At 70.7% G+C, this 115,343-nt stretch carries 96 protein-coding genes, 3 tRNA genes and 1 riboswitch (1 of these 100 only partly in view); of the genes, 29 read left to right on the forward strand and 70 right to left on the reverse strand.

Annotated features, from left to right (window positions below):
- Positions 1-6 precede the first annotated feature (6 nt).
- Both PWG71_RS09185 and PWG71_RS09190 read right to left on the reverse strand, forming a co-directional pair.
- Positions 7-945: a decaprenyl-phosphate phosphoribosyltransferase gene (locus PWG71_RS09185; protein WP_274809156.1), complete on the reverse strand. Its 939-nt coding sequence runs from the start codon at positions 943-945 to the stop codon at positions 7-9.
- A gap of 72 nt (positions 946-1,017) precedes the next feature.
- Positions 1,018-1,941, reverse strand: coding sequence for a DUF3068 domain-containing protein (locus PWG71_RS09190; protein ID WP_274809157.1), 924 nt, complete (start codon positions 1,939-1,941; stop codon positions 1,018-1,020).
- A 171-nt stretch (positions 1,942-2,112) separates the two neighbouring features.
- Here PWG71_RS09190 and PWG71_RS09195 point away from each other — a divergent pair, with 171 nt between their 5' ends.
- Positions 2,113-3,438 (forward strand): acyltransferase family protein, encoded by a 1,326-nt coding sequence (locus tag PWG71_RS09195; protein WP_274809158.1) that lies wholly within the window; start codon positions 2,113-2,115, stop codon positions 3,436-3,438.
- Between the two features lie 8 nt (positions 3,439-3,446).
- Here the strand turns inward: PWG71_RS09195 and PWG71_RS09200 are convergent, their stop codons facing one another.
- Positions 3,447-5,555 carry a hypothetical protein gene (locus PWG71_RS09200; protein ID WP_274809159.1) on the reverse strand — a complete coding sequence of 703 codons (2,109 nt, stop codon included), beginning with the start codon at positions 5,553-5,555 and terminating at the stop codon, positions 3,447-3,449.
- Positions 5,556-5,728: 173 nt separating this feature from the next.
- Between PWG71_RS09200 and PWG71_RS09205 the strand changes: the two genes are divergently transcribed.
- Together PWG71_RS09205 and PWG71_RS09210 are read left to right on the forward strand one after the other, a co-directional pair.
- The gene (locus PWG71_RS09205) at positions 5,729-6,457 is read left to right on the forward strand and encodes a class I SAM-dependent methyltransferase (RefSeq protein WP_342455954.1); all 729 of its coding nucleotides are present in this window, start codon (positions 5,729-5,731) and stop codon (positions 6,455-6,457) included.
- Positions 6,454-7,212: a class I SAM-dependent methyltransferase gene (locus tag PWG71_RS09210; RefSeq protein WP_274809162.1), complete on the forward strand. Its 759-nt coding sequence runs from the start codon at positions 6,454-6,456 to the stop codon at positions 7,210-7,212. The genes PWG71_RS09205 and PWG71_RS09210 overlap by 4 nt, the downstream gene beginning before the upstream one ends.
- Here PWG71_RS09210 and PWG71_RS09215 read toward each other — a convergent pair.
- Positions 7,189-8,475 (reverse strand): hemolysin family protein, encoded by a 1,287-nt coding sequence (locus tag PWG71_RS09215; RefSeq protein ID WP_274809372.1) that lies wholly within the window; start codon positions 8,473-8,475, stop codon positions 7,189-7,191. The genes PWG71_RS09210 and PWG71_RS09215 overlap by 24 nt on opposite strands.
- Before the next feature lie 173 nt (positions 8,476-8,648).
- Here PWG71_RS09215 and PWG71_RS09220 point away from each other — a divergent pair, with 173 nt between their 5' ends.
- On the forward strand, positions 8,649-9,056 hold the full coding sequence (locus PWG71_RS09220; RefSeq protein WP_274809163.1) for a hypothetical protein: 408 nt from the start codon (positions 8,649-8,651) through the stop codon (positions 9,054-9,056).
- Between the two features lie 140 nt (positions 9,057-9,196).
- Here the strand turns inward: PWG71_RS09220 and PWG71_RS09225 are convergent, their stop codons facing one another.
- The 4 genes from PWG71_RS09225 to PWG71_RS09240 form a co-directional block, all read right to left on the reverse strand.
- Complete coding sequence (locus PWG71_RS09225) at positions 9,197-9,856, reverse strand: class I SAM-dependent DNA methyltransferase (protein ID WP_274809164.1); 660 nt, start codon at positions 9,854-9,856, stop codon at positions 9,197-9,199.
- Positions 9,857-10,014: 158 nt separating this feature from the next.
- Positions 10,015-11,196 (reverse strand): esterase/lipase family protein, encoded by a 1,182-nt coding sequence (locus PWG71_RS09230; RefSeq protein ID WP_274809165.1) that lies wholly within the window; start codon positions 11,194-11,196, stop codon positions 10,015-10,017.
- Between the two features lie 371 nt (positions 11,197-11,567).
- Complete coding sequence (locus PWG71_RS09235; RefSeq protein ID WP_274809166.1) at positions 11,568-11,693, reverse strand: DUF397 domain-containing protein; 126 nt, start codon at positions 11,691-11,693, stop codon at positions 11,568-11,570.
- Positions 11,694-12,430: 737 nt separating this feature from the next.
- Positions 12,431-13,153, reverse strand: coding sequence for a response regulator (locus PWG71_RS09240; protein WP_274809167.1), 723 nt, complete (start codon positions 13,151-13,153; stop codon positions 12,431-12,433).
- Between the two features lie 383 nt (positions 13,154-13,536).
- On the opposite strand from PWG71_RS09240, the gene PWG71_RS09245 reads away from it, so the two are divergent.
- Positions 13,537-13,710, forward strand: coding sequence for a hypothetical protein (locus PWG71_RS09245; protein ID WP_274809168.1), 174 nt, complete (start codon positions 13,537-13,539; stop codon positions 13,708-13,710).
- 815 nt (positions 13,711-14,525) lie between these two features.
- On the opposite strand, the gene PWG71_RS09250 is transcribed toward PWG71_RS09245, so the two are convergent.
- The 9 genes from PWG71_RS09250 to PWG71_RS09290 form a co-directional block, all read right to left on the reverse strand.
- Entirely contained in the window at positions 14,526-16,247 is a 1,722-nt protein-coding gene (locus PWG71_RS09250; RefSeq protein ID WP_274809169.1) for a RelA/SpoT family protein, read from the reverse strand.
- 451 nt (positions 16,248-16,698) lie between these two features.
- Positions 16,699-17,643, reverse strand: a complete 945-nt coding sequence (locus PWG71_RS09255) for an electron transfer flavoprotein subunit alpha/FixB family protein (RefSeq protein WP_274809170.1) — start codon at positions 17,641-17,643, stop codon at positions 16,699-16,701.
- A gap of 33 nt (positions 17,644-17,676) precedes the next feature.
- Positions 17,677-18,456 carry an electron transfer flavoprotein subunit beta/FixA family protein gene (locus PWG71_RS09260; RefSeq protein ID WP_274809171.1) on the reverse strand — a complete coding sequence of 260 codons (780 nt, stop codon included), beginning with the start codon at positions 18,454-18,456 and terminating at the stop codon, positions 17,677-17,679.
- 551 nt (positions 18,457-19,007) lie between these two features.
- Positions 19,008-21,383: a bifunctional serine/threonine protein kinase/MFS transporter gene (locus PWG71_RS09265; protein WP_274809172.1), complete on the reverse strand. Its 2,376-nt coding sequence runs from the start codon at positions 21,381-21,383 to the stop codon at positions 19,008-19,010.
- Between the two features lie 336 nt (positions 21,384-21,719).
- Positions 21,720-22,529: an enoyl-CoA hydratase/isomerase family protein gene (locus PWG71_RS09270; RefSeq protein ID WP_274809173.1), complete on the reverse strand. Its 810-nt coding sequence runs from the start codon at positions 22,527-22,529 to the stop codon at positions 21,720-21,722.
- A gap of 34 nt (positions 22,530-22,563) precedes the next feature.
- Complete coding sequence (locus PWG71_RS09275; protein ID WP_274809174.1) at positions 22,564-23,352, reverse strand: energy-coupling factor transporter transmembrane component T family protein; 789 nt, start codon at positions 23,350-23,352, stop codon at positions 22,564-22,566.
- Positions 23,339-24,892: an ABC transporter ATP-binding protein gene (locus tag PWG71_RS09280; protein WP_274809175.1), complete on the reverse strand. Its 1,554-nt coding sequence runs from the start codon at positions 24,890-24,892 to the stop codon at positions 23,339-23,341. The genes PWG71_RS09275 and PWG71_RS09280 overlap by 14 nt, the downstream gene beginning before the upstream one ends.
- Positions 24,893-24,895: 3 nt before the next feature.
- A complete protein-coding gene (locus tag PWG71_RS09285) occupies positions 24,896-25,507 on the reverse strand; it encodes an ECF transporter S component (protein ID WP_274809176.1) in 612 nt (203 codons plus the stop codon).
- 102 nt (positions 25,508-25,609) lie between these two features.
- A riboswitch (TPP riboswitch) is annotated at positions 25,610-25,715 on the reverse strand.
- 262 nt (positions 25,716-25,977) lie between these two features.
- Positions 25,978-28,098, reverse strand: a complete 2,121-nt coding sequence (locus PWG71_RS09290; protein ID WP_274809177.1) for a transglycosylase domain-containing protein — start codon at positions 28,096-28,098, stop codon at positions 25,978-25,980.
- A gap of 744 nt (positions 28,099-28,842) precedes the next feature.
- On the opposite strand from PWG71_RS09290, the gene PWG71_RS09295 reads away from it, so the two are divergent.
- From PWG71_RS09295 to glgB, 4 genes are all read left to right on the forward strand, one after another.
- On the forward strand, positions 28,843-30,813 hold the full coding sequence (locus PWG71_RS09295) for an alpha-1,4-glucan--maltose-1-phosphate maltosyltransferase (RefSeq protein WP_274809178.1): 1,971 nt from the start codon (positions 28,843-28,845) through the stop codon (positions 30,811-30,813).
- A 108-nt stretch (positions 30,814-30,921) separates the two neighbouring features.
- Positions 30,922-32,961: a maltose alpha-D-glucosyltransferase gene (gene treS / locus PWG71_RS09300; RefSeq protein ID WP_274809179.1), complete on the forward strand. Its 2,040-nt coding sequence runs from the start codon at positions 30,922-30,924 to the stop codon at positions 32,959-32,961.
- A gap of 1 nt (position 32,962) precedes the next feature.
- A complete protein-coding gene (locus PWG71_RS09305) occupies positions 32,963-34,348 on the forward strand; it encodes a maltokinase N-terminal cap-like domain-containing protein (protein WP_274809180.1) in 1,386 nt (461 codons plus the stop codon).
- A gap of 599 nt (positions 34,349-34,947) precedes the next feature.
- Positions 34,948-37,101, forward strand: coding sequence for a 1,4-alpha-glucan branching protein GlgB (gene glgB, locus PWG71_RS09310; RefSeq protein ID WP_446724998.1), 2,154 nt, complete (start codon positions 34,948-34,950; stop codon positions 37,099-37,101).
- Positions 37,102-37,150: 49 nt separating this feature from the next.
- On the opposite strand, the gene PWG71_RS09315 is transcribed toward glgB, so the two are convergent.
- The 6 genes from PWG71_RS09315 to rpsB all read right to left on the reverse strand — a co-directional run bounded on the left by PWG71_RS09315 (position 37,151) and on the right by rpsB (position 43,032).
- Positions 37,151-38,302: a pyridoxal phosphate-dependent aminotransferase gene (locus PWG71_RS09315; RefSeq protein ID WP_274809181.1), complete on the reverse strand. Its 1,152-nt coding sequence runs from the start codon at positions 38,300-38,302 to the stop codon at positions 37,151-37,153.
- A gap of 295 nt (positions 38,303-38,597) precedes the next feature.
- Positions 38,598-39,548, reverse strand: a complete 951-nt coding sequence (locus tag PWG71_RS09320) for a phosphatidate cytidylyltransferase (protein WP_274809182.1) — start codon at positions 39,546-39,548, stop codon at positions 38,598-38,600.
- 3 nt (positions 39,549-39,551) lie between these two features.
- Positions 39,552-40,109 (reverse strand): ribosome recycling factor, encoded by a 558-nt coding sequence (gene frr, locus PWG71_RS09325; RefSeq protein ID WP_274809183.1) that lies wholly within the window; start codon positions 40,107-40,109, stop codon positions 39,552-39,554.
- A gap of 61 nt (positions 40,110-40,170) precedes the next feature.
- Complete coding sequence (gene pyrH / locus PWG71_RS09330; RefSeq protein WP_274809376.1) at positions 40,171-40,896, reverse strand: UMP kinase; 726 nt, start codon at positions 40,894-40,896, stop codon at positions 40,171-40,173.
- A 183-nt stretch (positions 40,897-41,079) separates the two neighbouring features.
- On the reverse strand, positions 41,080-41,916 hold the full coding sequence (gene tsf / locus PWG71_RS09335) for a translation elongation factor Ts (RefSeq protein ID WP_274809184.1): 837 nt from the start codon (positions 41,914-41,916) through the stop codon (positions 41,080-41,082).
- Positions 41,917-42,036: 120 nt separating this feature from the next.
- Positions 42,037-43,032 carry a 30S ribosomal protein S2 gene (rpsB, locus tag PWG71_RS09340; RefSeq protein WP_274809185.1) on the reverse strand — a complete coding sequence of 332 codons (996 nt, stop codon included), beginning with the start codon at positions 43,030-43,032 and terminating at the stop codon, positions 42,037-42,039.
- 280 nt (positions 43,033-43,312) lie between these two features.
- Between rpsB and PWG71_RS09345 the strand changes: the two genes are divergently transcribed.
- Complete coding sequence (locus PWG71_RS09345; protein ID WP_274809186.1) at positions 43,313-43,789, forward strand: M23 family metallopeptidase; 477 nt, start codon at positions 43,313-43,315, stop codon at positions 43,787-43,789.
- Positions 43,790-44,537: 748 nt separating this feature from the next.
- On the opposite strand, the gene PWG71_RS09350 is transcribed toward PWG71_RS09345, so the two are convergent.
- The 18 genes from PWG71_RS09350 to PWG71_RS09435 form a co-directional block, all read right to left on the reverse strand.
- Positions 44,538-45,416 (reverse strand): tyrosine recombinase XerC, encoded by an 879-nt coding sequence (locus tag PWG71_RS09350; protein ID WP_274809187.1) that lies wholly within the window; start codon positions 45,414-45,416, stop codon positions 44,538-44,540.
- Positions 45,413-45,769: a RidA family protein gene (locus PWG71_RS09355; RefSeq protein WP_274809188.1), complete on the reverse strand. Its 357-nt coding sequence runs from the start codon at positions 45,767-45,769 to the stop codon at positions 45,413-45,415. Before PWG71_RS09355 ends, PWG71_RS09350 begins: the two co-directional genes overlap by 4 nt.
- A gap of 419 nt (positions 45,770-46,188) precedes the next feature.
- Positions 46,189-47,340 (reverse strand): DNA-processing protein DprA, encoded by a 1,152-nt coding sequence (locus PWG71_RS09360; protein WP_274809189.1) that lies wholly within the window; start codon positions 47,338-47,340, stop codon positions 46,189-46,191.
- Between the two features lie 414 nt (positions 47,341-47,754).
- Positions 47,755-49,281: a YifB family Mg chelatase-like AAA ATPase gene (locus PWG71_RS09365; RefSeq protein ID WP_274809377.1), complete on the reverse strand. Its 1,527-nt coding sequence runs from the start codon at positions 49,279-49,281 to the stop codon at positions 47,755-47,757.
- A 337-nt stretch (positions 49,282-49,618) separates the two neighbouring features.
- Entirely contained in the window at positions 49,619-49,984 is a 366-nt protein-coding gene (locus PWG71_RS09370) for a YraN family protein (RefSeq protein WP_274809190.1), read from the reverse strand.
- A 79-nt stretch (positions 49,985-50,063) separates the two neighbouring features.
- On the reverse strand, positions 50,064-50,387 hold the full coding sequence (locus tag PWG71_RS09375) for a DUF2469 domain-containing protein (protein WP_274809191.1): 324 nt from the start codon (positions 50,385-50,387) through the stop codon (positions 50,064-50,066).
- A gap of 203 nt (positions 50,388-50,590) precedes the next feature.
- The gene (gene lepB / locus PWG71_RS09380) at positions 50,591-51,448 is read right to left on the reverse strand and encodes a signal peptidase I (RefSeq protein ID WP_274809192.1); all 858 of its coding nucleotides are present in this window, start codon (positions 51,446-51,448) and stop codon (positions 50,591-50,593) included.
- 61 nt (positions 51,449-51,509) lie between these two features.
- A complete protein-coding gene (rplS, locus tag PWG71_RS09385; RefSeq protein ID WP_274809193.1) occupies positions 51,510-51,869 on the reverse strand; it encodes a 50S ribosomal protein L19 in 360 nt (119 codons plus the stop codon).
- Between the two features lie 215 nt (positions 51,870-52,084).
- Positions 52,085-52,849: a tRNA (guanosine(37)-N1)-methyltransferase TrmD gene (gene trmD, locus PWG71_RS09390; protein ID WP_274809194.1), complete on the reverse strand. Its 765-nt coding sequence runs from the start codon at positions 52,847-52,849 to the stop codon at positions 52,085-52,087.
- 10 nt (positions 52,850-52,859) lie between these two features.
- A complete protein-coding gene (gene rimM / locus PWG71_RS09395) occupies positions 52,860-53,372 on the reverse strand; it encodes a ribosome maturation factor RimM (RefSeq protein ID WP_274809195.1) in 513 nt (170 codons plus the stop codon).
- A gap of 128 nt (positions 53,373-53,500) precedes the next feature.
- Positions 53,501-53,743: an RNA-binding protein gene (locus PWG71_RS09400; protein WP_274809196.1), complete on the reverse strand. Its 243-nt coding sequence runs from the start codon at positions 53,741-53,743 to the stop codon at positions 53,501-53,503.
- Between the two features lies 1 nt (position 53,744).
- The gene (gene rpsP, locus PWG71_RS09405) at positions 53,745-54,188 is read right to left on the reverse strand and encodes a 30S ribosomal protein S16 (RefSeq protein WP_274809197.1); all 444 of its coding nucleotides are present in this window, start codon (positions 54,186-54,188) and stop codon (positions 53,745-53,747) included.
- Positions 54,189-54,365: 177 nt separating this feature from the next.
- Positions 54,366-55,958, reverse strand: a complete 1,593-nt coding sequence (ffh, locus tag PWG71_RS09410) for a signal recognition particle protein (RefSeq protein WP_274809198.1) — start codon at positions 55,956-55,958, stop codon at positions 54,366-54,368.
- Positions 55,959-56,142: 184 nt separating this feature from the next.
- Entirely contained in the window at positions 56,143-57,345 is a 1,203-nt protein-coding gene (locus PWG71_RS09415) for a hypothetical protein (protein ID WP_274809199.1), read from the reverse strand.
- 387 nt (positions 57,346-57,732) lie between these two features.
- Complete coding sequence (locus PWG71_RS09420; RefSeq protein WP_274809200.1) at positions 57,733-59,052, reverse strand: ammonium transporter; 1,320 nt, start codon at positions 59,050-59,052, stop codon at positions 57,733-57,735.
- A gap of 454 nt (positions 59,053-59,506) precedes the next feature.
- Positions 59,507-60,694, reverse strand: coding sequence for a signal recognition particle-docking protein FtsY (gene ftsY / locus PWG71_RS09425; protein WP_274809201.1), 1,188 nt, complete (start codon positions 60,692-60,694; stop codon positions 59,507-59,509).
- A gap of 101 nt (positions 60,695-60,795) precedes the next feature.
- Positions 60,796-61,833 (reverse strand): FecCD family ABC transporter permease, encoded by a 1,038-nt coding sequence (locus PWG71_RS09430; RefSeq protein WP_274809202.1) that lies wholly within the window; start codon positions 61,831-61,833, stop codon positions 60,796-60,798.
- On the reverse strand, positions 61,833-62,840 hold the full coding sequence (locus PWG71_RS09435) for an ABC transporter substrate-binding protein (protein WP_274809203.1): 1,008 nt from the start codon (positions 62,838-62,840) through the stop codon (positions 61,833-61,835). Before PWG71_RS09435 ends, PWG71_RS09430 begins: the two co-directional genes overlap by 1 nt.
- A 631-nt stretch (positions 62,841-63,471) precedes the next feature.
- On the opposite strand from PWG71_RS09435, the gene PWG71_RS09440 reads away from it, so the two are divergent.
- Positions 63,472-66,096: a S8 family serine peptidase gene (locus tag PWG71_RS09440; RefSeq protein ID WP_274809204.1), complete on the forward strand. Its 2,625-nt coding sequence runs from the start codon at positions 63,472-63,474 to the stop codon at positions 66,094-66,096.
- Positions 66,097-66,177: 81 nt separating this feature from the next.
- Here the strand turns inward: PWG71_RS09440 and smc are convergent, their stop codons facing one another.
- The 8 genes from smc to coaD form a co-directional block, all read right to left on the reverse strand.
- The gene (smc, locus tag PWG71_RS09445) at positions 66,178-69,723 is read right to left on the reverse strand and encodes a chromosome segregation protein SMC (RefSeq protein ID WP_274809205.1); all 3,546 of its coding nucleotides are present in this window, start codon (positions 69,721-69,723) and stop codon (positions 66,178-66,180) included.
- 444 nt (positions 69,724-70,167) lie between these two features.
- Positions 70,168-70,356: a hypothetical protein gene (locus PWG71_RS09450; protein ID WP_274809206.1), complete on the reverse strand. Its 189-nt coding sequence runs from the start codon at positions 70,354-70,356 to the stop codon at positions 70,168-70,170.
- Between the two features lie 387 nt (positions 70,357-70,743).
- On the reverse strand, positions 70,744-71,031 hold the full coding sequence (locus PWG71_RS09455; RefSeq protein WP_274809207.1) for an acylphosphatase: 288 nt from the start codon (positions 71,029-71,031) through the stop codon (positions 70,744-70,746).
- A 121-nt stretch (positions 71,032-71,152) separates the two neighbouring features.
- On the reverse strand, positions 71,153-72,013 hold the full coding sequence (gene mutM, locus PWG71_RS09460; protein ID WP_274809208.1) for a bifunctional DNA-formamidopyrimidine glycosylase/DNA-(apurinic or apyrimidinic site) lyase: 861 nt from the start codon (positions 72,011-72,013) through the stop codon (positions 71,153-71,155).
- Between the two features lie 7 nt (positions 72,014-72,020).
- Positions 72,021-72,752, reverse strand: coding sequence for a ribonuclease III (gene rnc, locus PWG71_RS09465; RefSeq protein ID WP_274809209.1), 732 nt, complete (start codon positions 72,750-72,752; stop codon positions 72,021-72,023).
- A 376-nt stretch (positions 72,753-73,128) separates the two neighbouring features.
- Positions 73,129-73,305 carry a 50S ribosomal protein L32 gene (gene rpmF, locus PWG71_RS09470; protein ID WP_274809210.1) on the reverse strand — a complete coding sequence of 59 codons (177 nt, stop codon included), beginning with the start codon at positions 73,303-73,305 and terminating at the stop codon, positions 73,129-73,131.
- Between the two features lie 142 nt (positions 73,306-73,447).
- Positions 73,448-74,026 (reverse strand): YceD family protein, encoded by a 579-nt coding sequence (locus PWG71_RS09475; RefSeq protein WP_274809211.1) that lies wholly within the window; start codon positions 74,024-74,026, stop codon positions 73,448-73,450.
- 160 nt (positions 74,027-74,186) lie between these two features.
- Positions 74,187-74,669 carry a pantetheine-phosphate adenylyltransferase gene (gene coaD / locus PWG71_RS09480; RefSeq protein ID WP_274809378.1) on the reverse strand — a complete coding sequence of 161 codons (483 nt, stop codon included), beginning with the start codon at positions 74,667-74,669 and terminating at the stop codon, positions 74,187-74,189.
- Positions 74,670-74,828: 159 nt separating this feature from the next.
- On the opposite strand from coaD, the gene rsmD reads away from it, so the two are divergent.
- Positions 74,829-75,395, forward strand: coding sequence for a 16S rRNA (guanine(966)-N(2))-methyltransferase RsmD (rsmD, locus tag PWG71_RS09485; protein WP_274809212.1), 567 nt, complete (start codon positions 74,829-74,831; stop codon positions 75,393-75,395).
- A 198-nt stretch (positions 75,396-75,593) separates the two neighbouring features.
- On the opposite strand, the gene recG is transcribed toward rsmD, so the two are convergent.
- Complete coding sequence (gene recG / locus PWG71_RS09490; protein ID WP_274809213.1) at positions 75,594-77,768, reverse strand: ATP-dependent DNA helicase RecG; 2,175 nt, start codon at positions 77,766-77,768, stop codon at positions 75,594-75,596.
- Between the two features lie 367 nt (positions 77,769-78,135).
- On the opposite strand from recG, the gene rpmB reads away from it, so the two are divergent.
- Positions 78,136-78,321, forward strand: coding sequence for a 50S ribosomal protein L28 (rpmB, locus tag PWG71_RS09495; protein ID WP_013151263.1), 186 nt, complete (start codon positions 78,136-78,138; stop codon positions 78,319-78,321).
- A gap of 75 nt (positions 78,322-78,396) precedes the next feature.
- On the opposite strand, the gene PWG71_RS09500 is transcribed toward rpmB, so the two are convergent.
- Positions 78,397-79,038 (reverse strand): cellulose binding domain-containing protein, encoded by a 642-nt coding sequence (locus PWG71_RS09500; RefSeq protein ID WP_274809214.1) that lies wholly within the window; start codon positions 79,036-79,038, stop codon positions 78,397-78,399.
- A 152-nt stretch (positions 79,039-79,190) separates the two neighbouring features.
- Entirely contained in the window at positions 79,191-80,159 is a 969-nt protein-coding gene (locus tag PWG71_RS09505) for a thiamine-phosphate kinase (protein ID WP_274809215.1), read from the reverse strand.
- Positions 80,160-80,275: 116 nt separating this feature from the next.
- Here PWG71_RS09505 and PWG71_RS09510 point away from each other — a divergent pair, with 116 nt between their 5' ends.
- A complete protein-coding gene (locus PWG71_RS09510) occupies positions 80,276-80,509 on the forward strand; it encodes an Lrp/AsnC family transcriptional regulator (RefSeq protein ID WP_274809216.1) in 234 nt (77 codons plus the stop codon).
- A gap of 60 nt (positions 80,510-80,569) precedes the next feature.
- Positions 80,570-80,995: a DUF3515 domain-containing protein gene (locus PWG71_RS09515; RefSeq protein WP_274809379.1), complete on the forward strand. Its 426-nt coding sequence runs from the start codon at positions 80,570-80,572 to the stop codon at positions 80,993-80,995.
- Positions 80,996-81,112: 117 nt separating this feature from the next.
- Here the strand turns inward: PWG71_RS09515 and PWG71_RS09520 are convergent, their stop codons facing one another.
- Entirely contained in the window at positions 81,113-81,889 is a 777-nt protein-coding gene (locus PWG71_RS09520) for a DUF3105 domain-containing protein (RefSeq protein WP_274809217.1), read from the reverse strand.
- 89 nt (positions 81,890-81,978) lie between these two features.
- Between PWG71_RS09520 and PWG71_RS09525 the strand changes: the two genes are divergently transcribed.
- From PWG71_RS09525 to PWG71_RS09550, 6 genes are all read left to right on the forward strand, one after another.
- Positions 81,979-82,710, forward strand: a complete 732-nt coding sequence (locus PWG71_RS09525; protein ID WP_274809218.1) for a DUF305 domain-containing protein — start codon at positions 81,979-81,981, stop codon at positions 82,708-82,710.
- A gap of 304 nt (positions 82,711-83,014) precedes the next feature.
- Positions 83,015-84,475, forward strand: coding sequence for a cytochrome ubiquinol oxidase subunit I (locus PWG71_RS09530; protein WP_274809219.1), 1,461 nt, complete (start codon positions 83,015-83,017; stop codon positions 84,473-84,475).
- Positions 84,476-84,487: 12 nt separating this feature from the next.
- Positions 84,488-85,615 carry a cytochrome d ubiquinol oxidase subunit II gene (cydB, locus tag PWG71_RS09535; protein ID WP_274809220.1) on the forward strand — a complete coding sequence of 376 codons (1,128 nt, stop codon included), beginning with the start codon at positions 84,488-84,490 and terminating at the stop codon, positions 85,613-85,615.
- A gap of 128 nt (positions 85,616-85,743) precedes the next feature.
- Positions 85,744-87,465, forward strand: coding sequence for a thiol reductant ABC exporter subunit CydD (gene cydD / locus PWG71_RS09540; protein ID WP_274809221.1), 1,722 nt, complete (start codon positions 85,744-85,746; stop codon positions 87,463-87,465).
- Positions 87,462-89,204, forward strand: a complete 1,743-nt coding sequence (gene cydC, locus PWG71_RS09545) for a thiol reductant ABC exporter subunit CydC (RefSeq protein ID WP_274809222.1) — start codon at positions 87,462-87,464, stop codon at positions 89,202-89,204. Before cydD ends, cydC begins: the two co-directional genes overlap by 4 nt.
- Before the next feature lie 515 nt (positions 89,205-89,719).
- The gene (locus PWG71_RS09550; RefSeq protein WP_274809380.1) at positions 89,720-90,508 is read left to right on the forward strand and encodes an EI24 domain-containing protein; all 789 of its coding nucleotides are present in this window, start codon (positions 89,720-89,722) and stop codon (positions 90,506-90,508) included.
- Positions 90,509-90,559: 51 nt separating this feature from the next.
- Here the strand turns inward: PWG71_RS09550 and PWG71_RS09555 are convergent, their stop codons facing one another.
- The 4 genes from PWG71_RS09555 to PWG71_RS09570 are packed head-to-tail and all read right to left on the reverse strand — an operon-like array spanning position 90,560 to position 94,831.
- A complete protein-coding gene (locus PWG71_RS09555; protein WP_274809224.1) occupies positions 90,560-91,684 on the reverse strand; it encodes a D-alanine--D-alanine ligase family protein in 1,125 nt (374 codons plus the stop codon).
- A 58-nt stretch (positions 91,685-91,742) separates the two neighbouring features.
- Complete coding sequence (locus PWG71_RS09560; protein WP_274809225.1) at positions 91,743-92,954, reverse strand: trans-sulfuration enzyme family protein; 1,212 nt, start codon at positions 92,952-92,954, stop codon at positions 91,743-91,745.
- 12 nt (positions 92,955-92,966) lie between these two features.
- On the reverse strand, positions 92,967-94,025 hold the full coding sequence (locus PWG71_RS09565; protein WP_274809226.1) for an NAD(P)H-dependent glycerol-3-phosphate dehydrogenase: 1,059 nt from the start codon (positions 94,023-94,025) through the stop codon (positions 92,967-92,969).
- A gap of 2 nt (positions 94,026-94,027) precedes the next feature.
- A complete protein-coding gene (locus PWG71_RS09570; protein ID WP_274809227.1) occupies positions 94,028-94,831 on the reverse strand; it encodes a lysophospholipid acyltransferase family protein in 804 nt (267 codons plus the stop codon).
- A gap of 358 nt (positions 94,832-95,189) precedes the next feature.
- On the opposite strand from PWG71_RS09570, the gene cofC reads away from it, so the two are divergent.
- Positions 95,190-95,828 carry a 2-phospho-L-lactate guanylyltransferase gene (gene cofC / locus PWG71_RS09575; protein WP_274809381.1) on the forward strand — a complete coding sequence of 213 codons (639 nt, stop codon included), beginning with the start codon at positions 95,190-95,192 and terminating at the stop codon, positions 95,826-95,828.
- A 96-nt stretch (positions 95,829-95,924) separates the two neighbouring features.
- Here cofC and PWG71_RS09580 read toward each other — a convergent pair whose 3' ends face one another.
- The 3 genes from PWG71_RS09580 to leuC all read right to left on the reverse strand — a co-directional run bounded on the left by PWG71_RS09580 (position 95,925) and on the right by leuC (position 98,592).
- Positions 95,925-96,206, reverse strand: coding sequence for an HU family DNA-binding protein (locus PWG71_RS09580; RefSeq protein WP_087096568.1), 282 nt, complete (start codon positions 96,204-96,206; stop codon positions 95,925-95,927).
- A gap of 353 nt (positions 96,207-96,559) precedes the next feature.
- Positions 96,560-97,153 (reverse strand): 3-isopropylmalate dehydratase small subunit, encoded by a 594-nt coding sequence (gene leuD, locus PWG71_RS09585; protein ID WP_274809228.1) that lies wholly within the window; start codon positions 97,151-97,153, stop codon positions 96,560-96,562.
- A 32-nt stretch (positions 97,154-97,185) separates the two neighbouring features.
- Entirely contained in the window at positions 97,186-98,592 is a 1,407-nt protein-coding gene (gene leuC / locus PWG71_RS09590) for a 3-isopropylmalate dehydratase large subunit (RefSeq protein WP_274809229.1), read from the reverse strand.
- A 134-nt stretch (positions 98,593-98,726) separates the two neighbouring features.
- On the opposite strand from leuC, the gene PWG71_RS09595 reads away from it, so the two are divergent.
- From PWG71_RS09595 to PWG71_RS09615, 5 genes are all read left to right on the forward strand, one after another.
- The gene (locus PWG71_RS09595) at positions 98,727-99,410 is read left to right on the forward strand and encodes an IclR family transcriptional regulator (protein ID WP_274809382.1); all 684 of its coding nucleotides are present in this window, start codon (positions 98,727-98,729) and stop codon (positions 99,408-99,410) included.
- Positions 99,411-99,552: 142 nt separating this feature from the next.
- On the forward strand, positions 99,553-101,304 hold the full coding sequence (locus PWG71_RS09600) for an SDR family oxidoreductase (RefSeq protein WP_274809231.1): 1,752 nt from the start codon (positions 99,553-99,555) through the stop codon (positions 101,302-101,304).
- Positions 101,305-101,375: 71 nt separating this feature from the next.
- Complete coding sequence (locus PWG71_RS09605; RefSeq protein WP_274809232.1) at positions 101,376-102,311, forward strand: metal-dependent hydrolase; 936 nt, start codon at positions 101,376-101,378, stop codon at positions 102,309-102,311.
- A 119-nt stretch (positions 102,312-102,430) separates the two neighbouring features.
- A complete protein-coding gene (locus PWG71_RS09610; RefSeq protein WP_446724999.1) occupies positions 102,431-103,429 on the forward strand; it encodes a PDR/VanB family oxidoreductase in 999 nt (332 codons plus the stop codon).
- Between the two features lie 192 nt (positions 103,430-103,621).
- Complete coding sequence (locus tag PWG71_RS09615; protein ID WP_274809234.1) at positions 103,622-104,233, forward strand: TetR/AcrR family transcriptional regulator; 612 nt, start codon at positions 103,622-103,624, stop codon at positions 104,231-104,233.
- 113 nt (positions 104,234-104,346) lie between these two features.
- On the opposite strand, the gene PWG71_RS09620 is transcribed toward PWG71_RS09615, so the two are convergent.
- From PWG71_RS09620 to PWG71_RS09645, 6 genes are all read right to left on the reverse strand, one after another.
- Positions 104,347-104,422: transfer RNA gene (locus tag PWG71_RS09620), tRNA-Glu, on the reverse strand.
- 122 nt (positions 104,423-104,544) lie between these two features.
- Positions 104,545-104,620 (reverse strand) — tRNA-Glu (locus PWG71_RS09625).
- A 51-nt stretch (positions 104,621-104,671) separates the two neighbouring features.
- Positions 104,672-104,743, reverse strand: a tRNA-Gln gene (locus tag PWG71_RS09630).
- Positions 104,744-104,916: 173 nt separating this feature from the next.
- On the reverse strand, positions 104,917-106,350 hold the full coding sequence (gene gltX, locus PWG71_RS09635) for a glutamate--tRNA ligase (protein WP_274809235.1): 1,434 nt from the start codon (positions 106,348-106,350) through the stop codon (positions 104,917-104,919).
- A 284-nt stretch (positions 106,351-106,634) separates the two neighbouring features.
- Positions 106,635-107,618: a GDSL-type esterase/lipase family protein gene (locus PWG71_RS09640; RefSeq protein WP_274809236.1), complete on the reverse strand. Its 984-nt coding sequence runs from the start codon at positions 107,616-107,618 to the stop codon at positions 106,635-106,637.
- Positions 107,619-107,703: 85 nt separating this feature from the next.
- A complete protein-coding gene (locus tag PWG71_RS09645) occupies positions 107,704-108,504 on the reverse strand; it encodes a fumarylacetoacetate hydrolase family protein (protein WP_274809237.1) in 801 nt (266 codons plus the stop codon).
- A gap of 315 nt (positions 108,505-108,819) precedes the next feature.
- Between PWG71_RS09645 and PWG71_RS09650 the strand changes: the two genes are divergently transcribed.
- The gene (locus PWG71_RS09650; protein WP_274809383.1) at positions 108,820-109,584 is read left to right on the forward strand and encodes a DUF3152 domain-containing protein; all 765 of its coding nucleotides are present in this window, start codon (positions 108,820-108,822) and stop codon (positions 109,582-109,584) included.
- Positions 109,585-109,652: 68 nt separating this feature from the next.
- A complete protein-coding gene (locus tag PWG71_RS09655) occupies positions 109,653-110,078 on the forward strand; it encodes a Rieske (2Fe-2S) protein (RefSeq protein WP_274809238.1) in 426 nt (141 codons plus the stop codon).
- 178 nt (positions 110,079-110,256) lie between these two features.
- Here PWG71_RS09655 and PWG71_RS09660 read toward each other — a convergent pair whose 3' ends face one another.
- From PWG71_RS09660 to cimA, 4 genes are all read right to left on the reverse strand, one after another.
- Positions 110,257-111,657 (reverse strand): ABC transporter substrate-binding protein, encoded by a 1,401-nt coding sequence (locus PWG71_RS09660; protein ID WP_274809239.1) that lies wholly within the window; start codon positions 111,655-111,657, stop codon positions 110,257-110,259.
- A 71-nt stretch (positions 111,658-111,728) separates the two neighbouring features.
- On the reverse strand, positions 111,729-112,631 hold the full coding sequence (locus PWG71_RS09665; RefSeq protein WP_274809240.1) for a carbohydrate ABC transporter permease: 903 nt from the start codon (positions 112,629-112,631) through the stop codon (positions 111,729-111,731).
- Positions 112,628-113,563 (reverse strand): carbohydrate ABC transporter permease, encoded by a 936-nt coding sequence (locus PWG71_RS09670; protein ID WP_274809241.1) that lies wholly within the window; start codon positions 113,561-113,563, stop codon positions 112,628-112,630. Before PWG71_RS09670 ends, PWG71_RS09665 begins: the two co-directional genes overlap by 4 nt.
- A gap of 349 nt (positions 113,564-113,912) precedes the next feature.
- Positions 113,913-115,343, reverse strand: partial view of a citramalate synthase gene (gene cimA, locus PWG71_RS09675; protein ID WP_274809242.1) — the 3' portion only. 186 nt of this gene lie beyond the right edge of the window; the window shows 1,431 of its 1,617 coding nt (coding positions 187-1,617); its start codon lies beyond the right edge, outside the window — the gene reads right to left on this strand; it ends in the stop codon at positions 113,913-113,915.

Raw genomic sequence — 115,343 nt, forward strand, 5'->3', positions numbered from 1 at the left:
CCCCCTTCAGAGATGGATGCCCAGCCCCACCAGGGCGGTGAGGGCGACGAGGATCAGTTGGAGGGGGCGGTCGCGCAGCGCGATCTCCTCGGGCTCCTCACCCACGCCCCGGTCCACGAGCAGGTTGTAGCGCAGGACGAACATGATGAAGGGAACGATACTGCCCACGTGGAAGAGGTTCTGCGCGCCGCCGTCCTGCTCCAGCGCCCACAGGCAGTAGGTGACGACCATCGCCGCCGACGCCATGGTGCGGGTCTGGGACAGGTAGGTGGGGGTGTAGGCGCGCAGGGTGGCCCGGACCGGGCCGTTCGCGGGGCCCTCGCCCAGGGCGCGCAGTTCGGCCTCGCGTTTGCCGACCACGACCAGCAGCGCGGCCAGGGACACGACGATGACGAACCACGAGGTCAGCGGGACGCCCACGGCGACGCCGCCGGCGACGGCGCGCAGCACGTGGCAGGCGGCGACCACGACCAGGTCGCAGACCGCGACGTCCTTGAGGTAGCGGGTGTAGGCGAGGGTGAGCAGCACGTACCCGCCGATGACCCCGGTGAGCAGGGGCTCGCCCAGGGCGAGGGAGGCCGCCGGGGCCAGGACGCACAGGGTGATCCCGACGGCCACCGCGAGGGGGACGGGGACCAGCCCGGCGGCGATCGGCCGGTGGCGTTTGCGCTCGTGTGCGCGGTCGCGTTCGATGTCGCGAACGTCGTTGAGCAGGTAGGTACCGCTCGCCGCCGCGCAGAACAGGACGAACACCGCCGCGCAGGTGAGCAGCGGCCGGGGGTCGGACAGCACCCCGGCCGCGGCGGGGGCGGCCAGGACCAGGAGGTTCTTGAGCCACTGGCGTGGCCGGCAGGCCCGCACCAGGGCGAGCGGGAGGGAGGCCGGGCCGCGGCGGGCACCGGGCGGGATCCCCCCGCTCCCGGTCCCCGGTACCACCGATGTCATCCGTTCGCCCTTCCGGCCGTCCGGACGGCCCCGCCCCACCCGTTCCGGTGAGGTCGGGGTCGCTCGGGACCTTCAGTTGTGGTGGTCACGGCTCCGGCCGGTGAGAAACAGGATGACGCCGATCGCGGTGAACCCGGCGCCGATGATGAGGGCGGCGAGCGGGATCGTGGTGTGGATCAGCGGCAGCACGGTGCGGCCCTGCTCGGAGTTGGCCAGGGCGTTCTGGACGGACGTGTCGTCGAAGACCAGTTCGGCGTCGAGGATGGTGAGGACCTCCTCGCCGTCCACGACGACGACGCGGTTCTGGTCCTCGCTGACCTTGAGGGGGGAACCGGTGGTGGGCTCGATCCAGTAGGTGCGGGTGATGGAGAAGACCTCGTCACCGGTGACGTCACCGTCGCCCTCCAGACCGGCGACCGAGCGCGGGAGGGTGCGCTCGCCGACGACCTCGCCGTCCACGACCTGCTCGAAGCGGTAGGCCTCGACGCCCTCGACGTCCTCGACGCCCTTGAACTCCATCGGGACGATCTCCTTGACCGTCGTCTCGAAGAAGTCGTAGTCGCGCTGCTCGGTGAAGAAGGGGAACTTCCAGAGTTGACCGCTCTGGACGGTGGATTCCTCGTTCACCATCGAGTCGCAGCAGTCGACGGCCTGGCCGGTGACCCGGTCGTGGCCGGCGCGGCGACTGGTGGAGGTGATGCCGAAGTCGGTGTCGGCGTCCTTCAACCAGGTGAACTGGTCCCAGACCACGACCTCGTCGGTGCTGGAGGCCACGTCGGCCCGGATCGTGGAGTGCGCCTCCAGGGTGGCGTTCTCGACGAGTTCGACCTCCTCGATGTTGAAGTAGGTCGCTCCCTCGGCGACGTTGACGGTCTCGCTGTAGTAGGTCAGGGGGGTCTTCATCAGGGAGCTCGACACCCATGTGCGCATGAGGGGTGCTACGGCGAGGAAGAAGACCCCGAACCCGATGAGAACGACCGCAACGGTACGGCGCATGTGCCCTCCTGGGCGATGTGGGTCCGGATCTGGAACGGGCTTCAGTGGAACTAGCTTCAGTTCCGGGTAGAGTACTGCCCAGTAGTGAACGACGTCACCAGGGCGTGTCTGAATTTTTATAACACGTTCTAGTGAGACGTGTTTCGACTCCCACCCGTCCTGGAAGGCCCCATGGCGCCCATTCCCTCCGCGCCCGAGGACCCCACCGGCACCCCCTCCGGCGGCGCGCGCACCACCTCTCACGGCCCCGATCCCGCCCGGCTCCTGCCGCAGGTCGACGGCCGCCACGAGAGCCTCGACGGCATCCGCGCCGTGGCCGCCCTCATGGTCCTGGTCTTCCACGTCGCCACCGAGACCGGCGACTCGCTGGCCCCCGGTGTACTGGGCGGTGTGCTCTCCGCGTTCGACCTGGCGGTGCCGCTGTTCTTCACCCTGTCCGGGGTCCTGCTCTACCGCCCCTGGGCGCGGGCCGCCCTGGAGGGACGGCGCGGCCCCTCCAACCGCACCTACCTGTGGCGGCGGGTGGTGCGCGTGTTCCCCGCCTACTGGGTGGTGGCCCTGGCCGCACTGCTGATCTACTCACGCGAGCACCTCGGCTCGCCGCGGTACTGGCTGGAGGTCATGACCCTGACCTTCCCGTTCAACACCGACCCCACGTGGGTGGGCACCGGCCCCTACGGGCTCGGACAGATGTGGAGTCTGTCCGTCGAGGTGAGCTTCTACCTGCTGTTGCCGCTGTTCGCCCTGCTGCTGTCGCTGTGGGCGCGCCGGGGCCGGACCGTGGACGCGCGGGGCCGCCGACTGTTGTGGGGGCTGGGCGTGATGGCCGCGCTGGGGTTCGCGGCGCTGTGGCCGCAGTTCTTCCCCGAGCCGCGCCACTACATGCACGCCTGGCTGCCGCGCACGCTCGGCATGTTCGCCGCCGGGATGGCACTGGCCGCGTTGTCGGAGTGGGCCTGGCGCGAGTCCGGTCCGGACGGGCCGGTGCGGCGGTTCTGCCGCACCATCGCCTCCGCCCCGGGGGTGTGCTGGCTGACGGCGGGCGGTTTCCTCGCCCTGGCGGCCACCGATGCCACCGGCGGCCGTTTCATCGGCTCCGGCGACCTGTGGACCTCCATCGCGTCGTCGGTGGCCGACATCGGCTTCGCCTTCTTCATCATCGCCCCGGCCGCCCTGGCGCCCCGCCCCGTCGGACCTCCCGAACCACTGCGGTCCCCCACCGCCTGGCGCGACGGCCGCTGGATGGAGGCGCTGCTACGGCACCGGGTGTGCCAGTTCCTGGCGAAGGTCTCCTACGGCGTGTTCCTGTGGCAGTTCCTGGTGCTGTACCTGTGGCGCGACTTCACGGGACAGGAGATCTTCACCGGCACGTTCTGGCTGGACATGATCCCCGTGACGATCGCGACGGTGCTGCTGGCCGCGGCCACGCACCGGTGGGTGGAGGAGCCGTCCCGCCGCTGGTCGCGCCGCTTCTTCCGGGAACCCCGCCGGGTCTGAGGCCCGGGTCAGTCGGACGCCTCCGCATCGGCCCCCGTGTCCTCGGAGGACTCGGGCTCCTCCGAGGTCTCCGTGTCGTCGGTGCCCTCGGCGTCCCCCTCGTGGGCGTCCTCCTGAGAGAGCGGGATCGGGTGCGCGCTCCGCTCGTTCGGCGCGAGCTTGCCGAGGGCCACCGCCGTCATGCAGACGGCCTCCTCGCCCTCGGTGAGCAGGGAGAGCCGGTCCCCCTGCTGCGGTACCGGAACGTGCCAGAACCCGCCCCCGGGTGCGGCCGGCAGGACCGTCTCGATCCAGCCGCCGCCCACCGACACCACCAGCTGCGCGTCGCGGTCGGAGGTGTAGGCGAACGTCGCGACCTGCTCGGGGCCGCCCAGCGCCAGCGCGGGCCAGGAGACCGCGCCGTCCAGCGTGCCCAGGCAGTCGTGCTCGGGTCCGGGCGCGAACGTGCTGCTGAACAGGGTGTGCTCACCGGGCACGAGGTTCCCGTCGTCGTCGAACACGTAGGCGGCCGGCCCCTGCTCGGGGAGGGCGAAGCGGTCGCCCTCGTCCCCCGGGGCCAGCGGCGGCAGCACGTAGGAGGTCAGTCTGCGGTCCCCGTTCCAGTCCAGGACCACCTCCACCGGGACCGGACGCGGGTAGAAGGCGCCCTCCTCCGGCAGGTCCGCCATGGACGCGCGCACGTTGCCCAGGTACTCGCGCAGCCGCTCCCCGTTGAGGGTGTCCGCGTAGGTGTGGGTGGAGTACAGGGCCCCGGCCGCGTACCCGACCGTCAGGGCGCCCGCCGCGATGGCCCGGTTGCGGCGCGCCCGCCGCCCCGGGGCGGCCCGGACCGAGGGCGCGGCCCCCGCGGTGCCCACCGATTCCCGGGCCCGTTGTTCGCGCACCACCAGGAAGGCCAGAGCCAGGCACAGGGCGAAGATCAGCGCCGCGTCGGCGACGTAGCGGGGATCGGCGCCCGCCAGGCCGTGACCGCGGCCGCGCGCGATCACCGTCGGGATGGCGTCCACGAAGAGCAGGTACCCGAGCAGCAGGGCCCACGCCCGCCAGGCGCGACCGCGCAGCCACAGACTGCTCAGGACGATGAGGACCCACATCGCGCCGGCGCCCAGGACCACGAAGCCCCGCGGCTCGACGAGACCGCCGGCGGGGGTGATGATCGACCACTCGAAGGGGCCGCCCAGCGCGCCCACCGGGAAGACCTGGCCGAACATGCGCCGCAGCAGCTCCGAGGCCGCCTCCCACTCGGGCACCCCGGCGCCCTCACCGCCGCTCCCGGTGTTCTGACTGAACAGGTACAGGACCAGGTAGCCGAAGGTCATGGCGACCAGCACCGACCAGAACGCGCGGTGCGCCCGGAACGCCCGCAGGGCCGCGGCGAACAGGCCGCCGGGGTAGAGGAAGGCGATGGCGAACACGAACACCAGCGCGGGCAGGAACAACGCCTTCACCGAGAAGAGCATGCCGAACACGATCGCCCCGACCGCCCACCAGGCGTAGCGGGGGTCGTCGGTGCGCACGTGGCGGACCGTCCACAACAGGGCGAGCAGGATGGCCAGCTGGAACGGCACCGCGTTGAGGGCGGCCGCCCACCAGCCCAGGACCGGGATCGTCAACGGGGCCAGGGCGTAGACGGTGAACGGGACGAGCAGCGCCCACCGCCGCCCGAACAGCTCCCACGTCAACCGCAGGAGGACCAACAGCGCGAGCGTCTGGAGGCCCAGCATGACCCCGGCGCCGACCCACCAGTTGTAGGGCCAGAAGGCCGTCTGGAGGTAGACCAGGAACATCGCCCCGGGCATGAAGTGGCCCTTGTGCAGGGAGAACAGGTAGTCGGGGGTGAGGTCGGTGGCGTAGGCGGCACCGAAGAACAGGAAGTCGTCCTCGACGAAGTACGACGCGTTCAGCACGTACACCTTGGCGGCCACGGCCACCACCAGGATCGCCATCGCCGCCCGGAACACGTTGTCCCCGGAGATCTCGCGCAGCGACCGGAGCGTCTCGGTGACGAGGGCTCCGATGCCCGGCCCCTCGGCCTCGGGCTCCTCGACCGGGCGACGTACCCTGACCTCGGACCCCGACCTTCCCTCCGGGCCGGTCGTGGGGGTTGCTGACGGCATCGATACTCTCCCCGCCGCTGGTTGGCCAAGCCGGAAAACGGATGCCAGAATACAACAGGTTCCAGTTTTGACCCGTACCGTTGACACTGGCCTTTCCACACGGGAGGTCCGGGATGGGAACGTGATCCAACACGTTCCACCCGGGGGACGCGCGCACCCTGGAGGTGATGTCGGTGGGACTCGAACAGGTCCGCCGTGACTGGACCCGGCTGGGGGCCACGGAGCCGCTGTGGGCGGTGTGCGTCGACCCCGCCAAACGCGATGGCGGATGGGACGACGACGAGTTCCTCGCCTCCGGCCGGACCGACGTCGACCCGGCGGTGGCCCGCCTGACCGAACTCGGGCTGCGCCCCGAGGGCGGCCGGGTGCTCGACTTCGGCTGCGGCGCCGGCCGGTTGTCCAACGCGCTGGCCGCGCACTTCGACCGGGTGGTGGGCGTGGACATCTCCGCCCCCATGTTGGAGGAGGCCCGGCGCCTGGACCGCTCCGGCGGGCGCATCGAGTTCGTCCTCAACGAACGCCCCGACCTCTCGCTCTTCGACGACGACTCCTTCGACCTCGTCTACACCGACCTCGTCCTCCAGCACCTGCCCCCGGACCTGGCCGAGGGGTACGTCCGCGAGTTCGCCCGGGTGGTGCGTCCGGGCGGAGCCCTGGTCCTGGGCGTGCCCGAGTCCGAACGCCGCACCTTCAAGGGGCTGGTCTTCCGGTACGCCCCCTGGCCCCTCGTGGCCTGGGCGCAGCGGACGCTCCTGCGCTACCCGGCGCCGATGCGGATGCACACCCTGCGCACCGAACGGCTCGCCGAACTCCTCCCCCAGGCCCGCGTCGTCGCCTCCGACGAGTACTGGGGCGGCGACCACTGGCGTCACCTGCGCCACTACGTGGCGGTGGACGGATGAGCGTCGCCACCCGCCCGGACGGCACCGTGCCGTTCCGCGCCACCCTCGGCCGTTCCGTCGCGCTGTTCTCGGCGTTCCGCAAGGAGCAGACCGACCCGGCGTTCTTCTACGGGACGCTCGCCCGCGACACCGTCGCCCAGCTGCGCTCGTACACGCCGCTGGACGGAAGACTCGTGGTGGACGTGGGCGGCGGCCCGGGATACTTCGCCGACGCGCTCCGCGAGGCGGGCGCCCGCTGCCTGTGCGTCGACTCCGACGCCCACGAGATGACCCTGCACGGCCGGGCCGCCGACGCGTTCGCCCTCCAGGGCAGCGCCCTGGACCTGCCGCTGCGCACCGGCTCGGTGGACGTGTGCTTCTCCTCCAACGTGCTGGAGCACGTACCGGACAGGACGCGCATGGCCGACGAGATGGTCCGGGTGACCCGCCCGGACGGACTCGTCTACCTGTCGTACACGCTCTGGCTCTCGCCCTGGGGCGGGCACGAGACCTCGCCGTGGCACTACCTCGGCGGCCGGTACGCCGCCGAGCGGTTCACCCGCCGCAACGGGCGTCGACCCAAGAACGACTTCGGTCGCACCATGTACGCGGCGCACGCGCACGAGATGCTGCGCTGGGCGCGCGGCCGCACCGACGTCGACGTGGTGGACATCCGGCCCCGCTACCTGCCGACCTGGATGCGACCGGTCGTCCACGTCCCGGGACTGCGCGAGATCGTCACCTGGAACCTGCTACTGGTGCTGCGCAAGCGCTGACGGTTCGGGCGCGAGGACCAGCGCGCTGATCACCCGTCCGTTCGCCGCCGCGACCGTGGCGGTCCACCCGCCCAGGTCCACCCGCTCGCCCGGCCCGACGGGGATGTGCCCGAGGATGACCAGCACCATCCCGGCGACCGTCACGTAGGCGCCCTCGGGGGGGTTCTCGATCTCCACCCCCAGCAGCGGCAGGTCGTGCACGGGATAGGTGCCGGGCACGCGCAGGGAACCTCCGTCCAGGTGGGTCACCTCGGGGTCCTCGTCGGTCTCGTCGGCGATGTCGCCGACGATCTCCTCCAGCAGGTCCTCCAGCGAGACGATGCCGCCGAGCTCACCGTTCTCGCCGATGACCACGGCCATCTGACGGCGGTCGGTGGTCATCCGGCGCAGCGCTTCGGAGACCGACAGGGAGTCGGGGAGCAGTAACGGTTCGCGGACCAGCGCGGCGACGTCGGTGTCGCCCTTGTCGATGAGGTCCGTCCAGTGGACCACCCCGAGGACGTCGTCCATGTCCCCGGCGGCCACCACGGGGGCCCGCGAGTGGCCGTGGTCGACGAGAAGGCGCAACGCCTCCCGTGCGCCGGTCCCGGAGGGGACGACGTCGACGTCGGGTCGCGGGACCAGGACCTGGCGGACCTTGCGCTCGCGGATCTCGAACGCGCCCGACAGGATGTGCCGCTGCTCGGGGGTGATGTCGCCGCGCGAGACGATCATGTCCCGCAGCTCCTCCTCGGTGACGTCCTCCCGCTCGGCGTTGGGATCACCGCCGAGGAGCCGCACGATCAGGTTCGTGGAGACGCCGAGCAGCCACACCACGGGGCGGGACATGGTGGCCAGCAGGTCCAGCGGACGCGCCACCATCAACGCCCAGGCCTCCGACCGCTGCATGGCGATGCGCTTGGGGGCCAGCTCGCCCAGGACCAGCGTGACGAAGGTCAGCAGGACGGTGACCAGCACGATCGAGACGGGGCCGGCGTAGGAACCGAAGAATTCGAGCGGTTCGACGAGGGGGCGGGCCAGCGAGACGGCGGCGGTCGCGGAGGCCAGGAAGCCGGCGAGCGTGATGCCGATCTGGATGGTGGCGAGGAACCGGTTGGGGTCCCGGGCCAGTCGCGCCACGGCGCGCCCCCCGGGTCCGCGCCCTTCCAGGCGGCGGATCTGGCCCTCCCGCAGGGTGACCAGGGCGATCTCACTACCGGCGAACAAGGCGTTCACCACGACCAAGACCAGCACGAGGCCGATCTGGGCCCCGTAGCCCTCCATGAGGTGCTCCTGTGAGTCGGTTCTGTTGGAGATGAGGATGTTCCCCGAAACCTCTGGTGTCACACCAGACCCGAACTCGGAAGGAACGTCGCGAAAACGCGGGGCAGGGGGCGGACCGGGGTACCAACGTCGAGAACCCCTGCCTCCCCGTGCTTCCACGAGCGGACGAGCCCATGGCCTCCGGCGACCGCGTCGACGTGTTCTCCCCCGACCGCGTCCGGGCCGCCACCCCGGTCGGGGTCGACGGCGGCACGCTCTACCTGCCCACGCCGCTCGGGCTGACGTTCGTCGAGCCGACGGACACGGAATCGATGTGGGCGGTCGCCGGCTCCCTCCCGCGTCCGCTCGAAGCGGGCGACCCCCTCTTCACCCGGCCCCGCACGGACGCGGGCTGGAAGACGCTCAGGGAGGCCGGGATCGACCACACCCCGGCTCCCGGGGAGGCCGGCACGCTCCCGCTGCTCCTCCTCGCCGATGACGACGGGCCCGAGCGCATGCCACAGCCGCCCATCAACGCGCTGTCGGTGCACGACCCCGTCTCGGCCGCCCGTATACGCGCCAGGGCCCGTCACTCCCGTTGAGGGGCGCGGTCCCCCGGAGTGCCGGTCCGCCACCCGGTCACCCCGGTGCGGTCGGCCGGTCATGGCGAGGCGACGGAGTGGACCCCGCGCCCACGAGAACGCGACGGCCGTTCCCCGACGGCCCGCCCCCGGTTTCCCGGCTACGACTCACCGGGTTTGTGGGCCAGGAGGAACGCCTGCCGGCCCGCGTAGGACCTCTCGCTCTCCTCCGGGGCGCGGATCAGCCGGGCGTTCACGACGAGCCCGGCCCCGGTCAGCAGATCGGCGATGCGTTCGGGCGGCGTCCAGTGGACGTCCAGCGACAGGTCGTGCCCGTAGGCGTGGGTCAGGTGCCGCAGTTCGTCACCCGCCTTGAACGCGATCACCAGATGGCCTCCCGGGGCCAGTACCCGATGGATCTCGGCGAACACCGTCGGCAGCAGGTCCGGCGGTGTGTGCACGGTCGAGTACCAGGCCACGGCGCCCGCGAGCGATCCGTCGCCGAGGTCCAGCGCGGTCATCGATCCGACCTCGAACCGCAGGTCCGGGTGCTCACGGCGCGCGACGGAGATCATCCCCGGCGACAGGTCGACGCCGAACGCCTCCACCCCGAGGGAGCGCAGGAAGGCCGTGATGCGGCCCGGCCCGCAGCCGAGGTCGGCGACCTCACCGGTGCCCGCCCGCACGCGTTCGGCGAACGCCGCGAGCAGGGCCCGGTCCAAGGGCTTGTCGTCCAGATCGTCGCGCGCGATCTCGGCGTAGTCGGCGGCCACGGTGTCATAGGCCGCCCGGGTCCTGTCCAGGTGAGTCGATTCGGTCACGGACGAGAACGATAACCCTCGCGGCAGCCGGTCTCCAGACTCCCTTTCGGACCGATCGCTCGGGGGGTGGGGCCACCCCCGCGACACCGGAAGGCGGCGGGAACGCCCGCCGGAGGTGGCCCCGTGGCCCCGTGGCCGTGGCCCGGGGCGCCCGATCGTCAGTTCGGCAAACGGTCCAGGATCCAGGTTCCGGCGGCCTCGCTCATGTGGGTGTGCGGTTCGTCGGTGTCCGCCACGAGGAACTCGTCCAGGTCGCTCCTCTCCGCTCCCAGGGCACCGACGTTCGCGTAGGGGTCGTCGAGTTCACCGATCGAGACCGCGCTCACCGTGGGCACGAAGCACACCTTCCGGACGGACACCTCGATGGGTCCGGTCGCCTTGAGCCGATCTGCGGCGAGGCCGTAGGACTCCAGGGTTCCACCGGGTGCGCCGTCCAGGGCGGACAGGCCGGTGGTGCGCGACTCGTGTTCCGTGAGCCGCCCCTTGAGTTGGGCCACGAGCTGTTTGTCGCCCTCGGCCTGGGTGTAGAGGGTGGTGCCGGCGAACCAGCCGCCGGTCACCCGCAGCGCCTCCGTTCCGGGTGACACGCCCGATCGCGCACCGTCGCCCCGGCCGTTGGCCACACCCAGCAGACGTGGGACGCGGGGCCAGTCCCCCACCTGGCGCAGGGCCGTGAGGAACTCGGTGCGGCGGGCGTCCTCCGCCGGTTCGGCGTCGACGGTGGCCACGTGCCGCCACAGCAGTTCCCGGGCGGCGGGGCTGTTGATCTGTGCCGAGAGGGCGGGGGTCGCGGTGAGGAGGTGCGCGAGCTTTTGGATGCCGATGGGCACCCAGGCACCCCGGTGGGGGGTGTCGATGGAGAGGTAGGTCGCGGTCTGGTGGTCGATGCCCTCGTGTTCCAGCTTCGCGAGGGCGTAACGGGTGATCAGGCCGCCCATGCTGAGGCCGCCGACGACGAGGGGTTCGGAACCGGAGCGCTGCGCGATGGTACGGAGGACGGCCTCCCGCACGGTTCGCGCGTTGTCGAGGAGTGAGGCGCTGCGTTCGTCGTAGCCGACGAGCACGAGGTCGTGGCCGCGACGGCGGAGTTCGGTGATGAAGGGGTGGTCGCCCCGTTCCAGGCCCTGCCAGAGTTCTTCCAGGTCGCTGGGGCCGGTCTCGAAGCCGTCGGAGAGGAGGACGGGGCGGGTGAGACCGCGGTGTCCTTTCGCCAGGTGGATCCAGGCGATGCCGCCGGGCAGACGCCACACCTCGTTGGGTGCGGGCGCGGGCTCAAGGCGGCCCGGTGACGGGAAGAGGAGACCGAGGGGTTCGACGGGCGGCTGCTGCGTGTCGCTCATGGCTCTGCTCTCACGAGGGGCGCGAAGGCGCCGATCTGACGCGCGTCCACGGCGGGCCCGGGGGTCCGGGGGTCCGGATGAAGGCCGGGTGAACGCGCAAGTCAGAGGCTTCCCGGAAGCGGGGCGATGAGAAACGGGAAGGTCACGAGAGGCTGACGGGCGACGCGTTTTCCTCCCGCTTCGCCCACCCGCGTACGAGGGAAGCGGACCGTCCGTAATGAGGTTTTCTCCTCACCTCGCGATCACTTCATGTCACCTGACGACACACTCCCCGTCACCCGATCGACGCACTCGGGGCGGGAACCGGGACCGGAAAAAGGAGTGGCCCCGCCACATCCTTCTCGGCGGGGCCGGCCGGCCTTCCAAAGGCGTCACCGCGTGGTGAGGGTGCCGAGGAGAACGGTCCACTCGGTCGCGGTGAACTCCAGGTGGCCGGGTTCCCGGTTCCGGGTATCGCGCACAGCCGTCGCGAAGAGGTCACCGCACCCCTGGGACATACCGGATTCTGAGCGCAGAGCAAGACGCTCTCACGCGAAGAGTGTGACAGCCGCTTCGTCGACCGGCTTTCTTCTCGCCATGACCACACATAACGACACGTTCTTGAGAGATATCCGTGGTTGCCGCGATCCCGCTCTGGAACCGGCACACCGGTGGGCACCCGACGCGCGGTTCGGTCGGGCCTCCGGCATCCAGGTGAAGGCTGATTCACCTCGGCCCGGCAGGTCCGACGAACCGGTCGGTTCATGGGCCCGGCTCGGTGGATGCACGCCGCCCACCCGAAACAGCCCTGGCGGTCGAATTCGGAAGCGCCTGCCAGGGCTGGTGTCCCCACCCGAACCCGAATTGATCGAGAGGAGACGGAATGCGGTGTAGCGCCGAGAAGGCGGCCCCTCCGGGGGCGAACCGGTACGCATCGACGGTGGCGACAGGGCGGGCGGGAGCGCGTCACCTGCGGGCGAACCCTCCGCCGTGCGGCGGATGGCGGCGGCCTCCGCCTTCGCTCTGCACCACCACGTCGCCGGCACGACCGGGGACCTGTTCTCCCCGGAGTTCGCCCCGAACCGCACCACGACGGGAGCGTCCCGGCGGGAGCAGCCGCACGGCCGGGACCTGGGACGGGTGATCCCCCCGCGGCCCGACCTGGCGGGGTGGGTACGGCCCCGGACCGTGGGACCACCAGCGGACACCGCAGGGTGGGGACTTCCCGGAACCGTGACCCAGAACCGGGCCGAGGTCAGGGAGACACGTACCCGGCCCGCACAGCGTAAATAGCCGCCTCGGTACGGGAGTGGACCTGGAGTTTCTCCAGGATGTTGCGCACGTGGTTCTTCACCGTGTTCTCTGTGATGAACAGCCGTTCCCCGATCACCCGGTTATTCAAAGACCGGGCGACCAACGCGAGCACCTCCGCCTCCCGAGGGGTCAACTGCGGTATCACCGGCCGCTCCGGCGGGCTGCTGTCCTGTTTGGCAAGCTCGGCGAACTCCCCGATGAGTTTCGTGGCCATGGCCTGGTTGATCGAGGGTCGCCCGGCAGCGATCGTCCTGATGGTCTCCGCGATATCGGTGACCGCGATCTCCTTGAGCAGGTAACCCGACGCGCCGACCTTGAGCGCGTCGAACAGGTCGGACTCCTCGTCGCTCATGGTCAGCATGACGAACCTGGTGCCCGGGACCGACTCGCGGATGCGCGGACAGGCCTCGATGCCGCGGGCGTGCGGCATCCACACGTCCATGAGGACCACGTCGGGACGGGACCGGGCGGCGAGCCGGATCGCCTCTTCGCCGTCCCCCGCCTCGCCGACCACGTTGATGTCCGCCTCCTCGTCCAGGACGGACACCAGACCGCGCCGGAACAGGGCGTGGTCGTCCACGACCATGACGCGGATCGGGCCGTCCGGGGCGTTGGTGTGTGCCGGGTGGTGTGGTTGGTCGGGGGTGGGGGGGTGGGGGCTCACCGGAACTCCTTTTTCGTGTGAACCGAAATGGTTACTTCTTTTTGTTTCCGTCGCGGCCCTTGCAGCAGAAAGGGTTTTCGCAGATGTCGGCGGCGGTCCGGTTCGGGAAGTTGCAGTACATGCAGGTACATCCGGATGCGGCGACGGCGATCCGGGAAAGCGCAGTGCGCGGAGCTCTCATTCAAGTCTCCTCATGCGGGGGGTGCCTGCATAATCTCACAGGCGGCTTGTTGACGTGGCCGGATCACGGATTGTGGTAGCCGGTCTGCCGAATGAACCGCTCCCTGGAAGTTGGACTGGAAATCCAGTTCCATCGACCAGGGAGCAGCCCCATGAGAGCGAGCAGCAGACACACCGCGAGCGAGCATGGGGACATGGAGTCAGTGAGCAGACAGCTGAACGGTGAGTTACTCCGTAGGGCTGACGAGGCCCTCATGCGGCAGTGCTCACGGGAGCTGTACGAGGCTGTCTACGAGGCGGTCGGTGAGCCGATGCAGTGGCGGGTGGTGAACGTCTCCGAGCACGTGCGGCGCCGGATTCGAGGCGACCTGGTGTAGTCACTCCCGGCCGGTGCATCACCCGGGCCCGTGCCGGTGCGCGGACGCGAGGGTGCGCACGATCTCCTCTGTCTCGCCGCCGATCCGGTACCCTCTCCGGCCGTGCGTAGGCCGGCCGAACAGCCGCCGGGTGTGGGTGTAGCCGTGGGCCTACGAACCCCACGTGTGGGAGGGCGTTCTGGCCGGGCACGGGGCCGACCAGGCGCGGGTGTGGAATGAACCGGCACCGGAGGCCGACCATGTCGGCGCTGTGATCGAGGTCGCCACCCGGTAGGTTGTTCGTCCTTGGCCTGGCACCGTAGGACATGGCTCTGGACCCGATGGACGCGGAAGCGGCGAAGTAGTAAAGGCGCTTCCGGGCACGGCGAACGGTTCGACGATGATCTGTCAGGGGGCGTCCGTCCAAGTCGGCCCGGCCCCGGAGTCGATCATCTCCTCCACCACATCGGCAACGAGTCTTCGAACGCCTCCGTGCGCTCGTCCGCCGGCCAGGACAGCGAGGGAAGCTCCGCAACGGTACCGAGGCAAGCCGTGTCCTCGGCCGACCAGCGCACTCGATACGTGTAGTGATCCGTTCCGCTCACGTCTCTTCCTCCAGCCTGTCGATCGCGGCGAGGACCTGCCTCATCCGATGAGGGGGCGCTCGGCCGCTCGCGGTCCTGGACGTTCGCCGGGGCTCCGGCGGCCTCTTTCGAGACGTCCTCTGATCACCGTCGCGGGAGACCGCCGGTCCAACGGAGGGCGACAGCGGCACGAGGAAGCACGTCGAGTGTCGGAGAAGGCCGAGGCCGCGTCCTGAGGGAGCACGGGCCCGCCTACTCCTCCTCCGGCTTCTCCTCCGGGGACGGGACGAGGACATCCTCCGGGGTGACCTGCCCGTACCCCATGGCCACGTAGAAGTCCTCCAGCGTCACGTACCCCGCCCGCCGGGCCGCGCCGATGAGGTCCCCCGAGGTCTCCGCCTCGATCAACCGACGGTCGCCCCCCATGTGCTCGGCCACCGCGCGACGCCCGTCGCCCTCCGCCTTCTCCCGCGCCCGGGTGCGGTACCAGGCCCCGATCGCCACGCGGGCCTTGCCCGTCCGGGCCGACTCCAGCCACGCCCGGTCCGGCCCCGGTTCGGCCTTGGTGATGATCTGGACCGTGTCCCCCTCGCGGACCTGCGCGCTGGGCAGCGCCAGCCGCCCGTTCACCGTCGCCGCCGAGAACCGGTCACCGATCTCGTTGTCCAGGGCGTAGGCCACGTCCACCGGGGTCGACCCCTCCGGAAGGGTGAGGATCTGCCCGTTCACCGTCAACACCGTGATGCTGTCCGCCAGGTCGGTGCGCACCCCTTCGAGGAGTTCCTCCGCCGAGGCCCCCTCCTGCCAGCGCAGCAGCCGGGTCAACCACTCCGGGTCGGTGGTCCGCCCCGACACCAATCGCCCGTCGCGTCCGGTGCGCTCGTGGATCTCGGCGATGATCCCGTACTCCGACACCTGCTGCGCCCGCCCGTCGCAGATGATGATCTGCACCCGCCGCCCCGACTCCGTGACCACGGTCGTGTGCAGCGCCTTGTACAGGTTGTACTTGGGCGAGGCGATGAAGTCGCGGAACTTCGCGGGGATCGGCTGCCAGCGCCCGTGCACCGCGCCCAGCGCCAGGTAGGCGTTCTGCTCTCCCCCGCGCACCACCACCAGGTACCGCACCGTCGCCGACGGGCCCAGGTCGACCAGCGGGGAACCCGAGTGGAACACCGACGACAGATGCCGCGGCCGCACGTCCACGTCCGCCTTGACCCGGAAGGACGCCAGGCTGTCGCGCAGTGCCGTCGCCACCGAGTCGGTCTCGTACCGCGTCTCGTCCCGTACCCGGTCGACCCGCTCCCGGGTGTGCTCGAACTCCTCGGTCTCCAGGTACTCGAAACACAGGTCTTCGAGTTCCCGCTTGAGCTTGTAGACGCCCAGTCGTTCGGCGAGCGGGACGAGGAGTTCGCGGGTGCCCTTGGCGATCTTCACCCGTTTGTGCGGCGGCTGGAACTGGAGGGTCCGCAGGTTGTGGACACGGTCGGCGAGTTTGATCAGCAGGACCCGAAGGTCGTCGCGCGCGGCCACGACCATCTTGCGGAAGGTCTCCCCCGCGGCGGCGCTGCCGTACATGGACCGGTCGACCTTGGTGACCCCGTCGACCATGACGCCGACCTCGGTGCCGAACTCGGCGGCCAGGTGGCCCAGGCTGAACGGGGTGTCCTCCACCGTGTCGTGGAGGAGGGCGGCGACCAGCGTGGCGGTGTCCAGGCCGAGTTCGGCGAGGATGGTGGCCACCGCCAGCGGGTGGATGATGAACGGCTCGCCGCTCTTGCGCTTCTGCTCCCGGTGCAGGTGGTCGGCGACGGCGTAGGCGCGCGCCAGCAGGGCGACGTCGGCCTTGGGGTACCAGCGCAGGTGCTCGGCGATCAGCGCCTCGGCCTCGCCGGCCGGACGGGTGGTGGCCTTGGCCTGGTTGAGCCCGCGCCACCACTCGGTGGAGGCCGTCACATCCACATCGGGAGCTCCCATACGAACCCCTTTCCATCGCCCTGCGAACCGGGTATCGGACCAGCCTACTGATCCCACGACACCCCGGTCCCACAAAGCCCGGAACCGGTCCCCGCCCACTCGGACACGGACCGGGGTCGGTCCTGCGTTCCGTTTCCGGTGCGGCACGGACGGTGACCTCGGGGATGTCCGGAATCCCTGGTGGGAGAGCGACACCGACGCCCTTCACGGCCTCGACCCCGCCACAGCCGCCGCCCCGGACGCGCGAACGCCCCACCGGGAGAACCGGCCCGGACGGCGCGAACGGGACGTGCGGGATCTCTCGCTGGGAACGCGATGACCAGCCCGGGACGCGCCAACGTCCGACCTCACCAACGGCGGGCGTCCCCTCGTGGGAGACACCCGCCCCGGACGCGCGAACGCCCGGCCGGGCGGAACCCTGGCCGGGCGTTCGGAGTTCGCGAGCGCGGTGCTACTTGCGCTTCTTGATCTCCTCGGTCAGCTGCGGGGCGACGGTGTGCAGGTCGCCCACGACACCGAAGTCCGCCAGCTCGAAGATCGGCGCCTCGGGGTCCTTGTTGACCGCGACGATGTTCTTCGCGGTCTGCATGCCGGCCCGGTGCTGGATCGCGCCGGAGATGCCCAGGGCCACGTACAGGTTCGGGCTGACCGTCTTACCGGTCTGGCCGACCTGGAACTGGTTCGGGTACCAGCCGGAGTCGACGGCGGCGCGGGAGGCGCCGACGGCGGCACCGAGCGAGTCCGCGAGGGACTCGACCACGGAGAAGTCGTCGGAGCCGACGCCGCGACCACCGGAGACCACGATGGCGGCCTCGGTGAGCTCGGGACGCGCGCCCTGCTCCTGCACGACGCGCTCGACGACCTTGGCGGTCTTGGCGGCGTCGGACGGCTCGACGGAGACGGCCTCCTCGGCGGCGGCGCCGGTGGCGGCCTCCGCCGGGAAGGAGTTCGGGCGGACCGCGATGACCGGCACGCCGGTCTTGACGCGGGCGTGGGTGACGGTGGAGCCACCGAAGATGCTGTGCTCGGCGACGAGGTCGGCGGTGACGTCGACCACGTCGGTGAGCACGCCCGAGCCCAGCTTGACGGCGGTGCGGCCGGCGATCTCCTTGTTCTCGGCGGTGGCCGAGACGAGGATGGCGACGGCGCCCTTGTCCTGGGCGAGCTTGGCGAGCAGCTCGGCCTTGGGAGCCACGACGTAGTCGTTGAGCTCGGCCGGAGCCACGTAGACCTTCTCGGCGCCGAACTCGGCCAGCGCGGCCTTGCCCGACTCCACACCTTCGCCGACCCAGACCGCCGCGGGCTCGCCGATGCGGCGCGCGGCGGTCAGCAGCTCGGTGGTGACCTTCTTGACCTGTCCGTCGACGTGGTCGACGAGGACGAGGACCTCAGCCATAATCCTTGAACCTTCCTGAGTCTCTCGCCTGACCTACACGAACTTCTTCTCGGCGAGGAAGTCGGCGATCTTGGCGCCGCCGTCACCCTCGTCCTTGACGATCGTGCCCGCGGCGCGCGGCGGCGCGGCGGCGAAGTCGACGGTCTCGGTGGTGGCGTTGGCCAGCCCGACCTTGGCGGTGTCGATGCCGGCGTCGGCGGCGGACTTCTTGTCCACCGGCTTCTTCTTCGCCTGCATGATGAGCTTGAAGGACGGGTAGCGCGGCTCGTTGATCTTCTCCACGACGGAGACGACCGCCGGGAGCTGCGCCTCGACGACGTCGTAGCCGTAGTCGGTCTGGCGCTGGATCCTGATGGCGCCGCCGTCCACGTCGACCTTGCCGGCCAGCGTGAGCTGGGGCAGGCCGAGGTACTCGGCGAGCGCGGCGCCGACGACGCCGGTGCGGGCGTCGGTGGACTCCGAGCCCAGGACGACGAGGTCGAACTCCAGGGTGCCCAGGGCCTGCGCGAGAGCGTAGGCGGTCTGGAGGGAGTCCGAGCCGTGGATCGCGTCGTCGTTGACGAAGACGGCCTTGTCGGCGCCCATCGACAGGGCCTTGCGGATCGAGTCCGTGGCCTGGTCGGGACCCATCGTCAGGACGGTGACCTCGCCGCCGTGCTTCTCCTTGAGCAGGAGGGCCTCTTCGATCGCGTACTCGCAGAGCTCGTTGATGACGCCGTCGGACGCTGCGCGGTCCAGCGTCTTGTCATCGGGGTTGAGCTTCCGTTCGGTCGCCGTGTCCGGGACCTGCTTGACCAAAACGACAATATTCATGGCCGGTGGCCGACCTCCCTGCACTCCATATCCGCCGTGCGGCGGTCGGACGCTGGCGCGCCCCGTACTGCCAACAATGCCGAATGACGTTCGGTCACCCGACGGCGGGGCCGGTCTTTCCGGTCGATCGGTCCCGCGGTGTGCTCATAGTTCAGATGTTACTGGCTAGTAGCATGAAGGCCAACCCACAGCCCCCCGTTTTTACTTAGGAAACCCTAACCACTACTGGTAGCGCCGACTCCCGCGCCTCCGCAATAGGGTGATCCACCGGTTCGTCGGACCAGGCCGGCACGGATCCGACGCCCCTTCTCACACCTTAGTCACCGCGCCGCCGCGCGCCGGCGTCGCATCGCCTCTGTAACGGGGAACACCCCCGCCGGAACCCGCGTTCCCCACCCCGGAGACGGTCGCTCCCGCCCCCGGGACCGTCCCTCCGGCCATGGCCGCGCCCCTCCGGACGGGCACCGCCCTCCCCGATCGCCCCGCGAACGGCTCGGGCGCCCCGGCTCCCGAGGGAACGGAGGCGCCCGGCGCGGCGTGCGGCGCCGGCCTCAGCCGTCGACCCAGTCCGAGGGACCCTGGAGCGGGCCGAGCCGCCAGTCCGGGGCCGAGCCGAACCCGAAGGACAGGACGAGCATCGCGAACAGCACGACCGCGACGATCACACCGATGTACACGTACAGGTTGCGGAACCGGATCCGCTCCACCAGCCACACGGCCTGGTGCCGGGCCTGGCGTCCGCTGGGCATCAGGTAGCTGAGCAGCATCGTCACGAACACGGCGAATCCGCCGATGTAGTTGGCCCCGGCATCGCCCGTGTCCACGATCTGGGCGTAGACCAGACCGACGAGGATGCCCGCCACCAGGTAGATCAGGCCGAACCCGACGGTGCGCAGGAGCATCCGCCCGAACGCCCACGGGAAACTGAGCGCCACCACCACGCTGTCGGAGTTGCGCGCCCCGCGCGTCTGCAACCTCTTGGCGTGCTCGGCCTTGACCACGTCCAGGGCGCTCAGGCCCGCGATGACGAGGATGCCCAGGAAGATGCCGATCCACGGGAAGACCAACCCCAGACCGGCCAGGGCCAGGACCACGGGGATGAGCACCAACGGGTGCATCCGGTAGACCCGGTCCTCGTACTCGTCGCCTTCCTCCCCCTCCTCGTAGAGGGAGTCGTACTCGCTGTACTCACCGGTCTCGCTGTCGCCCCGGAGGTAGCCGCCCATCCGGTCGTTGCCGCCCCGGCGGAAGCGGTCGAGCCATCCGCCGCTCTCCTCGTAGTCGTCCTCGTCGAACTGCTGCGTGCGGTTGCCGCGGCCGTCGTCGACGGGAGGGAGGATGTCGGAGAAGTCGCCCTTGTGCAGGGGCGTGTTGAAGAACTGGGTCTGCGGGGCCTGACGGGGATCGTACTCCGGCTCCTCGAAGTCGAGGGGGGAGCGGCCGCCGCCCCGCGCGACCTCGCGCGGGTCGAGCATCATCGTGCCCTGCGGGTCGCCGTCACCGGAGTCCACGGCGTCGATGCGCATGGTGCCCTGGTCATCCTCGTCGCGCACCGGTGCGATGCGCCGGGTGCCCGCGTCGTCGGGGTCGGCGAGCGGGTTGATCCGCATGGTGCCCTGGGGGTCGTTCGGCTCGTCCGCCCTGGGGGGCGCGATCCGATCGGTGCCCCGACCGCTCAGGTCGTCGGTGGCGTCCTCGTCGACGGCCCAGCCTCTGTCGCGCGCCCCCGACAGGTCGTCGGTGGCGTCGTCGTCGGTGCGCCATCCGCCCGGGCCCGACTCGCTGCGCGCCTCGGAGACCTGATCGGCGGGGGCCGACCAGGCGCCGGCCGTGGGGTTCGGGCCGCTCCCCGAGGGACCCCACCCCTCGTTGCCGCCCTGGGTCATCCGGCTGGCCAGGTACCCGGCCGCACCGCCCAGCGCGGCACCGCCCAGGGCCGCGCCCGCGGCACCGGAACCACCCGATCCGCCGGTGGCGCCGCCGGCTCCGGCCGCGCCGGCACCACCGCCGAGGCCGGCGGCCGGTCGGCCACCGGAGTGGTCGGCCCCGGGAACGACCGGGTGGTGGACGGTGTGGCTCCCGGTCAGCCCGGTGGGCTTGTTACCGGGGTCCTCGGTCCAGGGCAGGTCCAGGTTGAGCCGGCCGGCCTCCGCCACCAGTTCGGTGGCGGTGGGACGGCGGTGCATGTCCCGGGAGACGGCGCGCGCGACCAGCGGCCGCAGCGCCTCGTGCATCCCGTCCATGTCGATCTCGCCGTTGAGGATGCGGAAGAAGATCACCTCGAAGGCGCCCGCGCCGTAGGGCGGGCGGCCGGTGGAGGCGAAGGCGACGGTGCCGCCCCAGGCGTGGATGTCGGTGGCCGGGCCCAGCGCGGTGCCCTCGATCACCTCGGGAGAGAGGTAACTGGGGGTGCCGACGAAGGTGCCGGTCTGGGTCAGCTTGGCTCCGTCGACGGCGTGGGCGATGCCGAAGTCGATGACGATCGGCTCGCCGTTGGAGATGATGACGTTGCCGGGCTTGAGGTCGCGGTGGATGACCTCCACCGCGTGGATGTCCTTGATCGCCCGGGCCAGACCGGTGATGAACCGGGTGAGGGCGCGCCCGCGCAGCGGCCCGTGGTCGGTGACGGTGGCGTCCAGGGTCGGGCCGGGGATGTACTCGGTGACCACCCAGGGGAGTTCGGCGTCGGTGTTGGCGTCGATGACCGCCGCCACGTTGGGACTCTGCACCCGGCGCATCGTCTCGACCTCGCGGGCGAGCCGGGCCCGCGCGATGCGGTCACCGGCGACCTCCGGCTTGAGGACCTTCACCGCGACGAACTGCTGGGTCCGGGGGTCCTCGGCCTGGTACACCACGCCCATGCCGCCCGATCCGATGCGGCGGCGGATCACGTAGTGGCCGATGCGCTCCGGCAGCTCCTCACCCATGGGGAAACCTGCCGACATTGCCATCGAGAACTCATCCCCTCAAAAGACCGCATACCGCCACGTCCAGCTTATCGGCCGGGGGGATGGGTCACCATTGGCTTGTACGGACCTCCGACGGGGCCCTGTGGTCCGCTCGGCGCCGCCGGAAGGTCTGGGGGCTCCGGCGGCCGACCCCTCGTCGGACGACCATCACCGAGTATGACGGAAAAACCGTGCGAGCGGTTCCCTCCACCGCGCCCGAACTGGCCGGTTTCGGACTCCGGGATGGGTGTTTCGGTCACACCGTGCCCGTGACACCCACCCCGCCCTCCATGCCGGCTCAGCGACCGGTCGGTGTCATCGGCCGGTGAAGACGGCCTTGCCCGGCCCCTGCTCGACGAAGCTGCGCATGCCGGTCTTCTGGTCCTCGGTGGCGAACAGACCCGCGAAGTGCAGCCGCTCGATCTCCAGACCGGTGTCCAGATCGGTCTCCAGACCGCGGTCCACCGTCTCCTTGGCGGCGGCCAGCGCGATCGCGGGACCGTCGGCGAAGCGGGCGACGTAGGCCACCGCCTCGGCGTAGACGTCCTCGTCCGCGACGACGGCGTCCACCAGACCGATCTCCTTCGCCTCGTCGGCACCGACGTGGCGACCGCTGAAGATCATCTCCTTGGCGCGGGCCGGGCCGATGAGCCGGGGCAGCCGCTGGGTGCCGCCGGCACCGGGGATCACCCCGAGCCGGATCTCGGGTACGCCCAGCTCGGCCCTGCTCCCCACCACCCGGAAGTCGGCGGCCAGCGCCAGTTCCAGACCGCCGCCCAGGGCGTACCCGGTGACGGCCGCCACGACCGGCTTGGGGATGCGCGCCACGGCGGTCAGCGCGCCCTGGAGGTCACGGGCGTACTCCAGCATCTCGGCGTGGGTGCGCTCGGCCATCTCCTTGATGTCGGCCCCCGCCACGAAGAACCGCTCGCCGCCGTAGACCACGACCGCGCGGGCCGCCGGGTCGGCGGCGACCTGCGCGGCGGCCTCGGCGATCTCGGCGGTCAGCACCGCGTTGAGCGCGTTCACCTTGGGTCGGTCCAGCCGGATCACGGCGACCGCCGGGTGTTCGGGGTCGGTCTCCACGCGCACGAACTCGGCCACGTGCTCCACCTCTTCGTTCATCGACGTCACTGTCCCCGGATTCCTATCACCCGGCCTACGAGAACAGCAGTACCAGGGTGCCCAGCCGCGCGGACAGGGCGTAGGCGGACACCAACAGCAGGAGCGCGCAGATCGGCAACAGCGTGTCGGCGGTGCGCCAGCGGCTGTGCCGTGAGCGGCTGCGCGGGCCGGTGCCGAACGCGCGCGCGTCCATGGCGGTGGCCATGAGCGTGCCGGTGCGGATGGCCCGGACCAGGAGCGCGAACATCCGCCCGAAGAACAACGTCACCATCCGGACCGGGTTACGGCCCGCCTCCAGTCCGCGGGCCCGGCGGGCCAGGGTGATGGTGCGCCACTGGTCGGCGAGCAGCGGGATGAGCCGCAGTGCGGCCAGCACGCCCATGGCGGGGCGTTCGGGCACCCGGAGGCGCTGGACGAGGCCGTCGGCCAGGTCGGTGGGATCGCTGCCGGCGGCGACGAGCAGACCGGGCAGGGCGATCGCCAGCAGGCGCACCGCCGCGCCCAGGGCGCCCTCCCAGCCCTCCACGCCGTAGAGGTGGTTGACCAGTCCGCTGGACAGACCCATGAGGAGGAAGGGCCCGCCCAGGACCAGCAGGGTGCGCCGGTCCAGTCCGCTGAACGGCACCAGCGCCAGGACGCCCAGCAGCACCACGCCGCCGGTGACGGCGTCCACCGCCGGGACCAGGCCCAGGCCCAGGATCAGCGCGGCCACGAGCTTGGCCGCCGGGTTGAACCGGGTCAGCCAGTGGCGGGCGCCGCCGTCCTCGGGCGCCTCGAAGGTGAGCGCGTCCCCGACCGCCCCGGGGTGTTCACGATCGGCCACGGGTCCCCCTCTCCGCCGTCCCCGTGCGGATGTCCTCACGGGCCCGGCCGTTGGCGACCCGGATCCGCACGTCGGTCAGTCGACGCAGCAGGAGGTCGTCGTGGGTCGCCATGACGATGGCGCGGCCCTCGGCGCGCAGTTCGCCGAGCAGTTCCACCAGCTCGGTCCACGTGCGGGTGTCCTGGCCGAAGGTCGGTTCGTCCAGGAGCACCACGTCAGGGGCGTGCGAGGGCCCGGAACTCAACGCGGTCGCGACCGAAAGCCGTCGTTTCTCGCCCCCGGACAGCGTGTACGGGTGCACACCGGCGAGATCGGTCAGGCGCAGTCGTTCGAGCAGTTCGTCCACCCACGCCTCGGTCTCCACCCTGTCCCTGCCCGCGCGCAGCGGGGCGAACCGCAGTTCGTCGCGGACGGTGCCGGTGACGAACTGGTCCTCGGCGTGCTGGAACACGGTGCCGACGTGCCGGGCCAGCCTCCGGGCCGGCCAGCGCGCCAACGGCCGCCGATCGACCCGCGCCAGCGGGCCGTGGGGCAGCACCGCGCCCCGGTACGGGCGGGACAACCCGGCCAACAGGGTGAGCAGGGTCGACTTGCCGGACCCGTTGGGCCCGGTCAACGCGGTGGCGGTACCGGCCCGCACCGCGACGTCCACGTCCTCCAGCACCACGCGCCGGGGCGGGACCCGCACGCCCAGCCCGGGCGGGGTGCGGGCGGTCACACCGGCGGCCGTCAGCAGCGTCCCCCCGCCGGGGGCGGCCCCGAGGGAGGGGGCGGGACCGTGTCCGGGCACCCATACGCCGCGGGCGGCCAGCGCGGCGCCGTGCTCGGCGAACACGGCCTGCGGTGTGCCGTCGGCGATCACCCCGCCGCCGGCCGTCAGGACGACCACCCGGTCCACCAGGTCGACGACCTCGGCGACCCGGTGCTCGACCAGCACCATCGTCGCGGAGGTCCGTTCCAGCAGGCGGACTAGCACCCCGCGCACCAGATCGGCCCCGACCGGGTCGAGGTTGGCGGTGGGTTCGTCGAGCAGTAGCAGGCGCGGACGCATGGCCATCGCGCCGGCGATGACCAGGCGCTGTTTCTCCCCGCCCGACAGCGCGCCGGTGGGGTGGCGCGGGCCGTAGGGGAACCCGACGTCGTCGAGAGCCTCGCGCACCCGCGCGTGGATCTCGTCCGGGGGCGTCCCCAGGTTCTCCGGACCGAAGGCGACGTCGTCCCCGGCACGGGCCATGACGATCTGCGACTCGGGGTCCTGGGCGACCAGCGCGACACCGGCGCGACCTCGGCGGGCCTGCTCCCCGTCCACCAGGAGCAGGCCCTCCTGATCGCCCCCGATCGCGCCGTCGTCGCCGGTGAGCCCGGCGAGGGCGTGCAGCAGGGTCGACTTGCCGGTGCCGGAGGCGCCGAGCAGCAGCACCCGTTCGCCGGGGTCGATGGTGAGATCGACCCCGCGCAGGGTGTGCGTGTCCCGGCCCGCGTGCCGCCATCCCCATCCGGAGAGTTCGACGCGCGCGCCGGGGCGTCCGTCCTCCGCCACGGATCAGCCCTTGGCCGAGGCGAAGGGGGCCAGGGCGCCGGAGCGGGCCAGGGCGGTGGTGAGCAGGCGGGCGCCGACGCCGGCGATGACGGCCGCGCTGATCACGACGATGACCCCGTAGATCACCTGGTAGTGGAGCGGCCAGGTGACGTTGTAGGTGATGTTGTCCCGGATGGCCGGGGAGATCCCGGCGACGGCGGCGGCCAGGACCGCCACGCCCATGCCCCAACGGCGGTAGCCGAAGGCGAGGAAGACCAACTCGGGCAGGATGCCCTGGAGGGTCCCGTCGAGGATGACCATGATCCCCCACTGGGTGCCCAGGACCGCCGACACCGAGGCGGCGGCGATCGAGGTGAGCAGGGCGGCGCCCGGCTTGCGGATGATGAGCCCGCCCAGGACGCCGGAGATCAGCCACATGCCGTAGACGACGGCCTGCCCGGGCGGGAAGGCGACGAACAGCGGCGCGGTGATCGACCAGATGATGTTCCAGAGCCAGAAGACGACGCCGATGGCGACGCCCAGGACGGCGGCGACGACGATGTCGACGGTGCGCCAGCTGCGCGCCCGTGCCCTGATGTCGTCCCAGGTTCCACCCGAGGTGGTGTCGGTGCCCATTGATGTGTCCCTTCGTCGGTGTGACGAGGGGCGGATACGGCCAAGAGCGACACCGTCGAACGGCGCGTCGGAGTCCTCCTCCGCCGCGCGACGTCACCGTCGGTGGCGATTCCCACGACTTCCTTCGCCGGCATTACCCGGATCAGGTGTGTAAGGGTCTGCGGTCGGTCCGCACTCTCAGCGCTCACGCGCTCCCCTGTCGGTTCGCACCCATTATGCGCCATACGTCGCAGAACACCAGGGCTCGGGTCCCGCTTGGTCCGATCCGCGGCCCCGCTTCGGGCCGGGTCGCGCGACACCGAAGGGGCCGACCGCCGCGTGCGCGGCGGTCGGCCCCCGGCCCGGGGACGCCCGTACCGCTTCGGTCGTCCACCGTGCCCGACCGGTCCCGCAAGGCCCTCGACGGGTGGCCTTCGGCCACGGGCCCCGGCGTTCGTCCCACCGGCGGGGCCCGTGACCGACCTCGCGGGTCAGGCGCTGTCGTCCTCTTCTTCCTTCTTCTTGGGCGGGGTCGCCGAGGGGTTCCCGAAGCGGGACGGCGACGGGGCGAAGGACTCCGCCGGCAGATCGGCCGCGGCCCGGCGCATCGTGGCCTGCCAGATCGGCCCGGGCAGCGTGCCGCCGTAGACGATCCCGTAGTACCGGCCGCCGATCGACACCCCCTGGAGCGGGTTCTTCTCGCCGCCCCGGATGTCGCCGACCACCACGGCCGAGGCCAGGTTGGGCGTGTGCCCGGCGAACCAGGCGTAGGCCGCGTTGTCGGTGGTCCCGGTCTTGCCGGCGGCCGGCCGGTCGATGCCCAGGCCGTTGGCGGTACCGCCCTTGAAGGTCTGCTGGAGCAGATGGTTGACACCGTCGGCGACGTGTGTCGGCACCGCGTCCTCGTCGCAGTGCGAGCGCATGTGGATCTCACGGAAGTCGGCGTCGCCCTCGCGGCCCACGGTGACCGCGGCCACCGGGTAGGGCTCGCAGAAGGTCCCCCGGGACGCGAAGGTGGCGTAGGCGTTGGCCACGGTGAGCGGGGAGACCTCCTGGTCGCCCAGGGTGAAGGAGCTCCACACGCCCAGCGGTTCCCCGTCCGCGCGGTGGATCCCCACCCGTTCGGCCATCTCCGCCGTCTCGCACAGGCCCACCCGCCGCTGGAGCTGGGCGAAGTAGGTGTTCACCGAGCCCTTGGTCGCACTGATCATGTTGTGCGAGCCCTCGTCGCTCTCACCGGCGTTGCGGACCTCCCACTTGGACATCACACCGCCGTCGCAGTTGCTCAACCCGCTCACCGACACGTTCTTGGGCGAGGAGAAGCTGGTCTTGTACTTCAGCCCCTTGTCCAGGGCGGCGGCCAGCGTGAACGTCTTGAACGTCGACCCCGCCTGGTACCCGTGCGATCCGCCGTCGGCGTGGTCGACCGCCAGGTTGATGGAGGTGGTCCCGACCTCCTCCGGATCGAACCCGTACCGCATGTTCTGGGTCATGGCCCGCACCTTGCCGGTGCCGGGTTCCACGAGGACCTGCGCGGCGAACTTGGTGGTGTCCCCCGGCGGCACCCGCTCGTCGATGGCCTCCTGCGCGGCCTCCTGCATGGCGGAGTCCAGGGTGGTGCGCACGGTGATGCCGCCGCGTTCGAGCAGGCGCCGGCGCTCCTCGGGGTCCTCGGCGAACTCCTCGGACTCCTGGAGCCAGCGCATCACGTAGTCGCAGAAGAACGGCTGCTCGCCGTGGTAGCAGCTACCGCCGCGCGGTGTGGGGTCCAGCCCCAGGTCGGCGCCCTTGTACTCCGCGGCCTCGGCGGCGTCCAGGTGTCCGGTGGCCTCCATCCGGTCGAGCACCAGGTCGCGTCGTTCGCGGGCGGCGTCGGGGTTGGTCAACGGATCGTAGTAGGAGGGGGCGCGCACCAGGCCGACGATGGTCGCCGCCTGGCCGGGGTCGAGGTCCTGCGCGGTGATCGAGAAGTAACGGCGGGCCGCGATCTCGATGCCGTGGGCGCCCGCGCCGAAATAGGCGAGGTTGAGGTAGCCCTCCATGATCTCGTCCTTGGTGAGGCGGTCCTCCACCTCGATGGCGTAGCGCAGTTCGACGAGTTTGCGGCTGATGGTGCGTTCGCTGGCGCGCTCCAGCTCGGCCTCGCTGGCGGCCTGCTCGATGAGCAGGTTCTTGACGTACTGCTGGGTGATGGTCGATCCGCCCTGGGTGTCGCCCTGCGCGGTACGGGTGGCGGCGCGCAGGAGGCCCTTGAGGTCGAGCCCGGAGTGTTCGTGGAAGCGGTCGTCCTCGATCGCCATCAGGGCGGCCGGCACCCACGGGCTGATCTCCGACAGCCGCACGACCTCGCGTTCGCGCTGGGCGACCTCCGCGATGGGTCGGTGGTCGACGTCGGTGATGAGCACCCGTTCGACCAGGCGGGGGATCTCCAGGTCGGCCGGCATCGCCATGAACCCCGACGCCGCGTCGCGGGCGGTCAGTCCCAGTCCCCCCGCCCACGGCATGACCAGCGCGGCGGACAACACTCCCGCCAGCGCGCCCGCCCCCACCAGACCCAGGATCGTCCGGCCCCGCCCCTCCTGGGATCGGGCCTTCCGGTTCGGCTCCGTCACGTCGCCCCCTACTGCCGAGTGCCGCCCCGTCCGTGAGACACGGGCAGGGCACTGCGCCGACCACCTTCGCAGGGACGGATCGCCTCGTTGGGCATCGGAACGGGCGTGTCACAGAAAAGCTTCATCAATCTATAGCAAAGCCCTCAGATCGGTCATCGCTCACTACGGTTGCACGGATTGACGAAACGGACATTTCAATCCCTCGACATCAAGACGTCACGGGGTCGATAGAGCGCCCCCGAGCGACGAAGCCATGAATCCCGGACAAGAACATCTCTGGAGATGATTCCGACACATGGGCATGTCCGCAATAAGGTCCGACCCCCGCCCGGGGCATTCGGTCATCCCTACCCACCCTCTCGCGGCCTCCAACATGACCGATCAGTTTTCCGACTTTTCACCGCAGAGAATGCCATATCAACCAGAGAGACACCCGAATCTGGTGTTGCCTTATGACCGATTTGAGCAGTTTACCCAGGTGAAACCAGGCAAATACCAGCCAGAAGCCCTCCCGCCCAGTGTGATGAGGATCACATAAATTATCCGGCCATGGTACTCCGCCAAACCACACAAGAGGGCAGACGATAGAGAGCGGAGGGCACCGAAGCGGCAATCCGGACAGATCTCGATCCGGAAACTTCGTTAACTCCGTCTTGCCTTGGATTAACTCTGGGTTATTTCCGCCCGCCGAGAACCAAAGCGTCTCCCTAAAACGCCCGAACCACGACAATTACGGTGTAGCCAGTGATCGGACGCCTGCCCATCCTCGACATCTCTCCGGACAACGACCTGGGCCCCGTGAAAGCCGTTCCCGGTGAACGCTTCACCGTCGGGGCGACGGTCATCCGCGAAGGACACGATTCCCTCGCAGCGGGTGTCGTCGTGTACAACCCGAAGGGCCGCCGGGAACGACTCGTTCGCATGAGCGAGCGCGCACCCGGGACCGACCGCCACGAAGCGGAGATCAGCCTCCCCGCGGAGGGGAAGTGGTCCTTCGCGATCGAGGCCTGGAGCGACCCCTTCGCCACCTGGCACCACATCGCGGAGGTCAAGCTCCCGCTCGACCAGGACACCGAACTCGTGCTGGAGGAGGGTGCCCGGTTGCTCTCCCGGGCCGCCCGCCGCGTTCCCCGCAGGCCCCTGCCGGCCCGCGCCGCGGCCGTCCTGCGCGACACCTCCCTGTCCCCGGCCGACCGTTACGCCGCGGCGATCACCCCCGAGGTGCTCGCCTTCATGCACGACGTACCGATGCGCGAACTCGTCACCCGGTCACCGCGCACCCGCGTCGTCGTGCACCGCGAACGCGCCCTGTTCGGCTCCTGGTACGAGTTCTTCCCCCGCTCCGAGGGGGCCCAGGTGGACACCGCGCCCGGCCAGGAGGTCTCCGGCACCTTCACCACCGCGGCCAAGCGGCTGCCCGCCATCGCCGACATGGGCTTCGACGTGGTGTACCTGCCGCCCATCCACCCCGTGGGACACGACCACCGCAAGGGCGCGAACAACTCCCTCACCGCCGGCCCGGGCGAACCCGGATCGGTGTGGGCCATCGGATCGGCCGACGGCGGCCACGACGCCGTCCACCCGGACCTGGGCACCCTCGCCGACTTCGACGCCTTCGTCACCGAGGCGCACGAGCACGGCCTGGAGATCGCCCTCGACCTGGCCCTCCAGTGCTCTCCCGACCACCCCTGGGTCACCGAGCATCCGGAGTGGTTCACCACCCGGGGCGACGGGTCCATCGCCTACGCCGAGAACCCGCCCAAGAAGTACCAGGACATCTACCCGCTGAACTTCGACAACGACTTCGCGGGCCTGTACAAGGAGATCCGCCGGGTCGTCCAGCACTGGATCGACCACGGTGTGCGCATCTTCCGGGTGGACAACCCGCACACCAAGCCGGTGGCGTTCTGGGAGAAGCTGCTCGCCGACGTGGCGAAGAAGCACCCCGACGTGCTGTTCCTGGCCGAGGCGTTCACCCGCCCCGCCATGATGCGGACCCTGGCCAAGGTCGGCTTCCACCAGTCGTACACCTACTTCACCTGGCGCAACGACAAGGGCGAGCTCACCGACTACCTCACCGAGCTCAGTCGCGAGACCGCCCACTACCTGCGCCCCAACTTCTTCGCCAACACCCCGGACATCCTCAACGCCTATCTCCAGGAGGGCGGCCGTGCCGCCTTCGAGATCCGCGCCGTCCTGGCCGCTCTGCTCTCCCCCACCTGGGGGATCTACTCGGGCTTCGAGCTGTGCGAGAACACCCCGGTGCGGCCCGGCAGCGAGGAGTACCTGAACTCGGAGAAGTACCAGTACCGGCCGCGCGACTGGGCGGGAGCCGAGGCCGAGGGGCAGAGCATCACCGGCCTCATCACCCGTCTCAACGAACTGCGTCGGGAGCACCCGGCCCTGCGGGAACTGCGCAACCTGCGCTTCCACCACGTGGACCGGCCCGAGCTGATCTGTTTCTCCAAACACCGCCCCGGCGACCGGCCCGGTGACCCCGACGACGTGGTCATCGCCGTCGTCAACCTCGACCCGCACCACGCCCACGAGGCGACGGTGCACCTGGATCTGCCGTCCATCGGCCGTGCGTGGGAGGAGGAACTCAAGGTGACCGACCAGTTGACCGGTGCCGCCTACACCTGGGGAGCGGTCGACTACGTCCGGCTCGACCCCGCGCAGGGGCCCGCGCACGTGTTCACCGTCAGCGGCAGATAACGGCACGCGGAGCGGGGCGGGGCACGGCGGAGGACATCCGCGGGTGCCCCTCCCATGCCCCGATCAGCCGTTGATCCGATGTCGAACATTCAGGGTGGGGAGCAGTAGATGAGCAACGACGAGTCCGGGCCGGGACGCAACGAACACCTCGCGCACGGTCCGCTCGCGCCGGCCACCGGGGCCGCCACAGGCCCGCTCATGTCCTCCGGCGGTACCGGTGATCCCCACTGGTACAAGCACGCCGTCTTCTACGAGGTACTCGCCCGGGGTTTCTTCGACTCCAACGGCGACGGCACCGGTGACCTCACCGGTCTGGTGCGCAAGCTCGACTACCTCCAGTGGCTCGGTGTCGACTGCGTCTGGCTGTTGCCGATGTACGAGTCGCCCCTGCGTGACGGCGGGTACGACATCTCGGACTACTTCAAGATCCTTCCCGAGTTCGGCACCACGGCCGACTTCGTGGAGCTGCTCGACGAGGCTCACCGGCGCGGCATCCGCGTGATCACCGACCTGGTGATGAACCACACCAGCGATCAGCACCCGTGGTTCAAGGCCTCCCGGGAGGACCCCGACGGCCCCTACGGCGACTTCTACGTGTGGTCCGACACCGATGAGCGCTACGAGGACGCCCGGATCATCTTCGTCGACACCGAGACGTCCAACTGGACCTACGACGAGGTCCGCGGCCAGTACTACTGGCACCGCTTCTTCTCCCACCAGCCCGACCTCAACTTCGAGAACCCCGCCGTCCAGGAGGCCATCCTGGAGGTCCTGCGCTACTGGCTGGACCTGGGCATCGACGGGTTCCGGTTGGACGCGGTGCCCTACCTGTACGAGCGCGAGGGCACCAACTGCGAGAACCTCAAGGAGACCCACGAGTTCCTCAAGCGGGTGCGCGCCGAGGTGGACCGGCTCTACCCCGGTCGGGTGCTGCTGAGCGAGGCCAACCAGTGGCCCTCCGACGTCGTCGACTACTTCGGTGACCACGAGTCCGGTGGCGACGAGTGCCACATGAACTTCCACTTCCCGCTGATGCCGCGCATGTTCATGGCGGTCCGGCAGGAGCAGCGGTTCCCGATCTCGGAGATCCTCGCCCAGACCCCGGAGATCCCGCGGAACTGCCAGTGGGCGATCTTCCTGCGCAACCACGACGAGCTGACCCTGGAGATGGTCACCGACGAGGAGCGCGACTACATGTACTCCGAGTACGCCAAGGATCCACGCATGCGCGCCAACGTGGGGATCCGCCGGCGGCTCGCCCCCCTGTTGGACAACGACCGCGACCAGATCGAACTGTTCACCGCCCTGTTGCTGTCCCTGCCCGGCTCCCCGGTGCTGTACTACGGCGACGAGATCGGCATGGGCGACAACATCTGGCTGGGCGACCGCGACGCCGTGCGCACGCCCATGCAGTGGAGCTCCGACCGCAACGCCGGGTTCTCCACCGGCGACCCGGGACGGCTGTACCTGCCGCTGATCCTCGATCCGGTCTACGGCTACCAGGCGGTCAACGTGGAGGCCCAGCGGGCCAACCCCGGTTCGCTGCTCCACTGGACCCGCCGGATGATCCAGATCCGCAAGCGCCACCCCGTGTTCGGCACCGGCGCGTTCACCGAGTTGAACGCCACCAACCCGAGCGTCCTGGCGTTCATCCGCGAGCACGGCGACGACCGCATGCTCTGTGTGAACAACCTGTCCAAGTACCCGCAGCCGGTGGAGCTGGACCTGTCCCGATACGCCGGGGTGAACCCCGTGGAGTGCGTGGGCGGGGTGCGCTTCCCCGCGATCGGCGAACTCCCGTACCTGCTCACCCTGCCCGGTCACGGCTTCTACTGGTTCCAGCTGCCCACCGCGGGCGCCGACCCCGAGCCGGCCGTCGCCCGTGAGGAGGACACGGCACCCTCCTACGGCCTGCCCGCGGCCGGGGTCAGTGCCAGGACCGCGCTGAGCGGGCGGGTCGGCCACACCCGCGACGCGCACCACACCATGGTCACCACGCCGCCCGCCGCCCCGACCGGCGAACCACTCCGCCCCGGCGGATCCCCTCCTCCCCCTCAGGGATCCGCGATGACCGCACCGGGACCGACCATCCCGATGGCGGAGGGCACCGGCCCGGGTGTCGGCGAGAAGGGGAGCAGGTCTGACTGACATGTCCCAACTCGAAGAGCTCCTGGCCGTCTGGCTGCCCCGACAACGCTGGTTCTCCGGCAAGGGCATCCCCATCCGACAGATCCGGATCGAGAGCCGGCACACCCTGGTGTCCGCCGGGCTCGAAGGTCCCGACCTCACCCTGCTCATCATCAAGACCGGGCAGCGCGGCCACGATTCCCGCTATCAGGTGCTGCTGGGGTCACGCCCCTCGCGTTCCCTGCCCGCGGACCTGGCCGGCGCCGCCATCGGTGTCTGTCAGTCCCCGGGCGGGCGGCCACGGGTCATCTACGACGCCGCGCACGACGTCCAGCTGACGGCGATGCTGCTGGAACGGTTCGCCGCCCCGTCCGGGGCGGGCAGGGTCCGGTTCCGGACCCTGCCGGGGGAACGCGTCCGCACCGGTTCGGCCGGGCGGATGCTCACCGGCGAGCAGTCCAACACGTCGTTGGTGTTCGGCGAGGACTACGTCCTGAAGACGTTCCGGCGGGTGTGGCCCGGCCCCAATCCGGATCTGGAACTCAACCGGGCGTTGTCGGGATCGCCCTACGTGGCCCGGCCCTGCGGTTGGATCGAGGCCGATCTGCCCGGGTACGCGGTGCCCACCACCCTGGCCATGCTCCAGACCTACATCCCCGGAGCGGTGGACGGGTGGGTGCTGGCCACCGCCTCCGCCGAGAAGCTCATGGGCGGGGGCGGGCGGGCGACGGAGACGTCCTTCACCGAGGACGCCGCCCTGCTCGGGCGCACCACGGCGGAGGTGCACCGCTCCCTCGCCCGGACACTGCCCACGGACGTGCTGTCGGTGACGGCCGTGGCCGAACTGGCCGACGCCATGGTGGAGCGATTGGCCATGGCCAGCGCCGAGGTACCCGAACTCGCCGAGCACGCGCCCCTGGTGATGGAGGCCTACTCCGAATTCGCCCGGGTCGACGAACCGCTGCCGATACAGCGCATCCACGGCGACTACCACCTGGGCCAGGTCATCCGCACCCGTTCCGGGGGCTGGGTCCTGCTCGACTTCGAAGGCGAGCCGACCCTCTCGGTCCGGGAGCGCAGGAGACCGTCCAGCCCCTTGCGGGACGTGGCCGGAATGTTGCGCTCCTTCGACTACGCCGCCGGATACCTGCTGGTCAAGCACCCCGGCGACGAGGAGTTGGAGTGGTCGGCCCGCGCCTGGGCCCGGAACAACCGCGAGGCGTTCTGCCGGGGGTACGCCGACGGCGGCGGAGCCGACCCGGACAAGCACCTGACCGTCCTGCGGGCCTTCGAGTTCGACAAGGCCGTGTACGAGGTGCTGTACGAGGCCCGTAACCGGCCGGACTGGCTGCGGGTCCCGTTGGAGTCCATCGCCGCGGGGGCCTCGAAGCCGCCGGTAGCCCGGTGATCGACGGCCCGCCGTCCGAACCGGGCGGCGGGCCGTGCCGTTTTTCCCGTTCACCCACCGTCCCTGTTCACGAGCACCACGGAGCCGCATTGTCCTCGCCACGCAGCGAACAGCGTCCGCGCGCGACCACCGATGAGGAGACCGCGAAGAAGACCGAGAGCAAGGCCGCGTCCGCCGAGGCCGCGAAACCGGCGAAGAAGGCGACGCGCAAGGCCACCGCGGCGACCGTTCCGGAGCAGAAGCCGAAGCGCGGGTCCGGAAGCCGCAAGAAGGAGCCGGTGAGCACGGCGTCGACCAAGAAGACGACCGCGGGCACCGCATCCGCCAAGAAGGCGGCCGCGACCGCGTCGGTCAAGAAGACGACCGCGGGCACCGCATCCGCCAAGAAGGCGGCCGCGACCGCGTCGGTCAAGAAGACGACCGCGGGCACCGCATCCGCCAAGAAGGCGGCCGCGACCGCGTCGGTCAAGAAGACGACCGCGGGCACGGCGCCGGCGAAGAAGGCGCCCGCCAAGGCGACCGCTTCGGCCGGGAAGGCGCCCGCGCGCAAGACGCCGGCCCGCCGGCCCGCCGGCCTCGCGGCGGAGCTCGTCGCCGAACTGGACCGCCTGGTCGACGGCCACCACCACGACCCGCATGCGGTGCTGGGCGTGCACGCCCAGGGTCGGGGCACGGTGGTGCGCGTCCTGCGCCCCTCGGCGACCGAGGTCCACGTCGAGGTGGCCGGCGGCGAGCGGGTGAAGGCCGACCACCTGCACCGGGGGGTGTTCGTCGCCAAGCTCCCCGGGAAGAAGCCGGGGGATCCGGTCGACTACCGGGTCGTCGCCCGTTACGAGAACGGCGACGAGCACGTCTCCGCCGACCCGTACCGCTTCGCGCCCACCATCGGCGACCTGGACCTGCACCTCATCGGAGAGGGCAGGCACGAGGAGCTGTGGCGGGCCCTGGGCGCGCACACCCGGACCCTGGAGGGCTCGGGGGGCGAGATCTCCGGAACGTCCTTCTCCGTGTGGGCGCCCAACGCGCGCGGGGTGCGCGTGAGCGGCGACTTCAACCTGTGGAACGGCACCGGTCACCCCATGCGCAGCCTGGGCGGCACCGGTGTGTGGGAGCTGTTCGTGCCCGGGGTGGGCGACGGGACGCTGTACAAGTTCCAGGTGCTGGGGGTCGACGGGCACTGGCGGGACAAGGCCGACCCGATGGCGCGGGCCACCCAGACGCCGCCCGAGACGGCGTCGGTGGTGACGACGTCCGCGCACGTGTGGGGCGACCAGGAGTGGATGACCGAGCGCAAGGGCGTGGAGCCGCACCGGGCGCCGATGAGCGTGTACGAGGTGCACCTGGGGTCGTGGCGTCCCGGACTGGGCTATGCCGAACTGGCCGAACAGCTCGTCGAGTACGTCACCGAGATGGGGTTCACGCACGTGGAACTCCTGCCGGTGGCGGGGCACCCCTATGACGGTTCGTGGGGCTACCAGGTCACCTCCTACTACGCGCCCACGCCCCGGTTCGGGTCGCCGGACGAGTTCCGGCACCTGGTGGACTCACTGCACCGGGCCGGGATCGGGGTCCTCCTCGACTGGGTGCCCGCGCACTTCCCCCGGGACGAGTGGGCGCTGGCCCGCTTCGACGGGACCGCGCTGTACGAGCACCCCGACCCGCGCCGGGGCGAGCACCCCGACTGGGGGACGCTCATCTTCAACTACGGGCGCACCGAGGTGCGCAACTTCCTCGTGGCCAACGCGCTGTACTGGCTGGAGGAGTTCCACATCGACGGGCTGCGCGTGGACGCGGTGGCCTCGATGCTGTACCTGGACTACTCGCGCGAGGACGGCGGGTGGGAGCCCAACGTGTTCGGCGGCCGGGAGAACCTGGAGGCGATCGACTTCATCAAGGAGCTCAACACGGTCGTCTACCGGCGCAATCCGCACGCGGTGATGATCGCCGAGGAGTCCACCGCCTATCCGGGGGTGACCCGACCGGTGGACCACGGCGGGCTGGGGTTCGGGCTCAAGTGGAACATGGGGTGGATGCACGACACCCTGAAGTACATCGAGAAGGAGCCGATCCACCGCAAGTACCACCACGACGAGGTCACGTTCTCGATGGTGTACGCCTACAGCGAGAACTACGTGCTGCCGCTGTCGCACGACGAGGTGGTGCACGGCAAGGGGTCGCTGTTCAACAAGTCGCCGGGCGACGAGTGGCAGCGGGCCGCCGGCCTGCGGGCGCTGCTGGCGTTCATGTGGTCGCACCCGGGCAAGCAGTTGCTGTTCATGGGCGGGGAGATCGCCCAGGGCGATGAGTGGTCCCACCATGACGGAGTGCCGTGGTGGCTGTTGCGCTACGACCACCACGCGGGGGCGCAGCGGCTGGTCAAGGCGCTCAACGAGCTGTACCGGCCGCGTCCCGCCCTGTGGTCCCTGGACACCGATCCGACCGGCTTCCAGTGGTTGGACGGCGGCGACCGCGAGGGGAACACGCTGTCGTACGTGCGGCGCGGTGAGGACGGTTCGGCGCTGGTGTGCGCGGTGAACTTCTCGCCGGTACCGCGCACGGAGTGGCGGATCGGCCTGCCGTGGGAGGGGCGGTGGGCGTCGGTCCTCAACACCGACGAGGCCCGATTCGGGGGGTCGGACCACCCGGCGCCCACGCACGTGGAGGCCGAGGCGCAGACCTGGCACGGGCAGCCGTTCTCCGCGGAGATCACGCTGCCGCCGCTGGGCGGGGTCTGGTTCGAGCACCGGCCCTAGAGCGACGCGGCCCCGGACCGAGAGGCCCGGGGCCGCGCCCGTCATCCGCTCAGGTCCGGTGCCAGGCGGTGAGGCGGGAGACCGCCTCGTCCAAGACCTCGTCGCGTTTGCAGAAGGCGAAGCGCAGCAGGTGCTCCCCCTCCTTCTGGTGGTCGTAGAACACCTGCGCCGGGACGGCCGCCACCCCCGCTTCGCGGGGCAGCGCGCGGGCGATGTCCACACCGCTCTCGTACCCCAGTGGGCGGATGTCGGCCATGACGAAGTAGGTGCCCTCGCACACGCCCACGTCGAAGCCGGTCTCCGCCAGCCCCGCCGCGAGCCGGTCCCGCTTGCCCTGGAGGGCGTCGCGTTGGGCCGCGATCCACTCCCACTCGTTGTCGATGGCGTCGGCGATCGCGAGTTGGAGCGCGCCTCCGGCGCTGAACGTCAGGAACTGGTTGACCGTGCGCACCGCCGTGACCAGTGGTTCGGGTCCCATGACCCAGCCGGTCTTCCACCCCGTGACCGCGAACATCTTGCCGACGGAGGACACCGACACCGTGCGCTCGCGCATCCCCGGCAGGGTCGCCAGCGGCACGTGCGGCCTGCCGTCGAAGGTCAGGAACTCGTACACCTCGTCGGTGAACGCGAGGAGGTCGTGCTCGCGGCAGACCGCGGCGATGTGCTCCAGCTCCTCGGCGGTGAACACCGTCCCGGTCGGGTTGTGCGGGCTGTTGACCAGCACCATCCGGGTCTTGGGGCCCACGGCGGCGCGCAACTCGTCCGGATCGAAGGTGAACCGGCCCGTCACCGGGTCCGGGCGCAGGGTGACCGAGCGGCGGACCCCTCCGGCCAGGGTGATCATCGCCGCGTAGGAGTCGTACATCGGCTCGAACACGATGACCTCGTCACCGCGTTCCACCAGCGCCAGGAGGGACGCGGCGATGCCCGCCGTCGCCCCGACCGTGATGTACACGTCGGTGTCCGGGTACAGGTCGATCCCGTAGTGGCGGGACCGGTAGCGGGAGACGGCCTGACGCAGCTCCGGGCGCCCCTGCCCCGGCGGGTACTGGTTGACCCCCTCCAGGATGTTGCGGGAGGCCGCCTCCAGCAGGGAGCGCGGGCCGTCGGTGTCGGGGAATCCCTGGCCCAGGTTGACCGATCCGGTCTCCGTCGCCAGCCGTGTCATCTCGGCGAAGATCGTCTCGCCGTACGCGCGCATTCGTTCGATCAGGTGCAACTTCTACCTCGACAGTCCGGGGCGGCCCCGTCGGGTGTCCCTGGAGGACGCGGGGCGTCTCCGACCACCGTACGGCCCCGCCGGGTGCGAGCCTGGTACGGGACGGGCACATCCCCGCCGGGCCTTCCGTGCGACCCCATGCCGCGTCAACCGGCCGGAACGTTCGATCAGCGGCTCCTCCACCCGCCGAGCGTATCCGCAGAGCCCCTCGGGAGACCCTCCTGGCATGCGTGTGGGGCGGGACCCGAGGGTCCCGCCCCACACGCGCACCGGAGTGTCACAGGAGCAGGGTGAGCACGATCCACACCACCGGTCCGGCGATGAGCAGCGAGTCCATCCGGTCCATCAGACCACCGTGGCCCGGCATGAACCGGCCCATGTCCTTGATCCCCAGGTCGCGCTTGAACAGCGACTCGATGAGATCGCCGACGGTGGCGGCCAGGACCACGGCCAGGCCGAGGACCGCACCGACCCACCAGGGGCCGTCGAGCATCAGCGTCACGCACAGCGCGCCGGCGATGGCGCAACCGAGGACCGAGCCGCCGAAGCCCTCCCAGGTCTTGTTGGGGCTGATCACCGGCGCCATCTTGTGCCGGCCCAGGAGGATCCCGGCGAAGTAGCCGCCGATGTCGCTGGAGATCGTCACCACGATGAACGTCACCAGGCGGTACTGGCCGTCCTCCGGGTGGGCGATCAACAGCATCCACGTGCCCAACAGGAAGGGCAGGTAGAGCAGGGTGAACATGCTCGCGGAGGTGTCGGCCACGAACCCGTCCGCCCCGCCCCGCAACCGCCACACCAGAGCGGTGATCGCGGTGAGCGCGGTCGCCCCCAGCAGCCATTCCGTTCCACCGAAGTAGGCGGCCGGCTGCATGGCCACGCCGCCGATCACCAGGGGGAGCACGGCCACGTCCATGCCCTTGCGGGCGAACGCGCGGTTGAGTTCGCGCATGCCGATCATCACCGCCGCGGCGGTGATGAACGTGAACAGCGCGGGAAGGGGGAAGACCGAGAAGAAGACCAGCGCGCCCAGAAGGCATCCGCTGGCGATGGCCACGGGGAGGTTGCGGCCGGTCTTGACCGGCTCGCCCCCCGGTTTGTGCAGCACGAAGCGCTGACCGGCGGCCTTGTCGGTCCCGGTGTCACCGGGACCGACCTGCTGAGTGTCGTCGGGTCTGTGCTCCGGCGAGTGGTCATCGCCTCCGGAGCCGCTGGAAGGAGTCGTCACCGGCTAGACCTCAAGGAGTTCCGATTCCTTGTGCTTGAGGAGCTCGTCGACGGCCGCGACGTACTTGTGGGACAGCTCGTCCAGCTCCGTCTGCGCACGGTGGGCGTCGTCCTCGCCGACCTCACCGGCCTTGACGGCCTTCTCGAAGCCGTCCTTGGCACGGCGACGGATGTTGCGGATCGAGATCTTGGCGTCCTCGCCCTTGGTACGCGCGACCTTCACGTACTCCTTGCGGCGCTCCTCGGACAGGTCCGGGAAGACGACCCGGATGACCTGGCCGTCGTCGGAGGGGTTCACGCCGAGGTCGCTGTTGCGGATGGCGTTGATGATCGAGGTCCGGGAGCTGACGTCGAACGGCGAGATGACCACCATGCGCGGTTCGGGGACCGAGAAGGAGGCCAGCTGGTTGATCGGCGTCAGGGCACCGTAGTAGTCCACGGTGATCTTGTTGAACGTCGCCGGGGTGGGCCGTCCGGTACGGATCGCCGCGAAGTCCTCCTTGGCGACGGTGACGGCCTTCTCCATCTTCTCCTCGGCTTCGAGGAGGGTCTCTTCGATCATTGGGGCGCTCCCGGGTTCTCGGCTGTGGTGTGCGTGGCTTACTGGTGTCGCCGTGGCCGCCTCAGGCGGTGATCGGCCCGACGATCGTGCCGATCTTCTCACCGCGGACGGCGCGCAGGATGTTGCCCTGGCTCATCAGGTCGAAGACGACGATGGGCAGCCCGTTGTCCATGCACAGGCTGACGGCGGTGGCGTCCATGACCTTGAGGCCGCGGGTGAGGACCTCGTTGTAGTTGAGCTTGTCGAACTTGACCGCGTCCGGGTTGCGCTGGGGGTCGGAGTCGTAGACCCCGTCGACCTGGGTGCCCTTGAGGACGGCCTGGGCGCCGATCTCCAGGGCGCGCTGGGCCGCGGTCGTGTCCGTGGAGAAGAACGGCGCGCCCAGACCGGCGCCGAAGATGACCACACGGCCCTTCTCCAGATGGCGGACGGCGCGGCGGGGGATGTAGGCCTCGGCGACCTGGCTCATGTGGATGGCGGTCTGGACACGGGTGTCCACGCCGAGGCGCTCCAGGAAGTCCTGGAGGGCGAGACAGTTGATGACGGTGCCGAGCATGCCCATGTAGTCGGCGCGGCCGCGCTCGATGCCGCCCTCGGTGAGCTGGGCGCCGCGGAACATGTTGCCGCCGCCGACGACGACGGCGACCTGGATGCCCTCGGACACGGCCTCGGCGATGGACTCGGCGACGTACTGGACGACCTCCGGGTCGATGCCCAGGCCGCCTCCGCCGGCGAACGCCTCGCCTGAGAGTTTGAGCATCACGCGCTTCCAACCGGTGTCGTGCATGGCGGTTGCGGTGTTCGTCGCTGCGTTCACGGCCTGTGGCCTCCCTTGTCGTCCCCGAGTGGCACAGGGTCCCCCGAGTGATCCTGCTGCGGGCGGTGGGGGCTCACATGCCCCGAACCCGCCCATATCCACCGAAGGTGCCGGGGAAAGTCGTTCTCCCCGGCACCTCCATCATGTCAAAACCTAGGCCTGGCCGACCTTGAAGCGGGCGAAGCGCTTGACCGCGACGCCGGCGTCGTCGACGACCTGCTGGACCGACTTCTTGTTCTCCTTGACGAACGGCTGGCCGAGCAGCGTCACGTCCTTGAAGAAGCCGTTGAGGCGACCCTCGACGATCTTGGGGATGGCCTGCTCGGGCTTCCCCTCCTCGCGGGTGGTCTGCTCGGCGATGCGGCGCTCGTTCTCGACGACCTCGGCGGGCACCTCGTCCTTGGAGACGTACTGCGGGGCCATCGCGGCGATCTGCTGCGCGAGGTCCTTGCCGACCTCCTCGTTCACCGTGTCGAGTTCGACCAGGACGCCCATGGTCGGGGGCAGGTCCGGGTCGGACTTGTGCAGGTAGGCGGAGACGTAGGCGCCGTCGAACTTGGCGAAGCGGCGGAACTCCAGCTTCTCGCCGATGATCGCGCTCTTCTCCTCGATGTAGCCCTGGAGGGTCTTCCCGGGCTCGATCTCGGCGGCGGCGACGGTGGCCAGGTCGTCGCTGTCCTGAGCGGCGACGAAGTCGGCGACCTGGTCGGCCAGCTCGATGAACTGCGCGTTCTTGGCGACGAAGTCGGTCTCACAGTTGAGCTCGATGAGGGTGGCCTTGCCCTCGCCCTGCTGGCGGAGGACGACCGTGCCCTGGGCGGCGGTGCGACCCGCGCGCTTGTCGACGGACTTGGCGCCCTTGATGCGCAGGGCCTCGACGGCCTTGTCGAAGTCGCCGTCGGCCTCGGTCAGGGCCTTCTTGCAGTCCATCATGCCCGCGCCGGTCATGTCGCGCAGCTTCTTGACGTCCGCGGCGGTGAAGTTCGCCATGACTGTTGGATTCCCTTGGAGTGTCTGTACGGAAGGTGAGTGGTCCGTACACCCCGCGAGCCGCCCCACCCGGACGGGGTGGGGCGGCACCGGGGTGTCGTGGTCCCGAGGGACCGTCTACTACTCGGCGGCCGGGGTCTCTTCGGCGGCGGGAGCCTCGGCGACGGGAGCCTCGTCCGCGGCGGGGGTCTCGTCCGCGGCGGGGGTCTCGTCCGCGACGGAAGCCTCGGCGGCAGGGGTCTCGTCCGCGGCGGGAGCCTCGGAGTCGATGGCGTCCTGCACCTCGGGCGCGGGGGTCTCGACCGGAGCCTCGACGAGGTCCTTCTCGACCTCGGCGGAGTCGGCGGTCGCGGCCTTGCCTTCGAGGAGCTCGCGCTCCCACTCGGCCAGGGGCTCCTCGGCGGACTTCTGCTCGCCGGCGCCGGAGCGGGCCAGCAGACCGTCGGCGACGGCGTCGGCGATCACGCGGGTCAGCAGGCTGACACTGCGGATGGCGTCGTCGTTACCCGGGATCGGGTAGTCGACCTCGTCCGGGTCGCAGTTGGTGTCCAGGATCGCGACGACCGGAATGTTGAGCTTCCGGGCCTCGCTGATCGCGATGTGCTCCTTCTTGGTGTCCACGATCCACACGGCGCTGGGCACGCGGGTCATGTCGCGGATACCACCGAGGGTGCGCTCCAGCTTCTCCTTCTCGCGACGGAGGTTGAGGAGCTCCTTCTTGGTGAGCGAGGAGCCGGCGACGTCGTCGAAGTCGATCTCCTCCAGCTCCTTGAGGCGCTGGAGCCGCTTGTGCACGGTGGAGAAGTTGGTGAGCATGCCGCCCAGCCAACGCTGGTTGACGAAGGGCATGCCGACGCGGCGGGCCTGCTCGTCAATGGCCTCCTGCGCCTGCTTCTTGGTGCCGACGAACAGGACGGTGCCACCGTGGGCCACCGTCTGCTTGACGAACTCGTAGGCGCGGTCGATGTGCGCCAGCGACTTCTGGAGGTCGATGATGTAGATGCCGTTGCGCTCCGTGAGGATGAAGCGCTTCATCTTCGGGTTCCAGCGACGGGTCTGGTGCCCGAAGTGGACGCCGCTCTCCAGGAGCTGGCGGGTAGTCACGACTGTGGCCATGACGGGTCCTCCTCGTGGTGGCGGGGATAGGGCTCCCCGCCTTCGGTTGTTCCTGACGCCCCGGACGCACCGCCACTCCGCCGAAGCGGTGTGGACCGTGGGTGCGCCCCCTCCCGAGGGAGGCCGGTGGACGTGCGTAGTGTGTTCGGCCCGACGGGCCAACGATGATTCTATCCTCCGTGGGGAACGGGCGGGACCTGCGTCGGAGACCGGGAGCGCGGTCGTCCACAGGTTCGGGGAGGGGCCGGCGCCTCGGACCTCCGAAAGCGACCCTGGAAGTATGCGCTCTCTCCTGCTCCTCCTGCTCTGCCTTCTCTTCCTCTTTCCCGTTCCGGTGGCCGCGGAGACCGTGTGGCGATGGCCGCTGGATCCGCCCCCGCGGGTGCTGCGCCCCTTCGAACCGCCCGAGTTCCGCTGGTCGCCCGGCCACCGGGGGGTGGACCTGACGGCCGAGCCCGCACAGGAGGTGCTCGCGGCCGGAAGCGGCCGCGTCCACTTCGCGGGCACGGTGGCCGGCACGCCCGTGGTGTCGATCTCCCACGGCGAACTGCGCACCACCTACCTTCCGGTGGAGAGCGACCTGGCCCGCGGAGACCCGGTGACGATCGGCCAGGTCATCGGCACGATCGCGGCCGACCCCCGCCACTGCCCGGACCTCGTGTGCCTCCACTGGGGCCTGCGCCGCGGCCCCGACTACCTCGACCCCCTGTCCCTCCTGGGGCCCATCGACGTCCGCCTCCTCCCCCGCTCCCGGTGACCGACCGAACCCGGGAACCCGATGTCTTCCCTTTCCGGAGAAAAGCCCGCTTCGCCGTTCTTCACAAGAATTTTCTGCCGAAACACATCGGCAGAAAGGGATTTCATGCCCGGATGCGAGCCCGCCACCAACGCTCACGGCGCCTACCGAGCAGGGGAAACCGGTTGACTCCACGCCTCTGGCCCCACCGCCCGAGGGGAATGGAAAATGACTGAAATCACAACACCGAAACCCGGGAGGCCCCGCTCATCGATCACCCGGCCTTCCGTTCGTGGTTCACGGCCGGGTGTGGGACATTCGCCTGTCGTGCGGGAGTCATGGCCGTGCCGGTGGCGATGCCGACGGTCGGCTCGGGATCGGTCGCGGTCAATGCCCTCCTGTTCCGGGAGCGGCCGAGCCGACCACGGGAGACCGCGACCGGATCCGTCGACGGAGGGAAGGCACGAGTCGTCCGGAGGAGGACGGGGCGACCGCGCGCACCACCCCTCCGATGGGAGACGCGGCGGGGAAAAGGAAAAAGGTACCCACCGCTGTCCCTGACACGGAATGCCCTGGGCAGCGATGCAGGACAGCGCGATACCACCGGATGTCCACGGCCGCCGCCGGAACATGCCGCGGATCCTCCGTTGGACGGCGCGGACGTGGCACCGCGGGTCGACGACCACCGGACGCGGGCCGGTACCGGGGTGCGCGGAGGACGGGGCGGGAGGGATGGTCAAACACGGCGGCCGACTCGGGCGGGCGGCGATCAGGCGCGGGGGTGGGCGCGGCGGTAGACGTCTCTCAGGCGGTCGGCGGAGACGTGGGTGTAGATCTGGGTGCTGCGGGGGCTGGCGTGTCCCAGGAACTCCTGGACGCTGCGCAGGTCGGCGCCACCGTTGAGCAGGTGGGTGGCGGCGCTGTGGCGCAGGTCGTGCGGGGCGGCGTCCAGACCTGCGGCCCGCAGGTGGGCGTGCACGTCCTCGCGGGCGCGGCGCACGTTCAGCCGGCCGCCACGGGCGCCCAGGAACAGGGCCGTGCCACTGGCCCGCACGGCCAGTGCGGGACGTCCGGTGGCGAGCCAGTCGTCGAGGGCGTCCAGGGCCGGGGCGCCGACCGGAACGGTGCGCTCCTTGTCGCCCTTGCCCAGGACCCGGATCGTGTCGCGGGCGCGGTCGACGTCGGCCAGGTCCAGAGCGCACAGTTCGGCGACCCGGACACCCGTGGCGTAGAGCAGTTCCACCACCGCGCGCCGTCGGACGCCCACCGGGGTGTCGTCGACCGGTCGGGACAGCGCCGCCTCCGCTTGTGCTTCGTCGAGGACGGTGGGCAGGGTGCGCCGTTGGGTCGGGGCGGACAGGCGGGGCCCCGGGTCGGCGGCGAGCACCCCCTCGCGGTGCAGGTAACGGGTGAAGGCGCGCACGGCCGCCACCCGGCGGGCGATGGTCGAGCGTTCGGCGCCCTCGTCGCGGGTACGGGACAGCCAACCGCGCACCACCGGGACGTCCAGGTCGGCGACCTCCAGCCCCTGCTCCTCCAGGTGACCCAGGAGGGAGCGCAGGTCGGCGAGGTAGCCCCGCACGGTGTGCTGGGACCGGCCCAGTTCGCCCGACAGGTGGGCGGCGAAACCCTCCGAGGGGTTGTTCATCGAACCTTGGGCAGGCAGGCGATCCCGTCGATCTCCACCATGTAGGTGGGATCGATGAGACCGCTCACCTCCACCAGGGTCGAGGTGGGGAGGTGGCCGGCGGGCAGGGTGTCCACGAGCGCGCTCCGGAACTCCTCCAGGTCGCTGATGTGCCGCAGATAGTAGGTCGCCTTCACCAGGTGGCTCAGGTCCGCGCCGTGCCGGGCGAGGATCTCCTCGATGTTGCGCAGGACCTGGCGGGTCTGGCCGCCGATGTCCCCGGCGACCTCTCCGTCCGGTCCCAGGGGGATCTGGCCCGAGATGAACAGGAGCGGGCCGTCGGCGATCAGGGCGTCACTGTAGGGCTTGGCCATGTCCGCACGGTATCAGCGCTCCCACCTCGGGAGGACGCACCGAACCACACCTCGATCGGGTTCGGCCCCGACGACGACACCCCGACCGGCAAGGGCCCGGGAGATCGCCCCGGAGGCCGCCACGGACCGGGCCGGGAGGAACGGATGGCGCCCTCGCGCGTGGTCGGCGGATTCCGGGACACCCTCTCGTGGCCGCGCCTGCTGGAAGGGGGTCGGCGGCCCGTGGGCCGCCGCCGAGGCCGTGCGTCCCCGGTTCGAGTCCGCCCGCGACGTGAGGCGGGCGGCCGGAACCCTGTTCGCTCGTCCCGGCACCGCGCGCGACCGCCTCCCGAGGTTCACGGAGGTCACCCGGATCGATCCGCGCACACCCCCGGCTGGGTGGACGCCTGACAGCCTGCCGCGCCCGGTCGGGTGCGTCGTCAACGGGGCAGCCTCCATCCGGTGGGGCAGCGCTCCACCAGCCCGGCGGCGGCCAACAGTCCCAGTGACCGCATCGTGGGTTCAAGGCCCTGTCCGCAGGCCTGGGCGATGACCGCCGGACCGCTGCCGTTCCGGGAGACCGCGTCCAGTACCCGGGCGCTCTCGGGGGTCAGTTCGGTGACGACCCTGACCGGCCCGGGCGGGACGTCGCCGAGGGGGCCGATCTGGGCCAGTACGTCGTCGGCGTTGGTGACGCAGCCCGCCTGCCAGTCGCGCAGTAACAGGTGGCATCCCACCGACATCGCCGAGGTGACCGGGCCGGGGACGGCCATGAGGACCCGGTGCAGGTCGACGGCGTGCGAGGCCGTGTTGAGCGCCCCGCTGCGCCGCCCCGCCTCCACCACCACCGTGCCGGGGGTGAGCGCCGCGATGAGTCGGTTGCGGATCAGGAAGTCCTTGGCCCGGGGCACCGCGCCGACGGGTCGTTCGCTCACCAGGACCCCGGTGCGGGCGATGTCGGCGAACATCCCGGCGTGCCCGCGGGGGTAGTCCACGTCCAGTCCGCAGGCGAGCACGACCACGGTGGAGCCCGCCGCGTGGGCGGCCCGGTGCGCGGCGCCGTCGATGCCGTAGGCGCCGCCGGAGACCACGACGACGGAGCGCTCGGCCAGGTCGTAGGCGAGTTCGGCGGCGATGTGCTCGCCGTAGGCGGTGGCCGACCGGGCGCCGACGATGGCCACCGAGCGCAGGCACAGGTTGCGCAGATCCCCGCCGCCGCGCACCCACAGCCCGTGGGAGCGGCGTCCGCCGGGCGCCTGGAGTTCGTTCAGCCGCCCGGGCCATTCGGGGTCCGTGGGGGCCACGAACCTGATCCCGGCGGCGGCCGACGCCGCCATCAACGCGTCGACGTCCACCCGTGCCGCCGCCGTGTGCCAGCGCCGCCAGTGGGCCGCCGATCGTTCCGGGTCGATTATCCGAGGCCCGTCGCCCGGGGCCTCGTCGACCGTCGGCGGCGGAGCCCCCGCCACCAGTTCCGCCCACACCCGGGCCGCCCCGTGTTCGGCGAGCATCATCCCCAGCCACGGGTCCCCCGGCGGCACCACCGTCGTCAACCCGGCCAACGCCCGCACGTCCGTCCGGTCCTCACCCATCGTCGACCTCCGTCAACCCGACGTCCACCCGCGCACCGCACCGACGACACGCCCTGTCCGCGAAGCGCACCGGGCCGGTGGGGCCGTGGCCCCCGGCATGGCGCGCGCCCGTTCGTCCCCTCGACCCCACCCGGTACCGGGGCGACCATCCGCGGTCCGGTGGAGTTGGAACGCCCCGCCCCTTCGACACCACCCGGCGGTGCGCACCGGTGACCCACCGCCCGTCCGTTCGCGTCGGCGGCGCGGCCCGGACGGTGCCCGCGATGACCGACCGGAGCCCGGCTGCCTGTGTCCCACCGCGCCGCAGAGCGGCCCGTCCGCGCCTGCGACGCGCGCGCTGTCGGGCCGCCCCGATCCTCGGGCACCGACATCGGTGTCCGCGAACAGGGACGGACGCGGGGACGGGCACCCGGGTCACCAGGCGCGACCGGACCACAGGGCGAAGGCATAGGCCACCTCCTCCTCTCCGGGGCGGTCGCGGTCGGCCAGGTCGGCCAGGGTCCAGGCGATCCGCAGGGTGCGGTCGACCCCCCGGGCACTGATCCGGCCCTGGTCCATGGCCAGACCCAGGATCCGCAACGCGCCCCGCTCCACCGGGAAGTCCCGGCGCAGGTGGGCACCGGGCACCTGGGAGTTGGTGCTCCACGGTGTCCCGGCGAGGCGACGGGCGGCACGTTCCCTGGCCGCCAGCACCCGGGCGGCCACCACCGCCGAGGACTCGGCGAAGGCGCGGTCGGCGAGCAGCTCCGCCCGGCCCACCTGGGGCAGTTCGACCTTGAGGTCGACGCGGTCCAACAGCGGACCGGAGATCCGTGAGAAGTAGCGTCGCCGTTCGCCCGCCGGACACTCGCAGAGCGTGCCCGGCTTGGCGCACGGACAGGGGTTGGCCGCCAGCACCAGCTGGAATCGGGCCGGAAAGGTGACCGTGGAGGAGGCGCGGGCCAGCACCACCTCGCCGCGTTCGAGGGGTTCGCGCAGGGAGTCCAGGACGCCCCGCCCGAACTGGGGCGCCTCGTCCACGAACAGCACCCCTTGGTGTGCCTTGGACACCCACCCCGGTACCGGGTGCCCGCTGCCGCCGCCGATGATCGCCGAACGGGTGGACGTGTGGTGGGGCGCCGCGAACGGGGGCATCGTCACCAGGGGTGCGCCTTCCGGCAGCAGGCCGGCCACCGAGTGGATGGCGGTGGCCTCCAACGCCGCCGTGGGCTCCAGACGGGGCAGGACCGTGGGGAGCCGTTCGGCCAGCAGGCTCTTCCCGGTCCCCGGGGGCCCGAGCATCATGAGGTTGTGACCGCCCGCGGCGGCGATCTCCACCGCCCGGCGGGCCACCGGCTGCCCCAGCACATCGGCCAGGTCGGGTTCCGCGACGGCGGGCCGGCGCGGTCGGGGCGCCACCGGGTCCGGTGCGCGGGTCTGCGGCGGGATCCCCTCGCGCGCCCAGGAGCACAGGTCCTCCAGGGAGTCCACCGCGATGACCTCGATGTCGGGGACCAGTGAGGCCTCGGCGGCGTTGCCCCGGGCGACGACGAACCGGTCGTGGCCGCGTTCGCGCGCGGCGATCACCGCCGGCAGCACCCCGCGCACCGGGCGGGCCCGCCCGTCCAGCCCGAGTTCGGCGATGAGGACGGAACCCGCCAGGGGGTCCGGTGGGATGGAGCCCTCGGCGGCGAGGACGGCGGCGGCGATGGCCAGGTCGAAGAGGCTGCCCGACTTGGGCAGGCTGGCCGGGGACAGGCTGATGGTGATCTGCCCGCTGGGCCACGCCTCGCCGCTGTTGGCCAGCGCGGCCCGGATGCGGTCCCGGGCCTCGCGCAGCGCCGCGTCGGGCAGGCCCACCAGGGTGACGCCGGGATCGCCCCCGCCCAGGTGCACCTCGATCTCGACGATGTGCCCCTCGACCCCGAGCAACGCGACGCAGTGCGTACGGGAGAGCGTGATCACGGCGTCCTCCGTTCGCGGAGGAGTCCGTCGCGCCGGGGCGCTCGCACGGACGTCGATACCGCGCCCGGTGCGGAAGGGGCGGGACGGTGAAGGTCCGCGCCACCGCGCCCGCAGGCCCGCGAAGGCGACAGCGGAAGAGGCGTGCGACGCGCCACCGGCACCGGACAGGACGAGGGACGGTCGGGACCGTGCGGGGGCGCGTTGTCCCCGCGCCCGCCGATGCGCGAAGGCGGCGTGGGCCGTGCCGTCGGCGTGGGGGCGGGGGGAAGGGTGAGGGCGGGCGGGGTGTCCCGGTGTGCGGTGGCGGCCGTGTGACGGCCAGGGGGGTGCAGGGTCATGCCATCCCCCGCTCGTGGGAGATGAACACACGTCCGTCGGTGATGAGCACGCCCAGGCCGTCGATGCGCAGAGGGTGGCACCGCACGCGGCGGGCCCGGGCCCAGGCGCGGCCGAGGCTGCGCAGCCGTTGGCGTTTGCGTCGCCCGATGGCCTCTACCGGGTGGCCGTAGCCGAGCCGGGTCCGGGTCTTGACCTCGGCGACGACCAGGACCGGCCCGTCCCGGGCCACGATGTCGATCTCCCCGGCGGGGGACCGCCAGTTGCGGTCCACCACGCGTATCCCGGAGCGTTCCAGGAACACGGCGGCCATCTCTTCGCCGAGGCCGCCCAGTTCCCTGCGATACGCGGCGTGCGCATCCATGTCGACCACCTCCCGTTACCACGGTCGGTGATCGGGCGCTCCCCCGCCAGGGGCGATCTTTTTCTGTGGATAACCGGGGTCAGTCCCGGCCCTCCGCAGGGGGCAGTTCGAGGTCGGCCTTGGTGATCTCCTCGACGTTGACGTCCTTGAACGTCACAACCCGGACATTACGGACGAACCTGGCTGGGCGGTACATGTCCCACACCCAGGCGTCCTCCATCACGACCTCGAAGTACATCTCCCCGTTCTCGGTGGAACGCGGTTGCAGATCGACGTGGTTGGTCAGGTAGAACCGCCGCTCGGTCTCCACGACGTAGCCGAACAGCCCCACGACGTCCCGGTACTCGCGATAGAGCTGTAGCTCCATCTCGGCCTCGTACTTCTCCAGGTCCTCAGAACTCATCCACGCGCTCGCTTTCGTCAGCACTCTCCGGGCGGGGTCGTCCGGTGCCTCCTGTCATCTGTACGGCGTCGGCCTCCACTGTCGTTCCCAACGGGGGGAGACCCGGGGACGTTCCGCGCAAGACCTGAGATCCATCATGCGTCACGGAACGGACTTTCGTGCCCGGACGAGAGGATTTCCTCATCCGGATGCCCGCGAAGGGCTCAGGCGTCGTCGTTCAAGCGTACGAACGTCTCCGGAGCCCCGAGTCCGCCGGCCTGGTCGAAAGGCCAGATGATCACGAAGGCCCGACCCACCACGTGGTCGATCGGTACCGCGCCGCCCCCGGGGTTGCCCTGGTTGCGCCGGGAGTCCGCCGAGATAGCCCGGTGGTCGCCCATCACCCATACGTGCCCGTCGGGGACCGTGACCGGCCCGAACTCCTCGTGCGTGGCCAGGCTGCCCGGATAGAGGTAGTCCTCCTCGTCCAGGGGGACCCCGTTGACCGTGACCCGCTGCTCGTCACAGCACTCCACGACGTCGCCCGGCAGCCCGATGACCCGCTTGATGTACTCCTTGCCGGTGGGGGCCGCGCCCATCTGCTGCTGCACCCAGGTGAAGCCGCGCGAGAGCGGGTTGGTCGGCTCGGGGACCACCACGGTGTTCGGGTCGTCCCACGACCCGTCCCCGTTGAAGACCACGACCTCACCGTGACGGATGTCCCTGATCTCGTAGACGACCTTGTTGACGAGCACGCGGTCACCGACGAGCAGGGTGTTCTCCATCGACCCGGAGGGAATGTAGAAGGCCTGCATCACCCAGGTCCTGATCACGAACGCCAGTACCACGGCGATCACGATGAGGATGGGCAGTTCCTTCCAGAACGACCCCTGCTTGTCCTTGCTCATCTCCGGATCCGCCATCTCCTCCGCCTCGCCGTCCGCTTCTTCGGAGACAGCACTGGCTCCCGAGTCGTCGGAGACTCGGGAGCCAGTGGTGGAGCCGTGCTCCTCCGGGCCGGGCCGGGCGGAATCCTCGTCCTGAACCCCGTCCGCACCGGGGTCCCTGTCGTCTTTGTTCATCGTGCCGAAGCTTATACCGCGCGGGAAACCGCCGGTATGACTTCGGAGAGGAAGCGAACGACTACCGGGAGATGGGCTCGCGGCGCTCGCGGATGCGGGCGGCCTTGCCGCGCAGATCGCGCAGGTAGTACAGCTTGGCGCGACGCACGCGGCCACGGGCGGCGACCTCGTACTTGTCGATCGCCGGGGTGTGGATCGGGAAGGTCCGCTCCACGCCGACGCCGTAGCTCACCTTGCGGATGGTGAAGGTCTCCCGGTTGCCGGAGCCCTGTCGACGGATGACAACGCCCTTGAAGACCTGGACACGGGTACGGGTGCCCTCGGTCACGCGAACGTGAACGTTGAGGGTGTCACCGGGGCGGAACTCCGGGACGTCGGAACGCAGCTGGGCCTTCTCCAGCTCCTGAATGGCGGTGTGCATCTCGCGAATCCTCATCAATAGCGCGCCGCGACCGGCCCCGCACCGAAAGGAGCGGGGACGCGCGGGCGATGGCCCTGATACGGGTCTGACTGTCGAACCGCCCGGGTGACCGACACAGAGGCCGACGTCGTGCCGCCGGCATGCGGATGCCTAGGGGTCACCAGGGGGGAACCCACCCAGTCTGCCACATCCCCGGCGGCGGGCCGAACCATCGCTCAGCCGGCCCCGTCATGGTCCTTCTCCGCCAGGACCTCCCGGTCCCGTCGGTCCAGACCCTCCTCCGGCATGGCGGCCACCAGGTCGGGGCGGTTGCGCGCGGTCTTGCGCAGCGCCTGGTCGCGCCGCCACCGGTCGACCGCCCCGTGGTTGCCCGACAGCAGGATCGGCGGCACCTCGTGGCCGCGCCAGGTGGCGGGCTTGGTGTACACGGGCCCCTCCACCAGGTTCTCCATGCCACCGGAGGCGAAGGAGTCCTGCACCGCCGACTCCTTGTTGCCGAGCACGCCGGGGAGCAGGCGGGTGATCGCCTCCACCATGACCAGCGTCGCCGACTCACCGCCGTTGAGGACGTAGTCGCCGATGCTGATCTCCTCGACCGGTATCCGCGCGGCGGCGTCCTGTGCGACCCGGGAGTCGATGCCCTCGTAGCGACCGCACCCGAACACCAGGTGCCCCTCCCCCGCCAGCCGTTCGGCGTCGGCCTGCCGGAAGGGGCGGCCGCTGGGGGTCGGAAGGATGAGCCGTGCGGGTGCGTCGCCGATCACGGAGTCCAGTGCCTCGCCCCACGGTTCGGGCTTCATCACCATGCCGGGGCCCCCTCCGTAAGGGGTGTCGTCCACGGTGTTGTGCCGGTCGTGGGTCCACGACCGCAGGTCGTGGACGTGCACGTCGAGCAGTCCGGAGGTACGCGCCCTGCCGATGAGGGACAGGTCCAGGGGAGCGAAGTAGTCGGGGAAGATGCTGATGATGTCGATGCGCACGGTGCGCCCTTCAGTCGGCGAGGTCGAGCAGCCCCGGGGGCGGGTCCAGGACGATCCGGCCGCCGGGCACGTCCACCTCGGGGACCAACTCGGCGACGAACGGGACGAGCACCTCGCGGCCACCGGACCCGGACACCACCAGCAGGTCCTGCGCGTGGTGCAGCACGTCGTCCACGGTGCCGATCTCCTCGCCGCCGGTGGTGACGGCGGTCAGGCCGATGAGCTCGTGGTCGTGGAACTCGTCCGGGTCGTCGGTGGGCGCGATGTGCTCGGAGTCGACGAGAAGGCTGATGCCGCGCAACCCCTCGGCGGCGTCGCGGTCACCGACGCCCTTGAACCGCACCAGCAGACGACCGCTGTGCACGCGCACGGCCGCGATGGTCAACGGCGCGCCACCGGGACGGTCGGTCTCCAGGGCGGAGCCGACGACGAATCTCTCTTCGGGGGTGTCGGTGCGCACGTCGACCGCGACGTCACCGCGAACACCGTGGGCACGGCCGATCCTGCCGACCACCAAACGCATGGGAACTCCGTCCTTGCCTCCCGCCCTCTTCCCAGGGGTGCGGGGAAAAACCATGCCCGGGACCGTGATGGCCCCGGGCACGACTGCGGGGGTGCCGACCGGCTACGGTCGGCACCCCCGGAGGCGCATCAGCGTACTTCGTTCAGGTCCAGCAGATCCACGCGGACGTAGCGGCCGCCGGCCAGCGAACCGATGACGGTGCGCAGGGCCTTGGCGGTACGTCCGTTACGGCCGATCACCTTGCCGAGGTCGTCGGGGTGCACCCGGACCTCCAGGACTTTGCCCTTGCGGAGTCTCTTGACCCGCACCTGGACATCGTCGGCGTTCGCAACGATCCCCTTCACGAGGTGCTCAAGCGCCTCTTCCAGCACGTCAGGCCTCGCCCTCGGACTTCTCGGCCTCAGCGGTCTCGGCGGCGGGCTTCTCCGCCTTCTTCTTGGGAGCGGCGGTCTTCTTCTCGGCGCCCGGGAGCACGAGCTCCTTCAGAGCGGCCTGGAAGGCGGCCTCCTTGGCCTCCGGGTCCTTCGGCTCGGCGACCTGAAGCGGGGCCGGCGCGGCCAGACCCTTGAACTTCTGCCAGTCGCCGGTCTTGCGGAGGAGGACCTTGACCGCGTCGGAGGGCTGGGCGCCCACGCCGAGCCAGTACTGGACCCGCTCGGAGTCCACCTGGATCAGGCTCGGGTGCTCCTTGGGGTGGTACTTGCCGATCTCCTCGATCGCCTTGCCGTCACGCTTGGTGCGGGAGTCGGCGACGACGATGCGGTACTGGGGCGTACGGATCTTGCCCATACGCTTGAGCTTCAGTTTGACAGCCACTGGAGTGGTCTTCTCCCGATTAACGGTTGAGGCGCCCGATGAGCGGCCACGTGGGGTTGTGGTACCCACCGGAACAGACGTGGGTGCGGGCTAGTTAGAGGGCCGGCCCGACACCGTTAGTCGACTACTCATTGTGCCAGACGCGGACGTGTTCCTTGGCCGGCCCGACGGCGTGGCCTACTTCTCAGGGAACTTGAAGTTCGACAGGTCGGGCATGTTGGGCTGGTTTCCCCCGAAAGCGGGAGGCAGCGAGGTCTGCCCTCCGCCACCGAGACCCGGCGGCAGCTGCGGCGGAGCGTTCTCGGCCTGCTCCTGGCGGCGCTGCTCGCGCTCCAGCTCCTGCTGGCGCGCCTTCATGGGGTTGCCGCTGCGCTGTTTGCCCTTCTTCTTCTTGGTCTGGACCTTGGCCTTCTTGCGGCCTCCGCCCATACCCGGCATACCCGGCATGCCCGGGATCCCGGGCATGCCGCCGTTCTTCATCTTGCGCATCATCTTCTGCGCTTCGAAGAACCGGGTGACGAGCCCGTTGACGTCGCCGACCTGGGTGCCCGAACCGTTGGCGATGCGCAGCCGGCGCGAGCCGTTGATCATCTTCGGGTTGGCCCGCTCACCGGGGGTCATCGACTGGATGATCGCCTGGATGCGGTCCAGGGCCTTGTCGTCGATGCTGTCGATCTGGTCGCGCATCTGACCCATGCCCGGCATCATGCCGAGCAGGTTGCCGATGGGGCCGAGCTTGCGGACCATCTGCATCTGCTGGAGGAAGTCGTCGAGCGTGAAGTCCTCGTCCGAGGCCATCGTCGAGGCCATCTTCTGGACCTCGGCCTCGTCGAACGTGCGCTGCGCCTGCTCGATGAGCGTGAGCACGTCACCCATGTCCAGGATGCGCGAGGCCATCCGGTCCGGGTGGAAGAGGTCGAAGTCGTCCAGCTTCTCGCCGGTGGAGGCGAACATGATGGGACGGCCGGTGATGTGCCGGATGGACAGCGCGGCACCACCGCGCGCGTCGCCGTCCAGCTTGGTGAGGGCGACCGCGTCATAACCGACCCCGTCGAGGAAGGCCTGAGCGGTGTTGACGGCGTCCTGACCGATCATCGCGTCCACGACGAAGATGATCTCGTCGGGGCTGACGGCGTCCCGGATGTCGGCCGCCTGCTTCATCATCTCGGTGTCCACACCGAGACGACCGGCGGTGTCGATGACGACCACGTTGTGGTTGTTGCGCTCGGCGAACTCGATCGACAGCCGCGCGACCTCGACCGGGTCGCCGACGCCGTTGCCGGGTTCGGGCGCGAAGACGGGAGCGCCGGCGCGCTCGCCGACCACTTGGAGCTGGGTGACCGCGTTGGGCCGCTGGAGGTCGGCGGCGACCAGCAGGGGGGTGTTGCGCTGCGCGGCCAGCCACTTGGCGAGCTTGCCCGCGAGAGTGGTCTTACCGGCGCCCTGGAGACCCGCCAGCATGATGACGGTGGGCGGATTCTTGGCGAAGCGGACCTGTCGGGTCTCACCACCGAGGATCTCGACGAGTTCCTCGTTGACGATCTTGATGACCTGCTGCGCCGGGTTGAGGGCCTTGGAGACCTCCTCGCCCCGGGACCGCTCCTTGATCCGCGCGATGAAATCACGGACCACGGGCAGCGCGACGTCCGCCTCCAGCAGGGCGAGACGGATCTCCCGCGCGGTCGCGTTGATGTCCTCCTCGGACAGGCGCCCCTTGCCTCGCAGCGAGGAGAAGACCGATGTCAGCCGGTCGGAAAGCGTCTCGAACACGAGTGTGGCCAGTCCTTCGTCTCGGAATTGGTCTCTAAGCCTACCCGGACCTCGTCCCACCGTCGGAAACCCGTCGGGCCACCGTGGGGGCGGGAGGTCGGGAAGGCGGGAGGGCGAAGGAGAGGAGGGACGGGCGGTCCCGTCCCTCCTCTCGCGTGCGTCAGGCGTTCGACCGATCGTCCGGTCAGTTGCCGCCGTCCTCTTCGCTCTCGTCCTCGGAGGGCTCCTCGGCACCGGACAGGGTGGCCTCGCGCTGCTGGTCCAGCGCCTCCAGCATGCTCTCCTGCTGACCGCCGGTCAGGCCACTGGTGCTCAGGGTGGCGCTGCCGTCGATCGTGTAGGTCTGCTGGGTGGAGCTGACGATGTTGTAGTCGGCGCCGCACGACAGGTCCAGCGTGCCGCCGGCCTCCAGGGTGCCGCTGTCGCTACAGGTCTTCTCGCCGATCTCGGAGTTGCTGAACGTCACGTCCATGCGCACGGCGACCTTGCCGCTACCGGTCCCGGCCGCGTCGCGAACGGTCCCGGACCAGGTGCAGTTGGGGCCGTCCTCGCAGGTCATGTCCGCCTGGCCCTCCCAGCCGACCTCGATGCGGGCGTCGCGGGAGGACCCGAGTTCGTCCGTGGTCGTGGCGATGACACCGTCGTAGAGCTCCTCGACGGCGGTGGTCTCGGCCTCCGCCAGGTCCAGGCGCACCTGCGGGCCGGTCTCGCCCTCCGGCGGGACGAGTTCCTCGATGGCGATGCGCTTGACCTGGCCGGTCTCGGCGTCGATCCACATCTGGTTGCGCTCGCCGGCCAGATCGACGCGGTGGGTGAGGGTGCCGTCCAGGTTCTCCTCGACCGCCTCGTCCGACTCCAGTTCCAGACCGCCGAGGATCTCCGCCAGCACCGGCGGAGCGAGCACGGCGCTGGGGTTGATGCCCGCCTGAGCGCTGGAGGCCCGCACCCAGTTGTCGTTGAACTCGTCGAAATCGGGGGCGAAGACGCCCTGGTCGAGCCAGAAGTCCTCCAGGGCGCGAATGAAGATCCGCCCGTCGGCGCTGATGACGTCGGCCTCGATGCTGCCGGAGCGGATGGTGCCGCTGGCGGTGCCGCCGTCGGCGACGGTGAGCGAGGTGTCGCGCACGTCGGCGCCGACGCTCTCGGCGATCTGGCCTGTGGCGACGAGGCCCTGGTAATCGGAGAGGTCGCTCAGGGCCTGTTCCACCAAGGGCGCGGCGGCGACGGGCTCGGCCGTTTCGGGGCTGGGCTCGGGCTCCCCGCCCCCGGGGCGCAGGTTGCTCAGATCGATGGAGCACCCGGCCAGGCCGAGCACGACCGTGGCGCTCGCCGCGGCGAGCACGACGTGCCCGCCTCTGCGAAGCCTGTTGTGATTGACCGGCGCCATCTTGCCTCCTGACCCCGTATCCACGGGGCACGTACGAATCAGCGTGGGTTCTTCCGGGGGTGGGGCGGAGTGAGCGCCCCGACCCGCGCGTCCCTTGGGATGCGCCCGTGCGCCCCCGGGTTCCGGTCGGACGCGTCGGCGGTTCCGTGGTCGGCCGCGCGATCGGCCGTGACGGCGTTCGGTTCCTCCGCCGTGCCGCCCGCACCGCGTGGCAAGGGTATCGAACCGAGACCCGGCACACGGCCAATAACGCTCCATGAATGCCCACATATGACACGAAATACGTGATCGGACACAACAGCGGGGCCGGCGGGGATCACTCCCCACCGGCCCCTGGGTCACCTCACCGCGTCAGCGGCGCAAGACCCTCGACCTCGACATTGAAGACTAGGCCTTGACCTGCGGTGAGGCCGTCCCCTCGCCCGGAGGCGTCGGCGAGGAGACCGCTTCGGCCTCCATCTCGTCGAGTTCGTCGAAGGCGTAGGCCGACTCCGCGTGGAGCTCGTGGTCGAGCCCGTTGGTCTCGACCTCCTCGGGGATGCGGAACCCGATGATGAGATCGATGACCTTGCCGATGATGAAGGTGACGACGAAGGAGTAGAGCATGACGCCGACGACCGAGATGGCCTGGACGGCGAGGAGGCCGATGCCACCGCCGTAGAAGAGGCCGGCGGAGCCGCCCGTGGCCTCGGCGGCCAGGAAGCCCAGGGCGAGGCAGCCGATGATGCCGCCGACCATGTGGATGCCGACCACGTCGAGGGCGTCGTCGTACTTGAACTTGAACTTCCAGCTGATGGCGTAGGCGCAGACGGCACCGGACAGGAGGCCGAGGATGATCGCGCCGACCGGCGTGACGTTCGCGGCGGCCGGGGTGATCGCGACCAGACCGGCGATGGCGCCGGAGGCGAAGCCGAGGGCACTGACCTTGCCGTAGCGGATGCGCTCGACGAGCATCCAGGCGGCGGTGGCGGCGGCGGTGGCGACCTGGGTGTTGACCAGGGCCAGGGCGGCGGTGGCGTCGGCGGCGTAGGCGGAGCCGGCGTTGAAGCCGAACCAGCCGAACCACAGCAGGGCGGCACCGAGCAGGACGAACGGCAGGTTGTGCGGACGCATCGACTCGGAGCCGAAGCCCTTACGGCGACCCAGCACGAAGGTCAGGGCCAGCGCCGCGGCACCGGCGTTGATGTGGACCGCGGTACCGCCGGCGAAGTCGATGACCTCGTAGCCGCCGATCTCCAGGGCGCCGATCCAGCCGCTGCCCCAGACCCAGTGGGCGACGGGGAAGTAGACCAGCAGGGCCCAGATCGGGGCGAACAGCAGCCAGGCGCCGAACTTGGCGCGGTCCGCGATGGCGCCGCTGATCAGTGCGACGGTGATGACCGCGAACATCATCTGGAAGCCGGCGTCGACCAGGAGCGGGTAGCCGCCCTCGGCGTCGACCTCACCGATCAGTGAGGTGAGGCCCACGTAGTCGAATCCGCCGATGAACATGTCGAGGGCGCCGAAGCCCTCGGAGTAGGACAGGGAGTGGCCGACCAGGACCCAGAGCACACTGACGACCGCGATGCTGGCGAAGCTCATCAGCATCATGTTGAGCACGCTCTTGGCTCGCGACATGCCTCCGTAGAAGAAGGCCAGGCCCGGTGTCATGAGCATCACGAGCGCGGCGCTGGTCAGCAGCCACGCTGTCGTGCCGGTGTCAATCATTACGTCGCCTCCATAGGACGGACGGGGGATTGTCTGTGAGGGCGGCAGTCAGCGAGCGCATCATCGGGCCCGATGCAGATCACCACACGGGCAACTCTCCGATCGGGGTGTTTCTCTGTGGAGCCCGACATGTTGCGCGGGGGTAAAAGGACAGCCAGCCGTGTTAACGACAGGTGAACCGACCCCCCGATGACGACCAATGCACGTGCACCGACGCAGACCGCGCACCCTCACATAGACCATGAGCGATACATCCGACACGGAGGGTGAGATCTCACAGTGATAACGGAGTCATTGCCAGGAAGTCACCACAGCGTGTAACACCGGTATTTCAATCGCATGACGTGGATCACAGTGGGCGTCCGGGTGCGACGAACGGCGTGTTCGGACCCGGTGAACGGTTACGGCCGGGCGTCCCCGCTGGGATGCCCGGCCGTAGTGTGAGGGACGGTCCTCAACCGAGGATCGCGTCCACGAAGACCTCGGGGTCGAACGGCGCCAGGTCGTCGGGCCCCTCGCCCAGACCGACCAGCTTGACCGGAACGCCCAGCTCACGCTGGACCTGCACGATGATGCCGCCCTTGGCGGTGCCGTCCAGCTTGGTCAGCGCGATCCCGGTCACGTTGACGACCTCGGCGAACACCCGGGCCTGACGCAGGCCGTTCTGTCCGGTCGTGGCGTCCAGGACCAGCAGGACCTCGTCCACCTGGGACTTCTTCTCCACCACCCGTTTGACCTTGCCGAGCTCGTCCATGAGACCCGTCTTGGTGTGCAACCGGCCGGCCGTGTCGATGATGACGGTGTCGGCACCGTCCTCGATGCCCCGGGTCACGGCGTCGAAGGCGACGCTCGCGGGATCGGCGCCCTCCTCCTTGCGCACGACCGGCGCGCCCACCCGCGAGCCCCAGGTCTGGAGCTGCTCGCTGGCGGCGGCGCGGAAGGTGTCGGCGGCGCCCAGGACGACCGTGCGGCCGTCGCCCACCAGCACCCGGGCCAGCTTGCCCGTGGTGGTGGTCTTACCGGTGCCGTTGACGCCGACGACCATGATCACCCCGGGCCGGTCGCCGTGCGGTCCGGTGCGCACCGCGCGGTCGGCGTCGGTGCGGATCTGTGCGAGCAGCTCGTCCCGCAGCAGGGTCCGGACCTCGTCGTGGTCGCGGGTGCCCAGCACCTTCACCTTGGTGCGGAGGTTCTCCACGATCTGTGTGGCGGAGGTGACGCCGATGTCGGCGGTGATGAGGGTGTCCTCGATCTCCTCCCAGGCGTCGTCGTCCAGCGACGAGGAGGAGAGCAGGTTGAGCAGCCCTTGGCCGAAGGAACTCTGCGACCGGGCCAGCCGGGCGCGCAAGCGGACCATGCGTCCGGCGGAGGGAGGAGGCGTCTCCGGCTCCGGTTCGGCGGGGGCGACGTGGGCCTCGGGTACGGACGCGCCCGCCGGGGGCGCCTGGGCCGGTGGGAGGAGCTCGACCCCTCCGTCCCGCTCTCGGTCCTCCGGGGCGGCCGACTTCGGCTCTCCGGTGACCTCGGGTGCGGTCTCCTCCTCACCCGGCGCGACCGGACGCCGGGTCCTGACCAGGAAGAATCCGCCGACGGCCAAGAGCACGACGACGATGGCAAGACCTGCGAGCAAGTAGATTTCCATAGCCCGCCCAGTCTCCCAGAGTGTCCGACGCGTTCGCATCACGCCCGGGTGGCGTGCCGGGAACGAACCGGTGACCCGTCGGCGGCGGGGCCCGCCCGGGTTCAGGTGGCGTGGTGGCGGGTCGTGCGCAGGATCAGCACGAAGAACGGCGCGCCCAGGAACGCGGTGACCACGCCGATGGGCAGTTCGGCCGGGGACACCACGGTGCGCGCGACGATGTCGACGACGACCAGGAAGGCGGCTCCGACGATCATCGTCACCGGCAGGATCGCCCGATAGCTCGATCCCACCAGGCGGCGCACGATATGGGGAACGACGATGCCGACGAACCCGATGAGCCCGCTCACCGACACCGCGGCGGCGGTGGCCAACGACGCGGCGGAGATCACGACGATCCGCACGATCGCCGGGTTCAGACCGAGGCTGACCGCCTTGTCGTCGCCCAGGGCGAGCATGTCCAGCAGGTAGCCGCAGACGAGCAGGATCAGCAGACCGAGCACGGTGTAGGGGGCGATGAGGCGCACGTCGTCCCATCCGCCCCGACCCAGTCCGCCCAGCAGCCAGGCGTAGATGCGCTGCAACTGGTCGGTGCCCATCTGCTGGACGAAGGTCTGGGCCGCCGCCAGGAACGAGGAGACGGCCACCCCGGCCAGCACGAGCGAGGACGTCCCTCCCCCGCCGGCGGTGGTACCGAGCAGGTAGGCGGCGGCGACCCCCACCAGGGCGCCGGCGAAGGCCGCGACCGGCACCAGCGCCCGTGGGGAGTCGCTGAACTCGGAGCCGAAGACGATGATCGCCGTCGCGCCCAGACCCGCGCCCGAGGCGGCCCCGAGGAGGTAGGGGTCGGCCAACGGATTGCGAAAGACGCCCTGATAGGCCGCGCCCGCGGTGGCCAGCAGGGCGCCGACGACGGCGCCCATGATCACGCGGGGCAACCGCAGTTCGACGAGCAGGGCCGCCTGCCGCTCGGTGAGCGGTGTCTCCGTTCCGAACGGCAGGAGGCTCAGCAGGTGCAGGACGATGTCGGCCGCGGAGAGCGAGGCCGCGCCCGCGGAGATCCCGAAGACGACGGCCACGGCGAGCGCGACCAGACTTCCCGCGGACCATCCGAGGGGGACACCGACAACGCCCCTGGTCACTAGTTCGCCGTGTTGTCGAGGACCGTGTCGCCGACGAGGCGTGCGAAGTCGACGACGCGCGGTCCCCAACGGGAGGCGATGTCGGCGTCGAGCAGGTACACGGCGTCGTTCCGCACGGCGGTGACGGTGTCGAACGCGGGGCGCTCGGCGACCGCCTCGACGGCGGCCTCGTCACCGTAGGACAGGAAGATCAGGTCGGGGTTCTCCTCGACGATGTACTCCTGCGAGAGCTGGGGGTAGCCCCCGGCGGTGCCGTCGTCGGCCGCGTCGGCGATGTTGACCAGGCCGAACGAGGAGTAGATCTGACCGACGAAGGTCTCGGAGGTGGCGGAGAAGGGGGTCTCGTCGAGCTCCTGGTAGAAGCTCAGCCCGGCATCGCCCGCTTCGGCGCACACCTCCTCGACGACCTTGGTGAACTCGGTCTCGATCCGGGTGGCCTCGGCATCGGCGTCCTCGGCGTGACCGGTGGCGTCGCCGAGCAGGCGGATCTGGGCGTAGGTGTCCTCAAGGTCCGCGGCGGCGGGCATGACCAGGGTGGGAATGTCCACGTCGGCCAACTGCGCGGCGGTCTCCTGTGCGCTGTCGGACATGACGACCAGGTCGGGGTCGTACTCGACGATCGCCTCGACGCTGGGCGTGAACCCGCTCAGGTCGGTGGTGGGGGCCTCGGCCGGGAAGTTCGAGTACTCGTCGGCGGCCTCGACCCGCTCGCCGGCCCCGATCGCGAAGAGCATCTCGGTGTGGCTCGGGGACAGGGAGACGATCCGCTCGGGCGCCTCCTCCACGGTGACCTCGCCGACGGCGTCGGTCAGGGTGACCGGGAAGGTGCCGTCACCGACGGTGGGGCGGTTCGGGTCCGCCTCGGGCGGGGCGCAGACCGCGGCGGCGGTGTCGGTGCCCGGCTCCGGGGTCCCGGTGGACTCGGGGTCGTCGCCCGTGTCACCGCAGGCGGTGAGTGCCAGCGTCGCGCCCAGCAGGGCCACGGGAAGTCGGTGTGCGATCCGCACGGTGCTCCTTGGTGGAACGGGGGGAAGGGAGCGGCCTCGGGGCGGAGAACGGCCTGTCCTTCCCACGAGGACGGGGGCGTGCGGCGTCGGGAAGGCGACCTGGCTCGTCCCCGCCGGGGCGGGGCTCCACAGTTGCGGGACAGCGCCGGGTTGGGCGGCGGGTTTCGGCCGCGGTACCGGACTTCGCTTCGTCGACGCCGACCGATCGGCCTCGTGTACGGGCCGCATCGGCCTCACCACTGTACCGGCCGGTCCTTCCGGCCCTCGTGCCGGGCGTACACCGCGCTCATCTGGGTTTTCCCGACCGCGATCATCGAAAAAGGGACCCGGTACCAGAATTCGATTCGCCAGGAATTCATACCAAAAGGGATGTTTGTCTAGTTTCTTCCCTGGCGAAACACGGGTCACTTGGGAGCGTTTTCCTACGCCGTGTGGCCAGATTGAGTCTTCGCGAACATTGACACGGAGATGGCACACAGCAATGATCTCGTTGCTATGCGCGCCATTTAACCGAGTAAGGACTTGACGCGGTGTATAGCCCCAACCGTGTACTCCCGTACCCCCACGGGCTGTCCCGCCACCATCCCCCCGGCCTCCCGAGGCGCGCACACAGAAGGGATGTGTTGACAAGGTGGCACCCCACCGTAAACGTCTGGCGTCACTCGCCGGATTGACCCTGTTGGCGGGTTTGGTCTCCGCAACACCCGCGGGAGCCGACGAGATCTCGGAACTCGCCCCCCTGCACCCCGTTCCCACCCCCGAGGACGGAGAACTGGTCCATCAGGCCAACGGCCTGTGGTTCATCGAGCTGGAGAGTCCCCCCACCACCCAGGGCACCTCCGCTTCGACGGTCGAGAAGGAACAGAAGGAGTTCCGCACCGAGGCCGAGGAGTACGGCCTGGAGTACGACGAGCGCCACTCCTTCGGCGACCTGTGGAACGGTCTGTCCGTGGAGATGGACGACGCCCAGGTGGGCACCGCGCGGTCGATCCCCGGGGTCCGGGCCATCTACCCCGTCGTGACGTACGGGATTCCCGAGGCCGAGGAGAGCGTTCCCGACCTCGACACCGCGCTGCCCATGACCGGCGCCGACATCGCCCAGAACGAACTCGGTCTGAGCGGTGAGGGCGTCCGGGTCGCCATCATGGACACCGGCGTCGACTACACCCACCCCGACCTGGGCGGCGGCGGATTCCCCAACGACCGCGTGGTCGCCGGCCACGACTTCGTCGGAGACGACTTCAACGCCCAGGACCCGAACGCCGTCCCGGCCCCCGATGACGACCCCCAGGACTGCAACGGTCACGGGACCCACGTGGCGGGCATCGTCGGCGCCGAGGGCGAGGTCACCGGTGTGGCCCCCGACGTGGTGTTCGGCGCCTACAAGGTGTTCGGCTGCGCCGGTTCCACCACCTCCGACATCATGATCGCGGCCATGGAGCAGGCGCTGGCCGACGACATGGACGTGCTCAACATGAGCATCGGCTCCTCGCACTCCTGGCCGCAGTACCCGACCGCCACCGCCTCCGACAACCTGGTCGACGAGGGCATGGTCGTCGTCGCCTCGATCGGCAACGAGGGCGCCACCGGCCTGTACTCCGCGGGCGCACCCGGCCTCGGCGAGCACGTCATCGGCGTGGCCTCCTTCGACAACACCCACGTACAGAGCGTCTCGGCGGTGGCCAACCCCAGCGGTGAGGCCGTCGCCTACATGAACATGGGCGGCGCCGCCGAACCCCCCACCTCCGGTGAGACCGACCCGCTCGCATCGGCCGGACGGGCCTGCACGTCCTTGGGCGACACCGTCGGCGACCTGACCGGCAAGACCGCGCTCATCATCCGCGGTGCCTGCACCTTCGCCGAGAAGTACAACGCGGCCGTCGACGCGGGGGCCACCGGCGTCGTCGTCTACAACAACGTGGCCGGCCTCTTCGCGGGCGGCGGCATCGTGGACCGCGGCGCCTTCTCCGTCGGCGTCGCCAACTCGTCCGGCCTGCACCTGCTCGAACTGCTGGAGGGCGACGAGCCCGTCACGCTGGGCTGGAGCGACGAGGTCATCACCGTTCCCAACCCGACCGGCGGACTGATCAGCTCCTTCAGCTCCTACGGTCTGGCCGCCGACCTCACGGTCAAGCCGGACATCGGCGCGCCCGGTGGTCTGATCAACTCCACCTACCCGGTCGCCAAGGGGAGCTACGCCACCGTCAGCGGAACCTCGATGTCGTCGCCGCACGTGGCCGGCGGTGTGGCGCTGCTCCTCCAGGCCCGCCCCGACCTGGGCGCGCACGAGGTCCGCACCGTTCTCCAGAACAGCGCCGACCCCAAGGCCTGGTGGGGCAACCCCGGTCTCGGATTCTCGGACAACGTCCACCGTCAGGGCGCCGGGATGATGGACATCCCCGGCTCGGTCCTGGCCACCACCACGGTCACCCCGGGCAAGCTGTCGCTGGGCGCCACCGAGGGCCCGGCCACGGAGACCGTCACCATCACCAACGACGGTGACGCCGAGGCCGTCTACGAGCTGTCCCACGAGGGCGCGCTCGGGACCCACGGCAACACCTTCGCGCCGAGCTTCAACGACGGCTTCGCGGACGTGGCGTTCGGCACCGACGAGGTGACCGTCGCCCCGGGTGCCTCGGTCGAGGTACAGCTCACCGTGACCCCGCCCGCCCGCGACCACAGCCAGATGATCTACGGCGGCTACGTCGTGGTCTCCCAGGTGGACGGCGAGACCTACCGGGTCCCGTACGCCGCCTACAACGGGGACTACCAGGAGATCCCGGCCCTCGCTCCCACCGAGCACGGGCTGCCGTGGCTGACCTCGATCACCGACTGCGACGCGTTCGCCGGGCTGGAGTGCGCCGGCGGCGGTTCCTTCGAGAACCGTCCCGAGGGCCACGCCTACAGCCTGGAGTGGGTCGACGGCCTGCCCGACGTGCCCTACGTCATCGCGCACTTCGACCACCACGTCACCCGACTGGACCTGGTGATCATCAACGCGCGCACCGGCCGCCCGGTCCACCCGCGCAACAACATCGCCGCCTCGGTGGACCACGTCGGCCGCAACGCCACACCCACCGCGTTCCACAGCTACGTGTGGGACGGCACCTACGTGGACTCCCACGGCAGGGTGAAGGACGTCAAGAACGGCGACTACCGCCTCGAACTGCGCGCCCTGAAGGCGCTCGGTGACGAGTCGAACCCCGACCACTGGGAGACCTGGACCTCCCCGGTCATCACGATCGACCGGGGCTGACGACCCCTCCGCCCCGGTCACGGGCCGCCCTCTCCCCCGGGGAGGGCGGCCCCCTCTTCTCCGGGACGCCGGAAGCGGACGTCAGGCGGGGCGTTCGAGTTTCTGGCTGATGACCTGGGAGATGCCGTCGCCCTGCATGGTGACGCCGTACAGGGCGTCGGCCGCCTCCATGGTGCGCTTCTGGTGGGTGATGACGATGAGCTGCGAGGCGGACCGCAGCTCCTCGAAGATCACCAGGAGCCGCTGGAGGTTGGTGTCGTCCAGCGCCGCCTCGACCTCGTCCATCACGTAGAACGGCGACGGCCGGGCCTTGAAGATCGCGGCCAGGAACGCCACCGCCGTCAACGAGCGCTCACCGCCCGAGAGCAGGGACAGCCGTTTGACCTTCTTGCCGGGCGGGCGGGCCTCCACCTCGATGCCGGTGGTGAGCATGTCGTCGGGGTTCGTGAGCAGCAGACGGCCCTCGCCGCCCGGGAAGAGCCGGCCGAAGATCGCCGAGAACTCCCGCTCCACGTCGAGGTAGGCGGAGGCGAACACCTCCTGCACTCGCGCGTCCACCTCCTGGACGATGTCCATCAGGTCGCGCCGGGTCTTCTTGAGGTCCTCCAGCTGGGCGTTGAGGAAGGAGTGCCGTTCCTCCAGCGCCGCGAACTCCTCCAGGGCCAAGGGGTTGATCTTGCCGAGCTGGTTGAGCTGGCGTTCGGCCGTCTTGGCCCGCTTGAGCTGCACCTCGCGCACGTACGGCACGGGGACGGCGTCCTCGTCGGCGTCGGCGGGCGGCGGCACGGGCACGCGCGGACCGTACTCGGCGATGAGCGTGGGCACGTCCACGCCCATCTCCTCCATCGCCTTGGTCTCCAACTGCTCCAGGCGCAGTCGGCGTTCGGCGCGGGCCATCTCGCCGCTGTGCGCCGAACCGGTGAGCTTCTCCAGGTCCACCGACAGCTCGCGGACCCGGGCGCGCACCGTGCGCAGTTCGGCGTCGCGGGCCTCCTTGTCGGTCTCGGCGGCGACCCGTTCGGCCTCCGCGGCGGTCAGCGAAACGGCGATGCGCTCCAGGGCCAGGCGGGCGCTCTCGGCGACCGCCTCCGCGATGGTGGCCTGGGCGGCGCGCAGGGCACGGCGCTGTTCGGCGCGTTCGAGGGCCCTGCGCTCCTCGGCGGCCTGTGCCGAGAGCCGTTCGGCCAGGCCGGCGACGGCGCGGGCGCGCTCCTCGGCGGTGCGCACCGCCAGACGGCGTTCCATCTCGGCGGCGCGGGCCAGAGAGGCCTGGGCGGCGAGTCCGTCGCGCACCTCGGGGTCGGGCGCCTCCTCCTCCAGGGAGGCTGCCATCTCCTCGGCCTCGGCGAGCCGCTCCTCCAGACGCGCGAGCTTCCCGACGTCCTCGGCTCGGGCGGCGGTGGCCTTGGACGCGGCCGCGGCGTACCGCCCGGACTCGGCCTCGGCGGACCGGGCCTGACCGCCGAGCTTGCCCAGGCGCTGGGCGGTCTCGTTGCGCCTGCGGTCGCCTTGGCGGCGGCGGACGGTGAGCTCCCGCACCCGTTCGGTGAGTTCGGCGCGCTCGGCCTTCTTGGCGTCGAGCTCCTCGGCGGCGGTGGCCGCGGCCTCGGTGGCGACCTCCAGTTTCGCGGCGGCCTCGTCGACGGCGGCCTGGATCTCCAGCAGGCTGGGCGCGGCGGCAGAGCCGCCGTGGGCCAGGGCGGCGCCGATGACGTCCCCGTCAGGGGTGACGGCGCGCACGCCCGGCAGTTTGCCGGCCAGATCGCGGGCGGTGGCCAGGTCGGGGGCGAGCACGACGCGGTCGAGCAAGGCGGTGAGGGGACCGGCGAGGTGTTCGGGGGCGGTGACCGCGTCCACGGCGTAGCGGATGCCGACGGGCGGCGACGGCCAGTCCGCGCGGGGCGGCGCGGGCAGCGCGCCGGCGATGACGATTCCGGCCCGGCCCGCGTCCTCGGCGCGCAGCAGTTCGAGGGCGGCGACGGCGACTGCGGGATCGTCGACCGCGACGGCGCCGGCGGCCGCTCCCAGGGCCGCGGCGACGGCCGCCTCGCGTCCGGGCTCCACCTGGATCAGGGAGGCCAGCGCGCCGAGCAGACCGGTCAGGTCCGAACCGAGGAGAGCGGCCGCGCCGTCCTTACCGGCCAGTCCCGGTTCGAGGGCCTCCTTGCGGGCGGCCAGGGCGGCCCGCTCACCCTCGGCGGCGCGTTCGGCGTCGCGCAGCCGGTTGAGGTCGGTCTCGACCTGGGCGAGCGCGGCGGCGGCCTCCTCCTGGGCCGCGTCGAGTTCGGCGTCGCCCTCGTCGAGACCGGCGGCCTCCTCGGCCGCCATCTCGTACTCGGCCTGGGCCTGTTCGGCGCGTTCGGCGGCCTGAGCGGCGGCCTCCTCCAACCGGGTGATCTCGGCCTCGCCGGAGGACAGCCGACCGCGCAGGCCCTCCACGTTCGCGGACAGGCGCACCAACTGCTCACGGCGTTCGGCGGCGGCCCGACCGGCGGCCTCCAGCCGCTTCTCCTCGCGGTGGAGGGCGTCCTCGACGGAGGTGCGTTCGGCGACGGCGGTCTCCAGGACCTCCCGGGCCTCGTCCAGCCGGGTGAGCAGCTCCTCCTCCTGGGCGGCGGCCTCCTCGGCCTCCCTCTCCAGTTCCTCGGGGTCGCGCCGGTGGACGGGTTCGTCGCCGACGGAGGCGAGGTTGCGGAAGCGTTCGGCGGCCAGCCCGCGCACCGCGTCCAGGCGTTCGGTGAGCCGGGACAGGGCGTGGTAGGTCTCGGTGGTCCGGGTCAGGACTGGGGCGGCCTCGGCGCTCTGGGCCTCCAGCACGGCCTCGCGCTCCTGGGCCTGGGCGAGGGAGGCCTCCACGGCGGTCCGACGGAGCAGGACCTCCTTCTCGTCGGCCTCCTCCTGGGCGAGCTGCTCGGTGAGGATGACGATGTCGTCGGCGAGCAGGCGCAGGCGGGCGTCGCGCAGGTCGGCCTGGATGACGGCGGCCTTGCGCGCCAGTTCCGCCTGGCGGCCGAGCGGTTTGAGCTGGCGGCGCAGCTCGGCGGTGAGGTCGGTGACCCGGTCCAGGTTGCCCTGCATCGCGTTGAGCTTGCGGATCGCCTTCTCTTTGCGCTTGCGGTGCTTGAGGATGCCGGCGGCCTCCTCCACCAGGGAGCGGCGTTCCTCGGGGCCGGCGTGCAGGACGGTGTCGAGCTGGCCCTGGCCGACGATGACGTGCATCTCACGGCCGATGCCGGAGTCGCTGAGCAGGTCCTGGATGTCGAGGAGCCGGCAGGTGTCCCCATTGATGGCGTACTCCGAGCCGCCGTTGCGGAACATGGTCCGCTTGATGGTGACCTCGGTGTAGTCGATGGGCAGGGCGCCGTCGGAGTTGTCGATGGTGAGACTGACCTCGGCGCGGCCCAGCGCGGGGCGGGTGGAGGTGCCCGCGAAGATGACGTCCTCCATCTTGCCGCCGCGCAGGGACTTGGCACCCTGTTCGCCCATCACCCAGGACAGGGCGTCGACGACGTTGGACTTGCCCGAGCCGTTGGGGCCCACCACACAGGTGATGCCCGGTTCGAAGCGCAGGGTCGTGGCCGACGCGAACGACTTGAAGCCTCGCAGCGTCAGATTCTTCAGATACACCCACACCTCCCGCGATGGTCACCGGGCGTTCCCACCGCGTCCCCTCGACAGGACGCGGGTCGCCCCGTACAAGGGTGCCACGAAGCGGTGACCAGGGTGCGGGGATCGGTGTGATGTCCGGCGGGAACGCGCCGCCGGGCGGAGGCGTGTCCGCCCCGGGCGCGGTTCCTTCGCGGGTCCCTCCCGACACTTCACGAAGGGAGGGGGAAAGGAGGGGGGATCACCGGCGGACACGGAGGGTTGCGACGGGGTCCGCCGGGTACAAAGGGAAAGAGGCCGCAATGGAAAAGGAAAGAATGCGGCTCAAGGGACATTCGGACTCAGTGATATCCGTCGACGGGTTCCGTTAGGGACGCCTGGATGGTGCGCTCGGCGCCCCCGCCGTCGGATGTTGTTCGTCATATGCGCGCGGGTCGGTCGGGACCGTGCGCGCGAACGTGCGGATCAGGCGAGCGCGGGCTCGCGGTCGGTGGCACCGGTGACGTCGCTGACCGCCATGCTGAGCTGGTCGTTGCGCGCCTGGAGCCGGCTGATCTCGTCTTCGAGGTCGCGTACCCGCTTCTGAAGCCGTCGCATCTCCTGGACCATACGAGGGTCGGAGCCGCCGACGTGGCCGAACAGAGCCTTCGCCATGATATGGGTCCTCCACACTGAGTGACCAGTTGTGATTTCGCGCATGCGACACCCCGCGGGTTTTCCTTTCGCATGACGTGTGTACTTCACGCCATCGATGTTTCTTCCACGCGGGTGGAAGGTGCGCGGTATGCCTTCCAGAGTCTCACTAGGCGCGCTACTGGTCAAGATTGGATTACAAACAGTCGGTAACCACCGCGACCCGGAGCGAGAACACCCGGGCAGGCGATGACAACACGATGCGAAAAGGACCACCCCGGCCGAGCCGGTGACGCGCGAAAACGCACGACGATGGTCGCGACACACCTCACGAGACCCTGCCACGAGCCTTCGATAGACCGCCGCGGTCGCGGGGTGTGCTCGAATCGCGTTACCCCTTCAGGATACTCACCGTTCGATGAAACCGGTGAACGTCCCCCTACTCGGACCCCAACGTTCGACCACAGAGTCCACACGACCGGGTGTTCCGCCGCCCTTGAGGTGTTCAAGAAGCCTCTCGCAGTCCGCTCTGGAGCCCTCCGCGACGACTTCGACGCGACCGTCGGAAAGGTTGGTGGCTGCGCCCACGAGTTCCGATTCGAGCGCCCGAGCCCGGGTCCACCAGCGGAAACCCACACCCTGGACCTTCCCTCGCACCCACGCGGTCAACCGGACGACCTCGTCGCCGTCACTCATGACCGTTCCTCTTCCTTACCTTGGGGAGACACTTTCCTCACTGAGTGGTCGCATGTCCGTTCGAGGACGTGAAATCACACCGGCCCCACCCGTCCCAACGCTCCGTTCCGGACGCGCGGGCTCAGGCCGTGCGGGTCCGCCGCGGGGGCTTCTGGCAGGTGGGGCAGCTGTACGAGGAGCGGTTCATGAACGCCTCCCGCACGATCGGGACGTCGCACCGGCGGCACGGCCGATCCTCACGCCCGTAGGCGTTGAGCCCCCGCGCGAAATAGCCGCTCTCCCCGTTGACGTTGACGTACAGCCCGTCGAAGGTGGTCCCGCCCACCTCCAGCGCCTCGGTCATGACGTCGCTCACGTGTCCCAGGAGCTCCTCCCCTCGGGCGCGGGTCAACGTCCGGGTGTTGCGCCGACCGTGCAGCCGGGACCGCCACAGCGCCTCGTCCGCGTAGATGTTGCCCACCCCGCTGATCAGCGACTGGTCCAACAGGGCCCGCTTGACCTCGGTGTCCTTGGCGCGCAGCGCCCGCACGAACGTCTCGGCGACGAACTCGTCGTCCAACGGGTCCAAGGCGATGTGGTCCACCGACGCGGGCACGTCCGCCCGCACCCCGGGCACGTCCACCATCAGGTGGCCGAAGGTGCGCTGGTCGACGAACCGGAGCTCGTTGCCGTCCGACAGCGGCAACCGCACCCGCAGGTGCTTCTCGTCCGGCTTGCCCTGGGGCTGGATCAGCATCTGACCGCTCATCCCCAGGTGGGCCAGGAGCATGTCACCGCCGTCCAGCGCCAGCCACAGGTACTTGCCACGACGCAGCACGGCGGTGGGCGTGCGTCCCTCCAGCCGGGCCGCGAAGTCGGCCGCTCCGGGCACGTGCCGGCGCACCGCGCGGGGGTGCAGGACCTCCACCCCGGAGACGGCGCGGCCCACGGCGTGGGACGCCAACCCCCGGCGGACGACCTCGACCTCGGGCAACTCGGGCATGGGGTACCTACTTCTTTCCTGAGGCGCCGTCAGCGGCCTCGGCACGGGCCTTGATGGCCTTCCACGCGGATTCGGCGGCCTGCTGCTCGGCCTCCTTCTTGCTGCGCCCCTCGCCCAGGCCGTAGCTCTGCCCCGCCACCCGGACCGTGGCCCGGAAGGTCTTCTGGTGATCGGGGCCGGACTCGTCCACGTGGTACTCGGGCACGCCCAGCATCTGGGCGGCGGTGAGCTCTTGGAGGGAGGTCTTCCAGTCCAGGCCCGCGCCCAGCCCCGAGGCGGTGGCGATGAGCGGGTCGAACAACCGGTGCACGAACTCCGAGGCGGTGCCCAGGCCGCGGTCCAGGTAGACCGCGCCGATGATGGCCTCCAGGGTGTCGGCGAGGATCGAGGACTTGTCGCGCCCGCCGGTGCCCTCCTCGCCGCGACCCAACCGGATGTAGGCCCCGATGCCCAGGCTTCGGGCCACGTCGGCCAGGGCGCGCATGTTCACCACGGCGGCGCGCAGCTTCGCCAGCTGCCCCTCGGGCAGGTCGGGGTGCTTGCGGAACAGGGTGTCGGTGACCACCAGGCCGAGCACGGAGTCACCGAGGAACTCCAGCCGCTCGTTGGTGGGCAGACCGCCCTTCTCGTAGGCGTAGGAACGGTGGGTCAACGCGCGGACCAGGATCTTGGGGTCGACCTCGACCTTGATGGCCTCGTGGAACGCCTTGGCCTCGGCGGCGGAGAGTTGGGTGGCCACTCGGTTCACTTCCCTGCTCGGGCACGCCGGAACGGCGCGCGGTACGGACGCGGATCCGCGGCCCGACCAGGGTGCTCGAAAACGAGGTGAACGTCGCGGGAGCCGGGCACCGGGATCCTCCGGTGCGCCCGCTCCCCCGGCGGCCACCACGAACTCGGGAACCCGGTGCGGTCCGGAGGTCATCGCGTGGGCGAAGGTGCGTCGGGTGCGGCCCGTGGCCGCCCTAACGACACTCTACAAATCCTCGTCCGTCCGCGTCTCCCCCTCCGAAACGTGATGACGTGCCGGACAGCACATCGGGGCGGTCCCCTCACAGGGGACCGCCCCGGTACGCATCGGGGATCGGGTATCCGGACCCGAAGCCTGTCATACGTCGTTAGGACGGGCTGACGACCTGGCGGTTGTTGTACGTGCCGCAGGTCGGGCAGGCGATGTGGGGCTGCTTGGGGTCACGGCAACGCGGGCAGTTGACCAGCACCGGGCGCGACGCCTTCCACTGGGAACGGCGGGTCCGGGTGTTGCTCCGCGACATCTTCCGCTTCGGGACGGCCACTTCAATCCTCCTGGGTCACCCCCGCGCGGGTCGCGGGAGGTCGCTTATCTGGTCGGCCCCGCGCATGGCGGGGTGTGCTCCGTATCCACGGGGCTCCCGGCGAGGCCGGGATCATCCCCGTGTTCCACGGGGAAGGGCTGTGTCACTCGCCGGACTTCTCCACGATTCCGCGGAGCGCCTCCCAACGAGGATCGACCCGGTCGTCGTGACCGTGGTCGGGTTCCGCGTCGGCGAGCCGGGCACCGCACTCGGCGCACAGGCCCGGACAGTCCGGGTCGCACAACGGCGAGAGCGGGAGAGCGAGCACGACGGCGTCTCGGACCACCGGTTCGAGGTCGAGCATGTCGCCCTCTAGATAGTAGTCCTCATCATCGTCGTCCGTATCCCCGTCCTCCTCCTGGAAGACGTCCTCGTCGGCGGGGTACCGGTACATCTCCTGGAAACCCGCCTCGAAGTCCTCCGCGAGGGGGTCGAGGCAACGCGAACACTCCGCGCTGATCTGGCCGCGGGCGGCCCCGGTGACGAGGACTCCCTCCATCACCGCTTCCAACCGCAGGTCCAGTTCCAGCTCACGGCCCGCGGACACGGAGGCCATCGCGTTCGCGAACTCCTCGGGGAGGGTCACGATGCGATCGACCGTGCGCATCGACCCCGGTTGGCGTCCGAGCGCCTGGGTGTCGACCACGAACGGGTCACGAGGATTGAGACGAGACAGGGTCATCGAGCTTTCACGAGAAGTCCGGGAGCCGGGTCACCCGCCCACCGAGAAGCGGCCGGGGTCGGCCTGAGCGCACGCCGAAGGCGGCTGCGCACATGGTCGAACCTCGATTCTACCCATCGTGCCCCCGACCACCCAAATCAGCCTCGGAAAGGCCCGTGGATCAGCGCTCCGCGGAGTACTTCTCGCGCAGCCGATCCCGGACGTAGGGGGTGACGAGGTTGGAGACGTCGCCGTGGTACTGGGCGATCTCGCGGACCAGGCTGGAGGAGAGGAACGAGTACTGCGGGTTGGCCGTCATGAACACGGTCTCCACCCCGGACAGGCGGTAGTTCATCTGGGCGATCTGGAGCTCGTAGTCGAAGTCGCTGACCGAGCGGAGGCTGCGCACGATGGTGTCGATGCCGTTGGCGCGGCAGAAGTCCACGAGGAGGCCGTCGAACTCGGCGACCCGCACGTTGGCGAGGTCCTCGGAACCGTGCCGGAGCATGTCGAGTTTCTCCGGAACGGTGAACAGGCCCCTCTTGTTCACGTTGTTGAGCACCGCGGCGACGACCTCGTCGTACTGCTTGGCCGCCCGGCCGATGATGTCGATGTGACCGTAGGTCACCGGGTCGAAGGAACCCGGGCAGACGGCACGGCGCACGATGATCGCCCCTTTCGAGTACGACGTTCGGGTACCGAGATCGTAGGGGGCGCCCCGGGCACGGATCAGGGCAACTCCCACTTAGTGGCCACTTTCCCCCATCGGTCACGTCGGACGGGGAGGCGCGCCGAGTCCGCCGGGCTTGGCTACGGTGGTGCCATGACCCGCATCATCGCCGGGACGGCCGGGGGGCGCCGCCTCTCCGTGCCCGACGGCCGCACCACCCGACCGACCAGCGACAGGGCCCGTGAGGCCCTGTTCTCCTCCGTCCAGTCCGACCTCGGATCGCTGACCGGCCTGCGGGTGATGGACCTGTACGCGGGATCGGGAGCGATCGGCCTGGAGGCCCTGTCCCGGGGAGCCGCCCACGCGCTCCTGGTGGAGGCCGACCGCAAGGCCGCCCGGAGCGCGCGGAACAACATCGACGTGCTGGGGTTGGCGGGCGCCCGTCTGGCCACCGACCGGGTGGAGCGGATCGTCGCCCGTGCCAACCCCGGGGAACCGTACGAGCTGGTGGTGGCCGATCCTCCGTACGCGGTCACCGACACCGAGGTCGCGGCGGTGCTCGCCGACCTGGTCGCCCACGGCTGGCTCGCCGACGACGCGCTGGTGGTGGTGGAGCGGTCCAAACGCGCCGCCGAACCCGACTGGCCCGCGGGGCTGGCCCTCGACCGCAGCCGCGTCTACGGCGAGGCCGCCCTCTGGTACGCCCACCGCACCCCCTGATCCGTTCCGGGGCCCGTTCGGCTTCGGTCGGCGGGTTCCCGCGACCGGCCGTCCGGGGGCGGGTCGGAGGGGCGGCGGCCGCCGCCCCTCCCTTCCCCACCGCCTCTCGGGCGGCCCGTGGTCGAGAGCCCTCTCCGAGGACGTCCGCTCCGTCGGACCCGGTGACCCCGTGGACCCTCGCGGGGGGAGCGGGTCCGGTCACGCCTTATCGAGGTACTCGGCGCGCTCTTCGGGGAGGAGTTCCTCCAGTGCGGCGGCCAGCGGCGGGTACGCCGTCAGCTCCGGGTCCTCCTCCAGGTGGGCGCCGGCCCGTTCCCGCGCCTCCTCGATGAGCTTCTCGTCCTTGAGCAGGGTGAGCAGGCGCAGGCTGGAGCGGCCCGACTGGGCGTCGCCCAACACGTCCCCCTCACGGCGCATCCGCAGGTCCTCCTGGGAGAGCGCGAACCCGTCGGTCGTGGAGGCGACCACGTCGAGGCGTTCCCGGGCCGGCGAGTTCTCCTCGGCCTCGGTGACCAGGAGGCACAGTCCCGGCAGGTTCCCCCGGCCGACCCGGCCGCGCAGCTGGTGGAGCTGGGACACCCCGAACCGGTCGGCGTCCATGATGACCATCACCGTGGCGTTGGGCACGTCGACGCCGACCTCGATGACGGTGGTGGACACCACCACGTGGGTGGTCCCCTCGGAGAAGCGGCGCATCACCGCCTCCTTGTCATCGGGCGTCATCCGCCCGTGCAGGACCTCCACCCTCAGGTCCGACAGCGGCCCCTCCGACAGGCGGGCGGCCACCTCCAGCACCGACAACGGGGCGTCCTCTCCGTCCTCCACCACGTCCTCGGCGGAGTCGCCGTCGCCGTCGCCGATGCGCGGGCAGACCACGAACGCCTGGTGCCCCGCGCCCACCTCCTCGCGGACGCGTTCCCAGGCGCGGGTGAGGAAGTGGGGCTTGTCCTTGGCGGGGACCACGTGGGTGGCGACGGGCGCCCGCCCGGCGGGGAGCTGGGTGAGGGCGACCACGTCGAGGTCGCCGTAGACGGTCATGGCGACGGTGCGCGGGATGGGGGTGGCGGTCATGACGAGGACGTGGGGGCGGCCGTCGACGGCCTTGGCGCGCAGGGCGTCGCGCTGTTCCACGCCGAAGCGGTGCTGCTCGTCGACCACGACCAGGCCCAGGTCGGCGAAGGACACGTGCTCTTGGAGCAGGGCGTGGGTGCCCACGACGAGTCCGGCCGCGCCGGAGGCGGCGTCCAGCAGGGCCTCGCGGCGGGCGGCCGCCCCCATGGAGCCGGTGAGCAGGGCGATCCGGGTCGCGTGCTCGGCACCGTCGATCTGACCGGCGCGGCCCAGCGCGCCGAGCATGGCCCCGATGGAGCGGTGGTGCTGCTGGGCGAGCACCTCGGTGGGGGCCAGCAGGACGGCCTGACCACCGGAGTCCACGACGCGGAGCATGGCGCGCAACGCCACCAAAGTCTTGCCCGCGCCCACGTCGCCTTGGAGCAGGCAGTGCATGGGGTGGGCGGAGTCGAGGCGTCGGGCGAGGAGGTCGCCGACCTCGCGCTGACCGTCGGTCAGGGTGAACGGGAGCCGTTCGTCGAAGGCGTCGAGGATCCCGCCGTCGGCGCCGGGCCGGGGCACGGCGGGCAGTTCCGCGGCGGCCCGGCGACGACGGGCCAGGGCCAGTTGCAGGACGAAGGCCTCGTCCCACTTGAGCCTGCGGCGGGCGGCCCCGATGTCCTTGTCCGTCTCGGGGCGGTGGATCCCGCGCAGGGCGTCGGCGATGCCGAGGCCGCCGCGTACCGAGGGCGGAAGCGGGTCGGGCAGGTCGTCGACGACGCCCAGGGCGACCTCGACGGCGCGGCCGACGGTGGCGGAGTCCATGCCCTTGACCGCCGGGTAGATCGGGATGATCTCGTCCGCGTAGGCGCGGGCGCGGTCGACCTCGGAGCCGTCCTCGTCGAGGAGTTCGTACTGGGGGTGGTCGAGCTGGCGACGGCCCTTGAACGTGCCGACCCGACCGGAGAACATGGCCAGCCGCCCGGAGGTCAGCCGGGTCTGGTGGTAGGCGCCCTGGTTGAAGAAGGTCAGGTGCAGCCGTCCGGTGCCGTCGGTCACGACGACCTCCAGCAGGTCCATCCGGCGACGGCCCTGGCGCGGTGGCACCGTGCGCCGTTTGGCGTCCAGGACGCGGGCCTGCACGGTGGCCTGCTCGCCCTCGCGCAGCAGGGCCAGGTCGGTGAGGTCACCGCGCCGGTCGTAGCGGCGCGGGTAGTAGCGCAGGAGGTCGCCGAGGGTGTGGAGGTCGAGTCTCTCCTCCAGGGCTTTGGCCGTCTTGCCTCGGAGCGGTCCCTTGCCCAGCGGTTCGTCCCAGGTGCTCATGGTCTTCCTCTTCAGGATCGCCGGTCGTCGACCACGCTAGACCTTCGTTGCGACGCTCGGTGGCGGTGTCGGTGGCCGGGTGGGCGTTCTCCCGGGGCGGGGCCGGGCACGGTTGTCCGTCGCCGTCGCCGGCGGGGCTATACTCGTGTGAGTTCATCGTGTTTCCGCCATGCCCGCGTGGTGGCCTTTCGATGGTCCTACCGGTGGCACCACATTCCACCGGCCGCACGCAGGGGGCGTTTTCACCTTCCCTCGTGTACTCTTCCACGGTTGGCGTCCGCGCCGGCCTGTCCGCCCGGCCTCTTCGGTCGGTTGAACCTTCGCGTGCGGCGACGCGCGCGATCCCGAACGCTTGAATGGAGTTACCGTGGCTTCCGTCTGCGACGTCTGCGGCAAGGGACCAGGGTTCGGTAACAGTGTTTCCCACTCGCACCGTCGCACCCGCCGCCGCTGGAACCCCAACATCCAGACCGTTCGCACCCGGGTGGGTGGCACGCCCAAGCGCGTGAACGCCTGCACCTCGTGCATCAAGGCCGGCAAGGTGACCCGCTAGGGAGCACCGCCCCTGATAGGTCTTCGAGGCCCTCCGATTTCGATCGGGGGGCCTCTCCGCGTGCGCCGTCCCCTCTCAGAGTCGGCAGACGTGCCCGTTGAGGGAGCATCGGACGGGGCTCTGCGGCACCCCCAGCGCCTGGAAGGTCAGGGTGGCCGACTCCCCCGGTTCGAGGCCGTCGCCCCCGCCGGGCTGGCGGGCCAGGATGCCGTCCTCGATGGTCTCCCAGTCGGCGTCCTGGACGTCGGTGACCTCGGCGCCCTCGAAGGCCAGCGCCAGTTCCCAGGCGTCGAGCCTGCTGCGGGAGGTGTTGGTGACGGTGACGTGCCCGCTGAAACCCACATCGGTGGACTCCACGATGCGGTAGGCGACGGTGGTGGGTTCGGCGCCGGCCTGGGTCTGGGGCGCCTGGGAGGCGGTCTCGGGGCTGGGACTGATGTCGCCGCTGGGGCCCGCCCCGTCCTGGGGGCCCTGGCTGGTGCCGCCGGGCGTGCCACCGAACTGGAGGTAGATCTGGGTGGTGCTGTAGCCGAACAGGAGCAGTCCCAGGATCACACCGGAGACGACGAGCACGTTGAGCAGCCGGGGCGGTTCGACGCGTTTGGGAACGGTGCTCTCGATGAGGCCGCCGAAACGGCGCAGCGCGCCCACGTTCTCGGGCTCGCTGCGGTGCGCACCGCGACGGATGCCGCCCTGCCGCTGGCCGTGCCGCCCCATGGACCGCCTTTCACCGAGACCGGATCACCGATCGCCTTCCACCGGTGCCCCGGACACCTTGTTCCCGGTGACCGACGCGCGCCTCCACGGGACCGGGCGATTCTCGGCCGCAAGCCTAGCGCGACAGCCAAACCAGACAAATCCAAACGCGCTCATCCCTGGCGGAAATGATCCCATCCGGTCTGCTCGGGGGCCTTCCCCGCGACGGTGACGTACCGATCGTCGGGGTCGGCCGCCCGGACGACCCCGATCCGGTGCCAGTGGTCGGGCAGCACGGTGTCGGCGGGGAAGGTCGCGGCCAGGGCGTGGTCCTCTCCGCCCGAGACCATGAGGGCCAGAGCCCGAGGTGCGCCCCCGCCGAGGATCCGCACGGCCTCGGTCAACGCCGGCTCGGGCGCCAGGAGCGCGGGGTCGAGGTCGATGCCCACCTCGGACCCCCGGCACACGTGCCCCAGGTCCTGGGCCAGGCCGTCGCTGACGTCGAGCATGGCGGTGGCGCCCAGACGCGCCGCCTCGGGTCCGCTCGCGTAGGGCGGTGAGGGCCGGCGGTGTTCGTCGAGGCAGGCGGCCGGGCCGTCGACGCCCTCGGTGAGCAGGGCCAGTCCGGCGGCGGACAGTCCCAGGTGACCGGTGTAGGCGACGACGTCGCCGGGCCGGGCACCGTCGCGGCGGACCGGCGCCCGGCCCTGGAGGTCGCCCAGAGCGGTGACGGCGATGGTGAGGGTGTCGGAGCCGGCCATGTCCCCGCCCACGACGGCGCCGCCCGCGATCGCGCACTCGTCGCGCACACCGAGGGTGAACTCCTCCGCCCAGGCCAGGGGCAGGTCGGCGGGGGCGGCGAAACCGATGAGCAGGCCGGTGGGGCGGGCCCCCATGGCGACGACGTCGGCGAAGTTCTGGGCCACGGCCCGGTGACCGACGTCTCGGGCACTCGACCACTCGCGTCGGAAATGGCGCCCCTCCACGAGGAGATCCGTGGTGGCCACGGTCCGCCCGTCGGGTGAGGCGACGATCGCGGCATCGTCGCCGGGACCGAGGATTACATCGTCCGTCCTGGGGAATTGGCTCGTCACGCGTCTGATCAGAGCGAACTCACCCAGACCCCCAATGGTCTTCTGCACAGGGAACAGGGTACGGTGACGCTCCGGCTCGGTGGTCTAGACCCACGTTCGTCACACGTTCGTCATCGGCCTCACCGTCGGGTGCGCCCGTACCCGACTCGCACGAAGGAGCACACATGGTGCAGGCATACATCCTGATCCAGACCGAGGTCGGCCGTGCCGCCGAGGTCGCCGAGCGCATCCGGGGGATCGAGGGGGTCGCGGAGGCCCACGACGTGACCGGTCCCTACGATGTGATCGTCCAGGCCGAGGCCGATGACGTGAACGCGCTGGGCACCCTCGTGGTGGCCCGGATCCAGCGTCTGGAGGGGATCGCCCGGACCCTCACCTGTCCCATCGTCAACATCTGACCCGATTCCTCGGAGAGTGTGGTGCGCGTACCCGCACGGTGGGCCCCGGTCCTCCTCGTCATGGCCGTCGCGACGGGATGCGGCGCGCAGACCGTGCGCATGGAGCCCCCGCTGCCGGACGCGGCCGCCGAGGAACGGTGCGCCGCCCTGGTCGCCGACCTGCCGGAGACCCTCATGGACGCCGACCGCGTCGGGGTCCGGCCCGAGTCGGAGTTGACCGCCGCCTGGGGCGAACCGGCGATCGGCCTGCGCTGTGGTGTGGTCCGCCCCAGCTCTCTGGCCCCGGACTCCCAACTCATCGAGGTCAACGGGGTCCCCTGGCTGTCCGAGCCCGCCGACGCCCCCACCGTCTTCACCGCGGTCGGCCACGAGGCCTACGTCGAACTGCTGCTCCCGCCCTCCTACGGTCCCCCCGCCCCTGCGCTCACCACCATCGGCGACCTCGTGTCCGAGCACCTGACACCCCTGCCCGACGGAGGGCTCTGAGCGACGTCCCGTCGGATCCTCGCGCCTCCGTGTCCGGGGCGTTCCGGAACGGCGGAAGGGGCGGGGCGACCGTGTCGGTCACCCCGCCCCTTCTCCTGTCACGCGTCCCGACGGACGTTACTCGGTGTCCTCCGGGGACTCCTCGTCCTGCGGGGCGTCGCTCTCCGGAGCGTCACCCTCCTCGTCGCCCTCGTCGCCCTCGGCGCCTTCGGCGGGTCCGTCCATCTCCTGGGCGATGTCCTCCTCGCCGGACGAGACCAGGGCCTCGACCTCCTCGGCGGTCTCGGTGACGCCCTGGGAGCAGGCGGCGCCCGGCTCGGGCACGTCCGTGCTCTGCTCGAAGGCGCGGACGAAGCGCTGGAGATTCTCGTCCTCGGGGCTCTCGACCGCGAGCTGGCGTCCCCACGCGGAGGCGACGATGGGCGTGTCCATCTCACCCTCGTACGGGCTGACCAGCAGGTAGGACCCCTGGGTGTACAGCTGGTCGAGCTGAGCGACCTGCTCGGCCGGCAGTTCCGGGTCGTAGGCGATCCACACCGCACCGTGTTCCAGCGAGTGCACCGCGAACTCCGGGGTCACCGGGGCGGGGTAGACACCACAGTTCTGCCAGGCGCTCCAGTGGTCGCCGCCGACCGGCGGGCTCTGCTCGTAGTCGACCTTCGCCCCGGTGTCGACGTGCACGTAGGAGGCGACCTCGTACTCCGCCAGGCCCGGGATCTGGCGGCTGCGGTAGTCCATGTAGAACAGGAACCCGATGAGGCCGACGACCACAACGATCGCGGTGATGACACCGGTGATGCCGAGGAACTTGCGCCGTCTCTCCTTGCGCAGCCGCTCCGCCTTGAGGGCGGCCGCCCGTTGGCGGCGCTCCTCCGCCGTCTTCTTCTTGGCCACTGGGTCTCCTGAGGTGGGTGGTGGGGCCTGAGACTTACCTATCCTCTACTTTGACATCACAGTCATGCGATTTGACCAGGATGGTCCCCATGGAACACAAGAGCGGCACCGGCCACGAGCCCGCCGGTGATGTCGACGGTGTCGACGACCTCCCGGACGCCGAACGGGAAGAGGACCTCCGCGAGGGGTTCACGGAGGAGCCGGAGCCGCGGGTCGCGTCCCTCCGCTCGACACCGATCTGGTTGACGGTGATCCTGGTCGCAGTGGCGCTCGGGCTCGGCTACCTGCTGGGACGCCCTTCGTACCCCTTGGACACCGGCGCCGACGCGGGCTTCCTGCGCGACATGAGCGTCCATCACAACCAGGCCGTGGACATGTCGATGATCGTCCTCGACAAGACCGACGACGCCGAGTTGCGGGTGATCGCCACGGACATGGCCCGCACCCAGCAGGCCCAGGTCGGAATGATGCAGGGGTGGCTGCGCGCCTGGGATCTGCCCATACGCGGGCCGGAGGCGCCGATGTCCTGGATGGCGGGCTCGGGACACGAGCACGGTGGAGAGGGCGAGGTGCCCGAGACGATGCCGGGACTGGCGACCTCCGAGCAGATCGTCGACCTGGAGGAGGCCGAGGGGGTGGAGGCCGAGGTCCTCTTCCTTGAGTTGATGATCGCCCACCACCTGGGCGGGATCGAGATGGCCGAGGTCGAGGTGGAGCTGGGCCGCGAGGAGATGGTCGTCGGCTTCGCACAGGGCATGATCAACGCCCAGACGACCGAGGTCGAGCTGATGGAGGGCATGTTGGAGGACCGGGCCGGCTGAGCCCGGGAAGGACGTACGGCGGCGCACCCGGCGGGGGTGGGCCGCCGTCGGCGTTCCCGGCACCCCCTCGCGCATGTGTGTCGGAGTCCACAAGCACACCCCCGCCCTCCCCGAACTGTTCGCGTATTCGCAGGTGAGAGCGGTTTTCGTGGCTCGCCCCTCACTCCCTGGACCCGACCGCCCCCTCGGAATCGCCCCCCGGAGACGCCGGAAAGGCCCCCGCGCTCACCCCCTGGGGCATCTACGACAGGCTGTAGAACTACGATGTGTAGTACTACCGGAGGTCGGTACCTGAGAGGCGTATATGGAAGCCCTTGAACTCGCGCGGTGGCAGTTCGGTGTCACCACGATCTACCACTTCCTGTTCGTGCCGTTGACCATCGGCCTGTCGTTCATCGTGGCCGTCCTCCAGACGGTCTGGTACCGCACCGGCAGACACGAGTACCTCCAGGCGACCCAGTTCTTCGGGAAGCTCTTCCTCATCAACTTCGCCATGGGCGTGGTCACCGGCATCGTCCAGGAGTTCCAGTTCGGCATGAACTGGAGCGAGTACTCCCGGTTCGTCGGCGACGTCTTCGGCGCCCCGCTGGCGATGGAGGCCCTGCTCGCCTTCTTCCTGGAGTCCACCTTCATCGGCCTGTGGATCTTCGGCTGGCACCGGCTGCCCCGCGGCGTCCACCTGGCCTGCATCTGGATGGTGGCGATCGGCACCAACCTGTCGGCCTACTTCATCCTCGCCGCCAACGCCTGGATGCGCCGCCCCGTCGGTTTCGAGGTCAACCCGGAGAACGGGCGCGCCGAACTCACCGACATCTGGGCCGTCCTCGGCAACGACCAGGCCTGGTCCACCTACCTGCACACCGTCTCGGCGGCGTTCATCACCGCGGGACTCTTCGTCGTCTGCGTCAGCGCCTACAAGCTGTGGCGCAACCAGAAGCACAACGACACCGGCGTTCGCGGGGAGGCACCGCCCGCACGGGACTTCGCCCTGTTCCGCGGCACGCTCAAGGTCGGCCTGGTCTTCACGCTCATGGCCGGGGTCATCGTCGTGTTCTCCGGCGACCACCAGGCCAAACTCGCCGCCCAGTACGAGCCCATGAAGCTCGCCGCCGCCGAGGCGCTCTGGGAGACCGAGGAGGGCGCCGCGTTCTCCGCCTTCGCGGTCGGCGACACCGAGGCCCGCTACAACCCCATCGACATCACCGTTCCGAACATCCTCAGCTTCCTCGCCACCGGCGAGTTCGACGGCGAGGTCCACGGGATGAACAACCTCCAGGAGGCCTACGAGGAGGAGTACGGCGAAGGGGACTACATCCCCAACGTCTTCGTGACCTACTGGTCGTTCCGCCTCATGATGGGCCTGGGCCTGGCCGGCGTCGGCATCGCCGCCATCGGCCTGTGGCTCACCCGGGGCCGGGACCGGACACCGTCGGTCGACGGCCCGCTGACCCGGTGGTTCTACCCGCTCGCGATGTTCGCCCTGCCCGCCGCGCTGGCCGCCAACATCTTCGGCTGGGTGCTCACCGAGATGGGCCGCCAGCCCTGGACCGTGCACGGCTACCTGCTCACCGCCGCCAGCGTCTCACCCGGGGTGAGCCTGGGGACGGTCGCGATGAGCCTGTCGCTGTTCACCCTCATCTACGGCGTCCTCGCCGTCGTCGAGGTCGGGCTGTTGGTCAAGTACGTCAAGGCCGGCCCGTCCCACCTCGTCCCCGACCTCGAAGAGGACGGCGACGAGTCGCAGATCCCCCACTTCAGCTACTAGGAGCCCAGGACCATGGATCTGGCCGTCATCTGGTTCATCGCCATCTCGGTCCTGTGGATCGGGTACTTCGTCCTGGAGGGATTCGACTTCGGGGTCGGCACCCTGCTGCCCTTCATGGGCAAGCGGGACTCCGTCGACCGCCGCGTGACCATCAACTCGATCGGTCCGGTGTGGGACGCCAACGAGGTGTGGCTGCTCACCGCGGGCGGCGCCATGTTCGCCGCCTTCCCGGCCTGGTACGCGTCGCTGTTCAGCGGGTTCTACATCCCGTTGTTCCTCATCCTCATCGCGCTGATCCTGCGCGGGGTGGCCTTCGAGTACCGGGGCAAGCGCGACGACTCCACCTGGCGGCTGTGGTGGGACCGGGCCATCTTCTTCGGCAGCGCCGCCCCCGCCCTGCTGTGGGGCGTCGCGTTCGCCAACATCGTCCAGGGCGTGGCCATGGACTCCGACCACATCGTCACCGCCTCGCTCGTCGACCTGCTCAACCCGTACGCGCTGCTGGGCGGTCTCACCACGCTGTCCCTGTTCACGCTGCACGGCGCGGTGTTCCTGAGCCTGAAGACCGACGGGCCGGTCCGGGTCCGCGCCCGCACGGCCGCCCTGCGCACCGCCTACGTCGCGGTGCCCGCCGGTGCCGCCTTCCTGACGTGGACGCAGCTCGCCCATGGCAAGGCGTGGACCTGGCCGCTCGTCCTCATCGCCGCGGCGACCCTGGTGGGCGGGGTCGCGGCGGTCCGTGCCCGGCGCGAGGGACTCGCGTTCGGGCTCATGGTCGCGACCATCGTCTCCGCGGTCGTGACCCTGTTCGGGTCGTTGTTCCCGAACGTGCTGCCCTCCATCACCGACCCCGCGTTCAGCCTCACCGTCGAGAACGCCTCCTCCGCGGACTACACGCTCACCGTCATGACGTGGGTCGCGGTGGTGTTCCTGCCCTTGGTGCTCGTCTACCAGGGGTGGAGCTACTGGGTGTTCCGCAAGCGGGTCACCGGCGCCACCATCACGGGCGAGACCGTCACCGGGGACACCGCCGGCGCGGAGACGTCCGCCAGGGGGGACATCGTCATCCCGGAGGTGACCACCGCCGAGGGCACCACCGGCACGAGGAGGGCCGCCACCGAGGACACCGTCGACACCTGACCCCGGGCACACCGACGGGCACGCCCCCCTCCCCCACCGCCCGGGGCGGGGGTCGTGCCGTGCCCGGTCCCCATCGGCCAGACTGGGCGTGCGCCCGCACCCGCTCCCTCCCAACGACCCGAGGTCCCATGAAACCGCTCGATCCGCGCCTGGTGCGCACCGCCAGCGCGGTCCGCGTCCACCTGGCCGTCTCCGTGCTGAGCGGGGTGGTGATCACCGGTCTGATCCTGGTCCAGGCGTGGTTGCTCGCCCACGTCATCACCGGGGCCTTCGCCGGCACCGGCTTCGACGCCCTGGCCTGGGCGATCACCGCCGTCGGCGGGATCGCCGTCGCGCGCGCCCTGCTGGCGTACCTGGCCGAGGCGTCGGCGCTGCACAGCGCCGCGCGCACCAAGTCGATCCTGCGGCGGAGGCTGATCGCCCACGTCACCGGCACGGGAACGGTGTGGACGGCCGAACGCGGCGCGGACGGCGGCGACTCCCCCAAGGCCGGGGAGCTGGTCACCCTCGCCACTCGGGGACTGGACGCCCTCGACGACTACTTCGCCCGCTACCTGCCCCAACTGGTGCTGTCGGCGATCGTGCCGGTGGCCGTCCTGGTCGTGGTGTTCTGGGCCGACTGGATCTCCGGGATCGTCATCCTGGTGACGGTGCCGCTGATCCCGGTCTTCATGGCGCTCATCGGCATGCACACCCAGAGCCGGACCGAACGGCAGTGGCGGCTGCTGAGCCGGCTCGGCGGACACTTCCTGGACGTGGTCGAGGGGCTGCCGACCCTGGCGGTGTTCCGGCGGGCCAAGGCGCAGGCGGCGCTCATCCGCCGGGTCGGCGAGGAGCACCGCCAGGCGACCATGGGGACGCTGCGGATCGCGTTCCTGTCGGCGTTCGCCCTGGAGTTGCTGGCCACGCTGGCGGTGGCGCTGGTCGCGGTCGAGGTCGGTCTGCGGCTGCTGGGCGGGCACATGGACTACCAGACCGCGCTGCTGGTGCTGATCCTGGCGCCGGAGGCCTACCTGCCGCTGCGCGAGGTCGGCGCCCGGTTCCACGCCAGCATGGAGGGCGTGGCCGCCGCCGACCAGGTGTTCACCGAACTCGAACGCCGCGAAGGGGAGGACGGGAAGGACCCCGCGCCGACCGGCCTGCGCGCCCCCGCGAGCGACGGCGATCTGCGTCTGACCGGTGTGGGGGTGCGCTACCCGGGGCGGGACCTGCCCGCCCTGTCCGGAGTCGACCTGCGGGTGGACTCCGGGGAGCGGGTGCTGCTCACCGGGCCCAGCGGTTCGGGCAAGACCACCCTGTTGTCGTTGCTGCTGCGGATGAACGCCCCCACCGAGGGGCGGATCGAGGTCCGTGCCCCGGACGGCGCCTGGGAGGATCTGGCGGCGGTCCCCGCCGACGACTGGCGGCTGGGCATCGCCTGGGTGCCCCAGCACCCCTACCTGTTCGATGTCTCGGTGGCCGACAACATCCGGTTGGGCGCCCCCGACACCCCCCTGGAACGGGTCCGGGAGGCGGCCCGGCTCGCCGAGGCCGACGGGTTCGTGTCCGCGTTGCCCGACGGGTACGACACCCGGCTCGGCGAACGCGGCACCCGCCTCTCCGCCGGGCAGCGCCAACGGATCGCGCTGGCCCGGGCGTTCTGCCGGGACGCGCCCCTGGTGCTGCTCGACGAACCCACCGCCCATCTGGACCCGGAGAACGCCGCGGCGGTGCGCACCGCCGTCGGACGCCTCCTGGAGGGGCGCACCGCGATCATCGTCGCCCATGACACGGGCTGGGCCCGGGCCGTCCTCGGCGCCCGGGTCGTGGAACTGCCGCTGCACGGCCGTGAAGGGGTCATCACCGGATGAACACGATCGAGACCGAGCACCGCCGCGGTCCCCTCCTGCGGATGATCGCCCTGGCCAGGCCCCGGACCGGACGGTTCGCCCTGGGGGTGCTGCTCGGCGCCTTCGCCACCGGCTCCGGGGTGGCCCTCCTGGGTGTGGCCGCGTGGATGCTGGCCACCGCGGCCTCGCACCCGCCGTTGACCGCCCTGGGGATCTCGGTGGTCGCCACCCGGGCGCTGGGCGTGGGCAAGGGGGTGAGCCGGTACCTGGAACGGTTGGTGACCCACGACGCGGCGTTCCGCACCCTGGCCGAGGTGCGGGTGCGGGTGTACGGCAGGCTCGCCGCCACCGAACCCTTCGGCCGGTTCCGCTCCGGCGACCTGCTCTCCCGGGTGGTCAACGACACCGAGGCGACACTCGACCTGCTGGTGCGCGGGCTGACCCCACCGCTGATCTCCCTGGTCACCGGTGGCGCGACCGTCCTCGTCATCACGGCCGTGTACGCGCCCGGCGGGCTCCTCCTCGCCCTGGGCCTCCTGCTGGCGGGGCTCGCGGTGCCGATGGCCGCCGCCGCCCTGGGCCGGGCGCCGGGGCGCCGTCAGGCGGTGGCGCGCGGGCGGCTGTCGACGTCCCTGGTCGACACCCTGCACGGAGCGCCGGACCTGATCGCCTACGGGGCGATGGACCGACAGGTCGCCCGCGTGTACGAGGCCGACGACGAACTCACCCGGATGGCCCGGCGCGACGCCGCGATCCTCGGTCTGGGTGCGGGCGCCACCGCCCTGATCACGGGGGCGACCGTGTGGGGCGCACTCTTCCTGGGGGTGGTGGCCGTCGAGGACGGCGACCTGGACGCGGTCTCCCTGGCGGTCCTGGTGCTGGTCACCCTGGCGGCGTTCGAGATCGTCGCCCCGCTGCCCGCCGTCGCCGCCAGGCTGGGGGCGATCCGCGAGAGCGGGGTCCGGCTGTTCGGGGTGCTGGACACCCCGGAGTCGGTCGCCCCGGCCACCCGCACGGGGCTGGACCCGGAGGGGGACTCCACCGTCCGCGTCCGCGACCTGCGGGTGCGCTACGGGCCGGACGAACCGTGGGCGTTGGACGGTGTCGACCTGGACATCCCCGCGGGGGAGACGATCGCGGTGGTGGGGCCCAGTGGAGCGGGCAAGAGCACGCTCGCGTCCGTGCTGTTGCGCTTCCGCGACCCCGACGGGGGCCGGGTGGAGATCGGCGGGACCGACATCACGGAGTACCCGGCCGACGAGGTGCGCGCGGTCGTGTCGGGGGTGCCCCAGGACCCCCACGTGTTCGCGTCCACGCTGCGCGAGAACCTCAGGCTGGCCCGGCCGGACTCCACCGAGGACGACCTGTGGGCGGCGCTGCGCCGGGCCCGCCTGGCCGACGAGGTGGCGGCGATGCCCGACGGGCTGGACACCCGGGTGGGCACCCACGGGCTGGGACTCAGCGGCGGGATGGTGCAGCGGCTGGCGCTGGCCCGCGCCCTGCTGGCCGCGCCCCGGGTGCTGGTGCTGGACGAGCCCACCGCCCACCTGGACCCGGACACCCGGGACGCGGTGGTGGACGACCTGCTGTCGGCGACCGAGGGGTACTCGACGCTGCTCGTCACCCACGACCTCACCGGCCTGGACCGGGTGGACCGCGTCCACGTGGTCCGTGACGGACGGGTGATCCAGTCGGGCACGCACACCGAACTGCTGGCCCGCGAGGGCTGGTACCGGGACGTCCACCCCGACCTCGGCTGAGCGGCCCCTCCGCGGCCGCGTCCACCGCGAACGGCTCCGGGAGCCGCACGCTCCCGCCCCGCACGGCCCTGGCCACCTCGCGGTGGTCGTGGCGATCGGGGTCGGAGAACAACGCGTCGGCGTCGTCGCCGACCGAGCCGTTGCGCGCCTCGGAGGAGAAGCCGTCCACAAGGTGGTGAACGGCCACAGGTCCCCGTCCCTCCGCCGCGCCGGACCACGGCGGTGGCGGTCCCGATGGGAGCGGTTCGAGGAAAGCGGGGGCGGGCTGGCAGGGCGGGCGGGGTTGCCCTAATGTTCCAGCGTGACCAATCCCGTTCCCGACTTCCTCCCTCCTGGAAGCCTGCGGTGCGCCACCGCGACCTTGTACGCCGTCCGCATGCGAAGGATTCACACCGAGGAGAGGCGTGAGTAAGGCGAATCAGAAAAGTGCGGGCGGGCCGTCCCAGGTTCCTCCCCGCCGTGAACGACGGGGCGTCCTCCAGGGGTTCGGTGAAGTCCTCGGCGGAGCCGGCGCGCTGGCGCGCGGCTTCGCCCTGCTGTTGCGCAGACCGCGCCTGTTCGTCCTGGGCGCGCTCCCCGCCCTGATCACGTCACTGCTGTTCCTGGCGTTGTTCGTGGTCCTGGTGATCAACCTGACCGACCTGGCCGAGTGGGCGACCCCGTTCGCCGCCGACTGGGGCACCATCTGGCGGAACCTGATCCGCGGCGCGGTGGCCGTCGGCGTCCTGGCCGGCACGGTCCTGGTGATGGTGGTGTCCTTCACCACGATCACGCTGGCGTTGGGCGCCCCGATCTACGACAAGATCACCGAACTGGTCGAGGAGGAGCTCGGCAACGCCCCCGCCGAGTCCGACGAGTCGTTCTGGTCGTCGCTGGGGCGGTCGATCCGGCAGTCGCTGGTCATCATCACCGCCTCCCTGCTGGTGACGATCCTGGTGTTCTTCATCGGCCTCGTCCCGCTGGCCGGTCAGGTCATCGGCCCGGTGCTGGCCGCCCTGCTGGGCGGCTGGCTGCTCGGGATCGAGCTGGTGGCGGGCGCGTTCGACCGCCGCCGCCTCATCACCATCAAGGAGCGCCGCCGGTGGATGGGCACCAGGCGACTGCGGGTGCTGGGGTTCACCGTGCCCACCTACCTGCTGTTGGCGATCCCGTTCGTGGCCGTGGTGGTGTTCCCGGCGGCCGCGGCCGGCGGCACCATCCTGGCCCGTGAGCTGCTCGGGGTCCCCGAGGCCCCCGAGGGCGTCCAGGGGTCCCCCGAGAACCCGCGGATCCCCCCGCCCCCGGCGCCGCCCCAGGGCGCCTGAACACGCGCGAGGGGCGGGCGACACCATGGTCGCCCGCCCCTCGTGTGAAGGTCAGCGCAGTCCGGGCGAGCGGCGCAGGGCCGTGGTGATCATCCGCTCCACGAGCGTCGCGTAGTCCACGTCCGTGGCGGCCCACATCTGCGGGAAGGCCGACGCCGGGGTGAACCCGGGCATGGTGTTGAGCTCGTTGACGAGGATCCCGCCGTCCTCGGTGTAGAAGAAGTCCACCCGGGCCAGCCCTTCGCAGCCCATCGCCTCGAACACCTCGGCGGCCAGGGCGCGCAGGCGGGCCGTGACCTCCTCGGGGATCTCCGCGGGGATGGTGAGGCCGCTGGTGGACAGGTACTTGGCCTCGAAGTCGTAGAAGTCGAAACCCTCCGCCACGTGCACCTCGGCCGGGAAGGACACGTCGGGGATCCCGCCGTCCTCGGCCTCCAGCACGCCGCACTCGATCTCGCGGCCGATGACCTGGGCCTCGACCAGCACCTTCGGGTCGTGTTCGCGGGCCGCCTCGACGGCGGCGATCACCGCGTCGGTGTCGGAGGAGTCGCGCACCCTGCTGATGCCCACGCTGCTGCCGGCCCGGGCCGGCTTGACGAACACCGTCTCCCCGAGTTCGGCGATGTCGTCCAGCACCTTCTTGCGCTCGGTGCGCCAGGCCCGATCGGTGACGGCGACGTAGTCACTGGTGGGAATGCCGTTGCCGGTGAGGATGGCCTTCATGAAGACCTTGTCCATGGCGGCGGCGCTGGAGAACACCCCGGCGCCCGCGTAACGCACACCCATCATCTCGAACAGCCCCTGGATGGTGCCGTCCTCGCCGAACGGACCGTGCAGCAGGGGCAGCACCACGTCGACCTCGGACAGGCGGGCGGGCCCCTCCCCCGGGTCGACGATCATCAGCTGTCCGGCGGAGTCGAACGGCAGGGCCAGCCCCTTGCCGTCCTCGGGCACCTCGGGCAGGGCCTTGGTGCCCTCCTCGATGCGCAGGTGTTCGGGGTCACCGGAGGTCAGCACCCAGTTGCCGGTCTTGGTGATGCCGACCGGCACGACCTCGTAGCGGTCGTGGTCGATCACCGACAGGACGCTGCCCGCGGTGACGCAGGAGATCTCGTGCTCGGAACTGCGACCGCCGAAGACGACGGCGACCCGAATCCTTCGCTGCTCGGACGACATGGTGGTGACCCTCTTGCTCGTTACCGGATCGGCCGGGGGTTCTCCCCTGCCGTGTGTGTCAGTTGTCCCCGCCGAGGGCCGTCAGGGCGTCCTCGACGAGGTCCCGGGGATCCTCCAGGCCGATGGAGAACCGCACCGCACCCGGTGAGATGCCGGCGGCCGCCAGTTCGACGTCGTTCATGTTCCGGTGCGACGTGGAGGCGACGTGACCGGCCAGGGTGTGGGTGCCGCCCAGGGAGGCGGCGATGGTCGCGACCCGCAACCGGTCGGCGAAGGCCATGCCCGCCTCCCAGCCGCCGCGCGGGTGGACCGTGACGACCGCCCCGTGGCGTCCGGGGTCGAACAGCTTGGCGGCGAGCCGGGCCTGCGGGTGCGAGTCCAGGGACGGATGGTCGACCCGCTCCACGAGCGGGTGCCCCTCCAGTGCGGCGGCGAAGGTCGCCGCGGTCTCGCACTGGCGCTGGACCCGCAGCGGGAGCGTCTCCAGCCCTCGGTGGAGCAGGTAGGCCTCGTCGGGGGCCAGGCAGGGCCCCAGGTCCACGCGCGCCGAACGGATCCGGTCGATGAGGGAGGGCGCGGCCACGGCCACGCCCCCGGTGGTGTCGCTGTGTCCGCCGATGTACTTGGTGGCCGAGTGCACGACGACGTCGGCGCCGTGCTCCAAAGGACGGCACACCGCCGGAGAGGCGAAGGTGGAGTCCACCACGAGGACGGCCCCGGCCTCCCGGGCGATCTGCGCGAGCCCGGGCAGGTCGGAGACGGTCATGGTGGGGTTGGACAGGGTCTCGGTGAACAGCACCCGGGTTTCGGGGCGCACGGCGGCGCGCACCGCCTCCAGGTCGGTGACGTCCACGAAGTCGGTCCGCACCCCGAACCGGCGCAGCAGGCGGTCGAGCAGCGAGTAGGTGTTGCCGTAGATGGAGCGCGCCGCCACCACGTGGGCGCCCGCCTCGGTGAGCGCCAGGAACACGGTGCTCAGCGCGCCCATGCCGGAGGCGAACGCCTGGCCGCGCACCCGATCGGGCAGCCCGACGCCCTCCAGCGCCGCGACGGCCTCGGCGAAGGCGTCCACGGTGGGGCTGTCGATGCGGGCGTAGGAGTAGCCGGGAACGGCACCGGCCAGGACGTCCGCGTAGTCCTGGGAGGTGTCGAAGGCGTAGGTGGTGGCCCGGTGGACCGGCATCCGCAGGGGACGTTCGGCGGGCACGGCGGCCTGCGGAAGGGAGACCGCACGGGTGTGCTCACCCCCGTCAGCGGGTGTGTACGACATCGCTGCTCGCTCTCAGACCCCGTACCGCTCGGGTTTGGCACTGCGCGACATGAACGCGATGAGTGCCTCGGCGGGGCTCAGGTCGTGGTGCATCATCTTGACGACGGCCTCGGTGATCGGCAGGTCGACCCCGTGGGCCCAGCCGAGTTCGAGGACCGACTCGGAGGACTTGACCCCCTCGGCCGTCTGCCGGGTCTCGGCGACGACCTGCTCAAGGGTCTTGCCCTTGCCCAGTTTCTCACCGAAGGTCCGGTTCCGCGACAGCGGAGAGGAGCATGTCGCGACGAGGTCTCCCATACCGGCCAGGCCGGACAGGGTGTGCTCGTCGGCGCCCAGGGTCACCGCCAGGCGGGTGGTCTCGGCCAGACCCCGGGTGATGAGGGACGCCTTGGTGTTGTCGCCGAAGCCCATGCCCTCGGCCACGCCGACGGCCAGCGCGATGACGTTCTTCATGGCACCGCCGATCTCCACGCCCACCAGGTCGGTGCTCGTGTAGGGGCGGAAGTAGGGGGCCTTGAACAACCCCTGGAGGCGGACGGCCGTCTCCTCGTGCGGACAGGCCACCACGGCGGTCGCGGGCTGGCGCTCGGCGATCTCCCGGGCCAGGTTGGGGCCGGACACCACGGCGATGCGCTCGGCGGGCAGTTCCAGCGCCTCGGCGATGATCTGGGAGGCGGTCAGGTGGGTGCCGAGTTCGACGCCCTTCATGAGGCTGACGACGACGGCGTCCTCACGCAGGTGCCCGCGCCACTCGGCGAGGTTGGCCCGCAGCGACTGGGTGGGCACCGCCAGGACCACGACGTCGGCGTCGGTGAGCGCCTTGACGGCGTCGGTGGTGGCGCTCAGTCGCGGGTTGAGCGTCAACCCCGGCAGGTAGTCGGGGTTCTCCGAGGTCCGGTTGACGGCGTCGACCACCGCGGCCCGCCGGCCCCACAGGACGACCTCGACGTCGGGACCGTCGGGGTTCTGCGCCAGGGTCTGGACGGCGGCGTCCGCGACGACGTTCGCGAACACGGTGCCCCACGAACCGGCGCCGAGGACGGCGACCCGTACGTTGTCGTTGTCCGCCACCGTCACTCTCCCGCACCCTTCGTGGCGTTGTCGCCGTCGGACACCTCGTCGGCCGCCCCCGCCCGCTTCTTCTCGGCCTCGGCCGCCTCCAGCCGCGCGCGCTTGAGGTCGTAGCGCACGGCGGGCGGCTCCTCGCCGCGGATCTTCGCCTGGAGGGCGGTGATGTCGTCCATGATCACGTCGGTGGCCTCCTTCAAGACGCTCGCCGTCAGCGGCTCGCCCTTGAACCGGTCCAGGTCCACCGGGGGACCGGCCAGGAACTGGAGGCGCTTGCGCGGGAACAGGCTGGGCCTCTTCGCGCCGTAGGGCAGGAGGTGCTGCTCGCCCCAGTGCGCCACGGGGACCACCGGGACGCCGGTGGTGAGGGCCAGCCGGGCGACCCCGGTCTTGGCGCTCATGGGCCACAGTTCCGGGTCGCGGGTGCAGGTGCCCTCGGGGTAGAAGATCACCGAGCAGCCGTCGCGGGTGAGCGCCAGCTCGGCCTCCCTGAGGGCCTTGACCGCGTCGGTGGTGCCGCGCTTGACCGGGATCTGACCGGTGCTCTTGGCGACCGACCGGACCACGGGGATCTTCATGACCCCGTCCTTCATGGTGAAGGTCGGCCAGCGGCGGGCCCCGATGTAGAGGAAGTGCGCCACCGTCAGCGGGTCGGTCAACGACAGGTGGTTGGTGGCGATGATGACGCCGCCCTGGGCCGGAACGTTCTCGGTGCCCTTCCACTCCGGCTTGGTGATGAACCACAGCACGAATCGGACGATCCGGGAGACGACCGCCTTCACCCATCGCGATTCTCGTTGCTTGGTCACGGGACTCCTCATTCCATCGCTCCCGGGTCCCTACCGGACCACGAAGCACAATCGGTTCAGTTTAGGACGTGTTCGACAGGCGCTCGCCCTGCTCGGAGGCACCCCGGGCACGGACGCCCGCCACCGTTCCCGGCGGACGGCCCACGGCCGCGGATCCCTCTTCCGGGCTCCTTCTCCGGCGTCGCGCCGACCGGGGCCCGACACCGCTCGCGACGGACGCCGCCCACGGAACACATCCCAGGGCGCCCGCGCCGCGCCGACCCCGAGGACCTACCCTCGTCACTGTCGTGGCCGTACGAACGTCCCGGGGGAGAGTGTGACCGGCGTCGGAGAGCGGGAAGGGGCCGTGGACCTCGGGATGCGCTGGTCCCTGGTCGTCCCAGTGAAGCATCTCGGGCGCGCCAAGTCGCGCCTGGCCCCGGCACTGGGCCCGCACCGGGAGGGGCTGGCGCTGGCGATCGCCTGCGACACGGTGGCGGCGGCGCTGGCCTGCCCGGCCGTGGCGGGGGTGTTCGCGGTCACCGAGGACCCCCGGGCGGGCGCGGAGTTGGCGGCGCTGGGCGCGGTGGTGGTCACCGGGGAACCGGGGACCGGGCTCAACCCGGCGCTGACGCACGGGGCCCGGGCGGCTCGGTGGGTGTCGCCGGAGGCCGGCGTGTGCGCGCTGTCGGCGGATCTGCCGGCGTTGCGGTCGTCGGAGCTGACCCGGGTGCTGGCCGCCGCGGCCGGGCACGGACGGTCGTTCCTGGCGGACTCGCCCGGGGTGGGGACGACGCTGTACGCGGCGACCCCCGGAAGTCGGTTCGCGCCCGCGTTCGAGGGGGCCTCACGCGAGCGTCATCTGGCCTCGGGGGCACGGGAACTGCTCGTGGCGGACGTGGAGTCGGTGCGCCGGGACGTGGACACCCTCGACGATCTGACGGCCGCGCTGGCCCTGGGGGCGGGTCCCCGCACCCTGCGTCTGGCGGTCGCGGTCCTGGAGGAGCGGACCCCGTGACCCTCCGGGCGTCCCAACCCCTTCCGGACACACCTCCGCCCGGGTCCCATCGGGGGACCCGGGCGGAGGCCGGTCACGGTCGGTTCTGGACCGCGCCTACTTCTTGTCCCCGTTGACGAGCGCCTTGAAGTCGGCACCGGCGCGGAACTTCGGAACGAAGCTCGCCGGAACGTCGATGGTGGCGCCGGTGGCGGGGTTGCGAGCGGTGCGCGCGGCCCGCTCGGACTTCTCGAAAACACCGAAGCCGGTGATGGCGACCTTGTCGCCCGACGCCACGGTGGCCTGAATGGTCTCAAGCACAGCGTTGACCGCTTCGGTCGCGGTCTTCTTGTCTCCGAGTCGGTCGGAGATCGCGTCGATCAGGTCACGCTTGTTCATAAGGTTCCTCCGGTTCCCCCTTGCTCGCACGAAATTAGGGGACACAGAGGCCCTTGCACAAATACAAACGCCTGCGGTTAGGGCGTGTCGGGGCCGGCCCGACCTGCACGGTCACTCTCCGGGACGGGTTCACAGGAGTGGGAGAGGCATCGCATCGGGTCCCTTTTGCCCCCCTCTGTGATCCTCAAATGCCTATGTATAACCGGATTCCGGACGGGCCGTGGACCACCCTCACGGATACGAGGACCGCGTCCGTTTGGTCACGCCAAGTAAAGGTAAAATATTTGGGGGCCGGCGGGTGCGCTGTGTCACACAGCCCCGCCGACCCCCGTCCGCAAAGGGGTTCCGATCCCTCAGAGGGTCACCGGGGACCACGGCTTGCGGGTCTTCTCGAACTCCGTGATCTCATCGGTGTGACGCAGAGTCAGACCGATGTCGTCGAGCCCCTCCAACAGCCGCCAGCGGGTGTAGTCGTCCAACTCGAACGCCTCGTGGACACCCGCCCCGGGCGCGCGCACCTCCCGCTCGACGAGGTCGACGGTGATCTCGGTGGCCGGGTCCGCCTCGATGGCCTTCCAGAGCCGCTCGACGACCTCCTGCGGCAGCAGGACCGTCAGCAGCCCGCCCTTGAGGGAGTTGCCGCGGAAGATGTCGGCGAAGCGCGGGGACAGCACGGTCTTGAAGCCGTAGTCCTGCAAGGCCCACACGGCGTGCTCACGGGACGAGCCGGTGCCGAAGTCGGGTCCGGCCACCAACACGGACGCGTCCGCGTACTCGGGGCGGTTGAGGACGAACTCGGGGTCCTCGCGCCACTCGGCGAACAGGCCGTCCTCGAACCCGGTGCGGCTGACCCGCTTGAGGTAGACGGCGGGGATGATCTGGTCGGTGTCGACGTTGCTCGCGCGCAGCGGCACGGCCCGACCGGTGTGAACGGTGAACTTCTCCATGGCAGGTCTCCTCCTGACGTGGTCGGGCGCGACTACAGGGCGGCCAGGTCGGCCGGCGAGGACAGGGTGCCGCGCACCGCGGTGGCGGCGGCGACCTGCGGCGACACCAGGTGGGTGCGGCCGCCCTTGCCCTGGCGTCCCTCGAAGTTGCGGTTGGAGGTGGAGGCGCTGCGCTCGCCCGGCTTGAGCTGGTCGGGGTTCATGCCCAGGCACATCGAGCAGCCGGCCTCGCGCCACTCGGCGCCGGCCTCCTCGAAGATCCGCCCCAGCCCTTCGGCGTTGGCCTGCTCCTTGACCCGCATGGAGCCGGGGACCACGAGCATCCGGACGCCGTCGGCGACCTTGCGGCCCTTGATGATCTCCGCGGCGGTGCGCAGGTCCTCGATGCGGCCGTTGGTGCACGAGCCGAGGAAGACGGTGTCCACCTTCACCTCGCGCATCGGGGTGCCGGCCGTCAGGCCCATGTAGGTCAGGGCCTTCTCGGCGGAGGCGCGCGCGGAGGGGTCCTCGTAGGAGGCGGGGTCGGGCACCTCGGCGTGCAGGGGCACGCCCTGGCCGGGGTTGGTGCCCCAGGTGACGAACGGGCTGAGCTCGTCGGCGTTCAGCACGACCTCGGCGTCGAAGACGGCGCCCTCGTCGGTGCGCAGGCTCTTCCAGTGCTCGACGGCCGCTTCGAACTCGGCCCCCCGCGGAGCGTGCGGGCGACCCTCGATGTAGTCGAAGGTGGTCTGGTCGGGGGCGATCATGCCGGCCCGGGCGCCCGCCTCGATGGACATGTTGCACACCGTCATGCGGGCCTCCATCGAGAGGGACTCGATGGCCTCGCCCCGGTACTCGATGACGTAGCCCTGACCGCCACCGGTCCCGATCTTGGCGATGACCGCCAGGATGATGTCCTTGGCGGAGACGCCCGGCCGGAGCGTGCCGTCGACGGTGACGGCCATGGTCTTGAACGGGGCCATGGGCAGGGTCTGGGTGGCCAGCACGTGCTCGACCTGGCTGGTGCCGATGCCGAAGGCGAGCGCGCCGAACGCGCCGTGGGTGCTGGTGTGGCTGTCACCGCAGACGATGGTCATGCCGGGCTGGGTCAGACCGAGCTGGGGGCCGACCACGTGCACGACGCCCTGTTCGATGTCGCCCATGGGGTGCAGGCGGACGCCGAAGTCGGAGCAGTTCTTGCGCAGCGTCTCGACCTGTTTGCGGGAGACGGGGTCGGCGATGGGGGCCAGCAGGTTCTGGGTGGGGACGTTGTGGTCCTCGGTGGCGATGGTGAGGTCCGGACGGCGCACGGATCGACCGGCCGACCGCAGGCCCTCGAAGGCCTGGGGGCTGGTGACCTCGTGCACGAGGTGGAGGTCGATGTAGAGCAGATCCGGCTCGCCGTCGGCACGTCGGACGACGTGCTCCTCCCAGACCTTCTCGGCCATCGTGCGTGCCATGGGCGATCGCCTCTCTCGTTCAGGGGCCGTTGCGCGGACTGTCGACCTGACTTGCATTCCACATTTCGAGACGTCAATATCAAGTCATGGACAACTCTAGCTCATCCAGCGGCGTTGGCGTACTCGACAAGACGATGTCCGTCCTCGACGCCCTGGAATCCGGACCGGCCTCACTGGCCCAGCTGGTCCAGATCACCGGCCTGGCCCGACCCACCGCCCACCGCCTGGCCGTGGCCCTGGAGCGGCATCGGATGGTCTCCCGGGACAGCCAGGGTCGTTTCGTGCTGGGTCCGCGTCTGGGCGAGCTGTCGATCGCCACCGGGGAGGACCGCCTGCTGGCCGTGGCCGCGCCGGTCCTGGTCCAGTTGCGCGATCTCACCGGGGAGAGCGCCCAGCTGTACCGCCGCCAGGGCGACGTGCGCGTGTGCGTGGCCGCCTCCGAACGCACCAGCGGCCTGCGGGACACCGTGCCGGTCGGCAGCGAGCTGCCCATGAACGCCGGGTCGGCGGCGCAGGTGCTGCTGGCCTGGGAGGACCCCGACCGCATCCGCCGCTCCCTGGTGGGCGCGCGGTTCACCGCCGCCAGCCTGGCGCAGGTCCGCCGCCGCCGCTGGGCCCAGAGCGTGGCCGAACGCGAGCAGGGCGTGGCCTCGGTCTCGGCCCCCGTCTCCGGCCCCGGCGGGCGCGTGATCGCCGCGGTGTCGGTGTCGGGCCCCATCGAGCGGCTGACCCGCTCCCCGGGTCGCATGCACTCCCAGGCCGTACTGTCGGCCGCGGAGAAGATCAGCGAGTCCCTGCACAGCGTCGAGGCCCACTGACCCCCTTCACGTCCCCACGCACGCGGCGCCCCGCTCGACCCTCCGGTCGGTCGGGGCGCTCCGCGTTCCCGGGGCGTCGCCGCGTTCGGGAAATCCACCCCCGGCTATGGACGCTTATTGACATGTTGTCTAACATGACGGCATGTCTCACAAGAATGTGACCGGGGACACCGGCCACCGGTACGTCGTCACCTCCGACGGCCAACGCCTGGCCGTCAAGGTGCTCGGCTCCCCCGAGCGTCCCACCCTGCTGCTCGTCCACGGTTACCCGGACAACGCGACCGTCTGGGACGCCCTCACCGAGGAACTGGCCGGCGAGTACCGGATCGTCGCCTACGACGTACGGGGCGCCGGCCGGTCCACCGCCCCGGATCGGCGCTCCGGTTACCTGCTGGACCGGCTCGCCGAGGACCTCGTCTCCGTCGCCGACGCCGTCAGCCCCGACCGGCCCGTGCACCTGGTCGGCCACGACTGGGGGTCCATCCAGAGCTGGCACGCCGTCACCGAGCCGCGTCACGCGCACCGGTTCGCGTCCTACACCTCGATCTCCGGCCCGGACCTGGACCACGCCGGTCACTGGTTCCGGTCGGCCCCCGACGGCCCGCGCGACGTGCTGCGCCAGGCCGTGCGCTCCGGCTACATCGGTTTCTTCCACCTTCCGGTGATCCCCGAACTCCTCTGGCTGACCGGGGTGGGCGGGTCGGCCCTGGCCCGGATGGAACGGACGGGCGGCGGCCCCGTGCGCCCCGCCCGGCGTGCCACCCGCGACTACGTCAACGGCCTGTCCCTGTACCGGGCGAACATGGTGCCCCGGCTCACCCGCCCGGCCGAACGCCCCACCCCGGTCCCCGTGCAGGTGCTCGTCCCCACCCACGACGCCTTCATGATCGAGCGGCTCCAGTCCAACGCCGGCCGCTGGGCGCGGGATCTGCGCCTGCACCGCTTCCAGGGCGGGCACTGGTCGTTGCGGTCGCGTCCGCGGGTCGTCGCCGCGCGCCTGCGCGCCTTCGTCGAGGAGATCGAGTCGGGCGTCCCCCGGCCCGTCCGCGCCCTCGCCGGGCGGACCGCCCGGCGACACGACGGCACCTTCGCCGGCCAGGTCGCCGTGATCACCGGCGCGGGCGACGGCGTCGGGCGCGCCCTCTCCCTGGAACTGGCCGAACGCGGGGCCCGCGTCATCGCCCTGGACATCGACGGCGCGGCCGCCGAGCACACGGCCGAGCGGTGCGCCGTGCTCACCCCCGGAGCCGTGGGCCGGCGCGTGGACGTCACCGACGCCGTCGCCGTGGAGAGTGCGGCCTCCTGGGTGCGCGACGGGTACGGCGCACCCGACCTGGTGGTCAACAACGCCGGCATCGGTGTCGCCGGCCCCTTCCTGGAGACCCCGATCGAGGACTGGGAGCGGGTCGTGGACGTCAACCTGTGGGGCGTGATCCACGGGTGCCGCGCCTTCGCGCCGATGATGGTCGAGGCCGGGTGCGGCGGCCGCATCGTCAACATCGCCTCGGCCGCCGCCTACCCGCCCTCCCGCGTGCACGGCGCCTACGCCACGACCAAGGCGGCCGTGCTGGCCCTCAGCCGCTCCCTGCGCGGCGAACTCGCCTCGGTCGGCATCGGCGTCACCGCCGTCTGCCCCGGTCTCATCGACACCGGGATCGTCCGCTCCGCCCGCCTGTCCGGGACGGACGCGCCGGAAGCCGCCAAGGAGCGGCCGTCCCGGCTGTACCGGAGGCGCGGTCACACCCCGGAGAGGGCCGCCCGGCGCATCGCGGACGCCATCGCCGACTCCCCCGAGATCCTCCCCGTCGCCGCCGAGGCGCACCTGGGCCTGTACCTGTCCCGGTTCGCCCCGGGCGCGGTCCGTGCCCTGGCCAAGGCCGGTCTCCCGGTCTGAGCCCGCGCCCCGGCCTTCCACCGGCCCCTCCCCCCATCCCTTTCCGAGACCTCGCGGCACTGGAGGCACAGTTGACGGCCGACGCGACCCACTCCCCCTTGGACGAACCGGACCGACTCGTCCTGCACGCCCGTGACGTGCAGTTCGACTGGAGCCGGTCGGACCTGCACTGGATCCCGAACGAACCCTTCGCCACACACGTCATCAACGTGCTGCACCTGCTGCTGCCCGAGGGCGAGCGCTGGTTCGTGGAGGTCTTCAAGCAGGCCGTCCCCCACATCACCGACGACCGGCTGCGCGAGGACGTCCTCGGGTTCATCGGCCAGGAGGCGGTGCACGCGGAGGCGCACGCGGGGGTGCTCGACCACATGGACGCCCACGGACTGGACCCGACACCGTACGTGGAACAGATCGCCTGGCTGTTCCGGATCGTGCTGGGCGACCGCGACCTGCCGCCGGGGCGCGCGCAGTCGTGGCTGTCCACGCGGCTGGCGATCATCGCGGGCATCGAGCACTACACCGCCGTCCTGGGGCAGTGGGTGCTGGACGCGAAGGAGCTCGACGCGGCGGGGGCCGACGAGACCATGCTGGACCTGCTGCGCTGGCACGGGGCCGAGGAGGTGGAGCACCGGGCCGTGGCCCACGACCTGTACACGCACATCGACGGGGGCCGCACGCGCCGGACCGTGGCCATGGCCGTCGCCGCCGGCGCCCTGACCACCCTGTGGGTGCGGGGCGTGCGTTTCCTCATCGCCAACGACCCCTACCTCAAGGGGAGGATCGACGGGCGCCGCCCCAAGGCGTCCTGGGCGTTGCGCGACGGCCGCCGCGGGCTGATCCCGCACGTGGGCCGACTGGCACGGGCCGTGCCCGAGTACCTGCGCCGCGGCTACCACCCGTCCCACCACGGCTCCACCGCCCAGGCGGTGGCCTACCTGGCGCTCTCCCCCGCCGCACGGGCCGCCGAGTCGGCGGAGCGGGCCGCGACGCGGAAGGCGGCGCCGTGACGGATCCGCTCCGCCCCGACGACGCGGACCTCCCCTCCGGGGTCAAGCACAGCGCCGAGTACTACGCGCGCCCGCGTCCCCCGGTCTCCCTGTTCGGCGGGAGGGGGCCGGACCGCTACATGTACGGTCTCGGCGCGCTCGCGAACCGGCTCGTCCCGGTGCTGGGCGGGCTGGGCCCGGGGCATCCGCCCCTGCCGCCGTCCCCCGGGCTCCGGGCGCGGGTGGAGCGGGTGACGCGCCCGGTGCCGGACGTCGCCGAGATCGTCCTGGTCCCCGAGCTCCCGGAGGGACCGCTGCCGGCCTGGCAGCCGGGGCACCACGTGGACGTGGTCCTGGACCCCGACACCGTCCGCCAGTACTCGCTCTGCGGCGATCCCGGGGACCGCTCCCGCTACCGGATCGCGGTACGGCGCATCCCGGACGGCGTCGGCTCGTCCCGCCTCCACGCCCTGGAACCCGGTGACGTGATCGGGCTGCGGGGGCCGCGCAACGCGTTCCCGTTCGCCCGCGCGGAGCGGTACCTGTTCGTGGCGGGCGGGATCGGCGTCACCCCGATCCTGCCGATGGTGGCGCACGCCCACCGCGCGGGCGTCCCGTTCCGCGTGGTCTACACGGGCCGCTCGCGAGCGAGCATGCCCTTCCTGGACGAACTGCCCGAGGGCGCCGACGTGACCGTCCGCCCGGACGACGAGTACGGAACACCCGACGCCGACGCGATCGTGCGGGACCCGGCCCCGGGCACGGCGGTGTACGTGTGCGGCCCGCCGCCGCTCATCGCCGCCGTGCGCGCCCGGGTGGGCCCGGAGAACCCGGTGTTCTCCGAACGCTTCTCCCCGGCCCCCGTCGTGGACGGCCGGGAGTTCGAGATCCGGCTCGGCGAGGACGGACCGGTCGTGACCGTGCCCGCCGACGAGACCGCCCTGGACGTGATCCGACGGGTGCGTCCGCAGACCCCCTACTCCTGTCGTCAGGGGTTCTGCGGGGCCTGTCGGGTGGGGCTGCTCCGGGGGAACCCCGAACACCGGGACCGGCCCACCGGCGGCTCTCCGCGCGGCGAGGAGTTCGCGCTGTGCGTCTCCCGAGCGGCCGAGGGCGCGCACATCGTGGTCGACCTGTGAGAACGCCCGTCGGTCGCCGCGTCGGCGACCGACGGTAGGTTCGGAGAGGACCAGGGGCGCACGGCGCCCGTGAAGACTCCTCGGGAGGTTGTCACCACGGTGGTGTCCCACAGGACCGACCGTCACCGGGCGCGGGTGGCGAGGTCGGAGCCCTCGACGCAACCGTCGGGGGCGGGGCGACGGCCCCGCCGCATGGCGCCGCACGAACGTCGCGAGGACCTGATCAGGACGGCGCTGCGCGTGTTCGCGCGACGGCCTCCCGGCGAGGTGACCCCGGAGGAGGTCGCCGAGGCGGCGGACGTGTCCCGGGCCCTGGTCTACCGCTACTTCCCCAACATGGCCGAGCTGCGCCGGGAGGCGCTGGAGCAGGCCACGTCGGAGCTGCTGCGCGAACTCGTCCCGCCGAAGGACCTGCCTCCGCTGGAGCAGCTGCGGTCCTCGCTGGTCCGGTTCATCGCCTTCGCCGACTCCTACTCCCCCGCCTACGTCGCGCTGTTGCGCGGCGGTTCGGTCATCGCGACCGAGGAGACGGAGGCGGAGATCGACCGGGTCCGGTCCGGGGTGCTGGAGCTGATCCTGGACCGCATCGGGGCGCGGTCCCCGTCCCCGCTCATCGTTCTGGCCCTGCGCTGCTGGATCTCGGCGGTGGAGACCGCCGTCATGCTGTGGTTGCAGGAACGGGGCCGCACCGCCGAGGAGCTGGCCGACTGGCTGTTGGGCCAGTTGGTCGCGATGCTGCTCGCCTCCGGGGCCCCGGAGGAGGAGCTGCGCACCCTGGTCGCCCACGCCGACCCCTCGGCCTGAACCGGGCGCACCGTGGCCGGGGCCGCGCGGACCGGGCCGGCCCCCGAGGGCCGCGGGGTCCCGCCTACGGGAACGGCGAAAGGCCCCACCCGTCAGGGTGGGGCCTTTCGCGGTGGTACCCCCGAGCGGATTCGAACCGCCGTTACCGCCTTGAGAGGGCGGCGTCCTAGGCCACTAGACGACGGGGGCCTGTCTACATCCTCGGTGTTCATCGGCGCGATCGCTGATTCCCACCATATCCGGTCTAACCGGACACCGATGGCATGCATCGGCCAGAAAGAAGGCCCTCACGATGTGAGAGCGACTTTCCGTGGTACCCCCGAGCGGATTCGAACCGCCGTTACCGCCTTGAGAGGGCGGCGTCCTAGGCCACTAGACGACGGGGGCCTGTGCCGGGTCCTTCCGGACCCGAAAGCCCGCGCTTGCACGCGGACCGCGCTGGGGTACCAGGACTCGAACCTAGACTAACTGAACCAGAATCAGTCGTGCTGCCGATTACACCATACCCCAGTGCTCTGGGAGGACTGTTCGGCTTTCCGCTTCCCTGTCCCCCTCGGCGACGTGGATAACTCTAGCGGAGTTTCAGAGTGCTCGCGAACCGAAAACGGGGTGGGGGATCCGTGACCCCGACCACCCCGCTTCGCGACCCCTGTGAGCAGGGATTCCACTCCTTTACGGAGGCCTCATTCCCCCTGGGAGCGCAGCTTCTCCAAGGCCGCCGAGACCCGCTCCAGGACGCGCTCGCGGCCCAGCAGTTCCAGCGACTCGAACAACGGCAGACCGACCGTGCGGCCGGTGACCGCGACCCGGACCGGGGCCTGGGCCTTGCCGAGTTTGAGGCCCAGCGTCGCGCCGGTCTCCTCGGTGGCGGTCTTGAGCGACTCGGCCGCCCATTCCAGGCCGGGGTCGGAGTAGCGCTCCAGGGCGGCGGCGAGCATCTCCTCGCCCACCCCGGGCTTCATGGCCTTGGCCCAGCTCTTCTCGTCCTCCACCGGCTCGCGCAGGAACAGGAAGTCGACGTTGGGCACGATCTCCGACAGCACGGCCACCCGGCTCTGGGCCAGCGGCGCGACCGCCCGGAACACCTCGGGATCGTAGTCGTCGGTGTCCCAGGGGGTGTTCTCACCGGTGATCCACGGTGCGCAGCGCTCGATGAACTCCTCGACGCCCAGCGCCCGGATGTACTCGCCGTTGAAGGCGCGCAGCTTCTTCTCGTCGAAGAAGGCGCTGGAGCCGTTGACGTTCTCGATGCGGAACAACGGCATCATCTCCGACCACGGCATGATCTCGCGGTCGTCGCCCGGCGCCCAGCCCAGCAGCATCAGGTAGTTGACCATCGCCTCCGCGAGGTAGCCCTCCTCCTGGTAGGACTCCAGGGCGACCTTGTCACGGCGCTTGGACAGCTTCTTGCGCTGCTCGTTGACGATGACGGGCAGGTGCGCCCACACCGGCGGGGTGTGGCCCAGCGCCTCCCACAGGAGCTGCTGCTTGGGGGTGTTGGACAGGTGCTCCTCGCCCCGGACGACCTCGGTGATGCCCATCTCGACGTCGTCGACCACGTTGGCCAGGACGAACAGGGGGGAACCGTCGGCGCGGGCGATGACGAAGTCCTCGATGGCCGAGTGGGCGAACTCCACCCGGCCCCGGATCTTGTCGTCGACGATGGTGGGACCGCCGTCGGGCACGCGGAAACGCAACGCCCGACCGGGCCCGGCCTCCAGTCCACGGTCCCGGCAGAAGCCGTCATAACCCAGGTTGGGGTTGTCCCGGCGGGCCTCCAACTGCTCGCGGGTGCAGTCGCAGTGGTAGGCGCGGCCGTTCTTGTACAACTCCTGCGCGGTCTCGCGGTGCTTGTCGGCGTAGGCGGACTGGAAGTAGGGACCCTCGAAGTGGGGGTCCTCCTCGCCGATGCCCAGCCAGGCCAGAGCGCGGATGATGCCCTCGGTCCACTCCGGGCGGTTCCGGGCGGCGTCGGTGTCCTCGATGCGCAGCACCATGCGCCCCTCGGGCCGCTGCTGTGCCAGAGCCCAGTTGAAGAGCGCGGATCGGGCGCCGCCGACGTGGAACATGCCCGTAGGGGACGGGGCGAAGCGGGTACGAATCGAAGTCTCGGTCACGCCTTCCAGGGTATTGCCGAACCGACCCCGGCGACCCCGACCCGCCGCCCGGAGGGCGCCCACGGTGTCCCGAAGGCCGAGGAAGGAGGAGTACGGGGCGGGAAGGACGTTCGCACGGCGGACGCCGCGCCTCCCTCGATCCACGGCCGTTCTCCGCCCGCTCGCGGGAACACCGTCGGCCGCGCTCCGCCCTTCGGGGGCGGCGGTGGGCCGGCGGGCGGGGAGGTCGACGTGCCCCCTTCCCCCGATCCCCGTTCCCCCCGGGTCCCCTCACCCGACCCGGGTCAGGAGGGCTCGGGGAGGGGACGGGTGTAGGGCTCCCCCACGCCGTAGGCCTCGGCGAGGACGTCGGCGAAGGCGGCGGCGATCTTGATCTCCCCGTGCGCGTTGGGGTGGGTGCCGTCGTAGGTGTCGGCCTCCACGTCCCAGTCCTCACGGTCGGCGATGTCCAGGCTGATCACCGGGGAGCGGTCGGTGGACATGTCGTCGGCGACCTCCCGCACCAGCATGTTGTAGGCGTACAGGCGCAGCGCGAACCCGGGATCGTTGTCGGCGTAGGCGATGGGCAGCGCCTCGGAGAGGACGATGCGCACGTCCGGGTTGCCCTTGCGGGCTCCCTCGACGTAGCGGCGCAGCCGGTCCTCCATCTCCTCCATCTCCACCGGCCACAGCAGGTCGTTGACGCCGATGAGGACGCACAGTACGTCCGGCTCGTGGACACGGACCTCCTCCTCGATGCTGGCCGCGGCGTCGCGCAGGGTCCGGCCCCACACCGAGTTGTGATCCTGGTCGAAGTCGGGGTCGCGGTATTCGACCGTGCCCGGCTCTCCCCCGGCGCCGGGCCAGGTGTGTTCCGCGAGTTCGGCGAGGGCCTCGGCGTCCCCGCCGTCGGTGGAGGCGGGTTCGGTCCCCCCGTCCCCCTCGGTGGCGGGGACGTCGTCCTCCTCGGTGGGCACCGGAACGATCATGTCGGTGGTCGCCGGGTCGGTGTAGGGGCCGACGAAGTCCACCCCTTCCACGATGGGTTCCAGGTGGTTCCACAGGTGATAGCGCCAGGTGCGATCACCGTTGGCGCCCTGGGTCATGGAGTCTCCGGCGGGCATGACGCGCAGTGATCCGCTCACGGGTGCTTCGGCCTCCGCTCTAGGGTCGGTTCCACGGTCGTGGTCATGTGTCACCCACAGATAGGCACCCGCGATGACCAGGGCCACGGCGAGGAGACCGGACAGGATCAGGGTGCCGGTGCGCCTGAAGGGGGAGACGAACATCAGGATCCTTCGAGTTCGGGCGTCGGACGGTGGGCCGCCGTCACGGGTTCCGGCCCGACCCCGGCGGGGTCGGGCCATGGCGTGCTCAGTCCCGGGAGACGACCCGGTTGGCGATCGTGCCCAGACGCTCCACCGTCACCGAGACCTCCTGGCCGACCCGTACCGGGCCGACACCGGCAGGTGTGCCGGTGAGGAGGACGTCGCCGGGGAGCAGCGTCATGAAAGAGGTGACATAGGAGATCATGCCCGGGATGTCGTGGATGAACTGTGACGTTCGTCCGGCCTGCCGGATCTCGCCGTCGACGGTCGTGGTGATCGCCAGGTCCTGGGCCTCTTCGATGGTGAGCCCGGTGGTGATCCACGGACCGATCGGGCAGAAGGAGTCGAACCCCTTGGCCCGGGTCCACTGCTTGTCCGTCTTCTGAAGGTCGCGGGCGGTGACGTCGTTGGCGACGGTGTAACCGAAGATGACGTCGGCGGCCCGCTCCCGGGGCACCTCGCGGCACGGCCGGGAGATGACGATGGCCAGTTCGCCCTCGAAGTCGACGCGCTCGGAGACGGTCGGGTGGAAGATCGGGTCCGTGGGGCCCGCGACGGCCGTGGAGGGTTTGAGGAAGACCACGGGCTCCTCCGTGGTCTCCCCGGTGACGTCCTTCATCTCCTCGACGTGGTCGGCGTAGTTCTTGCCGATGCAGACCACCTTCGTGGGCAGGACCGGCGACAGGAGGCGAACGTCGGTGAGTTTGGCCCGCTCACCGGTCAACTTGATGTCACCGAGCAGTGGATGCCCGTTGAGCCTGGCGATGTGGTCCTCGCCACTGTCGGTATCGGTCTCGACAAGACCGAAGCCGACTTCGTCACCGACCGCGAACCGTGCGATGCGCACCTGTTGTCCTCCCAGCTCGACACGTTTGCGCTTGCAGATTATCCGCGCCCGCCCCCGACGGTGCGACGGTGACCGGTCCGTTCCCCCGGCGATCGGCGGGCCCCCGCCCGGCGATGGGCCCGGTCCGACCGTCCTGCCCCGCCGGAGGGTCGGACTCGTGGCATGCTGGGTCCGTCATCCGTCACTGAGAGGTGCCCCGTGTCCACGTCCGCTCCGCCCTCGGGAGGCCGCCGCAGCGGTCGGCGTCGAACGCGCCGATACCCGGCGGGGCTCGCGCTCGGCCTGTGCCTGGTCGCCGGGGCCTCCACCGTGCTGATGGTCGGCGTGCCACCGCCGATCGACGATTCGGGTACACCGGCCGGCACGTCCGCGCCGGTCGGCGACGGGGTCCCGGACGATCGGCGTGAGAACGCGAACGGTCCGGTGGCCAGTGCGAGCGGGCAGAGCGAGGAGGCCTCGCCCGCCCCGTCCGCCTCCCCCTCGGAGAGGAAAGAGGAGGAGAAGGAGAAGCCGGTGCTGCTGCGCTCGGTCGTGAAGGAGGTCGACAGCGCCGACGGCGAGTTCTCCGTGATGAAGGGCGAGGGCGACGTCATGGGCGACGGCCCGCTGACGACGTTCGCCGTGGAGGTCGAGAAGGGCCTGCCCGGCGAGGCCGAGGACTTCACCGAGGCCGTGGAGCTGATCCTGGGCGACCCGCGCAGCTGGGGCGACGACGGCGATCGGGCCATGCAGCGGGTGGACGGCGACGACGCCGACATCCGGGTCCTGCTGGCCGCCCCCGACACCGTGGACCGCATGTGCGCCCCGCTGCGCACCAACGGCTACGTCTCGTGCGCCAACGGGAACCGGGCCATCATCAACCAGAACCGCTGGGTGTCCGGCGTCCCCCACTTCGAGGGCGACCTGGAGACCTACCGGATCTACCTGATCAACCACGAGGTCGGACACACCCTGGGGCACGGGCACGTGTTCTGCCCGGGGGAGGGCGAGGCCGCCCCGGTGATGCAGCAGCAGACCCTGGACCTCCAGGGGTGCGAGCCCAACGGGTGGGTGCACCCGGACAACGATCCCGACGACTGACACCGCGACGACCAGGAGAGAGACCGCCCGTGTGCGACCGCTGTGATCCCGTTATCGTTCCCGCCCCGGTGACCAGACGGGCCGCCATGGGTGTCGCGGCAGCCGGCGTCGTCACCGGGACCGTCGCCGCCTGCGCGGGTTCCCCGGAGGACACCGGGTCCCCCGGGTCCTCCGCCCCGGACACGGAGCCGACGACCACGCCCGAGGAGGCGGTGGCCACCGTGGACGAGGTCCCGGTGGGAGGGGGGATCGTCGTGGCGGGCGCCGCCGTGGTCCTCACCCAGCCCGAGGAGGGCGGCTTCCGGGCGTTCTCCACGACCTGCACCCACGAGGGGTGCCCCGTGGACTCCGTCGTGGACGGGAGCATTCGGTGCCCGTGTCACGGCAGCCTCTTCTCCATCGCCGACGGCGCCCCGACCGAGGGGCCGGCCACCGAACCGCTGGAGGAGTACCCGGTCACCGTCACCGAGGACGGTGGACTGGTGGTCGGCTGACGGTCCGGCGAACCCGACGGCGACCACTGGCTGCTGCGCGCCGAGGACGGTGACGTGCGCCTGCGCACCGCGGAAGCCGCCCCCGGCGCACGGGTGCGTCGCGCCGGCTGACGGCCCCGGGTACGGCCGTGGGCCGGGGGACGCCCCCGGCCCACGATCCGCTCGCGTTCGGTAGGGGTCACTCCTCCACGGAGGCGTTGTACTCCTCGATCGGGGTGTCCAACCGGTCCGCGGCGTCGGACATGGCGTCCGCGGCCGGGGTGTCACTGGTCAGGGCGGTCTCCCAGCCCTCCTCGGCGGTGGCGCGCGCCTCCGACATGACGCCCATCATGCAACCGGCGGTGTTCTCGTTGATCTCGGAGTCGGCGAGCTGCGCGGCCGCCACGGAGAACTGCGGGAACTCCTCGGCCCGCTCCTGCGCCTCCGGGCCGTCGTAGCCCTCGGTGTTGACGGACAGGTAGCCGGTACCGGCGTGCCAGATCGACTGGGACTCGGGGGTCAGCAGGTACTGGACGAACTCCCAGGAGGCGCGGACCTCCTGCTCGCTGTGGCCCTCGCCGTTGATCCACAGGGAGGCGCCGCCGATAATCGAGCCGCCGGGGTCGCCCTCGCCGACCAGGGGGAAGTAGCCGGCGCCCACCTCGAAGTCGGACCGCTCGATGAAGCCGCCCAGGGAGCCGGTGGACTCCAGGGTCATCGCGGCCCGTCCGGAGGTGAACGCGGCCTGGGCGTCGTCGGTGTTACGGCCGATCTGGACGGCGAGCTCGTCGTCGATCATCTCCTCCCACCACTCGACCGTCTCCACGACCTTGGGGTCGTCGAAGAGGACCTCGGTGGCCCGACCACTGCGCCCGTTGGCGTTGTCGCAGTAGGGGACGCCGGCCCGGGCCATGAACTGCTCGACGAACCAGCCGTAGGTGGCGGCGCCGAACCCGTACTGCACGACGGTGCCGTCATCGTCGCGGACGGTCAGCTCCTCGGCGGCCTCCCGGATCTCCGCCAGGTCGGTGGGCGGGGAGTCGGGGTCGAGACCGGCCTCCTCGAAGGCGTCCCGGTTGATGTACATGAGCGGGGTGGAGTTGTTGAACGGGAAGGAGCGCAGTTCGCCGTCCACCGTGAAGTAGTTGAGCAGGGCGCCCTCGATGGACCCGGTGTCGTAGCCGTCCGCGTCGACGAAGGACTGCGCGGGCACGGTCTGCCCGGAGTCGATCATGAACTGGGTGCCCAGGTCGAAGATCATGATGAGTTCGGCGGTGTCGCCCTGCTGGATGGCCGCGCGGTGGTTGGCCAGCGCGGTGTCGTAGTCGCCCTGGAAGGAACCGGTGACCTCGATACGCCCCTCGTTCTGGGCGTTGAAATCCTCGATGAGTCCGTCGAGGACCTGCCCGTTGGTGGCGTCCATGCTGTGCCAGAACTCCACCTGGACGGCTTCGTCCAGGCCCTCCAGGACCTCCGGGCCGGGTGCGGTGAGGGTGCTGTCGCCGCCGTCACCACCGCCGGAGCAGGCGCTCAGGGCCAGACCGAGGCCGGTGATCAGGGCGGCGGCCCGCAGGGTGCGTGGCCGGGGGGAGAGTGTCATGCTGTGTCGCTTCCTCTGGTTGGGAGGGGAACCGCCCCCGGGTTCTCGGAGGACGGTCGAACGGGGTCCGGTTACTTGACCGCGCCCGCCGTGAGCCCGCGGACGATGAAACGCTGTCCGAAGAGCACGAGGGCGAGTGTGGGCAGGACGGAGAGCGCGGCGCCGGCCAAGAGGAGGCCCGGGTCGGACGCCTCGCCGGTCTTGAGGCTGTTGAGGCCGATCTGGAGGGTCTGCATCTCGGTGCTGCGGGTGACGATCAGCGGCCAGAAGTACATGTTCCAGCTGGTGATGAACACGTAGACGCCGACGGCGCTGAGGGCGGGGCGGCTGAGCGGGACGAGGATCGTCCACAGGAACCGCAGGTGCCCCATTCCGTCCATGCGCGCCGCGTCGTACAGCTCCCGGGGGAACTGTTTGAAGCTCTGGCGCAGGAGGAACGTGCCGAAGGCGTAGGCCAGGAACGGCAGGACCAGGCCGAGGTGGGTGTCGATGAGGCCCCACGAGGCGATGGTGAGGTAGTTGGGGATGAAGGTGGCCTCGCCGGGGACCATCAGCGTCGCCAGGAACAACGCGAAGACCACCGCGGAGCCGCGGAAGCGCAGGAACACGAAGGCGTAGGCGGCCAGCGCCGAGGTCGCCAGCTGGGCGATCGTGATGACGCCGGCCATGAGCAGCGAGTTCCCGTACATGCGCAGGAACGGCACGGCGTCGAGGGCGGCCGTGACGCTGTCGAGGTGTACCCCGGTGGGGAGCAGCCGCGGCGGGAAGGTCGCCAGTTCGCGGGGCTCCATGAGCGCGCCGGCGAACACGTAGTACACGGGGAACAGGACGGGGATCAGGAACACTGCCAGCAGCAGGTAGAGCAGACCTCGCCCGAGCAGGTGTCGGGGGTCGCGTCGGCGTCGGCCGCGAGGCGCGGGGGCGGGCGTCTTCCCGCCGGTCCGTTCGGGTGCGGTGAGAGGGGTCGCGGTCATGCGTAGTGCACCTTCCGCTCGATGACGCCGAACTGGACGGCGGTGCACACCAGGACCACCAGGAGCAGCACGAGCGCCTGTGCGCTGGCCCGACCGAAGTCGCTGGTGCTGTAGGCGAAGGCGTCCTCGAAGATCGAGTAGACCAGGGTGGTCGTGGAGCCGCTGGGTCCGCCCCGGGTGAGGATGTGGATCTGGCCGAAGCTCTGGAGGGCGTTGATCGTGGAGATCACGATGAGGAAGAACAGCTGGGGTCCGAGCATGGGGACGGTCACGTCACGGGCCAGTCGGACACCGGTGGCCCCGTCGATGCGGGCGGCCTCGTTGATCTCCTTGGGGATGGAGCCGATGCCGGCGGCCAGGACGAGCACCCCGTAGCCGAGGTTCATCCACACGGTGGTGATGCACACCGACCACAGGGCCATGTCCTGTGAGGTGAGCCAGGGGACCTGGTCGAGGCCGAGCCGGTAGAGGACGCCGTTGAGGACGCTGTTCCCTGGGCTGTAGAAGACCACGAAGATCACCGAGGCGCTGGCCACGGAGAAGGCGAACGGCAGGGCGAAGGCACCGCGCAGGAAGCGCTGCCCGCGGATGACGCCCTCCAGCAGCAGGACGATGGCGAGCGCGCCGACCACGCCGGGGACGACCGTGCCGATCGTGAACAGCAGCGTGGTGGTGAGGACCTTGACGAACTCGGGCGAGGCCATCTCGGCGAAGTGGCTGAGCCCGACGAATCGGTTGGGGCGGCCGATGATGTCGTTGCCGTGCATCGACAGGTAGACGGTGCGGCCGAGGGGATAGGCGAGGAAGAGCGCGAAGACCACGATGGAGGGCGTCAGGAACGCCCAGGCCAGTGCGGCCTCCCCGCCTTGGGTGCGGCGGGGCGATCGGGTTCCGGGGGATGGGGGTGCGGTGGCCGTCTTGGTGGTGGTCACGCCTCCTCCCCCTCCGGTGAGGGTTGTTGGTGAGGACACGTCCCGCAGTCTGCTCGGGGCGGGTGACCTGCGCTTCTCCGTGGGGAGAACGGCGCGCCAACGGGTGGACGCTGGGTGGTTATGTCCGACATCGATCACCACTCGTAACGTGCTGGTTCATCAGAAGTTCGCAGTATCGAGTGGCTCGGGACACAGTGGCTATGACCTCCGGGCCAGGCATCCCTTACCCGTAAGTAATATGCAGCCGGATGACCAGGGGTCATGACGACGAAGGGGCCCTTCGTCCGGTTTCCACCGCACGAAGGGCCCCGGTGGTCATCGTCCGCCGTGGCGGACGATGACCGGACCGTCACACAACACTGTCCCGGGGGTACTCGTGGCGGAGCAGCCCGTAGTTGAACGCCTGTTCCAAGGCCACCCAGGAGGCGTCCACCACGTTCGGGCCCACGCCCACCGTCGTCCACTCCGCCGTGCCGTCGCTGAACGTGATGAGCGTGCGGGTGATGGCGTTGGTGCCGGAGCTGCCCTCCAGGATGCGGACCTTGTAGTCCACCAGCTCCAGGCCGGCCAGTGCCGCGTACACCCCCTCCATGGAGGAGCGCAGCGCCCGGTCCAGGGCGTTGACCGGACCGTTGCCCTCGGCGGTGGCGATGACGCGCTCACCCTTGACCCGCAGTTTCACGGTGGCCTCGGTCAGGCTCTCGTAGTCGCCGAACAGCGCGGCCCCGTCCCGGGGGCGGCGCTCGGTGAGGACCCGCCAGGACTCGGTCTCGAAGTACCGGACCGGCTCGCCCATCTCCTCGCGCAGCAGCAGCTCCAGGGAGGCGTCGGCGGCCTCGAAGCTGTACCCGGACAGCTCCAGTCCCTTGACCCGCTCCACGACCCGACCCGACAGGGAACGGTCGCCGGCCAGGTCCAGACCGAGTTCCACGGCCTTGAGCTCGATCGAGGCGCGCCCGGCCATGTCGGAGACGAGCATGCGCATGGTGTTGCCGACCAGGGCGGGGTCGGTGTGCTGGTACAGGTCGGGGTCGACCTTGATGGCCGAGGCGTGCAGCCCGGCCTTGTGGGCGAACGCGGACACGCCCACGTAGGGCCGGTGCGTGTCGGGGGCCAGGTTGACGATCTCGGCGACGGCGTGCGCGACCCGGGTCATCTCCTCCAGGCAGCCCTCGGGCAGCACGTCCATGCCGCGTTTGAGGGTGAGCGCGCCCACCACCGAGAACAGGTCGGCGTTGCCCACCCGTTCGCCGTAGCCGTTGGCGGTGCACTGCACGTGGGTGGCGCCGGCGTCGACGGCGGCCAGGGTGTTGGCGACGGCGCAGCCCGTGTCGTCCTGGGCGTGCATGCCCAGTCGGGCCCCGGTCGCCTCGCGCACCTCGGTGACGGTGCGGAAGACGTCGTCGGGGAGCATGCCGCCGTTGGTGTCGCACAGGACCACGACGTCGGCGCCGGCCTCGGCCGCGGTGCGCACGACGTCGAGCGCGTAGGACGGGTTGTGACGGTACCCGTCGAAGAAGTGCTCACAGTCCACGAACACGCGTTGCCCGTGTTCGTGGAGGTAGGACACCGTGTCGGCGATCATCGCGAGGTTCTCGTCGAGGGTCGTGCGCAGTGCGCGCTCGACGTGCCGGTCGTCACTCTTGGCGACAAGGGTGACGACCGACGCGCCGCTGTCGCGCAGCGCGGCCACCATGGGATCGTCGGCGGCCTTCACACCGGCCCGGCGGGTCGCGCCGAACGCGGTGAGTCGCGCGTGCTTCAGCGTCAGCTCTTGTGA

This window comes from Nocardiopsis sp. N85 (assembly GCF_028882275.1).
Taxonomy (GTDB): domain Bacteria; phylum Actinomycetota; class Actinomycetes; order Streptosporangiales; family Streptosporangiaceae; genus Nocardiopsis; species Nocardiopsis lambiniae.

What these genes read in the sequence shown, in the direction of transcription:
- recG (WP_274809213.1), bottom strand. Translation starts at nt 77,768, where the DNA reads ATGAGCACCTGGGACGAACCGCTGGGCAAGGGACCGCTCCGAGGCAAG.
- PWG71_RS09210 (WP_274809162.1), top strand. Translation starts at nt 6,454, where the DNA reads ATGAGCGTCGCCACCCGCCCGGACGGCACCGTGCCGTTCCGCGCCACC.
- PWG71_RS09595 (WP_274809382.1), top strand. Translation starts at nt 98,727, where the DNA reads ATGTCCGTCCTCGACGCCCTGGAATCCGGACCGGCCTCACTGGCCCAG.
- PWG71_RS09250 (WP_274809169.1), bottom strand. Translation starts at nt 16,247, where the DNA reads ATGGGAGCTCCCGATGTGGATGTGACGGCCTCCACCGAGTGGTGGCGC.
- treS (WP_274809179.1), top strand. Translation starts at nt 30,922, where the DNA reads ATGAGCAACGACGAGTCCGGGCCGGGACGCAACGAACACCTCGCGCAC.
- PWG71_RS09660 (WP_274809239.1), bottom strand. Translation starts at nt 111,657, where the DNA reads ATGACACTCTCCCCCCGGCCACGCACCCTGCGGGCCGCCGCCCTGATC.
- PWG71_RS09555 (WP_274809224.1), bottom strand. Translation starts at nt 91,684, where the DNA reads ATGTCGTCCGAGCAGCGAAGGATTCGGGTCGCCGTCGTCTTCGGCGGT.
- frr (WP_274809183.1), bottom strand. Translation starts at nt 40,109, where the DNA reads ATGATCGAAGAGACCCTCCTCGAAGCCGAGGAGAAGATGGAGAAGGCC.
- PWG71_RS09370 (WP_274809190.1), bottom strand. Translation starts at nt 49,984, where the DNA reads ATGGATGCGCACGCCGCGTATCGCAGGGAACTGGGCGGCCTCGGCGAA.
- PWG71_RS09315 (WP_274809181.1), bottom strand. Translation starts at nt 38,302, where the DNA reads ATGCGCGCGTACGGCGAGACGATCTTCGCCGAGATGACACGGCTGGCG.
- PWG71_RS09200 (WP_274809159.1), bottom strand. Translation starts at nt 5,555, where the DNA reads ATGCCGTCAGCAACCCCCACGACCGGCCCGGAGGGAAGGTCGGGGTCC.
- PWG71_RS09305 (WP_274809180.1), top strand. Translation starts at nt 32,963, where the DNA reads ATGTCCCAACTCGAAGAGCTCCTGGCCGTCTGGCTGCCCCGACAACGC.
- PWG71_RS09265 (WP_274809172.1), bottom strand. Translation starts at nt 21,383, where the DNA reads ATGGGTGAGGAGCTGCCGGAGCGCATCGGCCACTACGTGATCCGCCGC.
- PWG71_RS09375 (WP_274809191.1), bottom strand. Translation starts at nt 50,387, where the DNA reads ATGAGTTCTGAGGACCTGGAGAAGTACGAGGCCGAGATGGAGCTACAG.
- PWG71_RS09270 (WP_274809173.1), bottom strand. Translation starts at nt 22,529, where the DNA reads ATGAACGAAGAGGTGGAGCACGTGGCCGAGTTCGTGCGCGTGGAGACC.
- PWG71_RS09355 (WP_274809188.1), bottom strand. Translation starts at nt 45,769, where the DNA reads ATGGCCAAGCCCTACAGTGACGCCCTGATCGCCGACGGCCCGCTCCTG.
- PWG71_RS09525 (WP_274809218.1), top strand. Translation starts at nt 81,979, where the DNA reads ATGGAACACAAGAGCGGCACCGGCCACGAGCCCGCCGGTGATGTCGAC.
- PWG71_RS09510 (WP_274809216.1), top strand. Translation starts at nt 80,276, where the DNA reads ATGGTGCAGGCATACATCCTGATCCAGACCGAGGTCGGCCGTGCCGCC.
- PWG71_RS09255 (WP_274809170.1), bottom strand. Translation starts at nt 17,643, where the DNA reads ATGGCTGAGGTCCTCGTCCTCGTCGACCACGTCGACGGACAGGTCAAG.
- cydC (WP_274809222.1), top strand. Translation starts at nt 87,462, where the DNA reads ATGAACACGATCGAGACCGAGCACCGCCGCGGTCCCCTCCTGCGGATG.
- rpsB (WP_274809185.1), bottom strand. Translation starts at nt 43,032, where the DNA reads ATGGCCACAGTCGTGACTACCCGCCAGCTCCTGGAGAGCGGCGTCCAC.
- PWG71_RS09260 (WP_274809171.1), bottom strand. Translation starts at nt 18,456, where the DNA reads ATGAATATTGTCGTTTTGGTCAAGCAGGTCCCGGACACGGCGACCGAA.
- PWG71_RS09285 (WP_274809176.1), bottom strand. Translation starts at nt 25,507, where the DNA reads ATGGGCACCGACACCACCTCGGGTGGAACCTGGGACGACATCAGGGCA.
- PWG71_RS09475 (WP_274809211.1), bottom strand. Translation starts at nt 74,026, where the DNA reads ATGACCCTGTCTCGTCTCAATCCTCGTGACCCGTTCGTGGTCGACACC.
- PWG71_RS09420 (WP_274809200.1), bottom strand. Translation starts at nt 59,052, where the DNA reads ATGATTGACACCGGCACGACAGCGTGGCTGCTGACCAGCGCCGCGCTC.
- PWG71_RS09650 (WP_274809383.1), top strand. Translation starts at nt 108,820, where the DNA reads ATGGTCGGCGTGCCACCGCCGATCGACGATTCGGGTACACCGGCCGGC.
- PWG71_RS09190 (WP_274809157.1), bottom strand. Translation starts at nt 1,941, where the DNA reads ATGCGCCGTACCGTTGCGGTCGTTCTCATCGGGTTCGGGGTCTTCTTC.
- PWG71_RS09580 (WP_087096568.1), bottom strand. Translation starts at nt 96,206, where the DNA reads ATGAACAAGCGTGACCTGATCGACGCGATCTCCGACCGACTCGGAGAC.
- PWG71_RS09220 (WP_274809163.1), top strand. Translation starts at nt 8,649, where the DNA reads ATGGCCTCCGGCGACCGCGTCGACGTGTTCTCCCCCGACCGCGTCCGG.
- PWG71_RS09345 (WP_274809186.1), top strand. Translation starts at nt 43,313, where the DNA reads ATGCGCTCTCTCCTGCTCCTCCTGCTCTGCCTTCTCTTCCTCTTTCCC.
- cofC (WP_274809381.1), top strand. Translation starts at nt 95,190, where the DNA reads ATGCGCTGGTCCCTGGTCGTCCCAGTGAAGCATCTCGGGCGCGCCAAG.
- mutM (WP_274809208.1), bottom strand. Translation starts at nt 72,013, where the DNA reads ATGCCCGAGTTGCCCGAGGTCGAGGTCGTCCGCCGGGGGTTGGCGTCC.
- PWG71_RS09450 (WP_274809206.1), bottom strand. Translation starts at nt 70,356, where the DNA reads ATGGCGAAGGCTCTGTTCGGCCACGTCGGCGGCTCCGACCCTCGTATG.
- PWG71_RS09215 (WP_274809372.1), bottom strand. Translation starts at nt 8,475, where the DNA reads ATGGAGGGCTACGGGGCCCAGATCGGCCTCGTGCTGGTCTTGGTCGTG.
- PWG71_RS09360 (WP_274809189.1), bottom strand. Translation starts at nt 47,340, where the DNA reads ATGGGTGAGGACCGGACGGACGTGCGGGCGTTGGCCGGGTTGACGACG.
- cydD (WP_274809221.1), top strand. Translation starts at nt 85,744, where the DNA reads ATGAAACCGCTCGATCCGCGCCTGGTGCGCACCGCCAGCGCGGTCCGC.
- PWG71_RS09530 (WP_274809219.1), top strand. Translation starts at nt 83,015, where the DNA reads ATGGAAGCCCTTGAACTCGCGCGGTGGCAGTTCGGTGTCACCACGATC.
- pyrH (WP_274809376.1), bottom strand. Translation starts at nt 40,896, where the DNA reads ATGCACGACACCGGTTGGAAGCGCGTGATGCTCAAACTCTCAGGCGAG.
- PWG71_RS09600 (WP_274809231.1), top strand. Translation starts at nt 99,553, where the DNA reads ATGTCTCACAAGAATGTGACCGGGGACACCGGCCACCGGTACGTCGTC.
- PWG71_RS09230 (WP_274809165.1), bottom strand. Translation starts at nt 11,196, where the DNA reads ATGAGCGACACGCAGCAGCCGCCCGTCGAACCCCTCGGTCTCCTCTTC.
- leuC (WP_274809229.1), bottom strand. Translation starts at nt 98,592, where the DNA reads ATGGCACGCACGATGGCCGAGAAGGTCTGGGAGGAGCACGTCGTCCGA.
- PWG71_RS09500 (WP_274809214.1), bottom strand. Translation starts at nt 79,038, where the DNA reads ATGGGGCGGCACGGCCAGCGGCAGGGCGGCATCCGTCGCGGTGCGCAC.
- cydB (WP_274809220.1), top strand. Translation starts at nt 84,488, where the DNA reads ATGGATCTGGCCGTCATCTGGTTCATCGCCATCTCGGTCCTGTGGATC.
- PWG71_RS09415 (WP_274809199.1), bottom strand. Translation starts at nt 57,345, where the DNA reads ATGGCGCCGGTCAATCACAACAGGCTTCGCAGAGGCGGGCACGTCGTG.
- leuD (WP_274809228.1), bottom strand. Translation starts at nt 97,153, where the DNA reads ATGGAGAAGTTCACCGTTCACACCGGTCGGGCCGTGCCGCTGCGCGCG.
- PWG71_RS09665 (WP_274809240.1), bottom strand. Translation starts at nt 112,631, where the DNA reads ATGACCGCGACCCCTCTCACCGCACCCGAACGGACCGGCGGGAAGACG.
- tsf (WP_274809184.1), bottom strand. Translation starts at nt 41,916, where the DNA reads ATGGCGAACTTCACCGCCGCGGACGTCAAGAAGCTGCGCGACATGACC.
- PWG71_RS09195 (WP_274809158.1), top strand. Translation starts at nt 2,113, where the DNA reads ATGGCGCCCATTCCCTCCGCGCCCGAGGACCCCACCGGCACCCCCTCC.
- PWG71_RS09515 (WP_274809379.1), top strand. Translation starts at nt 80,570, where the DNA reads ATGGCCGTCGCGACGGGATGCGGCGCGCAGACCGTGCGCATGGAGCCC.
- rsmD (WP_274809212.1), top strand. Translation starts at nt 74,829, where the DNA reads ATGACCCGCATCATCGCCGGGACGGCCGGGGGGCGCCGCCTCTCCGTG.
- ftsY (WP_274809201.1), bottom strand. Translation starts at nt 60,694, where the DNA reads ATGGAAATCTACTTGCTCGCAGGTCTTGCCATCGTCGTCGTGCTCTTG.
- rplS (WP_274809193.1), bottom strand. Translation starts at nt 51,869, where the DNA reads ATGCACACCGCCATTCAGGAGCTGGAGAAGGCCCAGCTGCGTTCCGAC.
- PWG71_RS09235 (WP_274809166.1), bottom strand. Translation starts at nt 11,693, where the DNA reads ATGTCCCAGGGGTGCGGTGACCTCTTCGCGACGGCTGTGCGCGATACC.
- PWG71_RS09185 (WP_274809156.1), bottom strand. Translation starts at nt 945, where the DNA reads ATGACATCGGTGGTACCGGGGACCGGGAGCGGGGGGATCCCGCCCGGT.
- rimM (WP_274809195.1), bottom strand. Translation starts at nt 53,372, where the DNA reads ATGCGTTTGGTGGTCGGCAGGATCGGCCGTGCCCACGGTGTTCGCGGT.
- lepB (WP_274809192.1), bottom strand. Translation starts at nt 51,448, where the DNA reads ATGAACAAAGACGACAGGGACCCCGGTGCGGACGGGGTTCAGGACGAG.
- PWG71_RS09640 (WP_274809236.1), bottom strand. Translation starts at nt 107,618, where the DNA reads ATGTTCGTCTCCCCCTTCAGGCGCACCGGCACCCTGATCCTGTCCGGT.
- PWG71_RS09455 (WP_274809207.1), bottom strand. Translation starts at nt 71,031, where the DNA reads ATGAGTGACGGCGACGAGGTCGTCCGGTTGACCGCGTGGGTGCGAGGG.
- PWG71_RS09615 (WP_274809234.1), top strand. Translation starts at nt 103,622, where the DNA reads ATGGCGCCGCACGAACGTCGCGAGGACCTGATCAGGACGGCGCTGCGC.
- PWG71_RS09560 (WP_274809225.1), bottom strand. Translation starts at nt 92,954, where the DNA reads ATGTCGTACACACCCGCTGACGGGGGTGAGCACACCCGTGCGGTCTCC.
- PWG71_RS09350 (WP_274809187.1), bottom strand. Translation starts at nt 45,416, where the DNA reads ATGAACAACCCCTCGGAGGGTTTCGCCGCCCACCTGTCGGGCGAACTG.
- PWG71_RS09610 (WP_446724999.1), top strand. Translation starts at nt 102,431, where the DNA reads ATGTACGGTCTCGGCGCGCTCGCGAACCGGCTCGTCCCGGTGCTGGGC.